Source organism: Streptomyces sp. NBC_00028 (assembly GCF_045041065.1).
Taxonomy (GTDB): domain Bacteria; phylum Actinomycetota; class Actinomycetes; order Streptomycetales; family Streptomycetaceae; genus Streptomyces.
Genome location: NZ_CP108293.1, coordinates 7,150,445 through 7,264,389 on the forward strand (window position 1 = coordinate 7,150,445; position 113,945 = coordinate 7,264,389).

Annotated in this window: 106 protein-coding genes and 1 riboswitch (2 of these 107 running past the window's edge); of the genes, 60 read left to right on the plus strand and 46 right to left on the minus strand. The window is 70.9% G+C overall.

The genetic code is table 11. The features are described 5' to 3' along the window. Positions 1-829, plus strand: partial view of an alpha/beta fold hydrolase gene (locus tag OG885_RS32165; RefSeq protein WP_405737762.1) — the 3' portion only. It extends 32 nt beyond the left edge of the window; the window shows 829 of its 861 coding nt (coding positions 33-861); its start codon lies off the left edge, out of view; the stop codon is at positions 827-829. A gap of 3 nt (positions 830-832) precedes the next feature. On the opposite strand, the gene OG885_RS32170 is transcribed toward OG885_RS32165, so the two are convergent. The 3 genes from OG885_RS32170 to OG885_RS32180 form a co-directional block, all read right to left on the minus strand. After that, positions 833-1,498 (minus strand): hypothetical protein, encoded by a 666-nt coding sequence (locus OG885_RS32170; RefSeq protein ID WP_405737763.1) that lies wholly within the window; start codon positions 1,496-1,498, stop codon positions 833-835. Positions 1,499-1,595: 97 nt separating this feature from the next. Beyond that, entirely contained in the window at positions 1,596-2,387 is a 792-nt protein-coding gene (locus OG885_RS32175) for a hypothetical protein (RefSeq protein ID WP_405737764.1), read from the minus strand. A gap of 58 nt (positions 2,388-2,445) precedes the next feature. Beyond that, positions 2,446-2,805: an arsenate reductase family protein gene (locus OG885_RS32180; RefSeq protein ID WP_399965509.1), complete on the minus strand. Its 360-nt coding sequence runs from the start codon at positions 2,803-2,805 to the stop codon at positions 2,446-2,448. A gap of 151 nt (positions 2,806-2,956) precedes the next feature. Here OG885_RS32180 and OG885_RS32185 point away from each other — a divergent pair, with 151 nt between their 5' ends. The 5 genes from OG885_RS32185 to OG885_RS32205 all read left to right on the plus strand — a co-directional run bounded on the left by OG885_RS32185 (position 2,957) and on the right by OG885_RS32205 (position 6,970). Further along, positions 2,957-3,265 carry a hypothetical protein gene (locus tag OG885_RS32185; RefSeq protein WP_329339929.1) on the plus strand — a complete coding sequence of 103 codons (309 nt, stop codon included), beginning with the start codon at positions 2,957-2,959 and terminating at the stop codon, positions 3,263-3,265. Positions 3,266-3,448: 183 nt separating this feature from the next. Then, positions 3,449-4,807: a DUF2252 domain-containing protein gene (locus OG885_RS32190; protein ID WP_405737765.1), complete on the plus strand. Its 1,359-nt coding sequence runs from the start codon at positions 3,449-3,451 to the stop codon at positions 4,805-4,807. 52 nt (positions 4,808-4,859) lie between these two features. Next, complete coding sequence (locus OG885_RS32195; RefSeq protein WP_405737766.1) at positions 4,860-5,723, plus strand: ANTAR domain-containing protein; 864 nt, start codon at positions 4,860-4,862, stop codon at positions 5,721-5,723. Between the two features lie 25 nt (positions 5,724-5,748). Beyond that, positions 5,749-6,477: a GAF and ANTAR domain-containing protein gene (locus OG885_RS32200; protein WP_405737767.1), complete on the plus strand. Its 729-nt coding sequence runs from the start codon at positions 5,749-5,751 to the stop codon at positions 6,475-6,477. A gap of 145 nt (positions 6,478-6,622) precedes the next feature. Next, positions 6,623-6,970, plus strand: a complete 348-nt coding sequence (locus OG885_RS32205) for a hypothetical protein (protein ID WP_405737768.1) — start codon at positions 6,623-6,625, stop codon at positions 6,968-6,970. A 48-nt stretch (positions 6,971-7,018) separates the two neighbouring features. Here the strand turns inward: OG885_RS32205 and OG885_RS32210 are convergent, their stop codons facing one another. Further along, a complete protein-coding gene (locus tag OG885_RS32210) occupies positions 7,019-8,620 on the minus strand; it encodes an alpha/beta fold hydrolase (RefSeq protein WP_405737769.1) in 1,602 nt (533 codons plus the stop codon). Positions 8,621-8,648: 28 nt separating this feature from the next. Next, entirely contained in the window at positions 8,649-9,149 is a 501-nt protein-coding gene (locus tag OG885_RS32215) for a DUF1269 domain-containing protein (protein WP_405737770.1), read from the minus strand. A 210-nt stretch (positions 9,150-9,359) separates the two neighbouring features. Between OG885_RS32215 and OG885_RS32220 the strand changes: the two genes are divergently transcribed. Then, positions 9,360-9,653, plus strand: coding sequence for a hypothetical protein (locus OG885_RS32220; RefSeq protein WP_399965524.1), 294 nt, complete (start codon positions 9,360-9,362; stop codon positions 9,651-9,653). Positions 9,654-9,675: 22 nt separating this feature from the next. On the opposite strand, the gene OG885_RS32225 is transcribed toward OG885_RS32220, so the two are convergent. The 5 genes from OG885_RS32225 to glnA form a co-directional block, all read right to left on the minus strand. Beyond that, positions 9,676-10,260, minus strand: a complete 585-nt coding sequence (locus tag OG885_RS32225) for a hypothetical protein (RefSeq protein WP_405737771.1) — start codon at positions 10,258-10,260, stop codon at positions 9,676-9,678. Between the two features lie 3 nt (positions 10,261-10,263). After that, positions 10,264-11,181: a zinc metalloprotease HtpX gene (gene htpX, locus OG885_RS32230; protein ID WP_405737772.1), complete on the minus strand. Its 918-nt coding sequence runs from the start codon at positions 11,179-11,181 to the stop codon at positions 10,264-10,266. A 119-nt stretch (positions 11,182-11,300) separates the two neighbouring features. Beyond that, positions 11,301-12,725, minus strand: a complete 1,425-nt coding sequence (locus OG885_RS32235; RefSeq protein WP_405737773.1) for a hypothetical protein — start codon at positions 12,723-12,725, stop codon at positions 11,301-11,303. Between the two features lie 12 nt (positions 12,726-12,737). Then, entirely contained in the window at positions 12,738-13,001 is a 264-nt protein-coding gene (locus OG885_RS32240; RefSeq protein ID WP_405737774.1) for a hypothetical protein, read from the minus strand. Between the two features lie 113 nt (positions 13,002-13,114). Next, positions 13,115-14,524, minus strand: coding sequence for a type I glutamate--ammonia ligase (gene glnA / locus OG885_RS32245; protein WP_405737775.1), 1,410 nt, complete (start codon positions 14,522-14,524; stop codon positions 13,115-13,117). A 199-nt stretch (positions 14,525-14,723) separates the two neighbouring features. Between glnA and OG885_RS32250 the strand changes: the two genes are divergently transcribed. Continuing rightward, the gene (locus OG885_RS32250; protein WP_405737776.1) at positions 14,724-15,191 is read left to right on the plus strand and encodes an RDD family protein; all 468 of its coding nucleotides are present in this window, start codon (positions 14,724-14,726) and stop codon (positions 15,189-15,191) included. A gap of 72 nt (positions 15,192-15,263) precedes the next feature. On the opposite strand, the gene OG885_RS32255 is transcribed toward OG885_RS32250, so the two are convergent. The 4 genes from OG885_RS32255 to lipB form a co-directional block, all read right to left on the minus strand. Further along, complete coding sequence (locus tag OG885_RS32255) at positions 15,264-15,965, minus strand: DUF4191 domain-containing protein (RefSeq protein WP_399965580.1); 702 nt, start codon at positions 15,963-15,965, stop codon at positions 15,264-15,266. Positions 15,966-16,013: 48 nt separating this feature from the next. Then, positions 16,014-16,214 (minus strand): hypothetical protein, encoded by a 201-nt coding sequence (locus tag OG885_RS32260; protein ID WP_329339949.1) that lies wholly within the window; start codon positions 16,212-16,214, stop codon positions 16,014-16,016. A gap of 279 nt (positions 16,215-16,493) precedes the next feature. Continuing rightward, positions 16,494-17,459: a lipoyl synthase gene (gene lipA, locus OG885_RS32265; RefSeq protein WP_405737777.1), complete on the minus strand. Its 966-nt coding sequence runs from the start codon at positions 17,457-17,459 to the stop codon at positions 16,494-16,496. 124 nt (positions 17,460-17,583) lie between these two features. Continuing rightward, a complete protein-coding gene (gene lipB, locus OG885_RS32270; protein ID WP_405737778.1) occupies positions 17,584-18,468 on the minus strand; it encodes a lipoyl(octanoyl) transferase LipB in 885 nt (294 codons plus the stop codon). Between the two features lie 129 nt (positions 18,469-18,597). Here lipB and OG885_RS32275 point away from each other — a divergent pair, with 129 nt between their 5' ends. Continuing rightward, positions 18,598-20,031, plus strand: a complete 1,434-nt coding sequence (locus OG885_RS32275; RefSeq protein ID WP_405737779.1) for a regulator — start codon at positions 18,598-18,600, stop codon at positions 20,029-20,031. A gap of 55 nt (positions 20,032-20,086) precedes the next feature. Here OG885_RS32275 and OG885_RS32280 read toward each other — a convergent pair whose 3' ends face one another. Continuing rightward, positions 20,087-21,508 (minus strand): NAD(P)/FAD-dependent oxidoreductase, encoded by a 1,422-nt coding sequence (locus tag OG885_RS32280; protein WP_405737780.1) that lies wholly within the window; start codon positions 21,506-21,508, stop codon positions 20,087-20,089. A 149-nt stretch (positions 21,509-21,657) separates the two neighbouring features. Then, positions 21,658-22,554 carry a TIGR01777 family oxidoreductase gene (locus OG885_RS32285; protein WP_405737781.1) on the minus strand — a complete coding sequence of 299 codons (897 nt, stop codon included), beginning with the start codon at positions 22,552-22,554 and terminating at the stop codon, positions 21,658-21,660. 73 nt (positions 22,555-22,627) lie between these two features. Here OG885_RS32285 and OG885_RS32290 point away from each other — a divergent pair, with 73 nt between their 5' ends. Further along, positions 22,628-23,116, plus strand: a complete 489-nt coding sequence (locus OG885_RS32290) for a GNAT family N-acetyltransferase (RefSeq protein ID WP_405737782.1) — start codon at positions 22,628-22,630, stop codon at positions 23,114-23,116. Between the two features lie 161 nt (positions 23,117-23,277). Here the strand turns inward: OG885_RS32290 and OG885_RS32295 are convergent, their stop codons facing one another. Both OG885_RS32295 and OG885_RS32300 read right to left on the minus strand, forming a co-directional pair. Then, positions 23,278-23,907 (minus strand): TetR family transcriptional regulator, encoded by a 630-nt coding sequence (locus OG885_RS32295; protein WP_405737783.1) that lies wholly within the window; start codon positions 23,905-23,907, stop codon positions 23,278-23,280. Positions 23,908-23,987: 80 nt separating this feature from the next. Then, positions 23,988-25,172 carry a MarP family serine protease gene (locus OG885_RS32300; RefSeq protein ID WP_405737784.1) on the minus strand — a complete coding sequence of 395 codons (1,185 nt, stop codon included), beginning with the start codon at positions 25,170-25,172 and terminating at the stop codon, positions 23,988-23,990. Between the two features lie 205 nt (positions 25,173-25,377). Here OG885_RS32300 and OG885_RS32305 point away from each other — a divergent pair, with 205 nt between their 5' ends. Continuing rightward, positions 25,378-26,244, plus strand: a complete 867-nt coding sequence (locus OG885_RS32305) for a peptidoglycan recognition protein (protein ID WP_405737785.1) — start codon at positions 25,378-25,380, stop codon at positions 26,242-26,244. On the opposite strand, the gene OG885_RS32310 is transcribed toward OG885_RS32305, so the two are convergent. Continuing rightward, a complete protein-coding gene (locus tag OG885_RS32310; RefSeq protein WP_405737786.1) occupies positions 26,206-27,330 on the minus strand; it encodes a lipid II:glycine glycyltransferase FemX in 1,125 nt (374 codons plus the stop codon). The genes OG885_RS32305 and OG885_RS32310 overlap by 39 nt on opposite strands. A gap of 118 nt (positions 27,331-27,448) precedes the next feature. Here OG885_RS32310 and OG885_RS32315 point away from each other — a divergent pair, with 118 nt between their 5' ends. After that, complete coding sequence (locus tag OG885_RS32315; RefSeq protein WP_405737787.1) at positions 27,449-28,462, plus strand: methyltransferase; 1,014 nt, start codon at positions 27,449-27,451, stop codon at positions 28,460-28,462. A gap of 70 nt (positions 28,463-28,532) precedes the next feature. Further along, the gene (locus OG885_RS32320) at positions 28,533-28,742 is read left to right on the plus strand and encodes a hypothetical protein (RefSeq protein WP_405737788.1); all 210 of its coding nucleotides are present in this window, start codon (positions 28,533-28,535) and stop codon (positions 28,740-28,742) included. 6 nt (positions 28,743-28,748) lie between these two features. On the opposite strand, the gene OG885_RS32325 is transcribed toward OG885_RS32320, so the two are convergent. The 4 genes from OG885_RS32325 to OG885_RS32340 all read right to left on the minus strand — a co-directional run bounded on the left by OG885_RS32325 (position 28,749) and on the right by OG885_RS32340 (position 34,057). Further along, on the minus strand, positions 28,749-29,267 hold the full coding sequence (locus OG885_RS32325) for a DUF4240 domain-containing protein (RefSeq protein ID WP_405742972.1): 519 nt from the start codon (positions 29,265-29,267) through the stop codon (positions 28,749-28,751). A gap of 56 nt (positions 29,268-29,323) precedes the next feature. Beyond that, positions 29,324-30,301, minus strand: coding sequence for a helix-turn-helix transcriptional regulator (locus OG885_RS32330; protein WP_405737789.1), 978 nt, complete (start codon positions 30,299-30,301; stop codon positions 29,324-29,326). Between the two features lie 78 nt (positions 30,302-30,379). Next, the gene (aceE, locus tag OG885_RS32335; RefSeq protein WP_405737790.1) at positions 30,380-33,085 is read right to left on the minus strand and encodes a pyruvate dehydrogenase (acetyl-transferring), homodimeric type; all 2,706 of its coding nucleotides are present in this window, start codon (positions 33,083-33,085) and stop codon (positions 30,380-30,382) included. A 339-nt stretch (positions 33,086-33,424) separates the two neighbouring features. After that, positions 33,425-34,057, minus strand: a complete 633-nt coding sequence (locus tag OG885_RS32340) for a GntR family transcriptional regulator (protein ID WP_399965607.1) — start codon at positions 34,055-34,057, stop codon at positions 33,425-33,427. Positions 34,058-34,270: 213 nt separating this feature from the next. On the opposite strand from OG885_RS32340, the gene OG885_RS32345 reads away from it, so the two are divergent. Next, on the plus strand, positions 34,271-34,939 hold the full coding sequence (locus OG885_RS32345; protein WP_405737791.1) for a hypothetical protein: 669 nt from the start codon (positions 34,271-34,273) through the stop codon (positions 34,937-34,939). A 60-nt stretch (positions 34,940-34,999) separates the two neighbouring features. On the opposite strand, the gene sucB is transcribed toward OG885_RS32345, so the two are convergent. From sucB to OG885_RS32360, 3 genes are all read right to left on the minus strand, one after another. Beyond that, on the minus strand, positions 35,000-36,802 hold the full coding sequence (sucB, locus tag OG885_RS32350; RefSeq protein ID WP_405737792.1) for a 2-oxoglutarate dehydrogenase, E2 component, dihydrolipoamide succinyltransferase: 1,803 nt from the start codon (positions 36,800-36,802) through the stop codon (positions 35,000-35,002). A gap of 79 nt (positions 36,803-36,881) precedes the next feature. Further along, a complete protein-coding gene (gene lpdA, locus OG885_RS32355; protein ID WP_405737793.1) occupies positions 36,882-38,270 on the minus strand; it encodes a dihydrolipoyl dehydrogenase in 1,389 nt (462 codons plus the stop codon). Positions 38,271-38,571: 301 nt separating this feature from the next. Beyond that, entirely contained in the window at positions 38,572-40,092 is a 1,521-nt protein-coding gene (locus OG885_RS32360; protein WP_405737794.1) for a leucyl aminopeptidase, read from the minus strand. Between the two features lie 356 nt (positions 40,093-40,448). Between OG885_RS32360 and OG885_RS32365 the strand changes: the two genes are divergently transcribed. The 5 genes from OG885_RS32365 to OG885_RS32385 all read left to right on the plus strand — a co-directional run bounded on the left by OG885_RS32365 (position 40,449) and on the right by OG885_RS32385 (position 46,911). Further along, positions 40,449-42,476, plus strand: a complete 2,028-nt coding sequence (locus tag OG885_RS32365) for a hypothetical protein (protein ID WP_405737795.1) — start codon at positions 40,449-40,451, stop codon at positions 42,474-42,476. Between the two features lie 121 nt (positions 42,477-42,597). Then, on the plus strand, positions 42,598-44,124 hold the full coding sequence (gene pelF, locus OG885_RS32370; protein ID WP_405737796.1) for a GT4 family glycosyltransferase PelF: 1,527 nt from the start codon (positions 42,598-42,600) through the stop codon (positions 44,122-44,124). After that, on the plus strand, positions 44,121-45,512 hold the full coding sequence (locus OG885_RS32375; protein ID WP_405737797.1) for a hypothetical protein: 1,392 nt from the start codon (positions 44,121-44,123) through the stop codon (positions 45,510-45,512). Before pelF ends, OG885_RS32375 begins: the two co-directional genes overlap by 4 nt. Continuing rightward, on the plus strand, positions 45,509-46,138 hold the full coding sequence (locus OG885_RS32380; RefSeq protein ID WP_405737798.1) for a spherulation-specific family 4 protein: 630 nt from the start codon (positions 45,509-45,511) through the stop codon (positions 46,136-46,138). Before OG885_RS32375 ends, OG885_RS32380 begins: the two co-directional genes overlap by 4 nt. After that, positions 46,135-46,911, plus strand: coding sequence for an endo alpha-1,4 polygalactosaminidase (locus OG885_RS32385; RefSeq protein WP_405737799.1), 777 nt, complete (start codon positions 46,135-46,137; stop codon positions 46,909-46,911). Before OG885_RS32380 ends, OG885_RS32385 begins: the two co-directional genes overlap by 4 nt. On the opposite strand, the gene OG885_RS32390 is transcribed toward OG885_RS32385, so the two are convergent. Further along, a complete protein-coding gene (locus OG885_RS32390) occupies positions 46,908-47,696 on the minus strand; it encodes an adenosylcobinamide-GDP ribazoletransferase (protein ID WP_405737800.1) in 789 nt (262 codons plus the stop codon). The two genes, OG885_RS32385 and OG885_RS32390, sit on opposite strands and share 4 nt — an antisense overlap. Positions 47,697-47,817: 121 nt before the next feature. On the opposite strand from OG885_RS32390, the gene OG885_RS32395 reads away from it, so the two are divergent. Then, positions 47,818-48,576 (plus strand): hypothetical protein, encoded by a 759-nt coding sequence (locus OG885_RS32395; protein ID WP_399965625.1) that lies wholly within the window; start codon positions 47,818-47,820, stop codon positions 48,574-48,576. On the opposite strand, the gene OG885_RS32400 is transcribed toward OG885_RS32395, so the two are convergent. From OG885_RS32400 to cobT, 3 genes are read right to left on the minus strand one after another with little or no spacing between them, the layout of a single operon-like run. Further along, the gene (locus OG885_RS32400; RefSeq protein WP_405737801.1) at positions 48,522-49,214 is read right to left on the minus strand and encodes a hypothetical protein; all 693 of its coding nucleotides are present in this window, start codon (positions 49,212-49,214) and stop codon (positions 48,522-48,524) included. The two genes, OG885_RS32395 and OG885_RS32400, sit on opposite strands and share 55 nt — an antisense overlap. Next, entirely contained in the window at positions 49,211-50,893 is a 1,683-nt protein-coding gene (locus OG885_RS32405) for a phosphatidylglycerol lysyltransferase domain-containing protein (protein WP_405737802.1), read from the minus strand. Before OG885_RS32405 ends, OG885_RS32400 begins: the two co-directional genes overlap by 4 nt. A gap of 30 nt (positions 50,894-50,923) precedes the next feature. Then, a complete protein-coding gene (gene cobT, locus OG885_RS32410) occupies positions 50,924-52,024 on the minus strand; it encodes a nicotinate-nucleotide--dimethylbenzimidazole phosphoribosyltransferase (protein WP_405737803.1) in 1,101 nt (366 codons plus the stop codon). A gap of 137 nt (positions 52,025-52,161) precedes the next feature. Between cobT and OG885_RS32415 the strand changes: the two genes are divergently transcribed. Beyond that, positions 52,162-52,683, plus strand: coding sequence for a methyltransferase domain-containing protein (locus OG885_RS32415; RefSeq protein ID WP_405737804.1), 522 nt, complete (start codon positions 52,162-52,164; stop codon positions 52,681-52,683). Here OG885_RS32415 and OG885_RS32420 read toward each other — a convergent pair. Continuing rightward, a complete protein-coding gene (locus tag OG885_RS32420) occupies positions 52,672-53,874 on the minus strand; it encodes a bifunctional adenosylcobinamide kinase/adenosylcobinamide-phosphate guanylyltransferase (protein ID WP_405737805.1) in 1,203 nt (400 codons plus the stop codon). The two genes, OG885_RS32415 and OG885_RS32420, sit on opposite strands and share 12 nt — an antisense overlap. 127 nt (positions 53,875-54,001) lie before the next feature. Between OG885_RS32420 and OG885_RS32425 the strand changes: the two genes are divergently transcribed. Beyond that, complete coding sequence (locus OG885_RS32425) at positions 54,002-54,214, plus strand: hypothetical protein (protein ID WP_329339999.1); 213 nt, start codon at positions 54,002-54,004, stop codon at positions 54,212-54,214. A 55-nt stretch (positions 54,215-54,269) separates the two neighbouring features. Here OG885_RS32425 and OG885_RS32430 read toward each other — a convergent pair whose 3' ends face one another. The 3 genes from OG885_RS32430 to OG885_RS32440 all read right to left on the minus strand — a co-directional run bounded on the left by OG885_RS32430 (position 54,270) and on the right by OG885_RS32440 (position 56,865). After that, positions 54,270-55,349: a S1C family serine protease gene (locus OG885_RS32430; RefSeq protein WP_405737806.1), complete on the minus strand. Its 1,080-nt coding sequence runs from the start codon at positions 55,347-55,349 to the stop codon at positions 54,270-54,272. Positions 55,350-55,408: 59 nt separating this feature from the next. Beyond that, a complete protein-coding gene (locus OG885_RS32435) occupies positions 55,409-56,110 on the minus strand; it encodes a class I SAM-dependent methyltransferase (RefSeq protein ID WP_405737807.1) in 702 nt (233 codons plus the stop codon). An 80-nt stretch (positions 56,111-56,190) separates the two neighbouring features. Continuing rightward, a complete protein-coding gene (locus OG885_RS32440; RefSeq protein ID WP_399965635.1) occupies positions 56,191-56,865 on the minus strand; it encodes a DUF3043 domain-containing protein in 675 nt (224 codons plus the stop codon). Between the two features lie 206 nt (positions 56,866-57,071). Between OG885_RS32440 and OG885_RS32445 the strand changes: the two genes are divergently transcribed. From OG885_RS32445 to OG885_RS32470, 6 genes are all read left to right on the plus strand, one after another. Further along, positions 57,072-57,866 carry a PspA/IM30 family protein gene (locus OG885_RS32445; protein WP_399965636.1) on the plus strand — a complete coding sequence of 265 codons (795 nt, stop codon included), beginning with the start codon at positions 57,072-57,074 and terminating at the stop codon, positions 57,864-57,866. Between the two features lie 32 nt (positions 57,867-57,898). Then, positions 57,899-58,177 (plus strand): hypothetical protein, encoded by a 279-nt coding sequence (locus OG885_RS32450; RefSeq protein ID WP_405737808.1) that lies wholly within the window; start codon positions 57,899-57,901, stop codon positions 58,175-58,177. Between the two features lie 110 nt (positions 58,178-58,287). Further along, a complete protein-coding gene (locus OG885_RS32455) occupies positions 58,288-59,505 on the plus strand; it encodes a sensor histidine kinase (RefSeq protein WP_405737809.1) in 1,218 nt (405 codons plus the stop codon). Positions 59,506-59,578: 73 nt separating this feature from the next. Further along, positions 59,579-60,262, plus strand: a complete 684-nt coding sequence (locus OG885_RS32460; RefSeq protein ID WP_405737810.1) for a response regulator — start codon at positions 59,579-59,581, stop codon at positions 60,260-60,262. A gap of 134 nt (positions 60,263-60,396) precedes the next feature. Then, a complete protein-coding gene (locus OG885_RS32465; protein WP_405737811.1) occupies positions 60,397-63,504 on the plus strand; it encodes an efflux RND transporter permease subunit in 3,108 nt (1,035 codons plus the stop codon). Positions 63,505-63,603: 99 nt separating this feature from the next. Then, on the plus strand, positions 63,604-65,835 hold the full coding sequence (locus tag OG885_RS32470) for a protein kinase domain-containing protein (protein ID WP_405737812.1): 2,232 nt from the start codon (positions 63,604-63,606) through the stop codon (positions 65,833-65,835). An 11-nt stretch (positions 65,836-65,846) separates the two neighbouring features. On the opposite strand, the gene nadA is transcribed toward OG885_RS32470, so the two are convergent. Beyond that, positions 65,847-67,031 carry a quinolinate synthase NadA gene (nadA, locus tag OG885_RS32475; protein ID WP_405737813.1) on the minus strand — a complete coding sequence of 395 codons (1,185 nt, stop codon included), beginning with the start codon at positions 67,029-67,031 and terminating at the stop codon, positions 65,847-65,849. A 281-nt stretch (positions 67,032-67,312) separates the two neighbouring features. Between nadA and OG885_RS32480 the strand changes: the two genes are divergently transcribed. Further along, positions 67,313-67,669, plus strand: coding sequence for an iron-sulfur cluster assembly accessory protein (locus tag OG885_RS32480; RefSeq protein ID WP_030794551.1), 357 nt, complete (start codon positions 67,313-67,315; stop codon positions 67,667-67,669). 104 nt (positions 67,670-67,773) lie between these two features. On the opposite strand, the gene OG885_RS32485 is transcribed toward OG885_RS32480, so the two are convergent. Both OG885_RS32485 and OG885_RS32490 read right to left on the minus strand, forming a co-directional pair. Next, on the minus strand, positions 67,774-69,504 hold the full coding sequence (locus OG885_RS32485) for a PT domain-containing protein (RefSeq protein ID WP_405737814.1): 1,731 nt from the start codon (positions 69,502-69,504) through the stop codon (positions 67,774-67,776). Between the two features lie 150 nt (positions 69,505-69,654). Beyond that, a complete protein-coding gene (locus OG885_RS32490) occupies positions 69,655-69,864 on the minus strand; it encodes a hypothetical protein (RefSeq protein WP_399965644.1) in 210 nt (69 codons plus the stop codon). Between the two features lie 133 nt (positions 69,865-69,997). Here OG885_RS32490 and OG885_RS32495 point away from each other — a divergent pair, with 133 nt between their 5' ends. Further along, positions 69,998-70,972 carry a carbohydrate kinase family protein gene (locus OG885_RS32495; RefSeq protein ID WP_405737815.1) on the plus strand — a complete coding sequence of 325 codons (975 nt, stop codon included), beginning with the start codon at positions 69,998-70,000 and terminating at the stop codon, positions 70,970-70,972. 3 nt (positions 70,973-70,975) lie between these two features. Here the strand turns inward: OG885_RS32495 and OG885_RS32500 are convergent, their stop codons facing one another. Beyond that, positions 70,976-72,340 (minus strand): cysteine desulfurase/sulfurtransferase TusA family protein, encoded by a 1,365-nt coding sequence (locus OG885_RS32500; protein WP_405737816.1) that lies wholly within the window; start codon positions 72,338-72,340, stop codon positions 70,976-70,978. Between the two features lie 268 nt (positions 72,341-72,608). On the opposite strand from OG885_RS32500, the gene coxB reads away from it, so the two are divergent. The 4 genes from coxB (at position 72,609) to OG885_RS32520 (ending at position 77,113) form a co-directional block, all read left to right on the plus strand. Beyond that, entirely contained in the window at positions 72,609-73,568 is a 960-nt protein-coding gene (gene coxB / locus OG885_RS32505; protein WP_399965646.1) for a cytochrome c oxidase subunit II, read from the plus strand. Beyond that, positions 73,565-75,301, plus strand: coding sequence for a cytochrome c oxidase subunit I (gene ctaD, locus OG885_RS32510; RefSeq protein WP_405737817.1), 1,737 nt, complete (start codon positions 73,565-73,567; stop codon positions 75,299-75,301). The genes coxB and ctaD overlap by 4 nt, the downstream gene beginning before the upstream one ends. After that, complete coding sequence (locus OG885_RS32515; protein WP_399959411.1) at positions 75,298-75,696, plus strand: cytochrome c oxidase subunit 4; 399 nt, start codon at positions 75,298-75,300, stop codon at positions 75,694-75,696. Before ctaD ends, OG885_RS32515 begins: the two co-directional genes overlap by 4 nt. A 154-nt stretch (positions 75,697-75,850) precedes the next feature. Continuing rightward, positions 75,851-77,113, plus strand: a complete 1,263-nt coding sequence (locus OG885_RS32520; protein ID WP_405737818.1) for an Ig-like domain-containing protein — start codon at positions 75,851-75,853, stop codon at positions 77,111-77,113. A gap of 17 nt (positions 77,114-77,130) precedes the next feature. On the opposite strand, the gene OG885_RS32525 is transcribed toward OG885_RS32520, so the two are convergent. After that, positions 77,131-77,532 carry a hypothetical protein gene (locus tag OG885_RS32525; protein ID WP_329340052.1) on the minus strand — a complete coding sequence of 134 codons (402 nt, stop codon included), beginning with the start codon at positions 77,530-77,532 and terminating at the stop codon, positions 77,131-77,133. A gap of 178 nt (positions 77,533-77,710) precedes the next feature. On the opposite strand from OG885_RS32525, the gene OG885_RS32530 reads away from it, so the two are divergent. The 7 genes from OG885_RS32530 to OG885_RS32560 all read left to right on the plus strand — a co-directional run bounded on the left by OG885_RS32530 (position 77,711) and on the right by OG885_RS32560 (position 87,032). Then, complete coding sequence (locus OG885_RS32530; RefSeq protein WP_079308715.1) at positions 77,711-78,331, plus strand: heme-copper oxidase subunit III; 621 nt, start codon at positions 77,711-77,713, stop codon at positions 78,329-78,331. 80 nt (positions 78,332-78,411) lie between these two features. Further along, a complete protein-coding gene (locus OG885_RS32535; protein WP_399959407.1) occupies positions 78,412-79,221 on the plus strand; it encodes a c-type cytochrome in 810 nt (269 codons plus the stop codon). Then, positions 79,218-80,273, plus strand: a complete 1,056-nt coding sequence (locus OG885_RS32540) for a Rieske 2Fe-2S domain-containing protein (RefSeq protein WP_399959405.1) — start codon at positions 79,218-79,220, stop codon at positions 80,271-80,273. Before OG885_RS32535 ends, OG885_RS32540 begins: the two co-directional genes overlap by 4 nt. Next, entirely contained in the window at positions 80,270-81,910 is a 1,641-nt protein-coding gene (locus OG885_RS32545) for a cytochrome bc complex cytochrome b subunit (protein ID WP_405737819.1), read from the plus strand. The genes OG885_RS32540 and OG885_RS32545 overlap by 4 nt, the downstream gene beginning before the upstream one ends. Positions 81,911-82,043: 133 nt before the next feature. Continuing rightward, positions 82,044-83,108 carry an anthranilate phosphoribosyltransferase gene (gene trpD / locus OG885_RS32550; RefSeq protein WP_405737820.1) on the plus strand — a complete coding sequence of 355 codons (1,065 nt, stop codon included), beginning with the start codon at positions 82,044-82,046 and terminating at the stop codon, positions 83,106-83,108. 74 nt (positions 83,109-83,182) lie between these two features. Beyond that, positions 83,183-83,299: riboswitch (SAM riboswitch) on the plus strand. A gap of 145 nt (positions 83,300-83,444) precedes the next feature. Further along, entirely contained in the window at positions 83,445-84,806 is a 1,362-nt protein-coding gene (locus tag OG885_RS32555; RefSeq protein WP_405737821.1) for an aminotransferase class V-fold PLP-dependent enzyme, read from the plus strand. 39 nt (positions 84,807-84,845) lie between these two features. Beyond that, on the plus strand, positions 84,846-87,032 hold the full coding sequence (locus OG885_RS32560; RefSeq protein WP_405737822.1) for a protein kinase domain-containing protein: 2,187 nt from the start codon (positions 84,846-84,848) through the stop codon (positions 87,030-87,032). Here OG885_RS32560 and OG885_RS32565 read toward each other — a convergent pair. Together OG885_RS32565 and OG885_RS32570 are read right to left on the minus strand one after the other, a co-directional pair. Then, a complete protein-coding gene (locus tag OG885_RS32565) occupies positions 87,029-87,310 on the minus strand; it encodes an Lrp/AsnC family transcriptional regulator (RefSeq protein ID WP_059197589.1) in 282 nt (93 codons plus the stop codon). The genes OG885_RS32560 and OG885_RS32565 overlap by 4 nt on opposite strands. Beyond that, positions 87,307-88,047 (minus strand): rhomboid family intramembrane serine protease, encoded by a 741-nt coding sequence (locus OG885_RS32570; protein WP_405737823.1) that lies wholly within the window; start codon positions 88,045-88,047, stop codon positions 87,307-87,309. The genes OG885_RS32565 and OG885_RS32570 overlap by 4 nt, the downstream gene beginning before the upstream one ends. A 172-nt stretch (positions 88,048-88,219) precedes the next feature. On the opposite strand from OG885_RS32570, the gene OG885_RS32575 reads away from it, so the two are divergent. The 5 genes from OG885_RS32575 (at position 88,220) to OG885_RS32595 (ending at position 93,550) form a co-directional block, all read left to right on the plus strand. Continuing rightward, positions 88,220-88,459, plus strand: coding sequence for a hypothetical protein (locus OG885_RS32575; protein WP_020137397.1), 240 nt, complete (start codon positions 88,220-88,222; stop codon positions 88,457-88,459). A 37-nt stretch (positions 88,460-88,496) separates the two neighbouring features. After that, complete coding sequence (locus OG885_RS32580; protein ID WP_405737824.1) at positions 88,497-89,840, plus strand: NYN domain-containing protein; 1,344 nt, start codon at positions 88,497-88,499, stop codon at positions 89,838-89,840. Positions 89,841-90,050: 210 nt separating this feature from the next. After that, entirely contained in the window at positions 90,051-91,085 is a 1,035-nt protein-coding gene (locus tag OG885_RS32585; protein WP_405737825.1) for an NlpC/P60 family protein, read from the plus strand. 208 nt (positions 91,086-91,293) lie between these two features. After that, positions 91,294-92,313 carry an NlpC/P60 family protein gene (locus tag OG885_RS32590; RefSeq protein WP_405737826.1) on the plus strand — a complete coding sequence of 340 codons (1,020 nt, stop codon included), beginning with the start codon at positions 91,294-91,296 and terminating at the stop codon, positions 92,311-92,313. A gap of 46 nt (positions 92,314-92,359) precedes the next feature. Next, entirely contained in the window at positions 92,360-93,550 is a 1,191-nt protein-coding gene (locus OG885_RS32595; protein ID WP_405737827.1) for a hypothetical protein, read from the plus strand. On the opposite strand, the gene OG885_RS32600 is transcribed toward OG885_RS32595, so the two are convergent. After that, positions 93,507-94,064 carry a PadR family transcriptional regulator gene (locus tag OG885_RS32600; protein ID WP_405737828.1) on the minus strand — a complete coding sequence of 186 codons (558 nt, stop codon included), beginning with the start codon at positions 94,062-94,064 and terminating at the stop codon, positions 93,507-93,509. The genes OG885_RS32595 and OG885_RS32600 overlap by 44 nt on opposite strands. Before the next feature lie 91 nt (positions 94,065-94,155). On the opposite strand from OG885_RS32600, the gene OG885_RS32605 reads away from it, so the two are divergent. Beyond that, on the plus strand, positions 94,156-95,466 hold the full coding sequence (locus tag OG885_RS32605) for an MATE family efflux transporter (RefSeq protein WP_405737829.1): 1,311 nt from the start codon (positions 94,156-94,158) through the stop codon (positions 95,464-95,466). Here OG885_RS32605 and OG885_RS32610 read toward each other — a convergent pair. Then, entirely contained in the window at positions 95,415-96,662 is a 1,248-nt protein-coding gene (locus OG885_RS32610; protein ID WP_405737830.1) for a glycosyltransferase 87 family protein, read from the minus strand. The two genes, OG885_RS32605 and OG885_RS32610, sit on opposite strands and share 52 nt — an antisense overlap. A gap of 142 nt (positions 96,663-96,804) precedes the next feature. On the opposite strand from OG885_RS32610, the gene OG885_RS32615 reads away from it, so the two are divergent. Both OG885_RS32615 and OG885_RS32620 read left to right on the plus strand, forming a co-directional pair. Continuing rightward, the gene (locus OG885_RS32615; protein ID WP_405742974.1) at positions 96,805-97,947 is read left to right on the plus strand and encodes a glycosyltransferase family 4 protein; all 1,143 of its coding nucleotides are present in this window, start codon (positions 96,805-96,807) and stop codon (positions 97,945-97,947) included. 91 nt (positions 97,948-98,038) lie between these two features. After that, positions 98,039-99,625, plus strand: coding sequence for a GMC oxidoreductase (locus OG885_RS32620; RefSeq protein WP_405742976.1), 1,587 nt, complete (start codon positions 98,039-98,041; stop codon positions 99,623-99,625). Positions 99,626-99,644: 19 nt separating this feature from the next. Here OG885_RS32620 and OG885_RS32625 read toward each other — a convergent pair whose 3' ends face one another. Then, positions 99,645-101,441, minus strand: coding sequence for an AMP-dependent synthetase/ligase (locus OG885_RS32625; RefSeq protein WP_405737831.1), 1,797 nt, complete (start codon positions 101,439-101,441; stop codon positions 99,645-99,647). Between the two features lie 297 nt (positions 101,442-101,738). Here OG885_RS32625 and OG885_RS32630 point away from each other — a divergent pair, with 297 nt between their 5' ends. From OG885_RS32630 to OG885_RS32655, 6 genes are all read left to right on the plus strand, one after another. Next, a complete protein-coding gene (locus tag OG885_RS32630; RefSeq protein WP_405737832.1) occupies positions 101,739-102,536 on the plus strand; it encodes a metallophosphoesterase in 798 nt (265 codons plus the stop codon). A 103-nt stretch (positions 102,537-102,639) separates the two neighbouring features. After that, on the plus strand, positions 102,640-103,083 hold the full coding sequence (locus OG885_RS32635; protein WP_399959377.1) for an SRPBCC family protein: 444 nt from the start codon (positions 102,640-102,642) through the stop codon (positions 103,081-103,083). A 34-nt stretch (positions 103,084-103,117) separates the two neighbouring features. After that, the gene (locus OG885_RS32640; RefSeq protein ID WP_405737833.1) at positions 103,118-104,287 is read left to right on the plus strand and encodes an ArsA family ATPase; all 1,170 of its coding nucleotides are present in this window, start codon (positions 103,118-103,120) and stop codon (positions 104,285-104,287) included. Between the two features lie 57 nt (positions 104,288-104,344). Continuing rightward, positions 104,345-104,818, plus strand: a complete 474-nt coding sequence (locus OG885_RS32645) for a DUF5304 domain-containing protein (protein ID WP_405737834.1) — start codon at positions 104,345-104,347, stop codon at positions 104,816-104,818. 54 nt (positions 104,819-104,872) lie between these two features. After that, complete coding sequence (locus OG885_RS32650; protein ID WP_405737835.1) at positions 104,873-105,826, plus strand: ROK family glucokinase; 954 nt, start codon at positions 104,873-104,875, stop codon at positions 105,824-105,826. A 139-nt stretch (positions 105,827-105,965) separates the two neighbouring features. Beyond that, positions 105,966-106,679 carry an endonuclease/exonuclease/phosphatase family protein gene (locus tag OG885_RS32655; protein WP_405737836.1) on the plus strand — a complete coding sequence of 238 codons (714 nt, stop codon included), beginning with the start codon at positions 105,966-105,968 and terminating at the stop codon, positions 106,677-106,679. 5 nt (positions 106,680-106,684) lie between these two features. Here the strand turns inward: OG885_RS32655 and OG885_RS32660 are convergent, their stop codons facing one another. Further along, a complete protein-coding gene (locus OG885_RS32660; protein ID WP_405737837.1) occupies positions 106,685-107,323 on the minus strand; it encodes a hypothetical protein in 639 nt (212 codons plus the stop codon). Then, a complete protein-coding gene (locus OG885_RS32665) occupies positions 107,316-108,098 on the minus strand; it encodes an alpha/beta hydrolase (protein ID WP_405737838.1) in 783 nt (260 codons plus the stop codon). Before OG885_RS32665 ends, OG885_RS32660 begins: the two co-directional genes overlap by 8 nt. Before the next feature lie 169 nt (positions 108,099-108,267). On the opposite strand from OG885_RS32665, the gene OG885_RS32670 reads away from it, so the two are divergent. The 5 genes from OG885_RS32670 to OG885_RS32690 form a co-directional block, all read left to right on the plus strand. Continuing rightward, positions 108,268-109,014: a lysophospholipid acyltransferase family protein gene (locus OG885_RS32670; protein WP_405737839.1), complete on the plus strand. Its 747-nt coding sequence runs from the start codon at positions 108,268-108,270 to the stop codon at positions 109,012-109,014. Between the two features lie 34 nt (positions 109,015-109,048). Next, positions 109,049-110,263 carry a MacS family sensor histidine kinase gene (gene macS / locus OG885_RS32675; RefSeq protein WP_405737840.1) on the plus strand — a complete coding sequence of 405 codons (1,215 nt, stop codon included), beginning with the start codon at positions 109,049-109,051 and terminating at the stop codon, positions 110,261-110,263. Then, the gene (locus tag OG885_RS32680; protein WP_405737841.1) at positions 110,260-110,934 is read left to right on the plus strand and encodes a response regulator; all 675 of its coding nucleotides are present in this window, start codon (positions 110,260-110,262) and stop codon (positions 110,932-110,934) included. The genes macS and OG885_RS32680 overlap by 4 nt, the downstream gene beginning before the upstream one ends. A gap of 109 nt (positions 110,935-111,043) precedes the next feature. Continuing rightward, positions 111,044-112,072 (plus strand): 6-phosphofructokinase, encoded by a 1,029-nt coding sequence (locus OG885_RS32685; RefSeq protein WP_405737842.1) that lies wholly within the window; start codon positions 111,044-111,046, stop codon positions 112,070-112,072. 105 nt (positions 112,073-112,177) lie between these two features. Beyond that, on the plus strand, positions 112,178-113,945 hold the start of the coding sequence (locus OG885_RS32690; RefSeq protein ID WP_405737843.1) for a CHAT domain-containing protein. 1,952 nt of this gene lie beyond the right edge of the window; 1,768 of the gene's 3,720 nt are visible here — the first part of the coding sequence; its start codon is at positions 112,178-112,180; its stop codon lies off the right edge, out of view.

The window sequence follows — 113,945 nt, forward strand, 5'->3', positions numbered from 1 at the left end:
GGCCTACGACAAAGTCCTGGCCAAGTGGCCCGCGGAGCGGGAGGCGGTCCATGTCCCCACGCCCTTCGGCACGACCCACGTCACCGTGTGCGGGCCAGCCGGCGCGCCCCCGCTCCTCCTGCTGCCGGGCGGGGGCGCGACCGCCGCGTCCTGGTACGCCCAGGCCGCCGACCTGGCCCGCACCCACCGCGTCCACGCCGTCGACCTGATCGGCGACGCGGGCCGCAGCGTCCCGGCCGCCGACCGTCACCCCCGTACGGTCGCCGACCTGGCGGCATGGCTGGACGCGGTCCTCGACGGCCTCGGCATCGAGGAGGCGGACCTGGGCGGGCACTCGTACGGCGCCTTCGTCGCCCTGCACCACGCCCTGCACGCGCGCGTGCCCAGGCGCGTACGCAGCCTGTTCCTGCTGGACCCCACCCAGTGCTTCGCCGGATACCGCCCGGCGTATCTGCTGCACGCCCTGCCGATGCTGCTGCGGCCCGCGCCCCACCGCGTCCGGGCCTTCCTGGAGTGGGAGACCGGGGGAGCACCCCTCGACCCCGACTGGCTCCGCCTCCAGGAGGCGGCCGCCGGCTTCCCCTCCGTAGCGAAGCCGGTGACCGGCCCGCGCCCGTCCCCTGACGCACTGCGCGGGCTCGACGTGCCGGTCCTGCTGTTCGTGGCCGCGAACAGCAGGACCCATGACACGGACAAGGTGACGGCCAGGGCGGGTGAACTGCTGCCGCGCGTCGAGACGGTGGTGGTCCCCGGTGTCTCACATCACGCGCTGCCGCACTCGGCACCCGCCGAACTGGGCCGCCGCCTCACGGAGTTCCTGTGCCGTTGAACCTCACCCCACCTTCTCGATCACGGCCCGGCGGATGAGGAACTTGCCGGGTTCGCGGACCTGTTCGAAGGCGGCGTTGTTCAGCAGCGCACAGCTGCCCGAGACGGAGGTGACCTCCACCGTCGTGGACTTGTTGTTGTCCAGGTTGGTGACCTTCAGCTTCGTCCCCGCCGGGAACTGGTTGCTGGACGCGGCGGGTGCCCCGCCCTCGCCGGAGAGCGTGACGGTGGAGCCGTTGCAGACCTGCTGCCCGGAGGCGGCGGCGGGCTGACTCGCCTGCGCGGCCGGCGCCGAGGCGGCCGGAGTGCTCGGTGCGGCCGGAGTCGCCGGCTGTGCCGCCTGGGAGCCCTGAGCCGACTCCCCAACGGCGCACCCGGACGCCTTCTGCTGCACCTTGATCTGCTCGATGACCGCTTCACGGTTGGCGATCCGGGCCGCGGACTGCGCGTCCGGAGCGGCCCGTTGGCCGTCGATGAACTTCTGGTTGTTGCCGAGGGCGGTGGCGAGCCCCTGGCAGACGCCCGAGTCGGCCGCCTTCGTCTGCGCTTGCGGCGCCTGGGAGGCGTTCGACGTGCTCGCCATGACGAAGGCACCACCGCCCGCCACCGACGCCGCGCCCACGAACAGGGCGATCTTCTTGCCTGTGCTGAGAGTTCTCCTACGCGACATGCGCGCCTCCTGAAGAGGTAGGGGAGCGTACGCCGCTATGTACGAGATACCGAACGAGGTTACTCAGCGGTCGCAGGAGCCGCTGAAGTAACGTGCGTCACACGGAGTCCGGGTCCTCGTAGGCGACGACGTTGTCGTTCACGTACTGGAGGAGGCCCTCGGTCTGACCCGTGATCGCGGCCTCGTCCGTCTCCGAGCCGTCGCCCCACTGCCCGTTGGCGAACACCACGGACCGCACGGTCATCACCCGCCGGAACACCCCGGCCGACCCGGGCGGCACCGTCGGCAGCCCGGCCGAGGGCGGCGGATCGAGCGACACGACCTGGTACGTCACCGGGTCCATGGAGGCCATCGCGAACACGGACGAGGCGTCCTCGACACGCCGGAAGCTCAGCACGGTCACCGTCACCTGCGAGCGCCGCTCGGCGTCCGTGAACAGCGCGGCGGTCAGCCGCTCGCATCCCTGGCCCTGGGCGATCAGCGCGGCCAGCTCCGGTGCCATGCCCTCGGCGCAGTCGGAGGTGGTGGCCAGGTCGACACGCTCGTACCGGGAACCGTCGTCCAAGCGCACGCTCTTCGCCGGGAAGGCCTGTTCCGGACGGACGACCGGCCGGGAGAGCAGCGAGGGCAGGGCGGACGGGGCGTCGGAGGGGAGCGTGACGGAGACGGACGGGACCGCCGGGGACGAGGCCGCGGCGGCGGCGCCCCGGTCGCCCCCGTCCGTGTAGAGCACGGCCCCCGCGGTGATCGCCGCGACGAGCAGCACACCCGTCCCCGCGGCCACCACCCGCCGGGTGCGCCGACGTCTGCGTATCCGCTCCTGCTCCGCCACCCACTGGGCGTACGGGTCCACGGTCCCGTACGGCATTCCTTGATCACCGAAGGTCATGGCGGCGGAGGGTAACAGCGCGAGGCACCCGAACTCCCGCCGCCCGACATCCAGTTGCTTAACGGGACAGAGCGTCCCGAACGGCCTCCTCGCTGCGGCCGACCACGGCCGTGCCGTCGTCCGCGGTGATGATCGGCCGCTGGATCAGTTTCGGGTGCTCGGCGAGCGCCTTGACCCATCGGTCGCGCGAACTCTCGTCCCGCGCCCACTCCTTGAGCCCCAGCTCCTTGGCGACGGCCTCCTGGGTGCGGGTGATGTCCCACGGTTCGAGGCCGAGACGGTCGAGTACGGCCCTGATCTCGTCCTCGCTCGGTACGTCCTCCAGGTAGCGGCGGACGGTGTAGTCCGCACCCTCGGCGTCGAGCAGGGTGAGCGCGCTGCGGCACTTGGAACAGGCCGGGTTGATCCAGATCTCCATGGGGTCAAAGGTACCCCTGAGGTCCCCTCAAAGCCCCTGTGGCCAGGGCCTTTTGTCAGTGCCTGGCGGTACACTAGAAGACGTGTTCGAGGGTGTTGGGGGGCTGCCGAACCCCCCGTTCCGACACCCTCACCGCGACAGGAGGATGCCTGTGCCCGCTGCCGCTCTGAAGCCGTTGCCCACCCAGTCGACCGCCCAGCACCCGGTGCTGCTCGACCTTCCGTACACCCCCGTGGAGAAGCGCCCGCTGCCGCCGGGCCGGCCGCGCGAGTGGTACATCACGCACAACCGCCGCCTCAAGGCGATGCGGCTCGCCATCGCCCTGCTCGACTCGGGCGTGTACCTGCCGAACCAGGCCCGCAACGAGAAGATACGCACCACGGCGGAGACGATCGGTGTCCACCCCCCGTCGGACACGACGTGCCACATGGTCCGAGCCCTGATGCGCTACGCCCGCTGAGGCACCGGCGCCGGGCACCCTCGTACGCGGGGGCGCCCGGCGCCCCACCCACCCGTCCCTCACCCGATCGCCGTACTCCACATGCGCCCGCCCCCGTCCCACGCTTCCCTGCGATCAGGAGGTGTGCGGCACAGGGACGACAGACGACGGCGGATCGGGAGACGTGATGCGAAGGCACGGCGGATGAGCGCCCCTGGCGGCCAGGGCACCCCCGGTGACCGCGCCGCGCAGGGAAGGGCCGCCCGCAAGCGCGTCCCGCGCTCCGCGCACGCCACCTGGATTCCCTCCCTCGACCGGCCCGACCCCGTCGCCGTGCTGGAACGCCAGGGGCGTGACCGGCTGCCGGAGCTGCTGCCGATCCGGTACGGCAGGATGTCGGCCTCCCCGTTCGCGTTCCTGCGCGGCGCCGCCGCCGTCATGGCCGCCGACCTCGCCGCCCAGCCGCACACCGGCCTGACCGTGCAGCTCTGCGGCGACGCCCATCTGCTGAACTTCGGGCTCTACGCCTCCCCTGAGCGCACCCTCCTCTTCGACCTCAACGACTTCGACGAGACCTTCCCCGGCCCCTTCGAGTGGGACGTCAAACGCCTCGCCGCGAGCGTCGTCGTGGCCGCCCGCGAGAACGGCCACAGCGAGCCGAAGGCCCACCGGGCGGCCGTGGCCGCCACCGCCGCGTACCGCACGTCCATGCGCAGACTGGCCGGGCTCGGCGAACTCGATGTCTGGTACGAGCGCCTCGACGCCGACACCCTGATGCCCCTCATCCGCTCCACCCGGCACCGCCACCGCGCCCGGTCGACCCTCACCCGGGCCCGCCGCCGCACCAGCCTCCAGGCCCTCGGGAAGCTGACGGAGGTGGTCGACGGGCGGCGCCGGATCATCCAGGACCCGCCGCTGCTCGAACCCGCCGGCGTCCCCGACATGGCCGCCCTGCGCAAGATCTTCAGCGACTACCGCTCCACCCTCGCCGAGGAACGCCGTCTCCTCCTCGACCGCTACCGCTTCGTCGACGCCGCCCGCAAGGTCGTCGGCGTCGGCAGCGTCGGCACCCGCTGCTTCATCGTGCTGCTGACCGGCCGGGACGCGGACGACCCGCTGTTCCTGCAGATCAAGGAGGCACGCCAGTCCGTCCTGGAGGAACACCTGCCGAACGGGCCGTACGTCCATCCCGGACACCGGGTCGTCGCGGGCCAGCGGCTGTTGCAGGCCGCCAGCGACATCTTCCTCGGGTGGATGACGGGGCCGCAGGGACGGGCCTTCTACTGGCGGCAGCTGCGTGACATGAAGGGCTCGGCCGAGGTGGCCGGGATGAGCCCCGCGGAACTCACCACGTACGCCCGCCTGTGCGGCACCGCCCTGGCCCGCGCCCACGCCCGCTCGGGAGACCGTGTCGCCATCGCCGCCTACCTGGGCGGCGGCGACACCTTCGACCACGCGATCGCCGAGTTCGCCCACACCTACGCCGCGCGGACCGCGACCGACCACACCACCCTGACCGCGGCGATCGCGGCGGGCGTGGTCACCGCCGCACCGGACGTGTGACCGGGCGCGGACGCGAGCCCTGTCACCGGGTACCCGGGCGTACGCTTCCGCTATGGCGACCCGCCGAGGGGCCCTGGACACCGTCGCTTCCGTGGAGCGGCGAGCCGCGGTGGCCCGCGCCCGCGCGGCGCACGCCAGCAGCACCGCCGAACGGCACACGGTGCTCGCGGACCAGGCGGCCACCGAGGTGCTCCGAGACGTCCACACGCGGATCGCCGCACTCCACGCGTCGACGGCGTCCTGTCATCTGACCGTGGCCCGTCTCCTCGACGTCTACGGGGGCCGCCTGTCGACGTGGGTGAGCGAACAGGACACCCCGCAACCGGTGTTCATGACCGGCGTCGCGGAGGCCTGCGGCACCGGCAGCGCCGCCCTCACCCTGGTCGGCGCGGCCTTCGACCAGCTCGCCCTCTCCGCCTCCGACGAACGGGCGCGTGCCGCCCAGGAGTTGGAGTTCGTCCTCGGCGAGGGCCCGGCCCGCGACGCCACCCGGCAGCGCCGCCCCGTGTCGGCGTCCGGCCCGATGATGAGCATCCTGTGGCCCGGCTACGGCCCCGCGCTCACCGAGCTCGGCACAACCGAGGTGGCCGCGGTCCCGCTGACCGTGTCGGACATCTGCGTCGGCGCCCTCGCCGTGTTCGATCCCGCGCCGGGTGTCATCGGCTCGGCCGCCTTCGCCGGGCTCGCCGAGGCGCTCACCGGCTCGATGATCCTGAGCCCGGACGGCGAACCGGGCCTCTACGGCGGCCTCGACGTGCGGGCCACGGTCCACCAGGCGGCCGGCATGCTCGCCGTACAGCTCGACTGCCCGGTGGCCGACGCGCTGGAACTGATCAGGGCGCACGCGTTCACCGAGGGCACCTCCGCGCAGTCCGTCGCCGCGCGGATACTCCGGGGTGGACTGCGCCTTGGCTGACACGTGGGGAGACGAGGGGAATCCGATGACGGTATCCGGGACGCAGCACCGGCGGATCGCGCAGGCGTTCGTCGATCTCGCCGCCTGCGGGGTCGACGAACCCTCCAGGCTGCTGGCCGTGCTCGCGGCACACGGCAACGGGCTGCTCGGTGACTGCGCGGCGGTCACGCTGTACGCCCCCGACGCCCACGCGCCGGTCGAAGTGGCCGGTACCGGCGAGGAGTTGATGCGGCTGGCCCGCGAGGCGGTCGAGTGGGGCGAGGGGCCCGGGCCGCGGGCCTGGCACACCGGCCGCCCGGTGCCCGACACCGCCCTCGACGCCGACCAGGCCCGCTGCGACTGGCCGCGCTACACGGCCCGGGCCCGGGAACTGGGCTACGGCCGGGTCGCCGCCCTGCCGTTGTACGTCGGCGCGGACACCCTGGGCGCCCTGGTGCTTCTCGGCCGCGGCCCGGCCCCTCTCAGCCCCGGGCTGCTGGAGCTGGGCCAGGCGCTCACCGACGCCGCCGGCTGGGCGCTGGAACACGACCGCCAACTGCGCGCGAGCCGCGCCCTGGCCGACCAGCTCGGCTACGCCCTGAACAGCAGGGTCGTCATCGAGCAGGCCAAGGGCATGCTCGCCGCCCGCCTCTCCGTCCCGGTCGACGAGGCCTTCCACATCCTCCGCGCCCACGCCCGCTCCCACCGACGCCGCCTGGCGGAGGTCGCCGGGGAGGTCGTGCACCAGCACCTGGAGCTGGGGCGCCTGCCATGACCCCGCGGGCGCACCGCGAGGCCCCGTTGGGAAAGCAGGTCACATCCTGAGCGTCCCGCTCCGGCAACGCGCTGACAGCCTGAGCGTCCCGCTCCGGCAACCCGCGCACACCCTGGGCGTCCTGCTCGGGCACCCCGTGCTCAGCTTGGGCGTCCCGTTTCAGGAACCGGCTCGCGGTCTGGGCGTCCTGTTCCGGCACCCCGCGCCCAGCCTGGGCGTGCTGCTCGGGCACCCCGTGCTCAGCTTGGGCGTCCCGCTCCAGGAGCCCGCTCGCGGTCTGGGCGTCCTGTTCCGGCATCCCGTGCCCAGCTTGGGCGTTCTGCTCGGGCACCCCGTGCTCAGCTTCGGCGTCCCGCTCCAGGAGCCCGCGCACACCCTGGGCGTCCCGTTCCAGGAGCCCGCGCACACCCTGGGCGTCCCGCTCCAGGAACCCGCGCACACCCTGGGCGTCCCGCTCCCGGAACCCGCTCACGGTCTGGGCGTCCCGCTCTAGGAGCCCGCCCACAGTCTTGGCGTGCCGCTCCAGCAACCCACCCACAACCTAGGCGTACCGCTCCAGCAACCCGCCCACATAAGCCTCCAGCCGCCCGCCGAGCACCTCCGGCGTCAGATCGTTCCGCCCCAGCTCGCGCCAGGGCCCGGCCAGTTTCGCCGCGTCGGGGGCATAGGCGAGGGCGTCGAGGAGCCGCCAGTACAAGTGGTCTGCGGCATCGGCGAGTTGGACGCCGCCGTGTGCCTCGTACCGTTCCCGGAAGTCCAGCCCGTGCTCCGGCCCGTGCAGCAGCGCGAGCGCGGTCGAGCAGTGCGCCACGTCCAGATCGGCCGGCCCCCACGAGGTCTCCACCCAGTCGACGACCCCGCTGATCCGCCCCTCGGCGAAGAGCACGTTCCCCGGGTGGAAGTCCCGGTGCAGGAACACGCCCTCGTACGACGGCGGCTCGCGCCGGATGACGTGCACGGCCCGCTCCCAGATCGCGCCCTCGGGCACGCGCACCCGCTCCGGGGACGTCCATGCCTGATAGGTGCGCGGACGCTCCTCCGGTACGACGGCGTGGATCCGGACGAGTTGGGCCGCCAGCAGGTCGAGGCGCCGTGGAAGATCCTCCTCGTCGACCCGCACCCGGCCCGGCAGCCGGGACATCAACAGGCTGGGATGATCGGCGAGTTCGGCCGTGGCGTCCACCGCGACCAGCTCGGGCGCCGGAACGCCGTCCTGCCCGGCGAGCAGCGTGAGGATGGCCGCCTCGCGGGCGAGGAGCCCGGGCGCGTGGTGCCGGAAGAACGGCTTCACGAAGGAGCGCTGCACGAGGTCCGTGCCGTCGTCGAGGGTGAGCCCACGCATCTGCGAGGTCCAGCCACCCGACAGGAAACGGGTAGCGGCGACCGTACGGCCCTCGGGGAGCTGCTTGGCCAGCCAGGCGCGGGTCGCCGACCAGCCGTCGACCAGGAGCGCGTCGACGAAGGCCCGCAGGTCGTCGGCGTGATCGTGGAACCAGACGCCCAACCGGTGCCCGGCGTCCGGGAGTTCGAGGCGGCTGTACTGCGAGCGCGTCGCCAGCGCGTCCTGCACGGCCTCGGTGACCGCGGGCGGGATCACCTCGTCCCGGCCCGGCACCGCGAGCACCGCCCGGCCCTCGTAGGCGCGCAGGGCATCGAGCGCGGGCGCCTCGCGCCAGCTGTCCGGGGTGCGGATGAGCTCGCTGAACGGCCCGTCCCCGTCCCCGAACGGCAGCTCCCAGGCCGCGGCCGCGTACACCGCGGGCGAGCACAGCCCGATCGCCGACACCCGACTCCCGTAGTGCCCCACGAGGTCCGCGACGGTCTGCCCGCTCATGCTGAACCCGACCAGGACCAGCGGCCCGTCCGCCGCGACCCGTGCGTCGATCACCGCGACGGCCTGCTCGAACCGGCGGCGCAGACTCAACTCCCGCAGTTCACCGCTGCTTTCACCATGTCCGGAGAAGTCGAGGGCGAGCACGCCGCAGCCACGGCCGGCGAACTCCGCCAGCACCGGCGCCAGCCGCTCCTTGCTGCCGTTGCCGGCCCCGTGCAGCACGACGGCGGTGGCCCGGTCCGGACCACCGCCGCCGTACACCCCGCTGAGCCGTTCGCCGTCGTGAGGGAAGGTGAAGGAGGAGAGCATGCCCTCATTCGATCACGACGGTCGGTCCTCAGACAGCGGACTTCCGCGCCGCCTTGATCGCCTCGCGCAGATGGTCCTCGTCGACCTGGCTCAGCGAGGTCTGCACCAACTGGCCGCCGAACGGCGCCAGTTCCGGGATCACCTTGTCCTGCGCCGCCTGCTTGACCAGGACGAACAGAGCCGCGGCACCCGGGCGCAGATTCTGGCTCAGCTCCTTCATGAAGGTGTCGTTGATGCCGGTGTCGGTGACCGCGCCCCCGGCCGCGCCGGCCGCCGCGCCCACCGCCGCGCCGAGCAGCGGGGCGAGGAACAGCAGCCCGATCACCCCGCCCCACAGGGCACCGCCGGCCGCGCCCATGGTGGTGTGGTTGACGGCCTGGTGCAGCTTGATCCTGCCGTCGTCCCGTCGCTCGACGACCACGATGTCCTCCAGCTCGACGAGATGCTGCTTGGACAGCTCGATGACCTTCTCGCGGACCTGATGGGCGGTGGCGAGGTCGTCGTAGGCGACGACGAAGAGATCACTCATCCCGGGCACCCCTTATGTTGCGAAACAGACGGAATACTGCGTTTCGCCCGACTCTAGGCCGCGGGAAAAGGAGATGCACGCCGAGTGACGGACTCCCTACGCTGGACACCCGTTGCGGAGCCGTCACCTCTGCTTTCGGCAGGACGGGCGTCACTCTGCGCGTTCGGCACTACTCTGCTGCTCACCCACCCACGCACACGGAGGCCAATGATGGGCACCATCGTCATGGCCGGGACCGCAGTTCTGGTCGTCTTAGGATTCGGGAACCACATCTACTGGCTCGCCGCCGTCGCCGTGCTCTTCCTGTACACGCAGTACGGGCGCGGGACGTCGTCCGCCACCCCGTCGAGGGGCGGCTCGTCGTCCGGCGGCGGGATGATGCCCAGTGACTACCGCGCGTACCGCGACCGCCGGGACAAGCAGGCCAAGTGGGAGCGCCGCTACCGCCGCGAGCGCCCCTTCGAGTCCCGCCGTCAGGAGCGCGAGAAGAGCAAGGGCAAGTAGGACCGGCCGGGGGCGCTTCAGGTCACAGACCCGGGGCGCCCCACACCGGGAACCACCGGCTCAGATCCTGTTCAAGGCGCAGATCGTCCCCGAGGGCCGCCTTCACCCGCAGTTCCAGCGCGTTGTCGCGCCGCTGCCCGTCGCCGGGAAGCGGCGCGAAGGGGTAGAACGTGCCGCGCTTGTAGAGATAGACCAGCGCGAGCGCCCGCCCCGCCTCGTCCCGGAACCCCGCGAGCGAGCACAGCAGCTGCGGCCCGAAGCCGTTGACCTCCATCGAGGCGTTCACCGCGTGCAGATCGTTGACCAGCAGATGCAGCTGGTCGGGGGCGCGCCGCGACACCAGCCAGGAGTACCCGTAGTCGTCGCGCCGCAGCTCCACCGGAGGGCCGTCCCGGTCGGCGTCCGCGTCAAGGAGCGCCTGCACCTCCCGGTGCGTCTGCTCGAACGCCGCGCCCTCGACGGTCGCGAAGCACACCGCGCCGCTCCCGGACGGGGTGAACTCCGCCGCGGCCTCCAGCGTCACGGCCGCCGAGGGCAGCGCGAAGAGCCGGTCGAGATCGGGCGCGACCGGCTTGGTGCGCCCGAGCAGAATGTCCAGCAGCCCCATCCGCTACTCCGCCTTCCCCGGCCGGGAGGCCTCGCCCAACTCGGCGGAGATCCGTCCCAGTTGCTCAAGGCGCTGTTCCAGGGTCGGGTGGGTGGAGAAGTACCGCTCGATGCCGGGCTCCTTGCCGGTGGCCGGGGTGAAGTAGAAGGCGTTGAAGGCCTGCGCGGTCCGAAGGTCCTTGGTCGGGATCCGGGCGAGGTCCCCGGACACCTTCGTCAGCGCGGAGGCCAGCGCCGAGGGCCGCCCGGTCAGCTGGGCCGCGGCCCGGTCGGCGGCCAGCTCCCGGTACCGGGACAGCGCCCGGATGAGCAGGAAGCTCAGCGCGTACACCGCGGCCGAGACACCCATGACCGCGGCGAAGACGACCGCGGTGTTCTGGTCCCTGCGCCCGCCGAAGACCTGCGAGTAGAACGCGAACCGCACGATGAGCCCCGCGATGACCCCGAGGAACGAGGCGACGGTGATCACGGCGACGTCCTTGTGCGCCACATGCGACAGCTCGTGCGCGAGGACACCCTCCAGCTCGTCCTTCTCCAGCCGCCGCAGCAGCCCGTCGGTCACGCACACGACGGCGTGGTCGGGGTTGCGCCCGGTGGCGAACGCGTTGGGCATGTCCATGTGGGACACGGCGACGACCGGCTTGGGCATGTCCGCGATGGCGCACAGCCGGTCCACGACCCCGTGCAGCTCCGGATACTCGTCCCGCTCCACGACCTGCCCCCGCATCGCGAACAGCGCGACCCGGTCGGAGAACCAGTACTGCGCCCCGAGCATCGCGGCCACCACGACCACGACCAGCACCCAGGACTTCAGCAGCACGATCAACGCGCCCACGAAGACGACGTACAACAGCCCGAGCAGGAACAGCGTGACCGTCATCCGCACGGTCAGCCGCCGGTCGCTCCGGAAGCGGCTCTGCATCTGCCTCACCCCGCAGTCAGGCACTCGTCCCACTGCCAGTGTGCACCCGGCCCCACCATGAAGCGGTCGCGATCAGCCCTGCGCCCGGCAAAGGCTCGGCCCGGGCCGCGCGCCCGCCCTCAGGACCCGAGTCCGGCCTCCCGCTTGCGCCGCGTCAGCACGTACTCGCTGAACAGCTCCCGCGCCCGGTCGTACAGTTCACCCACCTCCGCCGACCCGAGCGGCACGTCCGCGGTCGGGTGCCAGCGCTGCACGGACTGCCGGGCCCAGTGCCGCAGCTTCTCGTCCGGGTCGTCGATGAGGGCGACCGCCGCCCGCAGCCGTACGATCCCGCCGTGCCGGTCGAGCAGCCGGAACGCCGAGACCCGCACCGCCCGGGACCGCCGGTCCGCGAGCCGCTCCATGAGCCACCCGGCGTCCAGCGCCCGCGCCGAGGGCACCAGCGCAAGGGTCGCCTCCCGCACCACACCCGGATCGGGATCGTCGAGCAGCTCCGTGAACCGCGCCACGTCCGACACGTCCAGGGCCCGCAGCCCCGCCACGGCCCGCGCCCGCACGGCAGGCACGGAGTGCGAGGTCAACCCCCACAACACCTCCGCGTCCCCTCGCTCCCCACACTCGGCGAGCCCACTCACCGCCCCCGGCGTCACCCCAGGACCGGCACACCGCTCCCGGTACCAGGCCGCCGGATCACCTGCGTACTGCCGCACCACGTACCGCGCACACGCCCGCACCCGCCCGGACCGATCGCCGAGAAACTCGACGGCTCCCTCCGGCAGCCCGGCCCGCCGCAACGCGGTGACCCCGGCGGCCCGGGCCCGCGGATTACGAGCGCCGAGGAGAGGTTCGAGCACGTCCTCGTCGACGCCGTCCCGCGCCACGGCGGCCAGCGCGGCGTCGGCGCACAGGTCCTGGAGCACGGTGTCGTCGTCGTGGGCGGCGACGCGGGCGAGCTCGGTGGGGGAGAAGAGGCCGTTCGCGACGGCGAGACGGTGGGCGTAGCGGCGTACGGCACGGTCCTGGGCGGTCAGCAGCGGGTCGAGCCGCTCCAGCGACGCCCCGCCCAGTGCCTCCCCCAGCAGCCCGACCCCGTACACGCCCCGTGCGCGCCGGCCGACCAGCAGGATCAGCGGTGCGAGGGCGACGGCGTCGGCCACCGTGAGCATCCCGCGCAGCACCTCGCGGGCCTTCTCCCGCACCGGCTCGACCCAGTCGGCGGCACGGACGACGACCAGGGGCAGCAGCGCCGGGAACGACGGCACCCGCTCGACCGCCGCCTCCCGCACCCGCCCGTCGCGATGACACAGCGCGAGGGCCAGCCTCGACTCGTCGAGCGTGTCCGGGTGCCGCAACGCGGCGAACCAGCGGCGTCGGCGCTGGGTGCCCTCCGGTTCCCACGTCCGGTGCCACCGCAGCCATGACCGTGCGTCCAGGTCCAGCGCGATCCAGGCCCCGGGGTTCGCCCCGTCGACCGCGTCCCGGAGATCGGCCCCCTCCGCCAGCCGCAGCACGGCGGCCAGCTCGTCCCTCACGTCGTCACTCATCGCTCGTCCCGCCTAGTACGGCGCCCGGAACCCGCCGTACCCCAGCAGCACGATGACCACCGCCACGATCCCGAACACCAGTGCCGTCGACGCCCAGCCCGACCGCGGCCGCGTCACCCCGTCCGGGTCGGCGCGGAACGGCTGGGGCTGCGGGGGGTTGTCCTTCCAGCGGGCCGCGAGCATCCGGGCCCGGGCCGAGGGTTCCTTCAGCTCGGCCGCGTCGGCCCAGCGGATGTCGAACTCCCGGTCCTCGTCGTCCCGTTCGGGCTTTCCCATGACCCCGTGACCCCCGTCAGCCGTTATCGAACAGTCGTGCAGGAAACCATACGACGGCGCCCCCACCCCTGGAAAACAGGGGCGAGGGCGCCGTCGCACGAACTACGCGTCGATCACACGTCGAAGTAGAGCTCGAACTCGTGCGGGTGCGGACGCAGCTGGAGCGGAGCGATCTCGTTCGCGCGCTTGAAGTCGATCCACGTCTCGATGAGGTCGGACGTGAAGACGTCACCGGCGAGCAGGAACTCGTGGTCGCGCTCCAGGGAGTCGAGGACGGCCGGGAGGGACGTCGGGACCTGGGCCACGTTCGCGTGCTCCTCGGGAGCCAGCTCGTAGAGGTCCTTGTCGATCGGCTCGGCCGGCTCGATCTTGTTCTTGATGCCGTCCAGGCCCGCCAGCAGCAGCGCCGAGAAGGCGAGGTACGGGTTGCCGGAGGAGTCGGGCGCACGGAACTCGACGCGCTTGGCCTTCGGGTTGGAGCCCGTGATCGGGATACGCATGGCCGCGGAGCGGTTGCGCTGCGAGTACACCAGGTTGATCGGCGCCTCGAAGCCCGGCACCAGACGGTGGTACGAGTTCACCGTCGGGTTGGTGAAGGCGAGCAGCGACGGGGCGTGCTTGAGGATGCCGCCGATGTAGTAGCGGGCGGTGTCCGACAGACCCGCGTAGCCGGCCTCGTCGTAGAACAGCGGGTCGCCGTTGCTCCACAGCGACTGGTGGACGTGCATGCCCGAGCCGTTGTCACCGAAGATCGGCTTCGGCATGAAGGTCGCGGTCTTGCCGTTGCGCCAGGCCACGTTCTTCACGATGTACTTGAAGAGCTGGAGGTCGTCGGCCGCGGCGAGCAGCGTGTTGAACTTGTAGTTGATCTCGGCCTGGCCGGCGGTGCCCACCTCGTGGTGCTGGCGCTCGACCTGGAGGCCGGACTTGGCCAGCTCCAGCGAGATCTCGGCACGCAGGTCGGCGAAGTGGTCGACCGGCGGGGTCGGGAAGTAGCCGCCCTTGTAGCGGACCTTGTAACCACGGTTGTTCTCGACCGCACCGGTGTTCCAGGCGCCGGCCTCGGAGTCGATGTGGTAGAAGCTCTCGTTCGCACCGGTCGCGAAGCGCACGGAGTCGAAGACGTAGAACTCGGCCTCGGGGCCGAAGTACGCGGTGTCCGCGATACCGGTCGAGGCGAGGTAGGCCTCGGCCTTCTTCGCCACGTTGCGCGGGTCACGGGAGTACTGCTCGCCCGTGATCGGGTCGTGGATGAAGAAGTTGATGTTGACCGTCTTGTCGCGGCGGAAGGGGTCGACGCGCGCGGTGGACAGGTCGGCGCGGAGCGCCATGTCGGACTCGTGGATGGCCTGGAAGCCGCGGATCGAGGAGCCGTCGAAGGCGAGCTCCTCGGCCGGGTCGAAGGCCTCGGCCGGGATCGTGAAGTGCTGCATCACGCCCGGCAGGTCGCAGAAGCGGACGTCGACGAACTTGACGTCCTCGTCCGCGATGAACTTCTTGGCCTCGTCGGCGTTCTGGAACATCCAGCTCCTCCTACTCCCGACGGTTCCGTGCCGGGGTGGTAGTTCGTTCGTGCGGCCAGTGCGGTGGCACACGCTGTTCCCGACCCTAGGGACGGGTGATTTCTCAGGCGTGACCCATTTGTTTCGCACAAGTTAACCGGACACCTTCCGATCCACCCCACCTGTCCGTATCGCGAAACGCGGGCAGTACCGTGGACGCGTGGACAAGAGGGAAGCAATCGGATCGTGGCTCTCCGGCCCCCGCGCGGCCGCCGAGGAAGCCGGTGTGGACTTCGGATACCGGGGTCAGCAGCTGGGGCTGCCCGAGGAGGGACCGGGCTCCATCGCCCGCCCGGGACGACGCCTCGGGGCGCTGGTGGTGGACTGGGGGATGAGCATGCTGATTGCATCCCAGTTGATCACGCACGGCTACGACCAGGCGACGGGCAACTGGGCCCTCCTGGTCTTCTTCGTGATGAGCGTCCTCACGGTCGGCACCCTCGGCTTCTCCCCGGGCAAGCGCCTCTTCCGCCTCCGGGTCGTCGACCTCGACACCGGCCAGGTCAAGCCGCTGCGCGCCCTGCTGCGCACGCTGCTGCTCTGCCTCGCCGTCCCGGCCCTGATCTGGGACCGCGACGGCCGCGGCCTGCACGACCGGCTGACCCGCACGGTCGAGGTACGGATCTGAGACGCGTACGACCTACGACGAGAAGGGCGCCCGGAGTGATCTCCGGGCGCCCTTCTCGTCGTAGAGGCTGATTCAGCGAGCCTTCGGGCCGCCCTTCGGCAGCTTCATGCCCTTCGGCATGGGGCCCTTCGGCAGTGGCATGTTGCTCATCAGGTCGCCCATCGCCCGCAGCCGGTCGTTGGTCGCGGTCACCTGGGGGCCGGTCAGCACGCGCGGCAGCTTCAGCATCGAGGTCCGCAGCTTCTTCAGCGGGATCTGGCCCTCGCCCGTGCCCACGATCAGGTCGTGCACCGGCACATCCGCGACGATGCGGTTCATCTTCTTCTTCTCGGCGGCCAGCAGGGTCTTCACCCGGTTCGGGTTGCCCTCGGCGACCAGGACGATGCCGGCCTTGCCGACGGCCCGGTGCACCACGTCCTGGCTGCGGTTCATCGCCACCGCGGGGGTCGTCGTCCAGCCCCGGCCGATGTTGTCGAGCACGGCCGCGGCGGCGCCCGGCTGTCCCTCCATCTGCCCGAAGGCGGCCCGCTCCGCACGGCGCCCGAACACGATCGCCGTTCCGAGGAAGGCGAGCAGGAGGCCCAAGATGCCGAGGTAGACCGGGTGACCGATCAGGAAACCGAACGCGAGAAAGACACCGAGGATGAGGAGGAAGACACCCGCGAGCACCAGGCCGATCGTCTTGTCGGCCCTGCGGGTCATCTTGTACGTCAGGGCGATCTGCTTCAGACGCCCGGGGTTTGCGGCATCCGCCGCGCTGTCACTTCTCGCCATGCCACGAAGTCTACGTGGCGTCCGGAGCGGGGACGACGGCGGAGGCGCTCAGAGGCGGGCGCCGATCGCCTTCTCCAGAACCTGCTGTGCCTCGACCCGGTCCTTGGCGCGACGGCGGTCCTCCAGAACGGACGTCCAGGCGTTGCGGCGGGCGGTGCGCTGGCCGCTGCTCATGAGCAGCGACTCGACGGCACGCAGTGCATCGGTGAACGACGGGATGGCGGTGGCGCGAACGGGCGCGGCCTGCATGATGGAGGTCCCCCCTCAGGGATAACGGCTCTGGTGAGTGGTGCACTGGCTGTACAACCAGGGTCACTGAATGGTGTTACCAGGGCGTGACCGACCGGTCAAACACCAATGAAGCCTAGATATGCGGCCCGAAAACACCGACGCGGCCCCGAGGGTGCCCCCAACTGCGGGGACGCCCAGGGCCGCGCCAATTGGCCACTACCGGGCGGTAGTTGCTTGTGCTCGGATTCACACATGCCGAATGGCACGCAGTGCCATCCAGTCGTTCTCCGGCGAGTCTCAGACCGCCTGCGAGGCGACGTACGCCCCACGCTTCTCGACGGCCATCTGGTAGAGCCGCCCGGCACGGTACGAGGAGCGGACGAGGGGCCCGGACATGACGCCCGAGAAGCCGATCTGCTCGGCCTCCTCCTTCAGCTCCACGAACTCGTGCGGCTTGACCCAGCGCTCCACGGGGTGGTGCCGGACGGAGGGCCGCAGGTACTGGGTGATCGTGACGAGCTCGCAGCCCGCGTCGTGCAGCTGCTGGAGCGCCTCGCTGACCTCCTCGCGGGTCTCGCCCATGCCGAGGATCAGGTTGGACTTGGTCACCAGGCCGAAGTCACGGGCCTCGGTGATGACCTTCAGGGAGCGCTCGTAGCGGAAGCCGGGGCGGATGCGCTTGAAGATCCGGGGCACCGTCTCGACGTTGTGCGCGAAGACCTCGGGCCGGGACTCGAAGACCTGCTGGAGCAGCTCCGGTACGGCGTTGAAGTCGGGGGCGAGCAGCTCCACCTTGGTGTGGCCGCCCTCGCGCTCCGCGGTCTGCTGGTGGATCTGGCGCACGGTCTCGGCGTACAGCCAGGCCCCGCCGTCCTCCAGGTCGTCGCGGGCGACGCCGGTGATGGTGGCGTAGTTGAGGTCCATGGTGACCACGGACTCACCGACGCGGCGCGGCTCGTCGCGGTCCAGCGCCTCGGGCTTGCCGGTGTCGATCTGGCAGAAGTCGCAACGCCGGGTGCACTGGTCGCCGCCGATGAGGAAGGTGGCCTCGCGGTCCTCCCAGCACTCGTAGATGTTGGGACAGCCGGCTTCCTGGCAGACCGTGTGCAGGCCCTCGCTCTTCACGAGCTTCTGCATCGCGGTGTACTCGGGACCCATTTTCGCCCGCGTCTTGATCCACTCGGGCTTGCGCTCGATGGGGGTCTGGGCGTTCCGGACCTCCAGGCGCAGCATCTTGCGTCCGTCGGGTGTGACTGCGGACACATCGGCTCCCTGCTGATTGACTAACGAAGCATTCGATTCTTCGGCGTACACCAGCGTACGCCCGTGTTTCCCAGGGCCCTACAGCAGAGGGCAACCCCTGGGCCGAGGGCTCCATTCCCCACCGTCAGGCGGTCGCCCGTTCAATCTCGCGCGGCTTCAGATCGGCGTTCTCCAGCACATCCCGCAGATGCCGCTCCACCACCGGCAGCACCTCGTCGATCGTCACGTCCCGGCCCAGCTCGTTCGCCAGCGACGCCACCCCGGCGTCCCGGATCCCGCACGGGATGATCCGGTCGAACCACCGGTTGTCCGGGTTCACGTTCAGCGCGAAGCCGTGCATGGTGACGCCCTTGGCGACCCGGATGCCGATCGCCGCGATCTTCCGGTCCTCGCGCCGCTGCCCCGCGTTGGACGGGGCGTACTCGGGCCCGTTCATCCGCGGGTCGAACTCCTCGTCGGTCAGCCGGGGGTCGAAGTCCAGCGACAGGCCACCGAGGGAAGGGCGCTGCTCGACCGGATCGCCGAGCACCCACACCCCGCTACGGCCCTCGACCCGGCTGGTCTCCAGCCCGAACTCCGCGCACGTGCGGATCAGGGCCTCCTCAAGGCGCCGTACATGCGCCACGACGTCCACCGGACGCGGCAGCTTCTGGATCGGGTAGCCCACCAGCTGCCCGGGCCCGTGCCAGGTGATCTTGCCGCCGCGGTCCACGTCGACGACCGGGGTGCCGTCGAGCGGCCGCTCGCTGTCGGCGGTGCGTCGGCCGGCCGTGTACACGGGCGGGTGTTCGAGCAGCAGCACGGTGTCGGGGACCTCGTCGGTGAACCGCGCCGCGTGCACCCGGCGCTGCTCGTCCCACGCCTCCTGGTACTCGACGGACTCCGCACCGAATCCCATCCGGACGAACCGCAGCTCGCTCACGGCAAGCGCCTCCCTGGAGAGTCGTAAGGCACGAACTGTGCCTACGCCACTGTACGACTCGCCGTCACGCGTCAGCCGTGCGGTCAATCCTCACACGATCGGATGAACGAACGGCGAAGTGTGCGATGGTCTGCTCACTCTCCGCTACATTCACGCCGTCCTATAGAGGCCATAAGGGCTGCTCACAGGCAATCCGGGCAGGAGACACCACCGCAGATGACGGAACGACCCGCGCAGCGCACTCCCAACCGCCAGCTCGCCGCGCTCATCGCAGAAGCGGGGTTCTCCAACGCGGGACTCGCCCGTCGAGTGGACCAACTCGGACTCGAACACGGGCTTGATCTGAGATACGACAAGACATCGGTCACCCGGTGGCTGCGCGGCCAGCAGCCCCGCGGCACCACCCCGGCCCTGATCGCCGAGGTCTTCACCCGCCGTCTCGGCCGGCGCCTGAGCGCCCAGGATCTCGGGCTCGACGCCTGCGCGCCCGTCTACGCGGGCCTGGAGTTCGCGGCCAGCCCCGAGGAGGCCGTCGACATCGTCGGCGGGCTGTGGCGCAAGGACTCCGGAAGCCACGCCGAACTGCGGAAGATCGCCTTCACCCCGGCCGGCCTCGTCGTCCCCAGCCGCGACTGGCTCATCGGCCGGGCCGACGACAAGGTCGCCCGCGGCGAGCCCCCGCTGCGCGTCCCCGCCCAGGGCCGTCCGGTGGTGCCCCGGCAGCGCGGCGCCGAGCGCGGGCCCGGCCAGAAGGTCACCGGCGGCGACATCGCCGCGCTCCGCTCGGTCGGCGAACTGTTCCGCTCCCTCGACGACATGTACGGCGGCGGCCACGCCCGCCAGGCCCTCGTGCGGTATCTGGAGCACGAGTGCGAGCCGATGCTGCGCGGTACCTACGGCGAGCAGGTCGGCCGTCGGCTGTTCGCCGCCGCGGCCGATCTGACCCGGCTCGCGGGCTGGACGTCGTACGACATCGCGGCGCACGGGCTCGCGCAGCGGTACTTCGTGCAGTCGCTGCGGCTCGCGCAGGCGGCGGCGGACCGGGCCTACGGGTCTTTCGTGCTGATCACGATGAGCCGGCAGGCGGTCTATCTCGGGCACGGGCGCGAGGCGGTGCAGCTGGCGCGGGTCGCCCAGCAGGGGCTCGGCACCAACGCCCCGCCGGTCGTGCAGTCGCTGCTGCACTCCGTCGAGGCGCGCGGGCACGGGGTGCTCGGCGAGGTGCGCAACTGCACGGGCGCGCTGGTCCGCGCCGAGCGCGCCCTGGAGGCGGCCCGGCCCGGTGACGAGGTCCCGTACTGGGCCCGCTTCTTCGACGAGGCGCAGCTCGCCGACGAGTTCGGGCACGCGCACCGGGACCTTCAGCAGTTCCGCGCGGCGGCGCAGCACGCCGAGCGGTCGTTGCAGCTGCGGGCGCCGGCGTACGCCCGCAGTCGGCTCTTCTGCCGGGTGGTGCTCGCCTCCGCCCGTCTGGGCCTCGGTGAGCTCGATCAGGCCTGCTCGCTGGGTGCGGAGGCCGCGGGTGCCGCTGCCGAGATGCGGTCGGTGCGGGCGATCGAGTATGTGAGGGACTTCGAGCGGAGGTTGGAGCCGTACAAGGACGCGGCGCCGGTGCGGGGGTATCGGGACAAGGTGGCGGCGTTGGGATAGTCCGGTGCGGGTGCGTCGTGGCTGGTCGCGCAGTTCCCCGCGCCCCTAGGTGCCTCTAGGCGGCCCGCGTTGCGGGAAGCGGGTCCGCCCGATGCATCGAACCCCTCGCGCCCAGGTCCGCCAGCAGTGCCGTCGTCGCCCGGTGCGCCGAATGCAGTGCCCCCTGGACCGTGCTCGTGTCCCGGTGGTCGCCGCACACGTACAGGCCCGCCAGGAGGCGTACCGGACGGCGTAGGTCGTGGGGGGCCCGCATGGTGGGGACCGCTTCCGCGGTGTGGTGGACGGCGAGGGTCTCCCAGCGGGACGTCGACGTGCCGTAGAGGCGGGCGAGGTGCATGCGGACGGCGGTCTCCACGTCCGGCGGGGGCGGGCCGAGGACCGTCGAGGAGATCAGGGCGCGGCCCGCGGGGGCGCGGCTCGGGTCCACGCGGCTCACCACCGCCGTGTGGGCCACGGGGCCGCCGCGGTCCGCGTCGAGCAGCAGCGCGGTCCCGGTCTCCGGCGGTTCGTCCGTGGTGTGGTGAACCACCGTCACCGGGTGGAAGTCGGGTACCCGCAGGCCCGGCAGCAGCTCGGCCGCGGCACGGGCGTCGGTCGCCAGGAGGACCGCACGACAGCGGAACTCGCCGTGCTCGGCGGTGGTCACCGTGTTCGTCGAGACCGAGGTGACCCGGACCCCGGTGTGCACCGTCCCCGGCGGCAGGGAGCGGGCCAGCAGCTCCGGCAGGACCTCGGCACCGCCCTCCGGCACACTCAGCAGACCGCCCGCGAAGGCCCGCAGTGCGAGGTCCGCGCAGCGGCTGGACGTCGTCAGCTCCGGGTCGCACAGCAGGGCGGCGAGCAGCGGTCGCAGGAACCCGTCGATCGTGCGGGCGGGCAGACCGCGGGCCGCGAGGGCCTGGGCGGCGGGGAGTTCGGGGCGGGCGAGGAGGCGCTCCACGGGGGCGCCCGCGATCCGGGCGAGCGCGGCGCCGAGACGGGCCTGGTCGACGGCGGTGCCCAGCGGGGCGGTGCCGGTGCCGCCGCGGGGGGCCGCTGCCGGGCGGGGCGTCGGGCGGGGGGCGCTCGCCAGGGCGCGTACGGCGTGGAGTGCGCCCCTCGCGCTCCTTGTGCTCCGGGTACTCCTCGCGCTCCGCGTCACGCTCCACGCGGCGCTCCCCGAGTTCGCCGGGGTGGCGCCCGCGCGATGGTGGCGGCCGTCGCTGTGCAACAGGACACCGGGCGCGAAGGGGCGCAGCACCAGCCCGTCGAGCCCTGGTGTCAGACGCAGTTCGGGATACGCCGTGGACAGCAGCTGCCCGATGCGGTCGAGCCGGAAGCCGTCGACCTTCTCCGTCGACATACGGCCCCCCACACCGTGGGCGGCCTCCAGGACTGTGGTCGTCACTCCTGCGCTGGTCAGTCGATGTGCCGCGGAGAGCCCGGCGACCCCGGCTCCCACGATCACGACGTCCGCCTGGTACGCGGGCTCAAGCACGTGCCCCTCCTCGAGGTTGCGCGGCCGGTGGAGACGTCATGCCCCCAACCGCCTCCGGGGATACCCGAGTTCGGCTTGAGGTTAAGGCCGTGATCGGTCAGGGACAGTCGCGCATGAACAGGGCACGGTCGCACAGCGGTCGCATACGGTCACACGGCGGCTTTCAGCGCCCCCTCGATCTCCGGGAACGCGAAGGTGAACCCCGACTCCAACAGCCGCTTGGGCACCACCCGTTGACTGCCGAGGACGTCCCCCGCCATCTCCCCGAGCACCGTCCGCAGCACCGGCGCCGGCACCGCGAAGAGCGTCGGCCGGTGCAGCACGCGCCCCATCGCCTCGGTGATCTCCCGGTTGGTGAGCGGGGTCGGCGCGGTCAGGTTGAACGGCCCGGACAGACCGTCGGTGTCGATGAGATGCCGGATGGCGGCCACCTCGTCGTGCAGCGCGATGAACGACCAGTACTGCCGTCCGTCGCCCAGCCGCCCCCCGAGCCCGGCCTTGAACAACGGGAACAACCGCCCCCACGCCCCGCCCCCGCGCGCCACCACCAGCCCGGTCCGGGTGAACACGGTCCGCACGCCCGCCTCCTGGGCCGGGGCCGCCGCGCCCTCCCACTCCACGCACAGCTCGGGCAGGAAGCCGTCCCCGGCGGGCGCGCTCTCGTCCACGACCCGGTCGCCGGTCTCGCCGTAATAGCCCATCGCACTGCCGCTGACGAAGACCCGCGGCGGCTTCTCCATCGCGGCGATCGCCTGGGCCAGCGTCGCCGTGCCCAGCACCCGGCTGCGCCGGATACGGGTCTTGTACTCCTCTGTCCACCGCCGGTCGCCGATCCCGGCACCCGCGAGGTTGACCACGACCTCGCAGCCGGCGAGCCCGGCCGCGTCCACTCGCCCGCCCTCGGGGTCCCAGCGGACCTCGTCCGCTCCTCGCGGCGCCCGCCGGACGAGCCGCACCACCTCATGACCGTCCGCCGTCAGGGACCGCACCAGAGCACTGCCGATGAGACCGGACGCACCGGCCACCGCGATTCGGGAAGACTGCATGGAGCCCATTCTGCGCCCGGGCACCCGAAAACCCGTCGCCGCGGGGCGGCCCCGCCGCCGTAGGGTGGCGGTCATGTCCGAGCCGTACATACGCTGCGCCCTGCCCGACGACGACGAGGAGCTGGGCGTTCTCGACCGCGCGACCTGGTCGCCGCTGCACGCGGTGACGCCCCGGCCGCAACCGCCCTACGGGCCGTTCTTCGACGAACGCCACAGCCCCGACGACCATCTGGTCGCCGAACTCGACCGCCGCATCGTCGGCTACGTCCGGCTCGCCTTCCCCACCTCGCTCGCCTGCAACACCCACGTCCGCCAGATCCAGGGCCTCGCCGTCGCCGAGGAGGCCCGCGGCCGTGGCGTCGGCCGGGCCCTGATCCGCGCGGCCGTCGAGGAGGCGCGTCGGCGCGGCGCCCGCCGGCTCACCCTGCGGGTCCTGGGCCACAACACCCCGGCCCGCAGGCTCTACGAGTCGGAGGGCTTCGTCGTCGAAGGGGTGCTGCCGGAGGAGTTCCTGCTCGACGGCGAGTACGTCGACGACGTGTTCATGGGGCGAGGTCTCTGACCTGGTCGGCCTCGGCGGCCGCGCGACGCCTGCGCACGACACGGAAGAGCACGGCCCCCGCCACCAGCAGGGAGATCAGGAAGAAGACGGGCAGTGTCATGGGCCCAGGGGTACGCCGGTGCCGGCGCCCGGCCAGGGCATTGGGCCGTACGAGGGCCGGGTCAGTCCGCCAACAGGCGCATGCCGCCCCTGAGTTCCCGCAGACAGCGCACGGCCAGCTCCGCCGGGGAGCCCGGCCCGGTCACGTCGGCGTCCGTCGCGGCCCACGCCTCCAGCGCCACCCGGATCGCGCCCGTGGCCGCGGCGGCCGTCAGCCGTACCGCCAGCGGATCGGCGTCCGGCCCGGCCAGCCGTGCCAGCACCGGGGCCAGCTTCTCCTCGGACTCCTGGTTCACCCGGTACCAGACGGCCCGCAGCGCCGGATCGGCCACGGCCGCCCGCAACAGCGCCCGCATCTGCCGGAGCCCCTCCGTCGTGTGCGCGTCCGACGCCGACAGTGACTCCTCGACCGCCCGCTCCAGGGCGTCCGTCAGCCCCGCCCCCGGCTCCGACTCCGCCAGCAGCGCGCGCCGGCGGTCCGCGCCATGGGCGAGCAATGGTGCCACGGCGTCCTGTTTGCTGCGGAAGTACCGGTAGAAGGTGCGCAGCGCGACCCCGGCCCGCTCGGCGATGTCCTCCGCGGTCGTCCGGTCCGGCCCACGCTCCGTGAACAGCCCGGCGGCGGCCCGCGCGATGTCCAGCTGGGTCGCCGCCTTGCGGCGCTCGGTCAGCGACAGAGGCTTGGTGCTCACCGGGGGAGCGTACGCCGTTTCCTGGTGAGCGACAGATTCCGCAGCAGTGGCAAACTGTGCCACCACCAGCCTGTGGCGCGTCACGAGGTGATCAGCTCACCCGTGTCCACCGGCGCCGTCGCGTCCGCCGCCCGCTCGGCGTCCGCGGCCACCTCGTCGGCGGTCAGGACGTACCCCGTCTCGTCGTCGGACGTCGACCGGGCGAAGACCACGCCGTACACCCTGCCGTCCGTGGTCAGCAGCGGTCCGCCGGAGTTGCCGGGCCGGACCGTGGAGCGGATCGAGTAGATCTCGCGGGTGACCCGCTCGTCGCCGTAGATGTTCTGGCCGTTCGCGTGGACCCGGTTGGCCACGGTGGCCGCCTGGAGGTTGAGGTCGCCGTCCTGCGGATAGCCGGCGACGACCGCGGAGTCGCCGCGCGAGGCACGGTCGTCGAACTTCAGCACCGGGGCCCGAAGGCCGGGCACGTACAGCACGGCCACGTCCTTGTCCGGATCGAAGAGCACGACCTGTGCCTCGTACGACCGCCCGACCCCGCCGATCCGTACGCTCGGCCGGTCGATGCCGGCCACCACGTGCGCGTTCGTCATCACGTGCTCGCGCGCGTACACGAAGCCGCTGCCCTCGCGGCCCTGGGTGCCGGAGGCGCCCTCGATCTTCACCGTGCTCACCTTGGCGGCGGTCGTGGCGGCCCTGGTCACGCTGTCGCCGGTGGGCTTGGCGACCTGGGCCGTCGACTCGTTCTCGAACGGGTTGAAGACCTGCGGGAAACCCGCCTCGGTCAGCGCCGACGTGGCCCGGGAGAACCAGGTCGGCGTGGTGTCCGGCATCGCGTCCTGGACCGCGCCCAGCACCCGGGAGTCCCGGATCGACGAGGTGAGCAGCGCCGACGAGGACGCGCCGAGCACGCTCGCCGCCACCCACGCCACGATCAGCACGGCCACCGAGTTGGCCGCGGCCCCGCCGATCCCGTCGGCGACCCGCAGCGGCCCGTTGTCCAGCTCGCGGCGCAGCCGCAGCGCCAGCCGCCCCGCCAGTTCATGCCCCACCACGGCCGGGACCAGCACGGTCAGCACCGCGGTCACCGTCGCCGACGTACTGCCCGGTGTCACCAGGTCCATCATCCAGGGCAGCACCCACACCCCGATGACCGCGCCGCCCACGAACCCGGCGAAGGAGACACAGCCGGCCATGAGGCCGCGCCGGTAGCCGGATACGGCATAGGCCAGAACGACCAGCACCAGCACGATGTCGAGCAGGTCCACGGAGCCGCCTTTCTCTCGGACCCCTTATTACGGGCGGGACGGTCCCAGTGATCAGCACGCACCCGCGCGTGCCGTCCGGAACCGGCCACGCGCACGTGCGCACGACGAGCGTGCATCCGGAGAAACGCCCCGGACCAGGACGATGGTTCCACCGGGTGGCACACCACACATCGCGGGCGCGGACGATCCGGCCGAGAGTGGGACCATGCGTGTCCGACGAACCAGGGGGATGCGGAAACGACGCCCGGTCCGAATACCCGGCCGGGCCATGCTGCTGCTGGCCTGTGTGCCGGGCCTCGCGGCCGTGGTCGCCCTGATCCTGTGCGCGACCGGCGTCGAACGCCGGGCCGAGGCCCGCCCGGCCCATCCGCTCGCGGCCCGCCCGGCCACCCTCCACCACGCGCCGAGGCCGCACATAGTGCCGCGCTCGGTCTGGGCGAAGGGAACGGGCGAGGCGAACTCCGCCGCCCGCACCCCACCCCCCGCGCGCTACGACGACAAGGTCGTCGCCGTCTTCATCCACCACACCGACTCGCCCAACGGCTACGACTGCGCCGACGCGCCCCGCATCATCCGCTACCTCGCGGCCGGCCAGACCGGCGTCCGGGACTGGGACGACATCGGCTACAACTTCCTGGTCGACCGCTGCGGCACGATCTACGAGGGCCGCGCGGGGGGCGTCGACCGCCCGGTCACCGGCGCCCACACCCAGGGCTTCAACCACCGCACCTCCGGCATAGCGGCCCTCGGCACCTTCACGGCGGGCGTCCGGGTCCCACCGGCGATGACCCACGCGATCGCGGCCCTCGCGGCCTGGAAGCTGGGCCTCGCGGCCGTCGACCCGCGGAGCACGGTGAAACTACTGTCGAGCAACAGCTACAGCCGCTACGCCGCCGGCACCACCGCCACCCTCCCGGCCGTCGCGGGCCACGACGAGGGCTATATGACCAGTTGCCCCGGCGCCGCCCTCACGGCCGAACTCCCCGCCATCAGGAACGAGGCGGCCCGCCTCCAGGGCCGGATGCCGCCGCGCTCACCGACGCCCGAGGTAGACCCGCACCGCACGCTGTAGGACGGCCCCCTGGCTGCCCACGGGCCGCTCCCACTCCCCGAGGTACTCCACGACCCGCCCACCGGCCCCGGTCTTGAAGAGCAGCCGCCCCAGCAACTTGCCCTCCGTCAGCACCGGCGTCACGGACCGCAGGTCGTACGTCTCGGCCCCCGCCGCCCGCGCGTCGTTGACCATCCGCCACAACAACGCGCTGCTGGGCCGGAACTGACGCCCCTGACGCCCGGAGGCGGCGTACGAATGCCACCCCCTCGACCCCACGTTGATCATCAGCGCGGCGGACAGCACGACTCCGTCGTACTCGGCGAGATACAGCCGCACCTGGTCGTCGTCCAGGGCGTTGAGCGCCTTCCACAGCCGCCGGAAGTAGTCGGGCGGCCGGGCCTTGAAGCCGTCGTGAGCGGCGGTGGAGGTGTACAGCCGATGGAAGTCGGGCAGATCGGCGGCACCACCCCACCCGACCCGGACACCGGAGTCCTCGGCGGTCCGCAGGGCCTGCTCCCAGTGCGGTGCCAGCCCCGCGCGCAACTCGTCCACCGAGCGCCCGGCGAGCGGCACCTGACACCCGTACCGAGGCTGCCCGAGCCCGAACCCGTTCCCCTCCTCGGCGCACCGCCGCCACCCCAGCCGCGCCAACCGCTCCCCGGCGTCCAGCGCGAACCCGTCCACCCCGTCCGCGGGCACCTCCCGCAGATGCCGTACGCCGGGGTCGGCGACGCCCGCCGCGACGGTGGCCGGTTCCCAGTGCCGTACGACCAGCGGTGGCCCGATCCGCAGTGAGAACGCCCCGCGCTCCTCGACATGCGCGACGAGCGGATCGAGCCAGGGTTCGAGGCGCCCGCGCCAGTCGACGGAGGGCCCGTCGGGAACGTAGGCGAGAAAGCGCCGAGTCCCCGGCAACGGCCGGTACAGCACCAGGGCTGCGGCCACCAGCACATCGTCCCCGTCGAACCACCCCACACTCTCGGCCTGCCAGTCGGGCTTCACATCGCCCCATTCGGGGATCTGGAGATGACTGACGTCGGGATGCCGCCGCAGGTGGGCGAGATGCTCCTCGCGCGCTATCTCCCGCACGTACGGGCTGGTCATGGGCAGGGTGCTCCTGTTCGGGGGCGGCCACGGTACGCCGGAAGGCGCGCCACCGGTCAAGAGCCCACAAGTGAACCTTCCATGTCGATGACCGGGTCCGTCCGCCATCCTGAGGGGCATGACGACCGATTCGCGTGCTTCCGCCGCATTCCTCATCGACGAGTCACTGGGCTATCTCTTCCCGGCCGCCCTGCGCGCGGCGGCCGCCGTGGGGGTGGCGGACCACCTCACGGACGGCCCCCGCTCACCCCGCGAACTCGCCGAACTCACCGGCACGGACGCCCGCAACCTCCATCGCGTCCTGCGCCTGCTGGCCACGCGTGATGTCGTCGTGGAGGACACCGAGGGCCGCTTCGGCCTCGCCCCGGCCGGGCAGGCGCTGCGCACCGACGCCCCGCACTCGGCCCGCTCGGCGATCCTCATGAACACCGACCTGAGCCTGTGGCTGCCCGCCGCGTCGATGGAACGCTGCCTGGTCGAGGGGACCTCGGTGTTCGAGGGCATCTTCGGGATGCCGTTCTTCGCGTACTTCGCCCAGGACGCCGCGACGGCGGCGGTGTTCCACACAGGCATGGCGGCGATGTCCGACCCGGAGAACGCACCGATCGCCGCCGCGTACGACTTCCCCTCCACCGGCACGGTCGTCGACGTCGGCGGCGGCCACGGCGGCCTGCTCCGCGAAGTCCTGCGCCGCCGACCGGACCTGACGGGCGTGCTCTACGACCAGCCGCACGTCGTCGCCGAGCACCGGCTGGACGTACCGGAGACGGCGGGCCGCTGGAGCCTGAGCGAGGGCGACTTCTTCACGTCCGCGCCCGCCGGGGACGTCTACCTCCTCAAGCGCATCCTCCACGACTGGGAGGACGAACAGTGCGTCACGATCCTGGAGCGCTGCCGTGAAGCCATGTCACCGGGCGGCCGGATCCTGGTGGTGGACGCGGTCGTACCGACCGGCAACGCCCCGCACCAGTCCAAGACTCTCGACCTGCTGCTGATGTCGGCGCTGGTGGGCCGCGAACGCACGGAGGCGGATTTCGCGGCGCTGTTCGCCGCGTCAGGCCTCCGGCTCTCCCGGGTCGTGCCGACATCGACGGTTCTGTCGGTGGTGGAGGCGTTCACAGGGTCCTCGTAGGCGACTCACGGATCACCCCGAACCAGCCCCCCTACCGTCAACGCATACGCACTGACTGGAGGTGGGGAACATGAACAGCAGTCACACCGGCACCAAGACGTCCCGCGGCCCCTGGGCGGCGCTCTGCGCGGCCGCTGCCGTCGTCCTCGGTCCGGCCGCCGTCACGGCCTCCGCGCTCGACCAGGCCAACGCGGCCCCGATGCACCACGTGGTGCTGAAGGCGGATCAGACACAGGCGTACATCCCGACGGACCCGACCCGCCGCAGGGCCGCGGCGTGACGGGCGTCAGCCCCTGAACCGCTCCCACAGCTTCGGGTACCGCTCCGCCAGCACCGTGTCGTTCTCGAAGTCGACCGGGGTGCCCTCCGGCTCGGACGGTGCCGGGGGGATGCCGAGGTCGGGGGCGACGGCGCCGGTGAGTTGTTCGTAGGCCTCGTCCGCGGCGTAGCCCAGCTCCTCCCCGTCGCCGTCGATCTCCTCGTCGAAGTCACCGAGGAGGTCGGCCAGGGAGTCGGGCGCGTGCACGGCACCCTCGTACACCTCACGGCCCTGGCCGATCAGCCAGCAGCGGAAGAAGTCGAAGGCGTCGTCGCTGGCGCCGTCCAACAGGAGCCACGCGGCGCCCCAGAGGTCCCAGGTGTACGCCCGGTTGTAGCGGGCCTCGAAGTGACGGGCGAAGTCGAGGACCATCTCCGGGTCCAGCTGGAGGAGTCTGTCGACGAGCAGGTCGGCCTGCTCCTCGGGGTCGCCCTCGGCGGCCTCGCGGGTGGCGTCCACCAGCTCCCAGAACTCCGTCTCGTCCATCACGGGTCCAGCATCGGCCCTGCGCGGGTGGGGCGCACGTGGAGTGCGGCGGATTGTTATGTCCCGTACAGGCGGCCCAGGCGGAGCGCGTCCTCGGCGAAGCGCGCCCGGAGGCTCTCCGGAGCCAGCACCTCCACCTCCGCCGCCAGCCCCAGCAGCTGGGTGTGCGCGACCTCCTCGGACTCCACGGGGACCGTCACCGTCACCCAGCCGTCCCCGTCCGGCGCCCCCGCCCCCTCCAGTGCCTCCCGCGCCGAGACCCGGTCCAGGGCGTACGGCAGCCGGCGCACCCCGTCGGGAGACAGCCGTAGGACCACCTGCGCGCGCAGGATCGAGCGGGCGAACTGCTCGGACCGTTCCTCCCAGAAGCCGGGAAGATCGAAGTCGTCGGCACGGGAGAAGCGCTCCTCGCCCGCCTCCACCGCCGTGAACCGGTCGATCCGGTACACCCGGAAGGAGCCGCCAGCCTCCGGGACGCGCGCGCAGAGGTACCAGATCCCCGCCTTCAGGACGAGCCCGTACGGCTCCAGCTCCCGCTCGACCTCCGTCTCGCCCTTGCGATACCGCGCGACGACCCGCCGGTCGTCCCACACGGCGTCCGCGACGGCGGGCAGTAGCTCGGGGGTCTTCGGCTCGCTCCACCAGTTCGGGGCGTCCAGATGGAACCGTTGCGCGGCCGAGCGCGAGGCGTCCCGCAGGGAGGGCAATAGCGCCGCCGACACCTTCAGACGCGCCGCCGAGGCCGCGTCCTCCAGGCCCATCTCACGCAACGCCCCCGGCAGGCCGGACAGGAACAGCGCCTCCGCCTCACCGCGGTGCAGACCCGTGAGGCGGGTCCGGTACCCGCCGATCAGCCGGTACCCACCGGCCCGCCCCCGCTCCGCGTACACCGGAACGCCCGCCTCGGACAGCGCCTGCGCGTCCCGGGTGACGGTCCGCTCGGACACCTCCAGCTCCGCGGCGAGCTCGGCGGCGGTCATGGAGGGCCGGGACTGGAGGAGAAGGACCATCTTGATGAGGCGGGCAGCACGCATGGTGTCCATTAAAAAAGCAGGCCCGCGTCAGCGGACCTGCTTTTAAAGGTGCGCGGGGCTGTATCACCCGCAGCCGAACTACAACCCGTAGCGCTCGCGCGCTTCCTTGACCGCGGTGGCCTTGACCTCGCCGCGCCGGGCCAGCTGCGCCAGCGCCGCGACGACGATCGACTCCGCGTCGACGCCGAAGTGGCGGCGGGCCGCGTCACGGGTGTCGGAGAGGCCGAAGCCGTCCGCGCCCAGCGACGACCAGTCCTGCTCGACCCACTGCGCGATCTGGTCCGGCACCTGCCGCATGTAGTCGGAGACGGCCAGGACCGGGCCCTCGGCGCCGTGCAGCGCCTGCCGGACGTACGGGACGCGCTCCTCGCCGCGGAGCAGAGCGGCGTCCGCCTCCAGGGCGTCACGGCGCAGCTCCGTCCAGGACGTCGCCGACCAGACGTCGGCCGCCACGCCCCACTCCTCGGCCAGCAGCCGCTGTGCCTTCAGCGCCCAGTGGATCGCCGTGCCGGAGCCGAGGAGCTGGATGCGCGGGGCGTTCGCCGCGGCCACGTCGACGCCCGCCGACTCCGCCGTGTTGAAGCGGTACAGGCCCTTGACGATGCCCTCGTCGATGCCGAGCCCGGAGGGCTTCGCCGGCTGCGGGAGCGGCTCGTTGTAGACCGTCAGGTAGTAGAAGACGTTCGGGTCCTCGCCCGGGGCAGCCTCGCCGTACATCCGGCGCAGACCGTCCTTGACGATCGTCGCGACCTCGTACGCGAACGCCGGGTCGTACGTCAGCGAGGCCGGGTTCGTCGCCGCGATGACCGGGGAGTGACCGTCCGCGTGCTGGAGGCCCTCGCCCGTCAGCGTCGTACGGCCCGCCGTCGCGCCCACCAGGAAGCCGCGGCCCAGCTGGTCGCCGAGCTGCCACATCTGGTCGGCCGTGCGCTGCCAGCCGAACATCGAGTAGAAGATGTAGAACGGGATCATCGCTTCGCCGTGCGTGGAGTACGCGGTCGACGCGGCGATGAAGTCGGCCATCGAACCGGCCTCGGTGATCCCCTCGTTGAGGATCTGGCCGTTCTTGGCCTCCTTGTAGTACATGAGCTGGTCGCGGTCGACCGGCTCGTACGTCTGGCCCTTGGGGGAGTAGATCCCGAGGGAGGGGAACAGCGACTCCATACCGAACGTACGTGCCTCGTCCGGCACGATCGGCACCCAGCGCCTGCCCGTCTCCTTGTCGCGGACCAGGTCCTTGATCAGGCGGACGAAGGCCATGGTGGTGGCCACGTTCTGGGAGCCGGAGCCCTTGTCGAAGGAGGCGAAGGCCTTCTCGGCGGGGGCGGGCAGCGGGGCCAGCGGGTGCACCCGGCGCGCGGGGGCGGGGCCGCCGAGGGCCGCGCGGCGCTCCTGGAGGTAGCGCACCTCGGGAGAGTCGGCGCCCGGGTGGCCGTAAGGCACCACACCGTCGACGAACTGGCTGTCGGAGATGGGCAGTTCAAGAAGATCACGCATGGTCTTGAACTCGTCCACCGTCAGCTTCTTCATCTGGTGGTTGGCGTTCTTCGACGCGAAGCCCTCGCCGAGGGTGTTGCCCTTGACCGTCTGGGCCAGGATCACCGTCGGAGCGCCCTTGAACTCGACCGCGGCCTTGTAGGCGGCGTAGACCTTGCGCGCCTCGTGGCCACCGCGGGAGAAGTGGAAGCACTCGAGGATCTTGTCGTCGCTCAGCAGCTTCGCCATCTCGACCAGCGCGGGGTCGGCCCCGAAGAAGTCCTGGCGGATGTAGGCGGCGTCACGGGTCTGGTACGTCTGGACCTGCGCGTCCGGTACCTCGCGCAGCCGTCTTACCAGCGCGCCCGTGGTGTCGAGCTGGAACAGCTCGTCCCAGGCCGAGCCCCACAGCGTCTTGATGACGTTCCAGCCGGCGCCGCGGAACTGGGCCTCCAGCTCCTGCACGATCTTGAAGTTCGCGCGGACCGGGCCGTCGAGGCGCTGGAGGTTGCAGTTGATGACGAAGGTGAGGTTGTCGAGACCCTCACGGGAGGCGAGTGCGAGTGCCGCCGTGGACTCCGGCTCGTCCATCTCGCCGTCGCCGAGGAAGGCCCAGACGTGGGACTGCGAGACGTCCTTGATGCCGCGCGCCGTCAGATAGCGGTTGAAGCGGGCCTGGTAGATCGCCGACAGCGGGCCGAGGCCCATGGAGACGGTCGGGAACTCCCAGAGCCAGGGCAGGCGGCGGGGGTGCGGGTACGACGGGAGGCCGTTGCCGCCCGACTCACGGCGGAAGTTGTCGAGGTGGTCCTCGTTCAGCCGGCCGTCGAGGAAGGCGCGGGCGTAGATGCCGGGGGAGGCGTGGCCCTGGATGTAGAGCTGATCACCCGACCCGTCCGCCTCCTTGCCCTTGAAGAAGTGGTTGAAGCCGGTCTCGTAGAGCCAGGCCGCGGAGGCGAAGGTGGCGATGTGGCCGCCGACGCCGTATTTGCTGCCGCGGGTCACCATGGCCGCCGCGTTCCAGCGGTTCCAGGCGGTGATCCGGGTCTCCAGCTCCGGGTCACCGGGCAGGCCCGGCTCCGCGGCGGTGGGGATGGTGTTGACGTAGTCGGTCTCGAGGAGCTTCGGCAGCGCGATGCCGTTCCCCTCCGCCCGCTCCAGCGTGCGGCGCATCAGGTACGCGGCACGGTGCGGGCCCGCCGCCTTGGCGACCGCGTCCAGGGAGGCCTGCCATTCGGCGGTCTCCTCGGGGTCCCGGTCGGGGAGCTGGTCGAGCTCGCTCGGCTGGATGGCGTGGGGGTCGGTCATGTCGCCGCCTTCCTCAGTCGAAGGGGGTTCCCTCATCTGTAAGGGTTCGGGGTCGCCCTAGGTCTTTGGCAGGACAGGGCTGGGGCCTCGGTAGAGGCCCGTCGGCGACTGTAACTCCCTGATCGATGATCGATCAAAGGGTTGAGGGGCAAAACCTCTCGATTCCGAGAAAGTAGGCACGGGGTGCCTCCGGCGGTGGCACCGGGTGACCTTGGTTGGCGCCTGTTTTCGCAGGTGAGCGGGGGAGTGCTCTAGTGGGGGTGAGGGTGAGACACCTAGGGGCGCGGGGAACTGCGCGACCAGCCACAACGCACCCGCGGCCGAAAACGCACCCCTCGGTCACTCCCCTTCGTGCCGGGGCGCACACCCCAGCACATGCGCCTTCACCAGCTCCGCGATACGAGGATCCCGACGCCGGAACGCCTGCACCAGCTCCTCGTGCTCCTCCGCGTACGACTGCTGCACCGTCCCCAGCCACCGGATCGACAGGGCCGTGAAGACCTCGATGCCGAGCCCCTCCCAGGTGTGCAGCAGCACGGAGTTGCCGGCCGCGCGGACCATCTCCCGGTGGAAGCCGACGGTGTGCCGGACCTGCGCCGTGCCGTCCGCCTCCCGGTCGGCCTCGTACAGCGCCATGACATGCGGTTCCAGCGCCGAGCAGTCCCCCGCCAGCCGCTCCGCCGCAAGCTCCGCCGCGATCGCCTCCAGACCGGCCCGGACCGGGTAGCTCTCCTCCAGGTCGGCCGCGGTCAGGTTCCGCACCCGTACGCCCTTGTTCGGCGCCGACTCGATCAGCCGCAGCGACTCCAGCTCGCGCAGCGCCTCCCGGACCGGCGTCTGGCTGACCTCCAGCTCCGTCGCGATCCGCCGCTCGACGATGCGCTCGCCCGGCTTCCAGCGTCCGCTCACGATCCCTTCCACGATGTGCTCGCGGATCTGTTCGCGCAGCGAGTGGACGACGGGCGCGGTCATGAGTGCTCCTTAAGGGCGTTTGACGTTTAGACAATAAGGCCGAGTGCCCGTTCCGGAGGGGCGCATGGGGGCGCTTTCATGCAGGTGAGACGAGACTTACACGCTCCCAGTCCGCGGACTTCTGTCAAGACGCGGAACCCCGTGACCCCGGGGAGTGTCGCGTTCGGCAGGGGTTGCCACATCGGTGCCCCTTCGTACGACGGGGGGACGGGCATGAACATCGGGGGACACCGGGGAGCGGCTGCCGCGGCCGTGATCGGCGCGATCATCGGCATCACCGGCTGCGGGCACGCGGCGACGAAGGCGACGGCGGACGTCACGCCCAGCACCGCCGAAGCGCTCACCAACATGGCGGGCGGCGGACAGTCGGGCAGCGGCGGCGGCGCCTGCGTCTTCGTCAAGCCCGACGGGGCGCAGAAGTTCGGCCACGTCGGCTGGGGCTTCCGGATCACCGGCACCAACCAGTGGGTCTACGGCGCCGTCGAGAACCCCACGAACAAGCTGTACACCCCGCCGGGCGGCGACATCGGCGCCTGGCACGCGCAGGGAACGTACGACCGCATGCTCAGCGACATGTCCCGGGACGCCCACTATCCGGGCAGGTCCACGCACCCGTACAGCCGTTACCGCTGCGTCGCCTCGTCGACCGGGGACGTGAACTCCGCCCGGGCCATGGTCCGTACCGTCGAGAGCCGCGGCTTCCTCGTCGGCTTCGACCCGCGGACCGGCGAACTCACCTCACGCGACTGCCTCGACGCCACCTACGACGTGCTGCGCGCCTACCGCACCCGGCATCTGACCTACTCGCCCCGGCTCAACGTCCCGAACGCATGGGTCGAGACCCTGTGGGACTGGAGCGACCGCACGCTGACGCCCCGCTGAAAGACCGGTGCCCCGCCCGGAGAACGCTCCGGACGGGGCACCGACGTACTGCCTACAGCCTTACAGGCCGAGCTCGACCTCGAACTCGCCTGCCTCCAGGATCGCCTTGACCGCGGTCAGGTAACGGGCCGCGTCGGCGCCGTCCACCAGACGGTGGTCGTAGGAGAGGGTCAGGTAGGTCATGTCGCGGACGGCGATGACCGTGCCCTCCTCCGTCTCCAGGACGGCCGGGCGCTTGACCGTGGCGCCGATGCCGAGGATCGCGACCTGGCCCGGCGGCACGATGATCGTGTCGAAGAGCGCACCGCGCGAACCGGTGTTGGAGATGGTGAAGGTCGCGCCCGACAGCTCGTCCGGCGTGATCTTGTTGGCGCGGACCTTGCCGGCCAGCTCCGCCGTGGCCTTCGCGATGCCGGCGATGTTGAGGTCGCCCGCGTGCTTGATGACCGGGGTCATCAGGCCCTTCTCGGAGTCCACCGCGATACCGATGTTCTCGGTGTCGAAGTAGGTGATCGTGCCTTCGCCCTCGTTGATCTTGGCGTTGATGGGCGCGTGCGCCTTCAGCGCCTGGGCGGCGGCCTTGACGAAGAACGGCATCGGGGACAGCTTGACGCCCTCACGGGCGGCGAAGGAGTCCTTGGCCCGGCCACGGAGCTTCATCAGCCGCGTGACGTCGACCTCGACGACCGAGGACAGCTGCGCCTGCTCGTGCAGCGCCTTGACCATGTTGTCGCCGATGACCTTGCGGATGCGCGGCATCTTGACGGTCTGGCCACGGAGCGGCGAGGCCTCGAGGGTCGGGGCCTTCTTCGCGGCGGCGGCCGGGGCGGCGGCCGGAGCCGGGGCAGCGGCGGCGGCCTTCGCGGCCTCGGCGGCGGCGATGACGTCCTGCTTGCGGATACGACCGCCGACGCCGGTGCCCTTGACGGCGCCGAGCTCGACACCGTGCTCGGCGGCGAGCTTGCGCACCAGCGGGGTCACGTAGGCACCGTCGTCACCGGAGGTCGCGGCCGGAGCCGGGGCAGCGGGGGCGACCGGAGCCGGCGCGGCCGGCGCGGGGGCCGGAGCGGCCGGAGCCGGGGCGGCGGCGACCGGGGTGGGCGCCGGAGCCGGAGCGGCGGGGGCCGGAGCCGGGGCCGGCGGGGCCACGGGGGCGGCCGGGGCGGGCGCGGGAGCCGGGGCGGCGGGGGCCGGAGCCGCAGCGGCCGGAGCCGGGGCAGCGGCCGGAGCCGCACCCGGGGCGCCGATGACGGCGAGCTTGGCGCCGACCTCGGCGGTCTCGTCCTCACCGACGGTGATCTCCAGCAGGACACCCGAGACCGGGGCCGGGATCTCGGTGTCGACCTTGTCGGTCGAGACCTCAAGCAGCGGCTCGTCGGCGTCGACGGAGTCGCCGACGGCCTTCAGCCAGCGGGTGACCGTGCCCTCGGTGACGGACTCGCCGAGCGCGGGCAGGACGACGTCCGTGCCCTCGGCGCTGCCGCCGCCGGCGGCGGCCTCGGCGGTGGGAGCGGGCGCCGGGGCGGCCTGCTCGGTGGACGGGGCGGCAGCGGCCGGCTCGGGAGCCGCGGCGGGCGCGGGCTCGGGCTCGGCGGCCGGGGCCGGGGCGGCAGCGGGGGCGCCCGTGCCGTCGTCGATGATGGCCAGCTCGGCGCCGACCTCGACGGTCTCGTCCTCGGCGACCTTGATGGAGGACAGGACGCCGGAGACGGGGGAGGGGATCTCGGTGTCGACCTTGTCGGTCGACACCTCGAGCAGCGGCTCGTCGGCCTCTACTCGCTCACCCTCGGCCTTCAGCCAGCGGGTGACAGTGCCCTCGGTGACGCTCTCGCCGAGCGCCGGAAGGGTTACGGAAACCGCCATGGTTTCGGTTGCTCCTTACGAATTGCGGAAGTCTGTGTCGTCGCGGAGACGGAGTCGCTTCGCGGGGTTCGACCGAGGGTCAGTCGTGCGCGTGCAGCGGCTTGCCCGCCAGGGCCAGGTGGGCCTCGCCGAGCGCCTCGTTCTGCGTCGGGTGGGCGTGGATGAGCTGGGCGACCTCGGCCGGCAGCGCTTCCCAGTTGTAGATCAGCTGGGCTTCGCCGACCTGCTCGCCCATGCGGTCGCCGACCATGTGGACGCCGACCACGGCACCGTCCTTGACCTGGACGAGCTTGATCTCGCCCGCGGTCTGGAGGATCTTGCTCTTGCCGTTGCCCGCCAGGTTGTACTTCAGAGCGACGACCTTGTCCGCACCGTAGATCTCCTTGGCCTTGGCCTCGGTGATACCGACGGAGGCGACCTCCGGGTGGCAGTAGGTCACACGGGGGACACCGTCGTAGTCGATCGGGACGGCCTTGAGACCGGCCAGACGCTCCGCCACCAGGATGCCCTCGGCGAAGCCGACATGCGCGAGCTGGAGCGTGGGGACGAGGTCACCGACGGCGGAGATGGTGGGGACGTTCGTCCGCATGTACTCGTCGACCAGGACATAGCCGCGGTCCATCGCGACGCCCTGCTCCTCGTACCCGAGACCGGCGGAGACCGGGCCGCGGCCGACCGCGACCAGCAGGACCTCGGCCTCGAACTCCTTGCCGTCGGCCAGGGTGACCTTGACGCCGTCGGCGGTGTACTCGGCCTTCGAGAAGAAGGTGCCCAGGTTGAACTTGATGCCGCGCTTGCGGAACGCGCGCTCAAGAAGCTTGGAGGAGTTCTCGTCCTCGACCGGGACGAGGTGCTTGAGGCCCTCGATGACGGTGACGTCCGCACCGAAGGACTTCCAGGCGGAGGCGAACTCCACGCCGATGACGCCGCCGCCGAGGATGATCGCGGACTTCGGTACGCGGTCCAGGACGAGGGCGTGGTCCGAGGAGATGATCCGGTTGCCGTCGATCTCCAGGCCCGGCAGCGACTTCGGCACGGAGCCGGTCGCGAGGAGCACGTGCCGCCCCTGGACGCGCTGGCCGTTGACATCGACCGAGGTCGGCGACGACAGCCGCCCCTCACCCTCGATGTACGTCACCTTCCGGGAGGCGACAAGGCCCTGGAGACCCTTGTACAGCCCGGAGATGACACCGTCCTTGTACTTGTGGACACCGGCGATGTCGATGCCCTCGAAGGTGGCCTTCACACCGAACTGCTCGCTCTCGCGGGCCTGGTCGGCGATCTCGCCCGCGTGAAGCAGGGCCTTCGTGGGGATGCATCCCCGGTGCAGGCAGGTGCCGCCGACCTTGTCCTTCTCGATCAGGGCGACGTCCAGGCCCAGCTGCGCCCCGCGCAGGGCCGCGGCGTACCCGCCACTACCACCGCCGAGGATCACTAGGTCGAAAACGGTGCTGGCGTCGTTCGCCACGTCACGTCCTCCATGCATGTGCGCCTACGCCGGTCTGCGGTGACCGGTCGGCGGCTGGTGTCCGGCCGCTCTTTCTTCGGCCCTGTGGTGGGGCCCTGTCCTGCCGAGCCCCATCTTCGCACTTGTCGGAAGGGAACGAGACGCCGGGCCGGGGTGTGAGACGCCACACGCTCACATGTGAAGAGGGCACAAAGTGAGATGCCTGGGGCTGACGCCCTCAGGGGCGCGGGGAACTGCGCGACCGGCCACAGCCGGCCCGCAGTCGCCCGCGAACCCCAGGCACCGAGCTCTCAGGCGACGGTCAGCCCAAGTCACCCGCAGCAGTCAGCTCCGCCAGCCGCACCAACGTACGCACAGCGGTACCCGTACCCCCCTTGGGCGTGTACCCGAACGGCCCACCCTCATTGAACGCGGGGCCCGCGATGTCGAGGTGCGCCCAGGTGATGCCCTCGCCCACGAACTCCCGAAGGAAGAGCCCGGCGACCAGCCCGCCACCCATCCGCTCACCCATGTTCGCGATGTCGGCGGTCGGCGAGTCCATCCCCTTGCGCAGGTGCTCGGGCAGCGGCATCGGCCACGCCGGCTCGCCGACCTCCTCGGCCGCCTCGTGCACCGCGGAGCGGAACGCGTCGTCGTTCGCCATGATCCCGAACGTCCGGCTGCCCAGCGCCAGCATCATCGCGCCCGTCAGCGTCGCCACGTCGACGATCGCGTCCGGCTTCTCCGCCGACGCCGCCCACAGCGCGTCGGCCAGCACCAGCCGGCCCTCCGCGTCGGTGTTGAGGACCTCGACGGTCTTGCCGCTGTACATGCGCAGCACGTCACCCGGGCGTACCGCGGACCCCGACGGCATGTTCTCGGCGAGCGCCAGCCACCCGGTGACGTTCACCTCCAGGCCGAGCCGCGCGACGGCGACGATCGCGGCGAAGACCGCCGCCGCACCGCTCATGTCGCACTTCATGGTCTCGTTGTGGCCGGCCGGCTTGAGCGAGATGCCGCCCGAGTCGTAGGTGATGCCCTTGCCGACGAACGCGAGGTGCTTCTTCGCCTTGGAGGAGGTGTACGACAGCTTCACCAGCCGCGGCTTGGCCTCGGAGCCGCCGCCGACGCCCAGGATGCCGCCGTAGCCGCCCTTGACCAGCGCCTTGTCGTCGAGCACCTGCACCTTGATGCCGTGCTCCTTGCCCGCGGCCTGCGCCACGGCGGCGAAGGCCTCGGGGTAGAGGTCGTTCGGCGGGGTGTTGATCAGGTCTCGAGCGCGGTTCAGCTCCTCGGTGACCGCGAGGGCGCGCTCGACGGCCGCCTTGTACGCCTTGTCGCGGGGCTTGCCGCCCAGCAGGGCGACCTCGGCGAGCGGCGCCTTGCCGTTCTTCGGGTCCTTGCCGTTCTCCTTGTACGCGTCGAAGGAGTACGCGCCGAGCAGCGCGCCCTCCGCGACCGCGCCGGCGTCGGCGGCGTCCGTCAGCGGCAGCGCGAACGCGGCCTTCTTGGCGCCGTGCAGCGTGCGGGCGGCCACACCGGCGGCCCGGCGCAGCGCCTCGGCGTCGAAGGAGGAGTCCTTCTCGGGCTCCGCGCCGAGACCCACCGCCAGTACGAGCGGGGTCTTGAAGCCGGACGGCGCGGGCAGCTTCGTCACCTCGCCCTCGGCACCTGAGGCACCGAGGGTCTCCAGGACGCCGGCCAGCTTGCCGTCGTAGGCCTTGTCCACGGATTCGGCGCCCGGGGCGACGACCGGGCCCTTCGCGCCCTTGGCGACACCGATCACGATCGCGTCGGCCCGCAGGCCGGGCGCCGCGGCGGTGCTGAGAGTGAGAGCAGTCACGGTGGTGAAATCTCGCTTCCGATGTGAAGTTCAGTCTGGTCGAGTCTGGGTGGGTCGACCGGGCCCGACAGCCGACCCTAGAACTGGCTGTGCGGGCGGCATCGTCCGGGGCCTTCACCCCGTCGATGAACACCCGGAACGAGCCTACGCGCGTGGCGCGCTTTCGCTCATTCCTACGGGCGTTCACCTGTGGGTGGCGTCGTGGCCACTTCTCAGCTCTCACTCCCGGTCACCTCGGTCACACTCACTGTGTTCCGGCGGGCGCTCTGCTCGCCGCTTTGCGTGATTTCCACGGATCCTCCGCCGATTTCCCACCAAAGGGGCGCCAGGGGATCTTCTGGGGGGAAGGGACACCAATGGCGCACCGTGCGCACAGATGGAAGGTCGCGGCAGCCGTCTCCACGACTGCGGGGCTGATCGCGCTGGGACTGGGGGCTCCCGGCGCCGTCGCCGCGGCGACACCACGGATCGACCTGAAGGTGCTGGTCGTGGACAACGGCGACAGCCCGGTCCAGGCCATCACCGCCCAGCTCAGGAACACCGGCATCCCGTACACCGTCGTCGACCTGAACGCCGGCGACCGCCCGGTCATCACGGCCGCGTTCCTCGCCGACACGGTGGGCGGCACACCCCGGGCCCGGTATCAGGGCGTCGTGCTGCCCAACGAGGCCCCGTTCGGCGCGGGTTCGGCGGAGCAGACCGCGCTGGAGACGTACGAGAGGACGTACGGCATCCCGCAGGTCGACGCCTACACCTGGGCGCACCCGGAGGTGGGCCTGGACTACAGCGCGTACTCCGGCACGCTGGACGGCCGGACCGCCGACGTCACCACGGCAGGCAAGGCGGGCTGGTTCGGGTATCTCGACGGGGCTGTCGCCTTCGAGGACAACTCGGCGGCGACACAGGAGAGTTACGGCTTCGTCGCCACGCCCCGCACCGGCTTCACCAGCTATGTCGACGTGCCCGTCCCGGGCGGCACCGGCCGTGGCAGCCTGATCGGCGAGTACGCGCACGACGGCCGCCGCGAACTCGTCGTGACCTTCGCCTACAACCAGTACCAGCAGCAGTTCCGGGTGCTCGCCCGCGGCATCGTGGAGTGGCTGACCCAGGGCGTGCACCTGGGGCAGATCCGCAACTCCTTCGAGGTCCACGTCGACGACGTCTTCGCACCCGACAGCCGCTGGGACACCGCGCACAACTGCACCCCGGGCGACTTCACCTGCCCCGGCGGCGACGGCGAGGGGACCGTCCCGATCCGGATGACCGCCGCGGACGCCCAGTACGCGGCGCAGTGGCAGCAGGAGCACGGCTTCAAGCTCGACATGGTCTACAACGCCGGTTCCGGCGAGGAGTGGAAGACCGAGAACGGCGGCACCGACGCCCTCGCCGCCCAACTCCTCGCGGACAAGGCCAAGTACCGCTGGATCAACCACACCTACACGCACAAGTTCCTCGGCTGCGTCCAGGACACCACCGCCGTGCCGTGGAGCTGCGCCAAGAACGCCGACGGCACGACCCGGTACCTCAGCCGCGCCGAGATCTCCGCGGAGATCGGCGACAACTACAACTGGGGTGTCGGCAAGGGCCTTCCGCTCAACCGCGCCGAGCTGGTCACCGGCGAACACTCGGGCCTGCGCACCCTGCCCCAGCAGCCCGACGACAACCCCAACCTGGCCGGCGCCCTCGCCGCAGGCGGAGTCAAATGGACCGCCTCCGACAACTCCCGTGAACCCGACCAGCGTTCGGTCGGCAGCGGCACCCTCACCGTGCCCCGCTACCCGATGAACGTGTACTACAACACGGGCACCGACGCGGAGATGGCCGACGAGTACAACTGGATCTACACCTCGGCGGCCGACGGCGGCAGCGGCCTGTGCGAGAACAACCCGACGTCCACCTGTCTGCCCGCGCCCCTCGACACGGCCACCGGCTACCGGACGTACATCGTCCCGCAGGAGGCCCGCACCGCCCTCGGCCACGCGATCTCGGGCGACCCGCGCCCGCACTACGCCCACCAGTCCAACCTGGCCGAGGACCGCACCCTCTACCCGGTCCTGAACAAGGTGCTGGCCGACTACCAGGCCCTGTTCGCCGACAACACCCCGCTGGAGAACCTCGCCCAGGCCGCCATCGGCACCGAACTCCAGCGCCGCGCCGCCTGGCAGGCCGCGCTGGCCTCCGGCAAGGTCACGGCGTACCGCGTCGGCACGACGGTGACGATCACGGCCCCGAGCGGGACGCAGATCCCGGTGACGGCACCGGAGGGCACGAAGAAGCAACTGCTGCTGGGGACGGCGACGTTCGGCACCGGGTACGCAGGCAGGCGCTCGGCATGGACCACGCCTGAGCTCCTGCAATCAGCAGTCACTCTGAAACTGCCGTAAGCAGCAACGCCCCAAAGGGGCGCGGGGAACTGCGCGACCGGCCACGACGAAACCCGCAGCCGAGGTCCGGTCCGCAGTCCCCCCGAACCACATCCGCATATCAGGGGGGAACCGCGCGGCAATGCGCACGGGCAGACACGTCACCATGCTCACCGAAGGCACCTACCCACACGTCCACGGCGGCGTCAGCACCTGGTGCGACCAGCTGGTCAAGGGCATGCCGGAGGTCGACTTCCACATCCTGTCGCTCACCGGCAGCGGCCGCGAACCCGTGACCTGGGAGCTGCCGGCGAACGTCTACGCCCACACCTCGGTCCCCACCTGGGGCCCACGCCCCGGCCGCAGGACCGCCCCGTACGGCAGGGCGAGGCGCCGCTTCCTCGACTCCTACGAGCGTTTCCTGCTCTCCTTCCTGGACCCGGAAAACCATGACTCCCACGCCTTCGGTGAGTCCCTCCACGAACTGGCCCGACTGGCCCGTGACGGACGGCTGTCGGCGGCCCTGCGCACAGAATCGGCGCTGCGCTCCCTGATGTGGATCTGGACGATGCCGCACCTGCCCACCGCCGCCGCCCACCCCACGGTCCACGACGCCCTCACCGCCACCGACCTCCTGGAACACGCCCTGCGCCCGCTGGGCGTCCGCATCCCCGAGGACTCGGTCGCGCACGCGGTGAGCAGCGGTCTGGCCACCCTGCCCGCACTCGCCGCCCACCACCTGGACGGCGTGCCCTTCCTCCTCACCGAGCACGGCATCTACCTCCGCGAGCGCTACCTCGGCTACCGCGCAGACGCCCAACGCTGGCCGGTGAAGGCCTTCATGCTCGGCTTCTACCGTGAACTCAACTCACACGGATACCGGGCCGCCGACCTGATCACACCGTGCAACCAGTACAACCGCCGCTGGGAGGAGCGCGGCGGCGCCGACGCCGACAAGATCCGCACGGTCTACAACGGCGTCGACCCGGCCGCCTTCCCGCACGCGGGCCCCGAGCCCGAGGTGTTGACCCTCACCTGGTGCGGCCGCGTGGACCCCATCAAGGACCTCGAAACCCTGATCCACTCCTACGCCATGGTCCGCGCCGAACTCCCGGAAACCCGCCTGCGCCTGTTCGGCCCGGTCCCACCGGGCGGCGAGGAGTACAAGACCCGCCTGGAGAAACTCGCCGCCGAACTCGGTGTCACCGACGGCCTCACCTTCGAGGGCCGCATCAGCGAGGTCTGGCGCGCCTACGCGGCCGGCCACGTCGTGATGCTCTCCTCCATCTCCGAGGGCTTCCCGTTCTCCATCATCGAGGCCATGTCCTGCGGCCGTACGACGGTGTCGACGGACGTGGGCGGCGTACGCGAGGCCGTCGGCGACACGGGCCTGGTCGTCCCGCCGAGGGAACCGGAGAAGATGGCGGCGGCGGCCCTGACCCTCCTGAAGGACGACGAACGCCGCCTGAAGCTCGGCGAGTTGTCCCGCCGACGAGTGATCGACCGCTTCACGCTCCGCCGCTCGGTGGACGCCTTCCGCACCATCTACCAGGAACTCGCGGGCCTGCCCGAGGTCTATGAGCCCACGATCGAGACCGTCACCGACTGGACGCTCGAACTGCGCGACCCCTGGTACGCGGCGGTCGCGACGGACGGAACCGACTGGTGAGCGGCTCGATCTGGCTCCCGCCGGACGCCCGCCCCGAAACCTTCCCCGCCATCCCCAGACAACGCACCGCCCCCAGCTGGGCCGGCCCCGACCCCGTCGACGAACTCGCCGCCCGCCTCGACGACTTCGTGGCGGCGGCCGTCCACCCCGACGAGATCGCCGCGCTCCTGGAATCCGACGGCATGTCGGACGACCAGATACGCGAGCGGTACGGCGTGAAGAACTCCTTCGCGCTGGCCGAGGAACTCTACGAACGAGTAGCCCGCCGCCACCCCGAACCCCGGACCCCGCCCCACGACCCGTGGCGGGTGAGCCTGCTGACGTGCCTGCTCCGAGGCGTGCTCTTCGCCCTCCCCGGCTTCGCCTACGTCCTGGCCGCCGCGTCCCCACTCCCGCTCCTGGCCGGCGCCCTCACCGGCTGGACCTGGAACCAGGGCCTGGCCCACAGGGCGTACACCTGGCTGGGCTTGGGAGACGAGCGAGCGGCGAAGCGGAGCCTGCTGCTGGGGACACCGGTAGGGGTGGTCCTGGGCGCCTTGGTGGCGTTCCTGGTCTCAGGCACGGCAGACCGGACCACGGCCTTCGCGGCGGGCCAGGCCCTCTACCTGGGCGCATCGACGATCCTGCTGGTACGGGCCCGCGAACGAGCATTGCTGCTGGCCCTGTTGCCCATGGCGACAGGAGCAGTCCTGACCCTGCTCAACTCCATCCCGAACACGGCGAGACTGACGTTGCTGCTGGCTTCGCTGCTGACGGTGACACTCCTGGCAGTACTTGAAATCATGCCTCGGAGCTACGGACTCAAGGGGCGCGGGGCTGCATCGAATGTGCGGCTACCGCCGCGCGGGCGCGACAAGCCCCCACACACCCGCAGTCAACCAACAACCCAAGGCCCCCGTCTCTCCAGCTCTTTCCCCTACGCCGTGTTCGGCCTGGCCACCGGCACCCTCGTCCTCCACTCAGCCCTGGAAGACAACCTCACCGCCGTCATCCTCACCCTCGGCATGGGCCCCGCCGAGTACCTCCTCCACCACCTCCGCAGCGCCGGCACAACCGCCCTGCGCTCCAGCACCACCCCAACCGCCTTCCGCCGCGCAGCGACCCGCACCTTCCTGCACTGCCTCACCACCTACCTCCTCACCCTCCTCGCCCTGGCCCTGGCCACCGGCATCAGCCCGACCCCCCTCCTGCTCCTCGGCACCGTCCTGTGGACAGCCCTGCTGCTCCAGTCCTTCGGCGCGATCCTCAGCACGACAGCGATCTGCTCCGTGGCGGCCCTGGCCCAGACACTCGGCCCGCTGACCGCCCCGACCGTTTACGCGATCGCCGCCACGACCCAGGCGGCCCTGGTCTGCGCCCTGCTGGGGAAGGCGACCGCCCACCGATGACGAACAACCTCCTGCTCCCGTACTACGAGCACCCGTCCGTCCGCCCCGCGGAATGGGACGCGATCATCGCAGCGGCGCCGCACCTCTACGCGGTCGTCCTCAACCCGGCGAGCGGCCCGGGCGACCACCCGGACGAGGCCTTCGTCGAAGTGGCCGCACGCCTCAAAGCCGCAGGGACACGGACCCTCGGCTACGTCGACACCGCCTACGCCCGCCGTCCCCGCACCGACGTCGTGCGCGACCTCACCCACCACCACGACTGGTACGCCACGGACGGCGCCTTCCTGGACCAAGTGGCCTCAGGAGAAGCCGAGTTCACGTACTACCGCCGACTCGCCACAGCCGTCCGAGGCACCCTGGCCCTGAACCACGGAACCGCGCCACACCCCTCCTACGCCCGCATCGCCGACGTCCTGGTGACCTTCGAGGGTCCCTGGACGTCGTACCTCCACCTCGGCCCGCCGCAGTGGCGCGGCACCTCTGACGTACGGCTGTGCCACCTCGTGTACGGCGTCCCGCGTGGCGCGGATCTCGCGGTGCACGGGGCGGATCTGTACTGCGGGGTGCCGGGGATGGGTGATCATCCTTGGGGTACGTTGCCCCACACTCTGGAGCCCGCTCAGTGAAACGCCTCCTGTGGCTGTTCCCCCTGCTTCTCCTTGCCGCCTGCACCACGGCCCAGGACGGGAAGCCGAGCGCCCGCTGGCAGCCGACCCCCGGTCTCGCCTGGCAGTGGCAGCTGAGCGGGCGGACGATCGACACCTCCGTCGACGTTCCGGTCTACGACATCGACGGCTTCGACCAGCCGAAGGCGACCGTGACCGCCCTGCACCGCGAGGACCGCAAGGTGATCTGCTATCTCTCCACCGGCGCCTGGGAGGACTGGCGGCCCGACGCCGAGAAGTTCCCCAAGTCGGTGATCGGCCGCGGCAACGGCTGGGAGGGCGAACGCTGGCTCGACATCCGGCAGGTCGACGTCCTGGAGCCGCTGATGGCGGACCGTATGGACATGTGCCGGGAGAAGGGCTTCGACGCGGTGGAGCCGGACAACATGGACGGCTACAAGAACCGCACCGGCTTCGACCTGAAGGCGTCCGACCAGCTCCGCTACAACCGTCTGATCGCGAGGCTCGCCCACGACCGCGGGATGGCGGTGGGCCTGAAGAACGACCTGGACCAGATCCCGCGGCTGGTCGACGACTTCGACTTCGCGGTCAACGAGCAGTGCGCCCAGTACGACGAGTGCGAGGCCAACACGCCCTTCATCGAGGCGGGCAAGGCCGTGTTCCACGTGGAGTACGAGCTGCCGACGAGCGCCTTCTGCGCGGAGTCGCGCCGGCTGAAGCTGAGCTCGATGGCGAAGAAGTACGAGCTGGGGGCGTGGCGCCGGGCCTGCTAGGCGTTGAAGGTCAGGACGACCAGCGCCGTCGTCGCCGCGGTCTCCGCGAGTCCGCCGAACACATCGCCGGTGATCCCGCCGAAGCGGCGTGTGCAGTGCCGTAGGAGAAGTTCCGACGCGCCCAGCGCGACGACCACGGCGATGACGGGGATGTAGCTCCCCACCAGCAGCCCGCCCCCTGCCGCCGCCACCAGCACCCCGACCGCGACCCCGACCGCGCCCGCCACCGGCACCACCCCCGCCACGGCCGCCCCCAGCCCCTCCGGCCGGGCGGCCGGCACTCCGGTGCGCGCTGCCAGGGTCAGCGCGAGCCGCGCCGCCATGGCCGAGACGACCGCGGCCACCGCACCCCGGGTCCAGGAGTCGTCGTACGCCTGTGCCAGCGCGGCCACCTGCCCCAGCAGTACGAAGACGAGCGTGATCACCCCGAACGGCCCGATGTCCGACTGCTTCATGATCCGCAGCGCGTCCTCCGCGGGCTTCCCGCTGCCGAGTCCGTCGGCGGTGTCGGCGATGCCGTCGAGATGCAGGCCCCGGGTCAGTACCGCGGGCACCGCGGCGGAGCCGACCGCGGCGAGCAGCGCCCCGGAGCCGAGCCACAGCAGCGCGAGCCCGACGCCCGCCGCCAGCCCGCCGATCACCACACCCACCAGCGGAGCGCACAGCATGCCGCCGCGCGCCGCCTGCCGGTCCCAGCGGCTCACCCGGACGGGGAGCACGCTCAGGGTGCCGAAGGCGAAACGGAGGCCGTGCAGACGGCCGTGGAGCTGCGGGGACGTGGACACGCCCGGAAGAGTAGCCCGGTGGTCGCCCCTGCCCGGCAGCCCGCCCCCTGTCCCGGTAGCCCGGTAGCCCGGTCGCCGCACCCGCCGGGCAGCCCGTCCCCGTCGGCCCGAAACTGGGGGCATGGGCCACTGGCTGCACCGCAACATCGTCGAACCCGGCAAGCTGCCGCTGCTCCTGGCCCTGACCGCGTTCGTCGTCACCTTCCTGGTCACCCGGGTCATCACCCGCCTCATCCGCGCGGGCAAGGGACCCTTCGGCAACGTCAGCTCGGGCGGGGTGCACATCCACCACGTGGTGCCCGGCGTCATCCTGACGGTCCTGGGCGGCTTCGGGGCGGTCGCGAGCGGGCGGCACGGCTTCGGGTCGGCGGCGTTCGCGGTGGTGTTCGGGGTGGGTGCCGGTCTGGTGCTGGACGAGTTCGCGCTGATCCTGCACCTGGACGACGTCTACTGGACGGAGGAGGGGAGGAAGAGCGTCGAGGTCGTCGTGCTCACCGCGGCGCTGGTGGGGCTGATGCTGTCCGGGTTCTCGCCGTTCGGGGTCAACGACATGAGCCAGGGCGAGCTCAAGGACCGCGGCAGTGTCATCACGACCGTGCTGGTCAACTTCCTCTTCGCGCTGGCCGTACTGCTCAAGGGCAAGGCGCGGATGGCCATCTTCAGCGTCGTCGTGCCGTTCGTCGGCATCATCGGCCTGGTCCGCCTGGCCCGCCCCGGCTCACCCTGGGCCCGCCGCTTCTACCGGCGCCGCCCGAAGGCCCGCGCCAAGTCGATCCTGCGCGCCTACCACCACGACCGCCGTTGGGCGGGACCCAGCCGCCGCCTTCAGGACCTGATCGGCGGCAAGCCCGACCCCGCCATCGACGTCGGCCGCCGGTGACGCCTCGCCGACACCGCGCACAGCACCAGCACCGCCGCGATGGCCGCCAGATGCTCCTTGCCCGCGAGGTTGTCCTTCAGCAGCACCTCGACCACCATCGCGACGATCACCACGCCCGCGGTGACATACGCCCGGTACCGCCAGCCCAGGAACACCGCGAGCCCCACCACCGCCGCCGACGGGCCGGTGTCGACGACCAGGGCGTCGGAGGCGGGCAGGCCCAGCGGGCTGTCGGGGCCCAGCCAGATGCCCACGCGCGCGTACAGCGTGCCGGCGAGGGTGGCGACGTAGGCGATGACGAGCGTGCGCCACCAGCCCAGACAGATCTCCGCGATGCCGAAGACCAGCAGGATCTGGGCGAGGGCGCCCCAGACGGGAAGGTCCAGGGCGGGGACGAACAGCGACAGGGGAGTGCGGAGCAGGGCCAGCCAGAGGGGGTCCTCGGCCCGTACGGCCCCCACGTCCTCGACGAACCGGAAGCCCCACGACTGGTGGTGGACGATGTGCAGCACCGCCGTCAGACCCACCGCCCCGACCGTCATCGGAGCCGCCCGCCACCGCCTGCGCACCAGCGGGCCGCGCACGGCGAGGTACAGCGGCCCCCATTCGGCACGGGCCCAGCGGGCGAGCGTCGTCATCTCGGTGTCTCCAGGTGCGTACGGGGCGGCCCCGGCAGCTCCAGGAAGCCTTCCGCGCGCGCCGAGGCGAGCCCGATGCGCGGCAGGTCCGCGCTCTTCTCGAAGAGCAGGAACCGCGGCTCCCAGATGGGCCGGTACTTGGCGTTGGCGCGGTACAGGGACTCGATCTGCCACCAGCGCGAGAAGAAGCTGAGCAGCGACCTCCACAGCCGCAGCACCGGACCCGCACCGAGCCGTCCACCACGTTCGAAGACCGATCTGAACATCGCGAAGTTGAGCGAGACCTGCGTGATCCCGATCTCGCGGGCCCGCCGCAGCAGATCGATCACCATGAACTCGACCAGTCCGTTGTCGCAGTCCCGGTCCCGCCGCATGAGATCGAGCGACAGCCCGTGCGGCCCCCACGGGACGAAGGACAGCAGCGCGCGCAACTCGCCCTCGGCGTCGGTGCATTCGAGCATCACGCAGCGCCCGTCCCGCGCGTCCCCGAGCCGTCCAAGGGCCATGCTGAACCCGCGCTCGGTGGCCCCGTCCCGCCAGTCGTCGGCCCGCTTGACCAGCGCGGCCATCTCCGCGGCCGGAATCTCCTCGTGCCGCCGGATCCGCACGGTGTACCCGGCCCGCCGCACCCGGTTGTGGGCCTGCCGTACGGTCCGCATGGCCCGCCCCTCAAGGGTGAACTCGGCGACCTCCACGAGCGCCTCGTCCCCGAGCTCCAGCGCGTCCAGCCCGTGCCGCGCGTACACGGTCCCCGCCTCCTCGCTCGCCCCCATCACGGCCGGGATCCAGCCGTGCGCCCGCGCCTGGTCGAGCCACGGCTCGATGGCGCCGGGCCACGCCTCCGGGTCGCCGAGCGGATCCCCGGAGGCCAGCGCCACCCCTCCTACGACGCGATAGGCGACGGCGGCCTTCCCGCTCGGCGACCACACCACGCTCTTCTCCCGGCGCAGCGCGAAGTAGCCCAGTGAGTCCCGGTCGCCGTGCCGGTCGAGGAGCTCCCGCAGCCGCTTCTCGTCGTCCTCGCTGAGCGGGTCGACGGCACGGCGGGAGCGGAAGGCGGCGTAGAGGACGGCGAGGAGGAGGACCGTGCTGAGTCCGTTGACGGTGACGTCGACCCAGTTGGGGGTGGCGATGCCGGGGGAGCGGAAGTCGGTGATGGAGACCAGGCGCAGGGTGCCGTAGCGCCAGCAGGCGGCGAAGGTGGAGTGCCGCTCGTTGGTCACCGTCACCAGCAGCGCCGCGAGCAGCGAGGAGCCGAGCAGTCCGCCCGCGCCGACGGCCGCCGCCAGCTTCGGGTTGGACCGGTCACCCTTGGCGTAGAACTCCCGCCGGCCGAGCAGCAGGGCGCTCACGAAGGCGGCGGTCAGGGCCAGCGACACCCAGTTCTGCGGGTGCCGCCGGATCTCCGGGAACACCATGGCGAACGCGAACAGCGCGAGGAACGCCCCGCTCAGCCCGAGGTTGAGCAGCCATGCGGCACGCTTGCGGCGCCGCATGGTGATCGCCAGGAACGCCGTGAAGACCCCGGAGGCGAAGCCGGCGGTGAGCAGATACGGCGTGAACAGATCCTCCTGGTTGTGCCGCCGCACGTCCTGCCCCAGGGACACCCACACCGCACTGAGGAAGTTGACGAACGCGACGAGCCGGAGGTACCAGACGGCAAAGCGGGCGTATCCCATGAGAGGGGATCATATGGGCGCCCTTGTCCGTTATGCCGGACCTGCCTCCTCCTTCTCCGGCTCCTCCGCGAGCTCCGGCTCCTCGGCGGGCTTCTCGGGCAGCTCGGCCGCCAACGCCGCCGCGGCCTGCACCAACGGCAGCGCCAGCAGCCCTCCGGCGCCCTCTCCCACCCGCACGCCGTGGTCCAGCAGCGGCTCAAGGGCCATCCGGTCCAGCGCCTTCGCCTGCCCCGGCTCCCCGGAGTCGTGCGCGGCCAGCCACCAGTCCGGCGCCCGGAAGGCGATCCGCTGGCCCACCAGCGCACAGGCGGCGACGACCACACCGTCGAGTACCACCGGCAGCTTGCGCACCGCGGCCTGGAGCAGGAACCCGGTGAGCGCGGCGAGGTCGGCCCCGCCGACGGTCGCGAGGAGCTGAAGCTGATCGCCGAGCACCGGCCGCGCCCGCCGCAACGCGTCCCGGATCGCCGCGCACTTGCGCATCCACGTCAGATCGTCGATCGCGAGCCCGCCCCGCCCGGTCACCACCGAGGCGTCGGTCCCGCACAGCGCGGCGATGAGCACGCCCGCCGCAGTGGTCCCGCCGACGCTCACATCGCCGAGCACCACCAGATCCGTACCGGAGTCGGCCTCCTCGTCGGCCACCGTCATCCCGGCCCGGAACGCGGCCTCCGCCTCCTCCAGGGTCAACGCGTCCTCGACGTCGATACGACCGCTGCCGCGCCGCACCCGATGCCGTACGACATCCTCCGGCAGCGTCTGCGGGTCGGTGTCCAGCGCCATGTCGACGACCCGCACGGGCACCCCGAGCCGCCGCGCGAGCACCGACACCGGGCGCCCGCCCGCCAGCACCTCGCGCACCAACTCCCCGGCGCTGCCCGCCGGTCGGGCCGAGACATCGAGCTCGGCGATGCCGTGGTCACCGGCGAAGAGAACCACCCGCGGCCGTTCGACCGGCCGCACCGGCACCGCCGACTGGGCCGCGGCCAGCCACTCACCGAGGTCGTCCAGGCGGCCCAGCGACCCGGGCGGCACGATCTGGCGCTCACGACGCGCCTCGGCGTCGCGGCGCACCCCGCCGTCGGGGCGCTCGATCAGATCGGAGAAGTCGTCGAGAATAAGCGAGCTCATTCGCCGAACAGTACCGGCACCGATCGAACAGAACGGCGCCACATGGCCACCACGCCCCCCTGACGTCGTTGCTCCCAAGATCGAGATCCCTTACGTTCCGTTTTGCAGCGGATTGTCGTACGTCTCAGGGAGCCGCCATGAAACGCCTGCGCGCCCGTCTCACCGAGCTCGACCGCAGCCGGCGGCACCGCGCGACGGCCCGCGCGATGCTGCGTCTGAACCCGGAGCCGGAGAGCTGGCTCGACATCGGCACCGGCCATGCCCACTTCCCGGCCGCGGCCAAGGCGTTGTTCCCCTACACGGCCTTCGACGGCCTCGACACCACCACCGCCGTACTGGTGGCCCGCGAGGCGGAACGGGTTGAGGAGGCGTACCTCGGCAGCCCGGCGTCCCCGCACCTCACCAAGGCACTGACCGGCCGCTACGACGTGGTCAGCGTCCTGCGCCCGACCGAGGAACTCGCCGCGGTCCTGACCTTCCTCCGCCCGGGCGGCCACGTCCTGGTGGAGACCCCGGAAGCCGTCGAACCCCTGCACACAGCACTGGAGGCCGGGAACTGCACGATCCTCCCCAGCACCCGTCATCCCGCCCTGGACCGCCTCGACCGTCTGTCGAGCACGAACCGCGTGATCGCCCGCCGCAACCCCTCACCCGCGTAGGACGACCGCCTGCCCCGCCACGACCAGCAGCACCTGCTCGCACTCCCCGGCGAACGCCGCGTTCAGCCGCCCGAGTTCGTCCCGGTAGCGGCGCCCGGACGCGGTGGCGGGCACGATCCCCGACCCCACCTCGTTCGACACGGCGACGACGGTCCGCCGCGTCGCCCGCACCGCCTCCGTCAGCTCCCGCACCCGCTCCCGCAGCGCCCGCTCCCCGCCCCCGGCCCACTCCGCGTCGTCCCACGCCCCGACGGCGTCCATGGCGTCCGTCAGCCACAGCGACAGACAGTCGATCAGCAACGGCGGCCCCTCGTCGGCGAGCAGCGGCACCAGATCACAGGTCTCGGTCGTCCGCCACGACCCCGGCCGCCGCTCCCGATGCACGGAGACCCGCGCCGCCCACTCGCCGTCCCCGCCCCGGGTCCCGCCCGTGGCCACGTACAGCACGTCCGGGAAGGCCTCAAGCCGCCGCTCCGCCTCCACCGACTTCCCGGACCGCGCCCCGCCCAGCACGAACGTCCGCCGCGGCACGTCCGGTACGTTCTCGTAGGCGCCGACGGACAGCGTCGTCCCGTCGGGCACGGCCCGCGCCCCGGCCGCCGCGAGCCGCCGCCGCAACTCGCCGGCCGGCGGCACGTCATGGTCCAGATGCACGGCGACGACATCGGTGGTCGGCCCCACGGCCCCCACCGCCCGCAGCCTCGCGAGCGCGTCCGGCCGCCCCACGACATCGGCGAGGACCATGTCGTAGACGTCCCTGCCGTTGTCCTCCAGCCCGGCGGGAGCCCCGCCCGGCGGCAGATACAGCAACCGCTGCCCGTCAGGGCCGGTGACCGCGTACCCGGTGCCCGGCGCGTCCATCGCCACCGCCCGCACCCGATGCCCCGTCAGCAGCGCCAACTCCCGCCCGTCCGGCACCCGCCCCGGCTGCGGCAGCCCGGCCGGCACCTCCACGGCGGGCCCGTCGTGCGGATGCGACAACAGCACCTGCCGTACACCGCCCAGCGAATGCCCCGCCCGAGCGGCGGCGAAGGCGACGCCGGGCGTGAGATCGATCATGAGCGCCCCGTCGACGAGCAGCGCGGTGGCGGCACGAGCGTCAGCCCCGAGGGCGACAGCACAAGAGGCACAGGGGCAGGAGGGCCGGGGCAGCCCTGAGGGCCCCCCGGTGCCAAGCAAAGTCACGTCCACAGAACTGATTTTCGCCGGTAACTTCTGATCATGCGCGCGCTGCATGCCCCTAGGGGCGCGATCAACCCCCACGCAGCCGCAGACAACCGAATAGGCTCTGAACCCTAGTCACACCTGGGAGGCGTACATGGCGGCATGGACGTGGCGATTCGAGAAGGCCGACGGGACGGAGGTCCAGCCCGCGGTGCAGCCCGAGGAGTTCACCACGCAGGGGGATGCCGAGTCCTGGGTCGGTGAGTTCTGGAAGGACCTCGCCGAGGGCGGCGCGGATCAGGTGCACCTGTTCGAGGACGGCACGAAGATCTACGGCCCGATGAGCCTGCACGCCGAAGAGGCGTAGAACCGGAGAAAGGCGGGGCGGCCGTACCAAGGCCGCCCCCCTTTTTTTCATGTCCTCACTGTTCGCCCAGCGTCACATCCGCCGTCTTCTCGTCCCCGTCCCGCTTGTACGTCACCTTCACCTTGTCGCCCGGCGACTCCGTCGCCAGCGCCTCCGACAGGGACGTGATCGTCGTGATGCCGGTGTCACCCAGCCTGGTGATGACGTCGCCGGCCTCGAGACCGGCCTTGTCCGCGGCCCCGCGGCTCTTCACCTCGACGACGGCCACGCCCGCGGCCTGGAAGCTGTCGTCGACGACCGTGCGGCCGGTGATACCGAGCGCGGCCCGGCCCGAGTCGGTGACCTTGCCGTTCTCGACGATCTGGCCGGCGACCGTCTTCACCATGGACGCGGGGATGGCGAACCCGATCCCGGGCGCCGCGCTGTTCCCGAAGTTGGGGTCGGTCGCGGCGAGCGTCGGGATGCCGATGACCTGACCGTCGAGATTGACGAGGGCGCCACCGCTGTTGCCCGGGTTGATGGCCGCGGACGTCTGGACCATGTTGCCGATGGTCGCGCCCGTACCGCCGTCGCTGCGGCCCTCCGTGACGGTCCGTCCGGTCGCCGAGACGATGCCCTGCGTCACGCTGGACGACAGTCCGAGCGGTGAGCCCATCGCCAGCACGATCTGGCCCACCTGGACCTTCGAGGAGTCCGCGAACGTCGCCGCCTTCAGTCCGCTCGGCACCTTGTCCAGCTTGATGACGGCGAGATCCTGCTCCGGGTAGGAGTAGACGAGCTTCGCCGACAGGGTGTTCTCGCTGTTGGCCGTGGTCACCTGGAAGGTCTTCTCGTCGCCGACGACATGCGCGTTGGTGACGATGTGTCCCTTGTCGTCGTAGACCACCCCGGAGCCCAGGTCGTTGGAGGCCTGGATCTGCACGACCGACGGCAGGACCTCCTTGATGACCCTCTGGTAGTCGGACTGGAGATCGCTGTCGGCGGCGGGAGCGGCGGCCTGGGTGGTCGGGTCCCGCTGCTCACCGGAGGAACCGGAGGAGCCGGAGTCGGAACATCCGGCCAGCAGGGCGACGGAACAGGCGAGCCCGGCGAGGGGCGCGACAAGGCGTAGGGCACGGCGGCGGAAAGCGTCCATGCCCCGAGTCTCACTTCAGGGTGAATGTCCAGCTTGCGGTGTACACCCGAACGGGCGCTTCAGCCCCGTACACCGCACAGGTGCAGCAGGGCCGCGACCGCCCGGTACGGATCCGTCCGCCCGGCCCGCTCCTCGCACGCCAGCAGCGACTCCACGTCGGCCGGGATCTCCGCCTCGTCCGCCGCGGTGTCCGTGAAGACCCGCACGCCGTACCAGGCCTGGAGCGGCGCCCCGATCCCGGCGAGCGTCGCGGTCAGCGCGGCGAGCCGGTCGGCGCGTACGTCGAGTCCGAGGCGGTTGGTGTACGAGACGGTGTCGAAGGAGTCGGCAGCGCGCGCCCAGTCGCCCGACAGCCCCGGCCGCATGGCCAGCGCGTCGGCGTTGCGCACCAGCAGCGAGACCAGCCCGCCCGGCGCGAGCATCCGCGCGAGGCCGGCCAGCAGGGCGTCCGGCTCCTCGACGTACATCAGCACGCCATGGCAGAGCACCACGTCGAAGCTGCCCGGCAGGAAGTGCACCCCGGTGTCGCGGCCGTCGCTCTGGACCAGCCGCACCCGCTCCCGGATGCCCTCCGGCTCGCCGGCCAACGCCTCGCGGGCGGCCATGAGCATCGTCGGGTCCTTCTCGACACCGGTCACCTGGTGCCCGGCCCGGGCCAGGCGCAGCGCCTGGGTGCCCTGACCCATGCCGACGTCGAGCACCCGCAGTCGCTGCCCGACCGGGAAACGCCCGGCTATCTGCTCGTCGAGCTGCCGGGCCACCAGCTCCTGTCGTACGACGTCCCGCAGTCCGCCCAGCTTGTTCAGCCAGGCTTCCGCGCCCCCGGTGAACGGCGTTGTGCTCAGGGCCGCTCTCCGCGCTTGACCTGCGGCTTGGGCAGCCGGAGCCGGCGCATCTGGAGGGAGCGCATGAGGGCGTAGGCCACCGCGCCCTTCCGGTTCTGGTCGGGGAAGCGCTCGGCGAGCCGCTTCTTGAGACGGAAGCCGGTGAGGATCGAGTCGAGCACGATCAGCACGATCACGACGAGCCACAGCAGCAGCGCGATGCTCTGCAGCGCACCGACCTGCACCATGCTCAGCACGAGGATCACCACGGCCATGGGCAGGAAGAACTCCGCCACGTTGAACCGCGAGTCGATGGTGTCGCGCGCGAACTTGCGGACCGGGCCCTTGTCTCGCGCGGGCAGGTACCGCTCGTCACCGCCGGCCAGCGCCTGGCGCTGCTTCTCCATGGCGGCACGGCGCTCGTCGCGCTGGCGCTTGGCGGCGTCCTTGCGCGTCATCGACGTGTTGGCGACGCTGCGGCGCTGGGTCTGGGCCTCACTGCGCTTGGGCGTGGGGCGACCCTTGGGGGCCTGCGGGTCGCGGGGCTGCTTGGAGTCGGTCAGCGAGGCCTGGTCGGCGGTCGCGGCCTTCTCTTCCTTGGCACGGCTACGGAACACAAAACCCAAGGGTACGGGGTGCCCGGGGTTGGACCCCAGCCCGGTGGGGAACGATCCGGCAACACCAGTCGTCATGTAGGGGGACAGAGGGGACGTCCGGTGACCGACTGCTCACCCTGAAGGTCACCTACTCCTCACGCCGGAGCAAGGCCATGGCCAGTCGTCCTTGGGGATGAGCGCATCCGTCCCCGGACAGTGCGTCAATGGATGCAGGGCCCGTACTGTGGGTTCTGTCGCAGACCTGTGAGCTGGAGTCCGTCAGAAGGGGGCGCGCGAAGCCCATGAGCGGTGTCATGAAGCGTATGGGGATGATCTTCCGCGCGAAGGCGAACAAGGCCCTTGACCGGGCCGAGGACCCGCGCGAGACCCTCGATTACTCGTATCAGAAGCAGCTGGAGCTGCTCCAGAAGGTCCGCCGCGGGGTGGCCGACGTGGCCACGTCCCGCAAGCGGCTGGAACTCCAGCTCAACCAGCTTCAGTCGCAGTCCTCGAAGCTGGAGGACCAGGGCCGCAAGGCGCTCGCGCTCGGCCGTGAGGACCTCGCCCGTGAGGCGCTGTCCCGCCGTGCCGCGCTCCAGCAGCAGGTGACGGACCTCGAGACACAGCACGCGACGCTGCAGGGCGAGGAGGAGAAGCTCACCCTGGCGGCCCAGCGGCTCCAGGCCAAGGTCGACGCCTTCCGTACGAAGAAGGAGACCATCAAGGCCACCTACACCGCGGCCCAGGCCCAGACCCGGATCGGCGAGGCCTTCTCCGGCATCTCGGAGGAGATGGGTGACGTCGGCATGGCCATTCAGCGGGCCGAGGACAAGACGGCCCAGCTCCAGGCCCGCGCCGGCGCGATCGACGAGCTCCTCGCCTCCGGCGCCCTCGACGACCAGTCCGGCATGCACAAGGACGACATCCAGGCCGAGCTGGACCGGCTCTCCGGTGGTACGGATGTAGAGCTGGAACTGCAGCGCATGAAGGCGGAGCTGGCCGGAGGTTCCTCGTCCCAGCAGGCCATCGAGGGCGGCACCGGCCAGGCGCAGTCCCAGCAGCAGCCGCAGGACACCCCGCGCTTCGACAAGCAGTGACGGACAGCGGGGCCCACGCCTAGGAGGGCGACATGATCGTACGGATCATGGGGGAGGGGCAGGTGAGGCTGGCCGACGGCCACCTCACCGAGCTGAACAAGCTGGACGACGACCTGTTGGCCGAGATGGAGAACGGCGACGGTCCCGGCTTCCGCCGCACCTTCGACGCCCTCCTGGCCAAGGTCAGGGAACTGGGCGAGCCCTTGCCGGACGACTCCCTGGAACCCTCGGACCTGATCCTCCCGTCGCCGGACGCGACGCTGGAGGAGGTCCGGGAGATGCTGAGCGACGACGGCTTGATCCCGGGGTAGAGGGTCACTTTCCAGCCGACGGTGAACGGGTGGTGGGTGGGCAAAGGCCGGGGGTCTGGGGGCAGAGCCCCCAGGGACGCGCGCCACGACGTACCCGTACCTTGTCAGACGTGAGCACCCTCGACCGAGCCCGCCACCAGTTCAAGGCGCACCCCATGGCCCTGGACGCCGCCCTGGCGATCGGCGTCCTCGCCTGCATGGTCGCCGGCTCCTTCGTGGACCCGCACGGACCCGACGGCGTCACCTGGGGCATCCGCACCCCGGACCCGCTCAGCCTCGTCCTCATCGGCCTCAGCGCCGCCGCACTGGTCTTCCGTCGCCGCGCACCGATGACGGTGCTCGCCCTCACCGGCACCTTCTCCGTCGTCGAGTGCGTCACCGGCGACCCCCGCGCCCCCGTCGCCATGTCCGCGGTGATCGCCCTCTACACCGTCGCCTCGGCCACCGACCGCCCCACCACCTGGCGGGTCGGGCTGCTCACGATGACCGTCCTCACCGCCGCCGCGATGCTCGGCGGCCCCCTCCCGTGGTACGCCCAGGAGAACCTCGGCATCTTCGCCTGGACCGGCATCGGCGCCACCGCGGGCGACGCCGTCCGCAGCCGCCGCGCCTTCGTGCAGGCCATCCAGGACCGCGCCGAGAAGGCGGAGCGCACCCGTGAGGAGGAGGCCCGTCGCAGGGTCGCCGAGGAGCGGCTCCGTATCGCCCGCGATCTGCACGACGTCGTCGCCCACCACATCGCCCTCGTCAACGTGCAGGCCGGGGTGGCCGCCCATGTGATGGACAAGCGGCCCGACCAGGCCAAGGAGGCCCTCGCCCACGTCCGCGAGGCCAGCCGCTCCGCGCTCAACGAACTCCGCGCCACCGTCGGCCTGCTCAGACAGTCCGGCGACCCCGAGGCGCCCACCGAGCCCGCCCCCGGCCTCGACCGCCTCGACGAACTGGTCGGCACCTTCCGCAGCGCCGGACTCCAGGTCGAGGTCGCCCGCGCCGACGCCGGCACCACCCTGCCCGCAGCCGTCGGCCTCGCCGCCTACCGGGTCATCCAGGAAGCCCTCACCAACGTCCAGAAGCACGCGGGCGGTGCGGCGAAGGCCGAGGTCAGCGTCGTACGGGTGGGACCGAACATCGAGATCACCGTCCTCGACAACGGCGCCGGCGCCGAGGACTCCGCGGACGGCGGCGGCCATGGCCTGCTCGGTATGCGCGAGCGCGTCACCGCCCTGCGCGGCACCCTGACCACCGGTCCCCGTTACGGCGGCGGCTTCCGGGTGCATGCGATCCTGCCGGTCAAGACCCGCGGCCGCGGCGCCGCCGACACCGTATGAGCGGCATACGGAACTCAGGCGCCCCGCACGGAAGTTGTCGTAGCACCACACCATCTGCCGCAGAGGACCCCGTATGACCATCCGTGTCCTGCTCGCCGACGACCAGGCGCTGCTGCGCAGTGCCTTTCGGGTGCTCGTCGACTCCGAGGCCGACATGGAGGTCGTGGGGGAGGCGTCCGACGGGGCGGAGGCGGTGCGGCTGGCCAAGGAGGAGCGGGCGGACGTCGTCCTGATGGACATCCGGATGCCCGGCACCGACGGTCTCGCCGCCACCCGCATGATCAGCGAGGACCCCTCCCTGGCCCAGGTCCGGGTGGTCATCCTGACGACGTTCGAGGTCGACGACTACGTGGTGCAGTCGCTGCGGGCCGGCGCCTCCGGCTTCCTCGGCAAGGGCAGCGAGCCCGAGGAGCTGCTCAGCGCGATCCGGATCGCGGCCGGCGGTGAGGCACTGCTGTCCCCGGCCGCCACGAAGGGCCTCATCGCCCGCTTCCTCGCCCAGGGCGACGGCGCCGACGAGAGTGCCGACCCGACCCGCACCGCCCGCCTCGAGGCACTGACCGTCCGGGAGCGGGAGGTCCTGGTCCAGGTCGCCGGTGGGCATTCCAACGACGAGATCGCCGAGCGGCTCGAAGTCAGCCCGTTGACGGTAAAGACGCATGTCAACCGGGCCATGGCCAAGCTGGGCGCGCGGGACCGGGCGCAGCTCGTGGTGATCGCGTACGAGTCGGGGCTGGTACGTCCGAGGGTGGAGTGAGCTCCACCCCGCGTACTGCGACCGGAGTATGCGCTGGATAAGGAAATGGACCTGGGGGCTACGAAACAGCGGCCTCACAGGACACAGGGTGTAGGGGCCGCTTCTGCCGCTCACAGAATTGAGATCCCTGACCCATGTCCTGGCTGTCGAGATTCAGCCTCGCGCAACGTGCCCTCATAGGCCTGATGTCGATCATCGCGCTCGCCTTCGGTGCCATCGCGATCCCCCAGCTCAAGCAGCAGCTGCTGCCCTCCATCGAGCTGCCCATGGTGTCCGTGCTCGCCCCCTACCAGGGCGCCTCCCCGGACGTCGTCGAGAAGCAGGTCGTCGAGCCGATCGAGGACAGCCTCGAAGCCGTCGACGGCATCGAGGGCGTCACCTCGACGGCCAGTGAGGGCAACGCCGTGATCATGGCGTCCTTCGACTACGGCCCCGACACCAAGCAGCTCGTCGCCGATGTCCAGCAGGCCGTCAACCGGGCCCGCGTCCAGCTCCCGGACTCGGTGGACCCGCAGGTCATCGCCGGTTCCACGGACGACATGCCGACCGTCGTCCTCGCCGTCACCTCGGACAAGGACCAGCAGGCCCTCGCCGACCAGCTCGACAAGACGGTCGTGCCGGAGCTGAAGTCCGTCGACGGCGTCGGCCAGGTCACCGTGGACGGCGTCCGCGACCTCCAGGTCACCGTCACCCCGGACGACGCGAAGCTCGCCAAGGCCGGTCTCAGCTCGGCCGCCCTCGCCCAGGCCCTCCAGGCGGGCGGCGCGACCGTCCCGGCCGGCTCCTTCGACGAGGACGGCGCCAACCGCACCGTCCAGGTCGGCGGCGGCTTCACCTCGGTCGGGCAGATCCAGGACCTGATGGTCACCGGGGAGGCCGGGAAGAAGCCCGTACGCCTCGGTGACGTGGCCACCGTGAAGCAGGAGCAGGCCGCCGCCGACGCCATCACGCGCACCGACGGCAAGCCCAGCCTCGCCGTGATGGTGACCATGGACAAGGACGGCAGCGCGGTCTCCATCTCCGACGCCGTCGAGGACAAGCTGCCCGCCCTGCGCAAGGACCTGGGCAGCGGCTCCGAGATCACCGTCGTCTCCGACCAGGGCCCGGCGGTCGCCAAGGCCATCAAGGGCCTGACCACCGAGGGCGGGCTCGGCCTGCTCTTCGCGGTCCTGGTCATCCTGGTCTTCCTGGCGTCCGTCCGCTCGACCCTCGTCACGGCGGTCTCCATCCCGCTGTCGGTGGTCCTCGCGCTGATCGTGCTGTGGACGCGCGACCTGTCCCTGAACATGCTGACGCTGGGCGCGCTGACCATCGCCATCGGCCGGGTCGTCGACGACTCGATCGTGGTCCTGGAGAACATCAAGCGCCATCTCGGCTACGGCGAGGAACGCCAGGACGCCATCCTGAAGGCGGTCCGCGAGGTCGCCGGCGCGGTCACCTCCTCCACCCTGACCACGGTCGCCGTGTTCCTGCCGATCGGCCTGGTCGGCGGCATGGTGGGCGAGCTGTTCGGCTCCTTCAGCCTGACCGTGACGGCCGCGCTGCTCGCGTCCCTCGTCGTCTCGCTGACGGTCGTCCCGGTCCTGTCGTACTGGTTCCTGCGCGCCCCGAAGAACACCCCCGAGGACGCGGCGGAAGCCCGCCGTCTCGCCGAGGAGAAGGAGGCGCGGAGCAGGCTCCAGCGGCTCTACGTCCCCGTCCTGCGGTTCGCGACCCGGCGCCGTCTCACCAGCGTCCTGATCGCGGTCGTCATCCTCATCGGCACGTTCGGCATGTCCGGGCTGCTGAAGACGAACTTCTTCGACCAGGGCGAGCAGGAAGTCCTCACCGTCAAGCAGGAGTTGAAGCCCGGCACCAGCCTGGCCGCGACCGACGAGCAGGCGAAGAAGGTCGAGCAGCTGCTCGCCGACACCGAGGGTGTCAAGGACTACCAGGTCACCGTCGGCTCGTCCGGCTTCATGGCGGCCTTCGGCGGCGGCACCGACACCAACCAGGCCTCCTACTCGGTGATGCTGGACGACTCGGCCTCCTCCGACGACGTCCAGGACCGCATCGAGGCCGGTCTGAAGAAGCTCGACGGCATCGGTACGACGACCATCGCGGCCGGTGACGGCTTCGGCAGCCAGGACCTGAGTGTCGTCGTGAAGGCGGCCGACGCGGACGTCCTGCGCGAGGCCTCCGAGGAAGTGCGCAAGACCGTGGCCGGCCTTGACGACGTCACCGACGTCACCAGCAACCTCGCCGAGAGCGTCCCGCGTATCTCGGTCAAGGCCAACTCCAAGGCGGCGGCGGCCGGTTTCACCGACCAGACGCTCGGCGCGGCCGTCGCCCAGGCGGTCAAGGGCACCACCGCCGCCAAGGCGATCCTCGACGACACCGAGCGGGACGTCGTCATCCGGTCGGCGAAGCCCGCGCGGACCCTGGACGAGCTGCGGAACCTGAAGCTCGGCCCGGTGAAGCTCGGTGACATCGCCACCGTGCGGCTGGTGGACGGTCCGGTGTCGATGACCCGGATCGACGGTCAGCGCGCCGCCACGATCACCGCCAAGCCGACCGGCGACAACACGGGTGCGGTGAGCCAGGACCTCACGTCCGAGCTCGACGCGCTGAAGCTCCCGGCGGGCGCCACGGCCGAGATCGGCGGTGTCACCTCCGACCAGGACTCCGCGTTCAAGAACCTGGGCCTGGCCATGCTCGCGGCGATCGCGATCGTGTTCATGCTGCTGGTGGCGACGTTCCGCTCGCTCGCCCAGCCGCTGATCCTGCTCGTCTCCATCCCGTTCGCGGCGACGGGCGCGATCGGTCTGCTGATCCTCACCGGCACCCCGATGGGCGTCCCCGCGATGATCGGCATGCTGATGCTCATCGGCATCGTGGTGACGAACGCGATCGTGCTGATCGACCTCATCAACCAGTACCGCAGCCAGGGCTATCCGACGGTCGAGGCGGTCATCGAGGGCGGCCGGCACCGGCTCCGCCCGATCCTGATGACGGCCCTGGCGACGATCTTCGCCCTGCTGCCGATGGCCCTCGGGGTCACCGGCGAGGGCGGCTTCATCGCCCAGCCGCTGGCCGTGGTCGTGATCGGCGGTCTGATCACCTCGACACTGCTGACCCTGCTCCTGGTCCCGACGCTCTACACGATGCTGGAGCTCCGCAAGGAGCGCCGCGCGAAGAAGCGGGCCCTGAAGCGGGAGAAGAAGGCGGAGGTACCGGCGCAGCCGGAACCCGCGGGAGTGTGACGAACCCGTGAGAGGGCGGCCGGGCGACCGGCCGCCCTCTCTGCTTCCCTGCGTATTCTGTGGCCTCGAACTGCCGTGCGCGGGAAGGGACATTCGGTCGTGCCACTGCACAAGGACGACCCGAAATCGATCGGCGGATACAAGCTGGTCGACCGGCTCGGCACCGGCGGCATGGGCGTCGTCTACTGGGGCAGATCCCGCTCGGGCCGTGACGTCGCCGTCAAGGTGGTGCACGCGCAGTACGCGGAGGACCGGGTCTTCCGGGCCCGCTTCCGCCAGGAGATCGACGCCGTCCGCAAGGTCAGCGGCGCCTTCACCGCGCCCGTGGTCGACGCCGACCCGGAGGCGGTACGGCCCTGGATGGCGACCCAGTACGTCCCCGCCAGCTCCCTCGCCGAACGCATCCGCGACCACGGCGCCCTCAGAGGCCGCGAACTGCGGCGGCTGGCCCTGGGGTTGGTGGAGGCGCTCCAGGACATCCACCGCGCCGGAGTCGTCCACCGGGACCTCAAGCCCGCCAACGTCCTGATGGCCGAGGACGGTCCCCGCGTCATCGACTTCGGCATATCCCGCGCCGCCGAGAACCACCAGACCCTCACCGAGACCGGCCAGATGATCGGCACCCCGCCCTTCATGTCCCCGGAACAGTTCACCGACGCCCGCACGGTCGGACCCGCCTCGGACGTCTTCTCGCTCGCCGCGCTCCTGGTCTTCTCGGCCACCGGCCGCGGCCCCTTCGACGCCGACAGCCCGTACCTGACCGCCTTCCGGGTCGTCCACGAGCAGCCGGGACTGGACGGCGTACCAGCGCCGTTGCGCGCGGTCCTGGAGCGCTGCCTGGTGAAGGACCCCGCGGAGCGCCCCCAACTGGACGTTCTGGCCAAGGAGTTCGCCGAGGCACTGCCCGAGCCCGACCCCATGGACCCGGACACCACGACCCTGCGCCTGGCCGACCTGGGCACGGGGGAGGAGACGTACGCCGGGACCGGCTCGGCCGTGTCGACGCGGGCGGGGCGCCGTCCTGGCCGGCGTCCGCTGCTCGCGGCGGTCTGCGCCATGGGCGTACTGGTCCTGGGAACGGGCTGGTACCTGCGCTTCGGGCCGGGATTCGCGGACGGCGAACCGGCGGCGAGCTCCGCCTCCTCCGAGGGTTCCCGCTGGGCGGCGGTGCCCGACGGCTGGCAGCCCTGGCAGACGACGATGGCGGAGCCGGCCCAGCGCGGTGAGGTCAACGCACTGGCCAGGGACAGCGAGGACCCGGGCGACGCCGACTGTGAGCGGTACGAGAACGCCGTCTACTGCGCGGGCAACAACATCCTCCCGATCCGGCTCGACGGCCGCACCGGCGCCACCGTCTGGCGCTCCGCGCTCGCCTCCTCCGCCGAGGGCGCGAGCGCGGGGCGCAATATCTTCGAACTTCTCGGGGTGCGGGACGACACGATGCTCGTGCAGCGGTCGGTCTTCGGCGACGGCGGGAGCGGGCGGGTCAGCATCGTCGCCCTCGACACCGAGAGCGGCGAACAACGGTGGGCCCGCGCGCTGAGCAGCGAGAACCTCGACCAGATCCTGTCCGGCGACCTTCTGCTGACCCCGGATCCCAGCGGGCGGCTGGTCACGGCCCGTTCCCCGCGCACCGGCGCCGACCGGTGGACCGTACAGCTGCCCGGCGACTACTACTGCCAGTTCACGACGGCCGGCTCCCGGCTGTACGCGCACTGCTTCCCGGACGACGAGACCCAGGACGCCGTGGTCCTGGAGCTCGACCATGCCGACGGATCGGTGCTCCGGCGCTGGAAGACGCCGCCCGCCAGCGGCCTGCTCGGCACCGTCGACGGCCGGCTGGCCTTCGTGGTCGGGAGCACGCCAGGACCGGCGCGCCCCGAGGACCTGAGGTTCGACGAGATCCGGCTGCTCGACCCGGACACCGGCGCCGCCACCACGACCAGGCTGGCGCACACCTACGACGGCTCGGTGCGGCTCGCCGCCGGCACCCTGTGGATCACGGGGGCCAACGGCCAGGTGGCCGCGGTGTCCCCGCTGACCGGCAAACAGCTGTGGCAGACCCGCACCGGCGTCGAGAGCGCGGGTCGGCCCACGTACGACGGGGCCTCCCACACCCTCTACCTGGCCAGCACCAGCGGCCGGGTCGCCGCCCTCGACAGCCGCGAGGGCACACCGCTGTGGGAGACGGGCGCCCACGCCGACCAGCTGGAGAGCACCACCAAGTCCGGGGTGCTGCTCTACGGCGGCGCGCTGGTCGTGAGCACCCCCGACGGGACCGTCCTCAGCCTCGACCCCGCTCACCCCGGGGAGAGCTCCTCCCCGGGGTGAGCACGTGAGGTCTACGGCAGGGCCAGCATCCGCTCCAGCGCCAGCTTCGCGAACGCCTCGGTCTCCTTGTCGACCTCGATGCGGTTGACGAGCTTGCCCTCGGCGAGCGACTCCAGCGTCCACACGAGGTGGGGGAGGTCGATGCGGTTCATGGTCGAGCAGAAGCAGACCGTCTTGTCGAGGAAGACGATCTCCTTGCCCTCGGGAGCGAAACGGTTCGCGAGCCGGCGGACGAGGTTCAGCTCGGTCCCGATGGCCCACTTGGAACCGGCCGGGGCCGCCTCCAGCGCCTTGATGATGTACTCCGTCGAACCGACGTGGTCCGCCGCGGCCACGACCTCGTGCTTGCACTCGGGGTGGACCAGGACGTTGACACCCGGGATGCGCTCGCGCACGTCGTTGACGGAGTCCAGCGAGAACCGGCCGTGCACCGAGCAGTGGCCGCGCCACAGGATCATCTTGGCGGCGCGCAGCTCGTCGGCCGTCAGCCCACCGTTCGGCTTGTGCGGGTTGTAGAGGACACAGTCCTCCAGGGACATGCCCATGTCCCGGACAGCGGTGTTGCGGCCGAGGTGCTGGTCGGGGAGGAACAGCACCTTCTCGCCCTGCTCGAAGGCCCAGTCCAGCGCGCGCTTGGCGTTCGAGGAGGTGCAGATCGTGCCGCCGTGCTTGCCCGTGAACGCCTTGATGTCCGCGGACGAGTTCATGTAGGAGACCGGCACGACCTGCTCGGCTATCCCGGCCTCGGTCAGCACGTCCCAGCACTCCGCGACCTGCTCGGCGGTGGCCATGTCGGCCATCGAGCAGCCGGCGGCGAGGTCGGGGAGGACCACCTTCTGGTCGTCGCCGGTCAGGATGTCCGCGGACTCCGCCATGAAGTGCACACCGCAGAACACGATGTACTCGGCCTCCGGGCGCGCGGCGGCGTCCCGGGCCAGCTTGAAGGAGTCGCCCGTGACATCGGCGAACTGGATGACCTCGTCGCGCTGGTAGTGGTGGCCGAGGACGAAGACCTTGTCCCCGAGCTTCTCCTTGGCCGCGCGGGCACGCTCCACCAGGTCCGGGTCGGACGGCGAGGGCAGATCGCCGGGGCACTCCACACCCCGCTCGCTCTTCGGGTCGGCTTCACGGCCGAGGAGCAGCAGGGCAAGGGGCGTCGGCTGTACGTCGAGCTCCTGGGTCTGGGCGGTGGTCACGACACACACCCTTTCTGTTCTGCGGAAGTGCTTTTCGTCGAACTGACGTTATCTATCATAACCCGGTTCACGTCACTTTGACGATGGTCATTGCGTCGATGTGACATGAATCCCGCCACGGAATTTCGACTGCCTGCCAGATGCGGCATTTTCCGCTGCCTGTCAGGTGTGCGAGCATGAAGAAGACGCCGGAAACCCGGCGCCCGGCCCGGAATGAATCCGCGGCCTTGCCGGTTGCACCAGTCGGCAAGCAGTCTCCGTACAACCCGGGAGAGATGTAGATGTCCGTATCGGACGAGACCAGCACCGTCACCGACGGCATCATTCTGTCCGACGCCGCCGCGGCGAAGGTCAAGGCCCTGCTCGACCAGGAAGGCCGTGACGACCTGGCCCTGCGTGTCGCCGTTCAGCCCGGTGGCTGCTCCGGCCTGCGCTACCAGCTCTTCTTCGACGAGCGTTCCCTCGACGGCGACGTCGTCAAGGACTTCGACGGCGTCAAGGTCGTCACCGACCGCATGAGCGCCCCGTACCTGGGCGGCGCGTCCATCGACTTCGTCGACACCATCGAGAAGCAGGGCTTCACGATCGACAACCCCAACGCGACGGGCTCCTGCGCCTGCGGCGACTCCTTCAGCTAGGGCAGGCCCTAAGCCCTGCCGCTCCGGCTGAAGAACCGAACACACGCGAAGGCGGCGGCCCCCTCCGACAGGGCCGCCGCCTTCAGCTGTGCTCCGGGTCGCCTCTACCGCGCCCCGGACGTCTCCGGCAGCCGGGCGCCCGCCTTCTCCAGCGGGATCGCCTTGCCGTCCGAGCCCACGACCTCACGGTCACCCAGCGGCTCGTCCAGCCGCACGCTCTGGTGGTAGACCTTGGCGATCATGACGCAGACCTTGTCGGGCCACGGCGTCTCGGTCACCGTGACGGTCACCTTGTCCGAGCCCTCGACCGCCGCCGCCTTGTAGTCGGCGCAGACCCCGCCCGTGAAGCTCACCGTCAGCTCCTCGCCGTCGGCGGAGTAGCCGTCCACCCGCACGTCCCGCGTGGCCGGCGCCGCGGTCGGCTCATCGGAACCCGGCCCGGTCGGCCGCGGGCTCGGCGGGGCGGTCGGCTCACCGCTCGGCTCACCGCTCGGCTCACCGGTCGGCTCCGAGGAGGGCGTGGCCGAGGCGATGTACTTCGGGTCGACCGCGGGATAGGTCACCGTGAAGGAGTCCTGCGCCCCCGACGCCTTCACCTCGAACAGCCACGACGGCACCAGCGTCTGCCGCGCGTCCACATACTGCGCGGCGAGACCGAACACGGCCTTCTCGACGGTGATCGTGTCCTGCTTCGGCGCACTGGGTGTGCCGGACGACGCCCCGCAGGGCGCCTCAAGGCGGTCCTTCAGCGGTACGGGACTGGCGCAGCCGCCGATCCCCATCCGGTGGTCGGCCGCGGGCCGCGCGTTCATCAGCTCCAGCGCCTTCTGCGCACCCACGACGGGGTACGTGTCACTCTTCACCGGCGCCTTCAACTGACCGCTGCCACCGACCACCTCACCCTGCGCGTTGACGGTGACCCCGGTCGTCCAGCCGTGCGTCGGCAGCCCGCCGACCACCGGATCGGCGTTCACGACCCGCTGTGCGCCCATGACCTGGCTCGCGTCGACCTTCGCGGTGTCCTGTCCGACCGCCTTCAGGACCGGCGCCGCCGCCTTCTTCGCGGCCGCCGCGCTCACCGGGTCGCCGGCCGGAGCGGCGGGGTCGCTCGCACACACCGTCCCGCTCTTGCAGTCGTCGGTGCCGGGCGCGTACCGGTGGAAGGTCCAGGTCCCCGGCGCGAGCTGGTTCACCTGGAGACTCGGCCCGGCGTCGTCCTGCCCGCCGACCTTCCACGCCTTCCCCTCCAGGACCGGCGTCCCGGCCACCCCGAGGGCCTCGGCCAGCCGGGCCACCTCGTCCTTGGTGACCTCGCCGGTGGCCCGGTAGACGGGCGCGGAGTCGGGGCCGTCCGGGAGCGTGCCGGCGGCCTGGTAGGTCACGCCGTACGGATTGGGTTCCCCGGGCGCGATGCCGCCGGTGCCGCCGCCCTCGGTGTACCCGTCCAGGTGCAGCGGCGGGGGAGTGTCGTCGCCGGACGCCCCGGACGTCGTACCGCCGCCGTCCGAGCTTCCGGCGGCGGAGATGGCCAGATAGGTCCCACCGCCGCCGGCCAGCAGCACGGCGGCCGCGACGGAGGCGATGAGCGCGGAGGTGCGCCGCCGGGCGAAGTGTTCGTCCTCGCCCCGCTCCTCCGCGGCCGCGACGACGGGCTCCCGAGGGTCGTCGGCCTCTTCGCCGGCCTCCTCGGCAGCACCGTCACCGGTCGGCTCGGTCGCCTCCTCGGCAGTACCGCCGCCGGCCGGTTCCGTCGCCTCCTCGGCAGCCTCATCGGCGCCCGTGTCCCTGTCGACGACCTCGGCGTCGTCGTCGTTGTCGGGTCGCTCGGTGTTCACCGCATCGCTCCTTCGGCCGCGCAACTGTCCCTAAGACCCTGACCCGGCCCTGACAAACGGCCGGCGGAGGGTCGTATCCCGCATCCCCTTTACGGGGGACAGCGATGGGACGCAGCGGGGGAGCGCACGGTTCCCCTGAAGGCGCCTGTTTCAGTCGCCGTAGTCCGACATCGCGTCCAGCAGGCGGGCGGACTTCGTCGGCACCGTCACCCCGTGGATGAGGGAGGGCGAGACCGGGCGGGAGGCGACCCGGTCGGGAGCGGCCCAGTGCGGGACCATCCGGGCGCAGTCCCCGCGCAGCGACGCCAGGTCGCCGTCGAGGTCGGCCGGAGCGGGGGCAGGGGCCTTGAGGTTCGTCATGACCGCACCGTAGGCACGTCGGAGCCCGCGAAGAAAGATCTACTATCGGGTAGTTTTAGCCGCTTCAGAGGCCCGCACGGACCAGGTAGCGTGAACTGTCAATCCAGTTTCTCCCCACAGGAGAGTCCACGCCGTGCGCATCGCAGTCACCGGCTCCATCGCCACCGACCACCTCATGACCTTCCCCGGGCGTTTCGCCGACCAGTTCGTCGCGGACCAGCTCCACACGGTCTCGCTCTCCTTCCTGGTCGACAACCTTGACGTACGCCGGGGCGGCGTAGGCGCGAACATCGCCTTCGGCATGGGTCAACTGGGCACCGAGCCGATCCTGGTCGGCGCCGCAGGCTTCGACTTCGACGAGTACCGGGCGTGGCTGGACCGCCACGGCGTCGACACCGCCTCGGTCCGTATCTCCGAGACCCTGCACACCGCCCGCTTCGTCTGCACCACCGACGCCGACCACAACCAGATCGGCTCCTTCTACACCGGTGCGATGAGCGAGGCCCGGCTCATCGAGCTCAAGACCGTCTCGGACCGCGTCGGCGGCCTCGACCTGGTCCTCATCGGCGCCGACGACCCCGAGGCGATGCTCCGCCACACGGAGGAGTGCCGCTCCCGCTCCATCCCCTTCGCCGCGGACTTCTCCCAGCAGATCGCCCGGATGAACGGCGACGAGATCCGCGTCCTGCTGGAGGGCGCCACGTACCTCTTCTCCAACGAGTACGAGAAGGGGCTCATCGAGTCCAAGACCGGCTGGACGGACGCCGAGATCCTGGAGAAGGTCGGCCACCGCGTCACCACGCTCGGCTCGCGGGGCGTACGGATCGAGAAGTCCGGCGAGGAGCCGATCGTCGTCGGCTGCGCCGAGGAGGAGCGCAAGGCCGACCCGACCGGTGTGGGCGACGCGTTCCGCGCCGGGTTCCTGTCGGGTCTGGCCTGGGGCGTCTCGCTGGAGCGGGCGGCCCAGGTGGGCTGCATGCTGGCCACCCTCGTCATCGAGACCGTGGGCACGCAGGAGTACCAGCTGCGGCGCGGCCACTTCATGGAGCGCTTCACCAAGGCGTACGGCGACGAGGCCGCGGCCGAGGTCCAGAAGCACCTGGCCTAGGCGTTAGGAGGTCCGGCGGACGAGATAAGCCGTCCCCTTGTCCGCCGGTTCCTCACCCACGTACTCCTGTTCCCGCATCTCGCACCACGCCGGGATGTCGAGGCGGGCGGCCTCGTCGTCCGACAGCACCCGCACGAGCCCGCCCACCGGCACCTCGCCGATGACCTTCGCCAGCTCGATGACCGGGATCGGGCAGCGCTTGCCGAGGGCGTCGACGACCAGCTCGTCCTCGCGCACCACCGCTGACGGCGTCGGCGCGCCCAGCTTCTCCCGTACGCCGTTCACCACGCCCGGCAGCACGGCGAGAAACCTCTCCACGTCCTCCGCCGCGGTCCCGGCCGGCAGCGAGATCCGCACATTCCCCTCACTCAGCACCCCCATCGCCTTCAGTACATGGCTGGGCGTCAGCGTGCTGCTGGTGCAGGACGAACCGGAGGAAACGGAGAATCCCTCCCGGTCCAGCTCGTGCAGCAGCGTCTCCCCGTCGACGTAGAGACAGGAGAAGGTGACGATCCCCGGCAGCCGCCGCTCCGGATCGCCGACCACCTCCACGTCCGCGACCAGCTCCGGCACCCGCGCCCGGATCCGCTCCGTCAGCTCCCGCAGCCGTACCGCCTCTTGAGCGGCCTCGGCCCGCACCGCTCGCAGCGAGGCCGCCGCCGCGACGATCGCGGGGAGGTTCTCGAAGCCGTATCCCCGTTCGTCCACCGGCCCTTGAGCGGCGAACCGCACCCCTTTCCGCACCACCAGCAGCCCGACTCCGGCGGGTCCACCCCATTTGTGCGCGCTGGCGGCCAGGAGCGACCAGTCACCCTCGACCGCCCCCCATCCGAGCGACTGGGCCGCGTCGACGAACAACGGCACCCCGGCCGCCCGGCACACCTCGGCGACCTCGGCCACCGGCTGCTCGGTCCCCACCTCATGGTTGGCCGACTGAAGACACGCCACCGCGGTGTCCTGCCGAAGCGCGTCGGCGTAGGCCGAAGGGTCCACCCTTGCGGACCGCTCGACACTCACTCGAGTGACCGAACCGCCCTCCTTTTCCTGCGCTTCGGCCGAATGGAGCACGGAGGAGTGTTCAACCGCTGACACGATCAGGTGACGTCCCACGCGCCGCCGCCCACCCAACGCCCCCGCGATACCGGCGTGCACGGCATGAGTTCCGGACGGCGTGAACCTGAGTTCGTCAGCCCGGCACCCCACAGCCTCAGCAGCGGCCTCCCGAGCGGCATCGAGCAACATCCGAGCCCGCCGCCCTTCCCGGTAGAGCCGCGCAGGGTCGGCCCACCCCTCGTCAAGCGAGGCCAACAGCGCCTGACGGGCTACGGGATGGAGAGGAACACTGGATGCAGCGTCGAAATAAGACACAGGGCAACGCTAGCTCGCCAGGGGCGCGGGGCTGTATCTGATTGCGGCTCCGCCGCGGGGCGCGACCAGCCACAACGTACCCGCAGCCGCCAATCCAGCGAACCCCCAACCCCGTAGGCACCCCTCCCCGCGAACCCTCGAAGAGCGTGGGCTAGGGTTTGGTCCGCATAAACATCCAAACCCCTGCCCGACGCAGGGCGGCGACCGACCACCGAAGCAGGCAGGCCGCAGCCAACACGCGCGGGCGAGACTCTCGGGAAGGCGCTACGTGAGTCCCAACGGCTCCGACCGCTCGCCGCGGCGCCCGATGCGGCGGAAGCTGCTGCAGGCAATGACCGCGGGCCTGGTCCTGGCGACCGCCACCGGTTGCACATACAAGGACTTCCCCCGCCTTGGTATGCCCACCCCGACCACGGAAGAGGCTCCGCGGATCCTCTCCCTGTGGCAGGGCTCCTGGGCTGCCGCGCTGGCCACCGGCGTGCTGGTGTGGGGCCTGATCCTGTGGAGTGCTTTCTTCCACCGGCGCAGCCGCACGAAGGTCGAAGTTCCTCCGCAGACCCGGTACAACATGCCCATCGAGGCGCTGTACACCGTGGTCCCGCTCATCATCGTCTCGGTGCTGTTCTACTTCACGGCCCGCGACGAGTCGAAGCTCCTCAGCCTCGACAAGAAGCCCGACGTCACGGTCAACGTGGTCGGCTTCCAGTGGAGCTGGGGCTTCAACTACATCGAGAACGTCGACGGTTCCTCCGGCGACGCGAAGACGGACAAGAACCTGGACGCCATTCCGGACCGGTTCAAGGACGACTTCCCGGCGAACGCCGGCGGTGTCTACGACGTCGGTACGCCCGGTACGCGCAACCCGCAGACCAACAACCCCGGCCCCACGCTGTGGCTGCCCAAGGGCAAGACGGTCCGCTTCGTCCTGACCTCGCGTGACGTCATCCACTCCTTCTGGGTGGTGCCGTTCCTGATGAAGCAGGACGTCATCCCGGGCCACACCAACTCCTTCCAGGTGACCCCCAACAAGGAGGGCACCTTCCTCGGCAAGTGCGCCGAGCTCTGCGGCGTCGACCACTCCCGGATGCTGTTCAACGTGAAGGTCGTCTCCCCCGAGCGCTACGAGCAGCACCTCAAGGACCTCGCCAAGAAGGGGCAGACCGGTTACGTTCCCGCGGGCATCGAGCAGACCGCCCACGAGAAGAACCGGGAGACGAACAACCTGTGAGCATCCTCAACGAACCCCAGGGTGCCGCGGCAGCTGAGGGACACTACTCAGACGAGCTGCCGGTTCGGCGCAAGCAGCCCGGCAACGTCGTGATCAAGTGGCTCACCACCACTGACCACAAGACGATCGGAACGCTGTACCTCGTCACGTCGTTCGCGTTCTTCTGCATCGGTGGCGTGATGGCGCTGCTCATGCGCGCCGAGCTCGCCCGGCCTGGTCTGCAGATCATGTCGAACGAGCAGTTCAACCAGGCGTTCACGATGCACGGCACGATCATGCTGCTGATGTTCGCGACGCCGCTGTTCGCCGGCTTCGCGAACTGGATCATGCCGCTCCAGATCGGCGCCCCCGACGTCGCCTTCCCGCGGCTGAACATGTTCGCCTACTGGCTGTACCTGTTCGGCTCGCTGATCGCGGTCGGCGGCTTCCTCACCCCGCAGGGCGCGGCCGACTTCGGCTGGTTCGCCTACAGCCCGCTCTCGGACGCGGTCCGCTCGCCGGGCATCGGCGCCGACATGTGGATCATGGGTCTGGCCTTCTCCGGCTTCGGCACCATCCTCGGCTCGGTCAACTTCATCACCACCATCATCTGCATGCGCGCGCCGGGCATGACCATGTTCCGCATGCCGATCTTCGTGTGGAACGTGCTGCTGACCGCCGTCCTGGTCCTGCTCGCCTTCCCGGTCCTGGCTGCCGCGCTGTTCGCCCTGGAGGCGGACCGCAAGTTCGGTGCGCACGTCTTCGACTCCGCCAACGGCGGGGCGCTGCTATGGCAACACCTCTTCTGGTTCTTCGGCCATCCAGAGGTGTACATCATCGCGCTACCGTTCTTCGGCATCATCTCCGAGGTCATCCCGGTCTTCTCCCGCAAGCCGATGTTCGGCTACATGGGCCTGATCGGCGCCACCATCGCTATCGCCGGCCTGTCCGTGACCGTGTGGGCCCACCACATGTACGTCACCGGCGGAGTCCTGCTCCCGTTCTTCTCCTTCATGACGTTCCTCATCGCCGTGCCAACGGGCGTGAAGTTCTTCAACTGGATCGGAACGATGTGGAAGGGGTCCTTGAGTTTCGAGACCCCGATGCTCTGGGCCACCGGCTTCCTGATCACCTTCACCTTCGGTGGTCTGACCGGTGTCATCCTGGCCTCGCCGCCGATGGACTTCCATGTGTCCGACTCGTACTTCGTGGTGGCGCACTTCCACTACGTCGTCTTCGGCACCGTCGTCTTCGCGATGTTCTCCGGCTTCCACTTCTGGTGGCCGAAGATGACCGGCAAGATGCTCGACGAGCGCCTCGGCAAGATCACGTTCTGGACGCTGTTCATCGGCTTCCACGGCACGTTCCTCGTCCAGCACTGGCTGGGCGCGGAGGGCATGCCGCGTCGTTACGCCGACTATCTGGCGGCTGACGGCTTCACCGCCCTGAACACGATCTCGACGATCAGCTCGTTCGTCCTCGGCGCGTCGATCCTGCCGTTCCTCTACAACGTGTGGAAGACCGCCAAGTACGGCAAGCCCGTCGGCGTCGACGACCCGTGGGGCTACGGCCGCTCGCTCGAGTGGGCGACGTCCTGCCCGCCGCCGCGGCACAACTTCCTCACCCTGCCGCGGATCCGCAGCGAATCCCCGGCGTTCGACCTGCACCACCCGGAGATCGCCGCTCTCGACCAGCTCGAGAACGCACCTCACGGTGAGAAGGCTCTCGCGGGCGGCAAGGAGGCCGGCAAGTGAAGATCCAGGGCAAGATGTTCATGTGGCTGAGCGTCTTCGTCCTCGCCATGGCGGTTGTTTATGGCGTTTGGTCGAAGGAGCCCGCCGGTACCACGGCCCTCTTCCTGGCCTTCGGCCTGTGCATCATGATCGGCTTCTACCTGGGCTTCACCGCCCGGCGGGTCGACGCGGGTGCGCAGGACAACAAGGAGGCGGATGTCGCGGACGACGCCGGCGAGGTCGGGTTCTTCAGCCCGCACAGCTGGCAGCCGCTGTCCCTCGCGGTCGGTGGCGCGCTCGCCTTCCTGTCGATCGCGATCGGCTGGTGGCTGATGTACTTCTCCGCGCCGCTGATCCTGGTCGGCCTGTGGGGCTGGGTCTTCGAGTACTACCGCGGTGAGAACCGCACCCAGTAGCACGAGCTGAGCTCAACGAGAGCCCGGACACTCCGTCAGGAGAGTCCGGGCTCCCGCTTTTGCAGCAGTTCCGTTCGCCGGATGCAGCAGTACGTGTCCCTCGTCCGAGTTACTCAGCGCGCCACAGTTGACGAACGTTCCTAGCGTGAGGTGCATGAGCCACACTCCCCGCACGCGCACCGTTCTCTCCTGCACCCTGCTGGTGCTCGCCCTCACCGCGGGCGCCACCGCCTGCAGCAGCGACGGCAACCCGCTGTCGGCGGCGCCGTACGACGCGGCGGACCAGATCTCCTTCAACGGCCCCTCCGGCGACGGCAAGAAGGCCGACCCGGACAAGCCCCTGGAGGTCACCGCCGAGGACGACGACGGCCGCATCACGGACGTCACGGCACTGGACGCCACGGGACGCCATGTGGCGGGCGAACTCTCCGCCGACGGCATCCGGTGGCACAGCACCTCTCCACTGGCCGCCAGCGCCCACTACACGGTCCGGGTGAGCACCGAGGACGAGGACGGGGCACCCGGCCGCCGGGTCCTCGCCTTCGACACCGGCAAGCCCACCACCAAGAAGCGCCTGAAGGTCACCTTCGGCCCCAAGGCGGGCAAGTACGGCGTCGGTCAGCCCATCACGGCCGAACTGAACAAGCCCGTCAAGGACAAGGCCCAGCGGGCCGTCGTCGAGCGCGCCCTCAAGGTCGACTCGATGCCCGCCACAGAGGGCGCCTGGTACTGGGTGGACGACAAGGAACTCCACTACCGCCCCAAGGAGTACTGGCCCGCCCACGCCACGATCCAGGTGCGCAGCAACCTGGACGGAGTCAAGATCAGCGATCGCCTGTGGGGCGGCCGGACGAAGCCCCTCAAGCTGACCACCGGCGACCGCATCATCGCGGTCACGGACGCCTCGGCCCACTCCATGAAGGTCTACAAGAACGGCGAGGTCATCAACGAGCTCCCCGTCACCACCGGCAAGCCCGGCTTCGAGACCCGCAACGGCGTCAAGGTCGTACTCGGCAAGGAGTACTTCGTACGGATGCGCGGCACCAGCATCGGCATCGCCGAGGGCTCCTCGGAGTCGTACGACCTGCCGGTCTACTACGCGACCCGGGTCACCTGGAGCGGCGAGTACGTGCACGCCGCCCCCTGGTCCGTCGGCTCCCAGGGCTACGAGAACGTCAGCCACGGCTGCACCGGCATGAGCACCGGTGACGCCGAGTGGTTCTTCGACACCGTCCACGAGGGTGACGTCGTCAAGGTCGTGAACTCCTACGGCGACACCATGGAGACCTTCGGCAACGGCTTCGGTGACTGGAACCTCAAGTGGAAGAAGTGGCGCACCGGCAGTGCCCTGACCGCCGGCACCCCGGAGGCCCCCAGCGCCGAGCAGCGGGCTCGACTGCGGCCGGAGAGCGTCTAGAGGTTCCCTGGGGCCCCTCAGGCGCTCAGCGCGCTCTTCTGCCGCAGCAGGGCGGCCAGCGCCGACGCGAACTCCACCGGGTCCACCGGGTGGGTCACCGCGGCCTCGGCACGGCTCCAGGTGGCCAGCCAGGCGTCCTGCGGGCGGCCGATCAGCAGCAGCACCGGCGGGGAGTTGAAGACCTCGTCCTTGATCTGCCGGCACAGCCCCATGCCGCCCATCGGTACGGCCTCGCCGTCCAGGACGCAGACGTCGATCCCGCCGCGGTCCAGTTCCTTGAGGACGGCTGCAGGCGTGGCACATTCCACGAACTCGACCTGAGGAACGTCCGGAGCCGGCCGCCGGCCGGTCGCGAGCCGTACCTGCTCGCGGGTGTTGGCGTCGTCGCTGTAGACCAGCACCGTGGCCGTCGCCTGCATGCTTCCTCCGTGACATCAGCGTCGTACGGACAGAACAGTTGCCGCGGATGCTACTCCCTTGAACAGCCCGTCAACACCCGCTGGAACACCCCTGCGATGGGCCATCCGGGCAGTACACACGCTGCGAACACTCCGAACGGCACCCCCCGGAGTGAGGGCGGGATAAGGGACCGACATAATGTCGGTCGTGGCGACAGCAACGACAGTAGAAACCGGGCACGCGCACCCGTCGGTCAATCGGCCGAACCTCACCAGCGTCGGAACCATCATCTGGCTGAGTTCCGAGCTGATGTTCTTCGCGGCCCTCTTCGCGATGTACTTCACCCTGCGATCGGTGACGGGTCCTGATCACTGGAAGGAAATGGCCGAGAGCCTGAACTTCCCGTTCTCGGCCACCAACACCACGATCCTGGTGCTCTCCTCCCTCACCTGCCAGCTCGGCGTCTTCGCCGCCGAGCGCGGTGACGTGAAGAAGCTCCGGGGCTGGTTCATCGTCACCTTCATCATGGGTGCGATCTTCATCGGTGGTCAGGTCTTCGAGTACACCGAGCTGGTCAAGAAGGACGGGCTCTCGCTCTCCTCCGACCCGTACGGTTCGGTGTTCTACCTGACCACCGGCTTCCACGGCCTGCACGTGACGGGAGGTCTCATCGCCTTCCTGCTGGTCCTCGGCCGCACCTACGCGGCGAAGAGGTTCACTCACGAGCAGGCGACGGCCGCCATCGTCGTGTCCTACTACTGGCACTTCGTCGATGTCGTCTGGATCGGCCTCTTCGCCACGATCTACATGATCAAGTAGTCGGGCCCGTTCCCGAGCGCTTCCCGAGAAGCGCATTTCCAGAAGCATCGACGCAGAAGATCCTGACACCGGGGTAATCCGTGAAAAAGCTCTCCGCACGACGACGCCATCCGCTGGCGGCGCTCGTCGTCCTACTCCTCGCGCTGGCGGCCACTGGGGGGCTGTACGCCGCGTTCGCGCCCGCGGACAAGGCGCAGGCCGACGAAACCGCCCAGTCCCTCACCATCGAGGAGGGCAAGAAGCTCTACGCCGTGGGCTGTGCCAGTTGCCACGGCACCGGTGCTCAGGGCACCACCGACGGGCCGAGCCTCGTGGGTGTGGGCGCCGCGGCCGTGGACTTCCAGGTCGGCACCGGCCGTATGCCGGCCCAGCAGCCGGGCGCACAGGTCCCGCGCAAGAAGGTCATCTACACACAGGCCGAGATCGACCAGCTCGCCGCGTACATCTCCTCCCTGGGCGCCGGTCCGGCCGTCCCGACGAAGAACGAGTACAGCCCGGACGGGGCGGACATCGCCAAGGGTGGCGAGCTGTTCCGCACCAACTGCGCGCAGTGCCACAACTTCACCGGCAAGGGCGGTGCGCTGACGCACGGCAAGTTCGCGCCGAGCCTTGAGGGCGTCGACCCGAAGCACATCTACGAGGCCATGCAGACCGGCCCGCAGAACATGCCGTCGTTCCCCGACACCACGCTGTCGGAGCAGAACAAGAAGGACATCATCGCGTACCTCGACGCGGTCAACGGTGACGACACCGAGAGCCCCGGTGGCCTCGAGCTGGGCGGCCTCGGTCCGGTCAGCGAGGGTCTGTTCGCGTGGGTGTTCGGACTCGGTGGCCTGATCGCGATCGCCGTCTGGCTCGCCGCTCGGACCGCAAAGGCCAAGAAGTCATGAGTAGCCAAGACATTCCAGAAGAGAACCTGCCCGCAGAGCAGGACGACCACGGCGCGGTGAGCGTCGCGGACGACCGGGACCCCTTCGCGGACCCCGGTCTGCCGCCCCACGAGCACCGGGTCCAGGACATCGACGAGCGGGCCGCCAAGCGGTCCGAGCGCACGGTGGCGCTGCTGTTCACGGTGTCGATGCTGGCCACGATCGGCTTCATCGCCGCGTACGTGGGTGTCCCGCACGACAAGGCGATCTACGTCTTCCCGATCGGGCACATCAACGCGCTGAACTTCTCGCTGGGTCTGACGCTCGGCGTCGCGCTCTTCGCGATCGGCGCGGGCGCGGTCCACTGGGCCCGCACCCTGATGTCCGACGTGGAGATGGTCGACGAGCGGCACCCGATCGAGGCGCCGCCCGAGGTCCGCGAGAAGGTCTTCGAGGACTGGAAGCAGGGCGCCAAGGAGTCCGCGCTCGGCCGTCGCAAGCTGATCCGCAACACCATGCTCGGCGCGCTCACCCTGGTGCCGCTCGCCGGTGTCGTGCTGCTGCGCGACCTCGGCCCGCTGCCCGGGACCAAGCTGCGGCACACCATGTGGCGCAAGGGCCTGCTGCTCGTCAACATGAACACCAACGAGCCGCTGCGTCCCTCCGACGTCGCCGTGGGCTCCCTCACCTTCGCCAAGCCCGAGGGCCTGGAGGAGCACGACGAGGAGTTCCAGACCGAGATCGCCAAGGCCGCCCTGATGATCGTCCGGATCCAGCCGGACAACATCAAGGACAAGCGCGAGCTCGAGTGGTCGCACGACGGCATCGTGGCGTACTCGAAGATCTGCACCCACGTCGGTTGCCCGATCTCGCTGTACGAGCAGCAGACGCACCACGTGCTCTGCCCCTGCCACCAGTCCACCTTCGACCTCTCCGACGGTGCCCGAGTGATCTTCGGCCCCGCCGGTCACGCCCTGCCGCAGCTGCGCATCGCCGTGAACGACGAGGGCTATCTCGAGGCGCAGGGCGACTTCGAGGAGCCTGTCGGTCCTGCCTTCTGGGAGCGCGGATGAGCACCAACGAGAACAACGAGTCGTCCCGCGCCCGCGGGCAGGCCCCGGCCGGCGAGAAGCTCGCCGACTGGGCCGACGGCCGGCTGGGGATCTACTCCCTGGCCAAGGCCAACATGCGCAAGATCTTCCCCGACCACTGGTCGTTCATGCTGGGTGAGATCTGCCTGTACGCCTTCATCATCATCATCCTCACGGGTGTGTATCTGACGCTGTTCTTCCACCCGTCGATGAACGAGGTGGAGTACCACGGCAGCTACGTCCCGCTGCAGGGACAGCTGATGTCCGAGGCGTTCAACTCGACCATGCACATCTCCTTCGATGTGCGCGGTGGTCTGCTGATCCGGCAGATCCACCACTGGGCGGCGCTGATCTTCCTCGCCGGCATGTTCGTGCACATGATGCGCGTCTTCTTCACGGGTGCGTTCCGCAAGCCCCGTGAGGTCAACTGGCTGTTCGGCTTCCTGCTGTTCGTCCTGGGCATGTTCACCGGCTTCACCGGTTACTCGCTCCCGGACGACCTGCTCTCCGGCACCGGTGTCCGCTTCATGGAGGGCGCGGTTCTGTCCGTGCCGATCGTCGGCACGTACCTGTCGTTCTTCCTCTTCGGCGGGGAGTTCCCGGGCGGCGACTTCGTGGCCCGCTTCTACTCGGTCCACGTGCTGCTGCTGCCGGGCATCATGCTCGGCCTCATGGTCGGCCACCTGATCCTGGTGTTCGTCCACAAGCACACGCAGTACGCGGGTCCCGGCAAGACCAACAAGAACGTCGTCGGCATGCCGCTGTTCCCGGTGTACACCGCCAAGGCCGGAGGCTTCTTCTTCCTGGTCTTCGGTGTCATCGCGGCCATCGCGGCCATCGCCTCGATCAACCCGATCTGGTCCATGGGCCCCTACCGTCCGGACATGGTGTCCACGGGTGCCCAGCCCGACTGGTACATGGGCTTCTCCGAGGGCCTGATCCGTGTCATGCCGGGCTGGGAGATCAACTTCTGGGGTCACACGCTCGTCCTGGGTGTGTTCATCCCGCTGGTGATCTTCCCGCTGGTCCTGGTCTCGATCGCGGTCTACCCGTTCATCGAGGCCTGGGTCACCGGCGACCGGCGCGAGCACCACATCCTGGACCGCCCGCGCAACGCCCCGACCCGCACGGCCTTCGGCGTCGCGTGGATCACCTGGTACATGGTGCTGCTCGTCGGTGGTGGAAACGACCTCTGGGCCACCCACTTCCACCTGTCGATCAACTCGATCACCTGGTTCGTCCGAGTGGCGTTCTTCGTCGCTCCGGTGGTCGCGTTCATCATCACCAAGCGGATCTGCCTCGGCCTCCAGCGCCGCGACAAGGACAAGGTGCTGCACGGCCGCGAGTCCGGCATCATCAAGCGCCTGCCGCACGGTGAGTTCATCGAGGTGCACGAGCCGCTCAGCCAGGACGCGCTGCACACGCTTACCGCGCACGAGCAGTACAAGCCGGCGGAGATCGGCCCGACGGTCGACGACAACGGCGTCGAGCGCAAGGTGAAGGGCTCCGAGAAGCTGCGCGTCAAGCTCAGCGAGGCGTACTTCGGCGACGAGTCGCAGATCGCCAAGCCCACCGTCGAGGAGTACAAGGAGATCACGAGCGGCCACGGCCACCACTGATCGCTGCGCTCGCCACGCGCCTTGCAAGGGCCCCCGTCCGGTCTTCGGACGGGGGCCCTTCTCCGTGCCCGGGGCTGGATAGGGTGGTCACACATCTGTTGAAGCACGTTTTACGACACCCAGGAGCGGCCGTATGAGCGCTGTGACCCCCGCTGGAGGCGACACCGCGGCGGGCCGTTCCTGGCCCGAGGTGTTGAACGCCCTGCTGTACGGCCGCGACCAGAGCGCCGACGCCACCGCCTGGGCGATGGACCAGATCATGCGCGGCGAGGCGACGGACGCGCAGATCGCCGGGTTCGTGGTGGCCCTGCGGGCCAAGGGCGAGACGGTCGAGGAGATCACCGGGCTGGTCCAGGCGATGTACGAGCACGCCAACGTGATCGAGGTGTCCGGGCGGACCGTCGACATCGTCGGCACCGGCGGCGACGGCGCCAAGACGGTGAACATCTCCACGATGTCCTCCCTCGTCGTGGCCGGCACCGGCGCGAAGGTCGTCAAGCACGGCAACCGGGCGGCCTCGTCGGCGTCGGGTTCCTCGGACGTCCTGGAGAAGCTGGGCGTCAACCTCGACCTCACCCCGCAGCGGGTGGCCGAGGTGGCCGAGGAGGCCGGCATCACCTTCTGCTTCGCCATCAAGTTCCACCCGGCGCTGCGTCACGCGGGCGCCGCCCGCGGCCAGTTGGGCATCCGTACGGTGTTCAACGCGCTGGGCCCGCTGACCAACCCGGCGAAGGTCAGGGCGCAGGCGGTGGGCGTCGCCGACCCGCTGATGGCGCCGATCGTGGCCGGAGTGTTCGCCGAGCGCGGCAACTCCTCGCTGGTCTTCCGCGGTGACGACGGCCTCGACGAGCTGACGACGACGTCCACCTCCCGGGTGTGGGTGGTGCGTGACGGCAAGGTCACCGAGGAGGCCTTCGACCCGCGTGACGTGGGCATCGAACTGGTGCCGGTGGAGGCGCTGCGGGGCGGTGACCCGGCGTTCAACGCGGACGTGGCGCGCAGACTCCTCGACGGCGAGCCGGGTCCGGTCCGGGACGCGGTCCTGCTGAACTCGGCGGCGGCGCTCGTCGCGCTGGAGCCGACCGGGGCGTCCCTGGCGGACCAGCTGCGGGCCGGGATGGCGAAGGCCGCGGAGTCCATCGACTCCGGCGCGGCCAAGCGGACGCTGGAGCGCTGGGTGGCGGCCAGCAACCGGTAGTCGTGTCGATGGTCGTCCCGCGATCCGGACACGGGTTGCGGGACGACGATCACATCACGTACGTTCCTGTACCAGGTCATGAGTGACAGTCATGAGGCCCCGGCCGACTGTCCGGCAACCCTCCGTCCGTGGCGGGGTGCCCCGGGTGAAGACCAGGCCGTAGGCAGCGAGGTCTACGGCAAGCGCGGGCCCCTCTCGAATCCAGGGGTCCTGGTCGTTCGAGGGAGTCTTCCGTGAGCAAGCGAATGCGATAGGGCTGCCGAGCCCCGCCTCCGCGCACCCTTTTCCCCTTCCCCGCATGCCCTGCTTCGGCATGCCCTCTCACGGGAGTTCCCCATGTCTGTCTCCACCGCTGCCGCCACCCAGACCATTTGTGCCCCCCTGCCCGTTCTGGGCCGGGATGTCACCGTCCCGCTCGTCACCGGTGGCGAGGTCACCTACGCGGCCCTCGACTACGCGGCCAGCGCGCCGGCCCTCCAGCGGGTCTGGGACGACGTGGCGGCGTACGCGCCCTACTACGGCAGCGTCCACCGCGGTGCCGGGTACCTGTCGCAGCTGTCGACCGACCTGTTCGAGAACGCCCGGAAGACCGTCGCCGACTTCCTCGGCTGCCGTGAGGGTGACCAGGTCGTCTTCACCCGGTCCACCACCGACTCCCTCAACCTGCTCGCCGCCGCGCTGCCCGCCGACTGCCAGGTCTTCGTCTTCGAGACCGAGCACCACGCCTCGCTGCTGCCCTGGCGCGACGCCCGGGTCACCTACCTCAACGCGCCCCGCACCCACCAGCAGGCCGTCCAGACCCTGGAGCAGGCCCTCGCCGACCGCGACCCCTACGGCCCCGCCCTGGTCTGCGTGACCGGCGCCTCCAACGTCACCGGCGAGCTGTGGCCGGTGCGCGAGCTGGCCGCCGCCGCCCATGCGCACGGCGCCCGGATCGTCCTCGACGCCGCCCAACTCGCCCCGCACCACGCGGTGTCCGTCGCCGACCTCGACGTCGACTGGGTCGCCTTCTCCGGCCACAAGCTGTACGCCCCCTTCGGCTCCGGCGTCCTCGCCGGCCGCGCCGACTGGCTCACCGCCGCCGACCCCTACCTCGCGGGCGGCGGCGCCAGCCGCAAGGTCACCCGGCGTGAGGACGGCGGCGTGGACGTGGAGTGGCACGAGAACGCGGCCCGCCACGAGGCCGGCTCCCCGAACGTCATCGGCGCCTACTCCATCGCCTCCGCCTGCAAGGCGCTGTCCGAGGCCGGCTTCGACACCCTGGTCGCCCGCGAGCAGTACCTGATCGAGAAGGTCAGGAGCGGCCTCGCCGACGTCCCCGAGGTCCGCGTCCTCTCCCTCTTCGGCGACGACGCCCCCCGCGTCGGCGTGATCTCCTTCGTGGTCGAGGGCTGGAACAGCTCCCACTTCGCCGCCGCCCTCTCCGCCGAGTACGGCATCGGCGTCCGCGACGGCCTCTTCTGCGCCCACCCCCTCGTCCGCACCCTGCTGGGCAGCGACCCGCAGACCCAGGGCGAGTGCGGCGCCCCCGAGGCCGCGCCCGGCGAGAAGTCCCTCAACGCCATCCGCGTCAGCTTCGGCGCGGGCACGCCGGACGAGCACGTGGAGCGGTTCGTCAACGCCGTGCGCGAGCTGGTGAGCGACGGTGCGAAGTGGCGCTACCGGACCGAGGACGGCCGGTGCGTCCCGGCCGTCTGACCGGCTGACCGGCGGTTGCCGATACGCTCCCCCTCGGGCATGTTCACGACGTCCACGGGGGAGCGGAAAGTGCAGGCGCTGCGCGCGACGGATCCACGCAGGGTCGGCCCGTACGAGGTACGGGGCCGGCTCGGCTCGGGCGGCATGGGCGAGGTGTTTCTCGCCGAGTCACGCACCGGGCTGCGGCTGGCGGTGAAGGTCGTACGGCCGGAGTACGCCCAGGACCGCACCTTCCGTGCCCGGTTCCGGCAGGAGGTACGGGCGGCGCAGACCGTCGGCGGGGCGGGCACCTACACCGCGCGTGTGGTCGACGCCGACCCGGAGGGCGAACACCCGTGGATGGCCACGGAGTTCGTGGACGGGCCGAATCTGCGGGACGCGGTCATGGACGGCGGGGCACTGCCCGAGCGGGCGGTGCGGGTGCTGGGGGCCGCGCTGGGTGAGGCGCTGGGCGCGATCCACGCCCGGGGCATGGTCCACCGGGACCTGAAGCCCTCCAACATCCTGCTGGCGCCGGACGGCCCGCGGGTCATCGACTTCGGGATCGTACGGGCCCTGGAAGCCACGGCGATGACCCGTACGGGCGCGATCGTGGGCTCGGTCGGCTATGTCTCGCCCGAGCAGATCCGCAACGGCGGCAAGGTCGGCCCGTCGAGCGACGTCTTCTCCCTCGGCGCGGTCCTCGCCTACGCGGCGAGCGGGCGCGAACCCTTCGGCGAGGGCCAGGACTCGGTGATCCTGCTGCGCATCCTGACCCGCGACTTCGACCTGACGGGCGTACCGAAGGAACTGCTGCCGCTGGTGGAGGCGTGCCTCAGGGACGAGCCGGGGCAGCGGCCGATGCCTTCGGACGTCGTCGAGGCCATGGGCGGTTCCCCGCGCGGCGGCCTGCGTCCGGGCTGGTACACGGGTGCGGGCCCGGAGGCCGAGGCTTCACGGGGAGGCGAACTCTGGCTTCCCGAGCGGGAGTCGGGGGAGCGGGAGAGCCGGGTCGAGTACATGACGCCGGTGGCCGAGACGCCTCAGGTGGTGCCGCCCGAGGCCGAGGCGGCGGACGTAGGACCGTCGCGGCGCGGGCTGCTGCGCCTCGCCGTGGGCGGGGCCGTGGTCGCCGGGGCCGGGGGAGTGGGCGGCTGGTGGTGGCTCGGGCGGTCGGGGACCGGTAGCGATGCCGGGGGGAAGAGCGGGAGCGCCGATACGCCGGGGTTCGTCGCGCGGAAGGCGACCATGCGCTGGTCGTACAACGTGGGCGGCGCGCCGAGTGTGGCCGGCGGTCCCTGCGGGGCGCTCTCCGCCGACGGTGGGACGCTGTACTTCGCCGGGGCCGACGGGACTCTGCGGGCCCTGGGCAGCGACGGCAAGGAACGCTGGAAGATGTCCGTCCTCAAGGGGGCGACCTTCATCACCAGGCCCGTCGTCACGGCCGACGGGATCTTCGTCGCCGCGGTCGACGAAACCACGGCCGACCCGGGCCGACTCATCGCGGTGAGCGCCGACGGCGAGGAGATGTGGAAGCGGTATCTGCCCAGTCCGTTCTTCCGCCAGCCCGCCGTGCTCGGGGGCGCTGTCGTCGTGGGTTCCGCGAAAAGCACGTTCGACGGTCCGGGTGTCGTGCAGGCGTACGACAGCCGGGGCAAGGTGCTCTGGGACGCCCCGGTGGGCGGGGCACCGAGCGAAGAACTCGTCGTGACCGACGGCGTCCTCTACGTGCCCTGCTACGACAACCACCTCTACGGAATCCACGACGGCGGCGCCACGTCGTTCGACGCCGCGCTGGACGGTGATGTCGGCCGCCCCGCCGTCAGCGGCGACACCGTGGTCGTGAGCACCGGGAACCAGGCGAACGAGCTGTTCGGGCTGAATCTCGCGGGCCGCCAGGAGTGGCGGGGACAGGGCCTCGCGGGTTCCTACGTCCCGGCGAAGACGGCCTCCTTCGCCTTCCTGGGCGTGACCGACGCGAGCGCGGTGCTCAAGGCGATCACGGAGGACGGGGACGAGGTCTGGTCGTACGGCGGGGGCGGGGCCCTCTCGGACCCGGTGCTGGTGGACTCCACGGTCTATGTGCGCACCGACACCGAGGTCCACGCCCTCGACCTGCGGGGCAAGCGGCTCTGGAGGACCGAGGTGGGCGCCGATCCGGGCGTCCTGCTGACCCCCCTTGTCCACGGCCGCCGCGTCTACGCCGGCACGAACAAGGGCATCGCCGCCCTGGACGTCAGCGGCTAGTTGTCGAGGCCGATCGCGAACGCCGCTTCCAGGTCGTGCTGGGAGTACGTGCGGAAGGCGACGTGGGTGTCCGTGGCCTCCACGCCCGGGATCTTGCTGATGCTGCCGGGGATGACCTCGGCGAGGTCCTCGTGCTGCCGGACGCGGACCATGGCGATCAGGTCGTAGGTGCCGGTGACGGAGAAGACCTCGCTCACCGAGTCCAGGGCCGCGATCGACTCGGCGATCTCGGGGATCCGGTCCACGCTGGTCTTGATCAGGACGATCGCGGTGATCACGGCTGGTTCTCTCCCTCGGGGGCCGGAGCTGGGGCGGGCTTCACTCTAGTCGCAGGGGGGAATCGCACCCACGCGAAGGCGAAGCCCAGGCCGAAGCCCACCAGGTGGGCCAGATACGCCACCCCGGGCCCGTTCGGCGCCCGGCCCGCCGCCAGCCACTGCAGGGCCGCCCAGAAGGGCAGCACCACCCATGCCGGGAACCGCAGGGGCAGGAAGAAGAGGAACGGCAGCAGGCTTGTCACCCGGGCGCCGGGGAACAGGTAGAGAAACGCTCCGAGCACGGCTGAGATCGCCCCGGAGGCCCCGACCAGCGACTGGTCGGAGTCGGAGTTGGCAGCGGCGTAGCCCAGCAGCGCCAGGTAGCCGCAGCCGAGGTAGAAGAGCGTGAACTGGACGCGGCCCATCCGTTCCTCGGTCATCACTCCGAAGACATAGAGGAAGAGCATGTTGCCGAGGAGGTGGACCCAGCTGCCGTGCACGAAGAGGGCCGTCGCCGGGGTGAGTGCCGCCCGGGCCGAGCCTTCGAACAGTTCTGCGGGGACCACGCCCCAGTGGTGGAAGTAGGCCCGCTGGGCGACGAGCAGTTCGTCCCCGGTGCCGTAGGCCGGATTGAGGCCCCCCGCGGGGCCGATGACGAAGAGCAGACAGCACAGGGCGATCAGGCCGTAGGTGACCGGTGCCGTACCCCACAACGACCTGCTCGCGCCACCGACTGTCACCCTCCAGTTGCTGATCATGAACACAGAGCATGACGTAACGGGACGCAACCGAACAGAGTGCCTCGCCGCCCGAGCGGGCACTGAGACGGCCGAGCGACGAGTACCCGCCAGGCCGTAGGGTTACGAGCCACACACCGGGTCCGGTGTGTCGCGGACAATGGAAGACCTAGAAGGAAAGAGCTCAGGCACGATGACGGTTCCCCTGCCGACCGCCTCGACGCGGTGGCGCTGCACCCTCTGCGGCAACCTCACCCGGTTCGACGTGACCCGCTCGTCGAAGGTCGTCGAGTACGTCCACCTCGACCTGGCCGGTGAGCCGAAGGTGGAGGAGCGCGAGGTGGTCAGTGAGACCATCGAGTCGGTGCGCTGCCGCTGGTGCAACGCCGTGGATCAGGTGGAACTCGTGGACAGGCCGGGCGCCGACTCCTGAGGGAGTGGCCCCCGCACACAGGTTGGGGTGTTGACGGATGGTGGAGACACGAGGCGGGGAGCCGGGCGACGGCGCCGCTGAGGTGCTCGACCGTCCGCTGCCCGACGGCGTGCGCCGTCGCGTCGTACAGATCGTCTCCGACGGCTTCGGTGGCCTGACCGTCGGTGAACTGCCCGCGCAGCTCAGACAGTACGCCCGGTTCGCGCCGAACCGGCGGGCCAAGTTCGCCGGCAACGCGATGGCCGCGGCGCTGGAGACCGATCCCCTGTTCCGGCAGCGCATCGGCGAGAAGTTCAGAGAGGCCCAGCCGGAGCTCGCCGGCGCCCTCGACTCCGGCTCGCCGCCCCCGGCCGCGGATCCGCTCGACGTGGCGGCCGCGGCCTATGTTCTGCGTCCCACGGGCTGGGTGAAGCTCGTGACCGCGGCCGGCGAGGAGGCCCAGCGGGCCGACGCCGAGCGCGCCGACGAGGAGAGCCGCGTCGAGCTGGAGCGGCTGCGCGAGGAGCTGGCGGCCGCCCGGGACCACACGCGCGCCGAGACCGAGCGGCTGCGCATCGAGCTGGACGCGGCCAAGAAGGAAGCCGAATCGCTTCACCGCAAGCTGCGGGCCGCCCTCAGTGACGTCAAGCGCGGTGAGGCGGCGCTGCGCAAGCTCCAGGCCGAGATGGACGCCGTGCGCGCCGAGGGGCAGACGCAGGTGTCCACCGCCGAGGTCGAGGCGCGGCGGCTCAAGGCCCGGCTGGGGGAGGCCGAGGCCGCGCTGGAGGCCACGCGCAAGGCGGCCCGGGAGGGGCGCAGTGTCGAGGACATGCGCGTCCGGCTGCTCCTCGACACCGTGCTGGACGCGGCCCAAGGGCTGCGCAGGGAGCTGGCGTTGCCGCCCGTCTCCGTACGGCCCGCGGAGACCGTCGACGCGGTCGAACCGGGTCGAATGACCCCGAAGGACATCGCCGCGCGGGCGCTGTCCGAGAACGATCCGGCCATTCTGGACCAGCTGCTCGCCCTGCCCCAGGCCCACTTGGTGGTCGACGGCTACAACGTCACCAAGACCGGCTATCCCCAGATGCCCCTGGAGAAGCAGCGCCTGCGGCTGCTCGGTCAGCTCTCGCAGCTCGCGGCCCAGACGGGCGCCGAGGTGACCTGTGTCTTCGACGGCGCCGAACTGGCCGCGCCGGTGCTGCTCGCGCCGCCGCGCGGTGTGCGGGTGCTGTTCTCCAAGGCGGGCGTCACGGCCGACGAACTGATCCGCCAGCTGGTGCGCGCCGAGCCGCCCGGTCGGCCGGTCATCGTCGCCTCCACCGACCGTGAGGTGGCCGACGGGGTGGCCAAGGCGGGGGCCCGGCCTGTCGCATCGGCGATGCTTTTGAAGCGCCTGTCCTAAACATCGAACTTGTGGGCTCATTGCCCGAATTGGCTGGATCGTCACACAACGTAGTGTCAATCGAGCATTACCGCACGTGAGTTGTGTGTAAAGAATGCAGTCCGTGACCGATTTTTTCGCGTGAGGATTTGAACTGATCACAAGAAGGTCACTAGGGTCTGGGCTCGAACCTCCGAACGGGTGATCACTCACAAGAAGGAGCTCACCTCCGTGGCGTCCCACCGTCGACCCAAGCAGCCGAGCCGCACACGCGTGACCGTGCTGACCACCGCTGCTGCCGCCGCCGTCGCGCTGAGCGCCAACGCCGCCAACGCGGCACCGAGCGAGAAGCCCAGCAAGGACGAGGTCAAGTCCAAGGTCGACAAGCTCTACGAGGAGGCCGAGCAGGCCACCGAGAAGCTCAACGGCGCCAAGGAGAAGCAGGAGAAGCTCCAGAAGGAGATCTCCGCCATCCAGGACACCGTGGCCCGCGGCCAGGAGGACCTCAACGGCCTGCGTGACTCCATGGGTCTCGCGGCCGCCGCCCAGTACCGCACGGGCTCCATAGACGCCTCCCTGCAGCTCTTCCTGTCGTCCAACCCGGACGACTACCTGGACAAGGCCTCCACGGCCGACCAGTTGAGCGCCCAGCAGGTCGAGGCGCTGAAGAAGATCCAGGAGAAGCAGCGCGAGCTCGCGCAGGAGCGCTCCGAGGCCGCCGAGAAGCTCAAGGACCTCTCCTCCACCCGGACCGAACTGGCCAAGAAGAAGAAGGAAGTCCAGGCCAAGCTCGCCGAGGCGCAGAAGCTGCTCAACACGCTGACGGCCGCCGAGAAGGCCGCCCTCGCCGCCGAGGACGAGCGCGCCAGCCGCTCCGCCAGCGAGCGCGTGGACCTCGGCGACGCCCCCGCCGCCTCCAACTTCGCCGCCGCCGCCTTCTCGGCCGCCCAGAGCCAGCTCGGCAAGCCGTACGTCTACGGCGCCACGGGCACCGCCTCCTACGACTGCTCGGGCCTGACCTCCTGGGCCTACGCCCAGGCCGGCGTCTCCATCCCCCGCACCTCGCAGGCGCAGGCGAACGCCGGTACGCGCATCTACTCGCAGAGCCAGCTCAAGGTCGGCGACCTCGTCATCTTCTACGGCGACCTGCACCACGTCGGCATCTACGCCGGCAACGGCCAGGTGATCCACGCCCCGCGCACCGGCACGGTCGTGCGCTACGAGTCGATCGGCAACATGCCGTTCCAGTTCGGCGTCCGGATCTGAGCACCCCGGAACACGCTCAAGATCACGACACCGTGCCGCCCGTTCGGGCGAATCCTGGCGACGTGAACTGACCCCACGCCCCGCCACTGACCTGCGTCGGTGGCGGGGCGTCACGTTGTGTGGCCGTGGAGGTCTTTGGAAGCGCCCTTGTCGCGGGGCTACTGTCGGCCGCGTTTCCTGTCCGCCAGCGGAAGGGGTGCGGCTTCTCGTGGGGTCCCATCGCCGCCTTGCATCGACTTCGTCCGGGTTCGACCGGGGCGCCAGTGCCGCGCTCTGCGTCCTGACGGCCACCGCCGCGGCCCTCGGCGCCGTACCGGCCACGGCCGCCCCGCACGACGACACCCGTGCCGAGGTGGACCGCCTCTACGAGGAGGCCGAGAAGGCGACCGAGGCCTTCAACAAGGCCGACGAACGCGCCGACGCGCTGAAGAAGCAGGTCGGCACCGCGCAGGACCGGATCGCCCGCCAGCAGGACCGCATCAACTCCATGCGGGAGAAGCTCGGTTCGCTGGCCGGTGCCCAGTACCGCTCCGGCGGCCTCGACCCGTCCCTCGCCCTGCTGTTCTCCGACGACCCGGACGACTACCTCGACAAGGCCGCCGCCCTGGACCGGATCACCGCCCATCAGGCCGGTGAGCTCAAGGACCTCCAGGAGGCGATGCGCGAGCTCACCCAGGAGCGCGCGGAGGCGGCCGGTCAGCTGGCCGAGCTGGAGAAGAGCCGCAAGGCGGTCGCGAGCCACAAGCAGACCGTGGAGAGGAAGCTCGCCCAGGCCCGCCGGCTGCTCAACTCCCTGCCGTCCGAGGAGCGCGCCGCCTACGACCGGGCCTCCCGCTCCGGCCGCGAGGACATGCCCGACCTCAGCGGCGCCCTGCCGCCCAACGCCCGGGCCGCCGCCGCGGTCGCCGCCGCCCGCGCCGCGATCGGCAAGCCGTACGTCTGGGGCGCGACCGGTCCCTCCGGCTTCGACTGCTCGGGCCTGATGGTGTGGTCGTACCGGCATGCCGGGGTCTCCCTGCCGCGCACCTCGCAGGGCCAGCGCTACGCCGGGCAGCAGGTCCCGCTCTCCCAGGCGCAACCCGGCGACCTGGTCACCTACCGGTCCGACGCCAGCCATGTCGGCATGTACGTCGGCAACGGCCAGGTGATCCACGCGCCCTACCCCGGCGCCCCTGTCCGCTACGACCCGGTGGGCATGATGCCGGGCGCCACCGTCACCAGGGTCTGACCCAGGCCCTCTGACCCTGGCGGCCGTCCCGCCGTACGATCGTGAAATGGCTGGTCGAAGGCGGGCGTCGAGACACGGGATCCTCGCGCTGTGTCTGCTGCTGGTCTCCCTGGTGGCCTGCGGCGGCGCGTCCGGTACCGGCACCGCCAAGGCCGATGTGCAGGCGCTGCTCGACCGGCGGTCGGTCGCCGTCCTCGACCGGGACCGGGCCGCGTTCATGCAGACGGGCGCGCTGGACTGGTTCGAGAACGCGCGGGGCGTGCCGTTCGCGTCCTGGGCGTACCGCTTGACGGGGCTCCACCGGGACGGTGCCGAGGCCACCGCCGACGTCGAGCTCAAGTACCGCATACAGGGCTACGACAACGCCCCGGTCACCGTCGGCCGCACGCTCACCCTGAGCCTGGACGCCGGCGGCGAGTGGTACGTCGACCAGGAGAAGCCCGCGAAGAAGTCCGCCCAGCAGCTGTGGGACCAGGGCGAGGTCGCCGTCGTCCGCGGCAGCAGCAGCCTGGTCCTCGGGGTCGGGCGGTCGAGCGCGGCGCTGCGGACCTACGTGGATCTGGCGGACCGTGCCGTGCCGGCGGTGTCAGCCGAGTGGGGCACCAGGTGGGCGCGGCATGTCGTCGTGCTCGTACCGAAGTCCCTGGACGGGATGGCCGGGCTGCTCGGTTCGCCCGCCTCCTCGTACCGCGGGATCGCCGCCGTCACCACCGGTGAGACCGGCGCCCCGGCGAGCGCGCCGGCGGACCGGATCATCGTCAACCCCGACGCGTACGGCGTTCTCGGCAGCGTCGGCAAACAGGTCGTGCTCACCCATGAGACCACCCATGTGGCCACCCGCGACCACACCAGTGCCGCCACCCCCCTGTGGCTGTCCGAGGGGTACGCCGACTGGATCGGCTATCTCGACTCCGGGCGCTCGCCCGTCCAGGCCGCGCCGGAGCTGTGGCGGGCCGTGACCGAGGGGCGGACGCCGACGACCCTGCCGAAGGACGCCGACTTCGGGTTCAGCGGCGACGCGACGAAGCTCGCACAGGCGTACGAGGGCGGCTGGCTGGCCTGCCGGATGATCGCGCAACGGTGGGGGACCGACCAACTCCGCGCCTTCTACCAGGCCGTCGGTGGCCACAAGCAGCGCGCCGGGGCGGTCGAGGACGCGCTGAAGAGCGTGCTCGACACGAACCTGGACGACTTCACGGCCCAGTGGCGGGACTATCTGCGGGCTCAGCTCGACTGAGCCGCTCGACGGCCTCCTCCAGCCAGGTGCGCTCCGCCTCCCCGGTCGCCCGCGCGACCCGCAGCATGCCCTCCCGGAACAGGTCCGCCGCCTCCTCCGCGCGGACGGGTCTGCCCTCCTCGTAGAAGAAGCTGGTCGGCGCGTCGAGGAACTCCAGGCGGCGACGGAGCACCGCGGCCTGTTCCTGGCGGTCCGGGAGGTGGCGCAGGAAGGTCAGGACCGTGTTGAAGCGGACCTGGTCGGAGATCTCGACCGGCTTGGGCCGGCGCAGGCGCTCCAGGAGGTCCGCGCGGCCCGCGTCGGTGAGGGAGAGCGTCCGCCGCGGGGCCGCGCTCGCACCCGGCTCGGTGTGCTCGTCGAGCTTGCCCGCCTTGATCAGCCGGGCGATCGCCGGGTAGAGGGCGCCGTCGCTGACCGGGCGGACATGCCCGCTGAGCGCCTTGATGCGCTCCTTCAACTCATAGCCGTGCAGGGGTTCTTCGGCCAGGAAGCCCAGGATCGACAGCTCCAGCACGCCGATTCCTCCTTGTGGTGGTCGTGGCGCCATGGTACCTCTTATCGAGCTACCTCGTTTCGAGGTAGCTCGATTCGAGGGGGTCTTTCTCGTGGACAGTCATCGCCGCCGGCTCGTCGCGCTCGCCCACCCCGTTTACTTCTCGCTGCTCGCGTCCGTCGCCGCCGGGATCATCAACACCCTCTGGGTCTCCCGGCTCGGCGGAGCGGCGGTGGCGGCCGTCGCCGTGGCCACCAACGCCGAGAACGTGCTGCTGGGCGTCGCCCTGGTCTTCGGCTCGGGCACGACCGTGCTGGTCGCGCACGCCCGGGGCGCGCGGGACCCGGGGGCGGTGCGGGCCGCCGTGCGCGGGGGCTGGGCGGTGTTCGGGCTGGTGACACCGGTGGTCGTGGTGGGCGGGTATCTGCTGCGGGAGCCGCTCGCGCGGCTGGTCCTCGGCGAGGGCGCGCCCCTGCCGCTCGCCGTCGGGTACTTCGCGATATCGATGCCGGGGATCGCCGTGTTCTTCGCCCAGCAACTGGTCGACGGGATCCTGAAGGGCACGGGGGACACCCGGACACCCCTGCGGCTCGCGCTGCTCGCCAACGGGCTGATCCTCGTCTGCGACCCGCTCCTCATCCACCTCTACGGCGTCCGGGGCGCCGCCGCCTCGACGGTCCTGTGCCGGTGCGTGGCCCTGGGGGCGGGACTCCTCGCCCTGCGCCGGAACGCGCTGCTGCGGGCGGCCACCGGGCCCGGGGTCGCCTTCGGGCGGGTGCTGCGCACCGGGCTGCCCATGGCGGCCGACTTCACCGTGCGGCAGGGCGGGGCGCTCGTACTGGTCGCGATCGTGGCCCGGCTCGGGGTGACGGCGGTGGCGGCGTACGCCATCGCGTACAAGGTCCTGTACGTGGCCACCATGGGCTTCTACGCCGTACGGCAGGCCGCCTCCATCCACACCGCGCATCTGCTGGGCGCCGGGCGCGACGAGAGAGCGGCGATCGGGCGGGAGGCGGTGCTGGTGTCCGGAGTCTTCGGGGCGACGGCCGCTCTGCTGTTCGCCGTCACCGCGCCCTGGATCATGGCCGCCTTCGGCGCCGGGGCGGGGGTCGCCGGCGAGGGGGTGCTGTTCCTGCGCTGCGTCGGGCCCTATCTGCTGCTGATGGCCTGCTTCATCGCGCTGGGCGGGGTCTTCGAGGGAAGCGGGGGCGCGCCCGTGCTGCTGAGGGTGACGCTGCTCGGTACGGCGGTCCAACTGCCGTTGGCGTACGGCCTGTCCGGGCTCGGGCTGCCGGGGGTGTGCCTGGCGATGGCGCTCGCCATGGCGGCGCAGTGCGCGGTGGTGGGCCTGGTTCTCGGGCGGTCCCGGCGTCAGGAGGTGACCGGGGTCTCCGACGGCTCCTCGGTGGCCTGTGCCACCTGAGCCGGCTCGGGGTCCTCGGCGGGGGCGGTGACCGTGGCCCGCCACAGCTTCACGGCGGCCAGGACGGTCGCCAGGACGAGCAGGCCGTTGCGGAGGAAGAGCAGGGTGACGCCCAGGCCGTCACTGGCGACGACGTTCGCGAAGTAGAGCGGGAACTCGAGCACCGTCACGAAGGAGGCCACCAGGACCAGCAGCGCGGGAAGCGTCATCCGGCTCGCCCGGAAGCACAGGCAGACCGCCGCGAGGCCGATCAGCCACACCATGTACTGCGGGCTGATCACCCGGCTCGTGGTCGTGAACAGCAGCACCGCCACGAACGCCGCGTCCGCCGTGGTGTGCGCCTCGAACCGGGTCGCCACCAGCCGCCACAGCAGCAGCCAGCCGAAGGCGACGCCGGTCAGGGCGAGCGCGGCCGTGCTGACGACGTTCACCCAGGGGCCGAGGAATTCCACCGAGCCGTAGTTCAGCAGCACCTGGCCGTCCCAGCCGTACTGCCGGGCCACATGGAAGACCAGCGAGCCCAGCGACTCCACCTCGGTGCCCCGGTCGGCCTGGAAGGTCAGGAACGCGAAGGCGCCGGGCATGGTCACCGCGAACAGCGCCGCGAGGCCGGCCGCGGTGACCGCCGCCGACATCCACACACCGCGCCTGCGGGCGGCCACCAGCAGCAGCACCGGCCACACCTTGAGCATCGCCCCGAAACCGACCAGGGCGCCCATCACCCGGGGATGCCGGGCGCCCGCGAGCAGCGCGGCCACGGCCACGGCAGTGACCATCACGTCGTAGCGGGCGTACACGGTCGGCCCGAGCAGCGGGACGCCCACCACCCACACCCAGACCCCGCGCAGGCTCCGCCCGGGGCGCAGACCCGCGTACAGCAGCAGGGAGAAGACGACCAGGTCGGCCAGGAAGGCGAGGACGAAGAAGGCCGTCGCGTACTGGAGGAACGGCAGCAGCGCGGGGGAGAGGATCGCCAGCGCGGCGGCCGGCGGGTACTGCCAGGTGACGTCGTCCTGCGGGAACGTGCCGGTGCGCAGCACGTCGTTCCAGCCCTGGTAGATCACCGACACATCGCTGGTGACGTCCGGGCCGGGGAACACGTACACCTTCAGGACGAACAGGAGCAGCAGCAGCCTCGTCAGGCCCCAGGTCGCCAGCAGTCCCGCCGGAGACCGCCTCGCACCCGCAATGTCCACCGGAGCCCCTGTTCGCGCGTTGCTGTCGTTGCCGTCTTTGAGATGGCCATGATGTCCCGGCCTGCTGTGAGGTTGCCATAAACGTGGCCGTGACCGGCTGTGAGGGGGGTGTTGGGTAGGGTCGGCGGCGATGCACACGACGATGTCCAAGACCCTGATCGTCACGAACGACTTCCCGCCCAGGCCGGGCGGTATCCAGGCGTTCCTGCACAACATGGCGCTGCGCCTCGATCCCGAGCGGCTCGTGGTCTACGCCTCGACCTGGAAACGCGGCCGGGAGGGCGTAGCGGCCACGGCTGCCTTCGACGCCGAACAGCCCTTCACCGTCGTACGCGACCGTACGACGATGCTCCTGCCGACCCCCGCGGCCACGCGTACGGCGGTCGGACTCCTGCGGGAACACGGCTGTACGTCGGTGTGGTTCGGGGCGGCGGCACCCCTCGGGCTGATGGCGCCCGCGCTGCGCAGGGCGGGGGCCGAGCGGCTGGTGGCCACGACCCACGGGCACGAGGCGGGGTGGGCGCAGCTGCCCGCCGCGAGGCGGTTGCTGCGCCGGATCGGGGAGGGCACGGACACGATCACCTACCTCGGGGAGTACACGCGGTCGCGGATCGCCGGCGCGCTGACGTCGGAGGCCGGATCGCGGATGGTGCAGCTGCCGCCGGGCGTGGACGAGAAGACCTTCCACCCGGGGTCGGGCGGTGACGTGGTGCGGGCGCGACTCGGGCTCGCCGACCGGCCGGTGGTGGTGTGCGTCTCGCGGCTGGTGCCGCGCAAGGGGCAGGACACGCTGATCCTGGCCATGCCGCGGATCCTTCTGAAAGAGCCCGAGGCCGTGCTGCTCATCGTGGGGGGCGGGCCGTACGAGAAGGAGCTGCGCCGGCTGGCGCACGAGACCGGTGTCACCGACTCCGTGCGCTTCACCGGGTCGGTGCCCTGGTCCGAGCTGCCCGCGCATTACGGGGCCGGGGACGTGTTCGCGATGCCGTGCCGCACGCGGCGGGGCGGCCTCGATGTCGAGGGGCTCGGGATCGTGTACCTGGAGGCCTCCGCGACCGGGCTGCCGGTCGTCGCCGGGGACTCCGGGGGAGCGCCGGACGCCGTGCTCGACGGGGAGACCGGGTGGGTCGTGCGGGGCGGCTCGGTGGAGGACTCCGCCGAGCGGATCCTGGCGCTCCTGGGCGATGCCGAGCTGCGCCGGCGGATGGGGGAGCGGGGGCGGGCCTGGGTGGAGGAGAAGTGGCGATGGGACCTGCTGGCAGAAAAGTTGAAGACGTTGCTCTAGCCGTCTAGGCGGAACCGAATAATCCGCACATGCTGCGCGCATGACAGCAAAACTGATGCAGCGTCAGCTGACGAGACGTCAAATCCTGGGCATGGTGGCCCTCCAGACCGCCGCCGCCTCCGGTCTCACCCGCATCGGTCTCGAGTCGGCGTCGGCCGTGGAACCGGCAGCCGTCGACAACGCCCCGGCCATCGTGGTCGGTACGGGCTACGGCGCCGCCGTGGCCGCCCTCCGCCTCGGTCAGGCCGGCATCCGCACGCTCATGATCGAGATGGGCCGGCTCTGGAACACCGCCGGCTCCGACGGCAAGGTCTTCTGTTCCACCGCCAACCCGGACCAGCGCTCCATGTGGTTCCGCACCCGCACCGAGGCCCCGCTGGCCACCTTCCTGTGGCTGGACGTCGTCAACAAGGACATCAGCGCCTACCCCGGCGTCCTGGACCGGGTGCGCTTCGCCAACATGTCCGTGTTCGTGGGACGCGGTGTCGGCGGCGGCTCCCTGGTCAACGGCTGTATGGCGGTGACCCCGCTGAAGTCGTACTTCGCCGAGCAGTTCCCGACCGTCGACGCCGACGAGATGTACGGCACGTACTTCCCGCGGGCCAATTCCATGCTCGGCGTCAACACCGTCGACCCCACCTGGTTCGAGTCGACGGAGTGGTACCGCTTCTCGCGGATCTCCCGCAAGCACGCCCAGAACACCGGCCTGAAGACCACCTTCGTGCCCAGCACCTACGACTTCGCCTACATGCAGAAGGAGGCAGCCGGTACGGCGACCAGGTCGGCCCTCGCCCAGGAGGTCATCTACGGCAACAACTACGGCAAGAAGAGCCTGGACAAGACCTATCTCGCCGCCGCGCTCGGCACCGGGAACGTCACCATCACCACCATGGAGCGGGTACGGGCCATCAGCCGGGCGAGCGACGGTTCGTACGTCCTGACCGCCGACCGCATCAACGACGCCGGCACGGTCGTCGAGACCAAGCAGTACCGCTGCACCTACCTGTTCCTCGGCGGCGGCAGCCTCGGCACCACCGAACTCCTCGTCCGCGCCCGGGACACCGGCACCCTGCCCGCCCTGGACGCGAGCGTCGGCGCCGGCTGGGGACCCAACGGCAACACCATGCTCGGCCGGGCCAACCACCTGTGGGACACGGTCGGGGCCAACCAGTCGACCATGCCGGTCATGGGCATCGACGACTGGGCCAACACCGCCAACCCGGTCTTCGCCGAGATCGCTCCTTTACCCACGGGCCTGGAGCACTGGGTGAGCCTCTATCTGGCGATCACCAAGAACCCGTCACGGGCCGCGTTCACGTATGACAGCGCCACCGACGGCGTGAAGCTGGGCTGGACGGCCGCCCAGAGCGCGGTGTCCTCGGGCATGGCCAAGAAGCTCTTCGACCGCATCAACTCGGCCAACGCCACCATCTACCGCTACGACCTGTTCGGCTCGTCCAACAAGGTCTTCGCCGACGACTTCACCTACCACCCGCTGGGCGGCTGCGTGCTGGGCAAGGCGACCGACAACTACGGGAGGGTGAAGGGGTATTCGAAGCTGTACGTCACCGACGGCTCGCTCGTGCCCGGCTCGATCGGCGTCAACCCGTTCGTGACGATCACCGCGCTGGCGGAACGGACGATGGCGCGGGTCCTCGTGGAGGACACCGCGCCATGACGTTCTTTCAGAAGGCCCGCTACTTCTGGTAGATCGCCTCGATCTCGTCCGCGTAGTCCTTCGCCACCACGTTGCGCTTGAGCTTCAGGGACGGCGTCAGGTGGCCCGACTCCTCCGTGAACTGGGAGGACAGAATGCGGAACTTCCGCACCGATTCCGCCTTCGACACCGCGGCGTTGCCGTCGTCGATCGCGGCCTGGACGGCAGCGTTCAGGTCCGCGTCCCCGGCCAGCGACGCCGCGGTGGAACCCGCCGGCTTGCCGTGCTCCTCGGCCCAACGGCCCAGGAACTCCTCGTCGATGGTGATCAGCGCGCCCACGAAGGGCCGCCCGTCGCCGACGACCATGCACTCCCCGACCAGCGCATGGGCGCGGATCCGGTCCTCGATCACGGCCGGGGCGACGTTCTTGCCGCCCGCGGTGACGATGATCTCCTTCTTGCGGCCGGTGATCCTGAGGTAGCCGTCCTCGTCGAGGGTGCCGATGTCACCGGTGTGGAACCAGCCGTCGGCGAGCGCCTCGGCGGTCGCCGCCTCGTTGTTCCAGTAGCCCTTGAACAGGTGCTCGCCGTGCAGCAGCACCTCGCCGTCGTCGGCGATGCGGACCACCGAGCCCGGCAGCGGCTGCCCGACCGTGCCGATCTTCTGCCGGTCCCAGGGGTTGAACGCGGTGGCCGCGCAGGACTCGGTCAGGCCGTAGCCCTCCAGGACCGTGAAGCCGATGCCGCGGAAGAAGTGGCCGAGCCGCTCGCCCAGCGGGGCGCCGCCGGAGATGGCGTACTCGCCCTTGCCGCCGAGGACCGCGCGCAGCTTGCTGAAGACCAGCTTGTCGAAGGTCTTGTGCTTGATCTTCAGACCGAGGGACGGGCCCGAGGGGGTGTCCAGCGCCTTGCTGTACGCGATCGCGGTGTCGGCGGCCTTGTCGAAGATCTTGCCCTTGCCGTCGGCCTGCGCCTTGGCGCGCGCCGAGTTGTAGACCTTCTCGAAGACGCGCGGGACGCCGAGGATCAGCGTCGGTCGGAACGAGGCCAGCTCGTCCGTGAGGTTCTTGATGTCCGGGACCATGCCCAGCTTGATCGGCGCCATCATCGGCGCGACCTGCACGAGCCGTCCGAAGACATGCGCGAGCGGCAGGAAGAGCAGGACCGAGCACTCACCGGTGCGGAACAGCGGGCGCAGCCGCTCGACGACGTTGCCGCACTCGGCGAAGAAGCTGCGGTGGGTCAGCACACAGCCCTTGGGGCGGCCGGTCGTGCCGGACGTGTAGACGATGGTCGCCGGGTCGTCCGCCTTCGCCAGCGAGCTGCGCTCCTCGACGGCGGCGTCGCTGATGTCCTGGCCGAGCCGGCCCAGCTCCGCCACGCCGTCGGCCTCGATCTGCCAGACGTGCTTGAGGGCGGGCAGCTGGTCGCGCACCGACTCCACGGCGGCCGTGTGGTTGTCCAGCTCCACGACACAGGCGGTCGCGCCGGAGTCGGCGAGGATCCACTGGATCTGCTCGGGCGAGCTGGTCTCGTACACCGGCACGGTGACCGCGCCCGCGCTCCAGATCGCGAAGTCGAGCAGCGTCCACTCGTAGCGGGTCCGCGACATCAGGCCCACCCGGTCGCCGGGCTGCACACCCGAGGCGATGAGGCCCTTGGCGGCCGTGTGCACCTCCGCGAGGAAGGTCGTCGCCGTGACGTCCCGCCACTCGCCGTCGACCTTGCGGGCGATGACGGCGACGTCGGGATGCTGCGCGGCGTTTCTGCGGACGATGTCGGTGAGGTTTCCGTCCGCAGGGACCTCGTACAAGGCCGGAAGGCTGAACTCGCGCAAGACTGCTGCTCCTCATAAGGCGCCGGCGCCACGACGTTGTGCGATGCGACGGTGCGGGTCCAAGGCTCGGGCAGGTGCTCGCGGATTCACATGTTGAAATCCTGAGCACGACTGGACTGCCCGGACGTTACCCGCCGGTATGGCGTCTCCGACAGGGGGTCCCGGCGAGATGTTCGCTGCGTCACACGGATTGGTGTTTCTCAGCGCACAGTAGTCGAGGCGTTTGATGACTGGCCAGTAACCGCAGGTCCGGCCGCCACTGTTCACGTATGCCGCACACGCCTACCCTTGATCGTCATGGCACCCTCACCGCCCGGTAACCGCAGGACACGCGTACATGTGGTCAGCGACGTGCACGGCAACGCCCGTGACCTGGCCCGCGCCGGCGAGGGCGCGGACGCCCTGATCTGCCTGGGTGACCTGGTCCTCTTCCTCGACTACGCCGACCACTCCCGCGGCATCTTCCCCGACCTGTTCGGCACGGAGAACGCCGACCGTATCGTCGAACTGCGCACCGCCCGCCGCTTCGAGGAGGCCCGCGAGTTCGGCGCCCGCCTGTGGGCCGGGATCGGTACGGACCGGGCGAGCGCCGTCGAGAAGGCCGTACGCAAGCAGTACGCCGAGATGTTCGCCGCGTTCCCGACACCGACGTACGCCACCTACGGCAATGTCGACATGCCGCCCCTGTGGCCGGAGTACGCCGGACCGGGCACGACGGTCCTCGACGGCGAGCGGGTGGAGATCGGTGGCCGGACCTTCGGCTTCGTCGGCGGCGGTCTGCGCACGCCCATGCGCACCCCGTACGAGATCAGCGACGAGGAGTACGCGGCGAAGATCGAGGCGGTCGGTGAGGTGGACGTGCTGTGCACCCACATCCCGCCGGAGGTGCCGGAGCTGGTCTACGACACCGTCGCGCGCCGCTTCGAGCGGGGCAGCCGGGCGCTGCTGGACGCGATCCGGCGCACCCGGCCCCGGTACGCGCTGTTCGGCCATGTCCACCAGCCGCTCGTCCGCCGGATGCGGATCGGGGCGACCGAGTGCGTCAACGTCGGGCACTTCGCGGGGAGCGGCAGACCGTGGGCGCTCGAATGGTGACCGGTCGGTGAGGTCGGGCCCCCACGTGCGCGGTAGCCTTCACGCTGCACACACGTGCGCACGCTTCATGACCTACCGGCCCGTATCTGGAGGAGCCACGGCGATGGCGGAACACACCAGCTCGAGCATCACGATCGAGGCGGCACCGGCCGACGTCATGGCGGTGATTGCCGACTTCGCCCGCTACCCGGACTGGACCGGCGAGGTCAAGCAGGCCGAGGTCCTCGCGACGGACGCCGCGGGCCGCGCCGAGCAGGTACGGCTCGTCATGGACGCCGGCGCCATCAAGGACGACCAGGTGCTCGGCTACACCTGGACCGGGGAGAACGAGGTCTCCTGGACGCTGGTGAAGTCGCAGATGCTGCGCCAGCTGGACGGGTCGTACATCCTCAAGCCGGCCGGTACGGGGTCGACCGAGGTCACCTACCTCCTGACCGTCGACGTCAAGATCCCGATGCTGGGCATGATCAAGCGCAAGGCCGAGAAGGTCATCATCGACCGCGCGCTGGCCGGGCTGAAGAAGCGGGTGGAGTCGGGGTCGAAGTAGGGATTCACCGCCTGGGGATCTACCGTTCACTCCCATGCGCACCCTCCTGATCACCGGTCCCGGCGGCAGCGGTCGTACGACCCTTGCCGCCGCCACCGCGGTCGCCGCCGCCCGCGCGGGTGACCGGACCCTCCTCCTCAGCGGCGACCGGACCGACAGCCTCGGCGCGGTCCTGGGCGTGGCCACCGGACCGGCGCCGGTCGAGGTCCGGGACGGACTCACCGCCTGGCGCCCGGACGCCACCGCCGGGTTCCGGGACGACCTCGCCGGCTTCCAGGAGCGCGCCTCCTCCGTCCTCGACCTGCTCGGCGCCTCCCGCCTCGACCCCGAAGAGGTCACCCCGCTGCCGGGCGCCGAGGAGCTGACCTTCCTCCGTGCCCTGCGGGACGCGGCCCTGTCGGAGCGCCACGACCTCCTCGTCGTCGACCTGCCGCCCACCCCGCAGGCCCTCGCCCTGCTCGCCCTCCCCGAGGAACTGCGCCGCTATCTGCGCCGGCTGCTGCCCCCCGAGCGGCAGGCGGCGCGGGCGCTCAGGCCGATGCTGGGGCGGCTGGCCGGGGTGCCGATGCCGTCGGAGTGGCTGTACGAGACCACCGCGCGCTGGGACCTGGAACTCGCCGCCGTCGAGGCCGTCGTCGCCGACGCGAGGACCGCCGTACGCCTCGTCGCCGAGCCGGGTCCGGCCGGGGCCGACGCCGTGCGCGAGGCCACGCTCGGGCTCGCCCTGCGCGGGCTGCGTCCCGACCACCTGGTCGCCAACCGGGTCCTGCCCGACGCGCCCGCCGACAGCTGGCTCGCCGGGCCCGCCGCCCAGCAGCGCAAGACGCTGGAGGGGTGGCGGGAGGCGTACCAGGTCGTGGAGATCGCCCACCCCGGACAGGACCCGCGCGGCCTCGACGACCTCGAAGGACTCGGTGCGCCCGGCGCGCCGGAGACGTCCTCCCGGGTCGAGTGGCCGGTTGTGGACCGGTTGGCCGAGGACGGGGTGCTGGTGTGGCATGTGCCCCTGCCCGGCGCCATACGCGACGAGCTGGACCTCATCCGGCGCGGCGACGAACTCGTCGTCAGCGCCAGCCAGTTCCGGCGGATCGTGCCGCTCCCGTCCGCCCTGCGGCGCTGCACCGTCGCCGGGGCCGCGCTGCGCGACGGGGTGCTGTGTGTCCGGTTCGCGCCGGACCCGGAGCTATGGCCGCAGACACGGTGAATCCGGTACGGCCGTTCGGGTAACGTCGGAGAGACGAACCGTAGTCAGGAGTCCGTCATGAGCGAACAGCTCCCCCCGTCAGACGCCGCCGACGAGGCCGTGGACGAGGTTCGGGCCACCGACGCCGACGCCTGGGCGACGGCGTGTGCCGAGGACCTCGCCGAGGAGAAGGCCCGCCGCCGCGCCAGCTACGGTCCGCCGCCCGGCTCGGCCGCCGAGGAACTGCGCAAGCTCGTCGACGCCGTCACCGACAAGCTGTCCTCGATCCAGTCGCCGCTGCTCGGGGCGGTCGCCGGACCGGCCGCCCAGCAGGTGGTGCAGCAGGTCGTCCAGCAGGCCAAGGCCGCCGTCGAGCCCGTCATCGAACGCAACCCGGACGTCTTCGACCACCTCGCGGCCGCCGGCAACGAACTGCTGGCCGCCTACCGCTCCGCGGTCCAGGCCCAGGAACAACGCTGGACCGGCCGCGACCCCAAGCCGGGCGAGGGCGGCGAGGAGCCCGGTCCGGGAGAGCGCATCGACCTGGACTAGAGGCCCCTCGGGTACGGTGGGCCGTAGCGGGGCTCGACCGAAACTGAGGGATTCATGGGACTCACCATCGGCGTCGACATCGGCGGCACGAAGATCGCGGCCGGCGTGGTCGATGAGGAAGGCAACATCCTCTCGACCTTCAAGGTGCCGACCCCGGGCACGCCCGAGGGCATCGTGGACGCCATCGCCTCCGCCGTCGAGGGCGCACGCGCAGGTCACGAGATCGTCGGCGTGGGCATCGGAGCCGCCGGTTACGTCAACCGGCAGCGCTCGGAGGTCTACTTCGCGCCCAACATCGACTGGCGCAACGAGCCGCTGAAGGAGAAGGTCGAGGCCCGCGTCGGCCTCCCCGTCGTCGTGGAGAACGACGCCAACGCGGCCGCGTGGGGCGAGTACAAGTTCGGCGCCGGCAAGGGCCACCGCAACGTCATCTGCATCACGCTCGGCACCGGCCTCGGCGGCGGCATCATCATCGGCAACAAGCTGCGCCGCGGACACTTCGGCGTCGCCGCCGAGTTCGGCCACATCCGCATGGTGCCGGACGGGCTGCTGTGCGGCTGCGGTTCGCAGGGCTGCTGGGAGCAGTACGCCTCCGGCCGCGCCCTGGTCCGGTACGCCAAGCAGCGTGCCAACGCCACCCCGGAGCGCGCCGAGGTGCTGCTCGCACTCGGTGACGGTTCGCCCGACGGCATCGAGGGCAAGCACATCTCCGTCGCCGCCCGGCAGGGCGACCCGGTGGCCGTCGACTCCTACCGCGAGCTCGCCCGCTGGGCCGGCGCCGGCCTCGCCGACCTCGCCTCCCTCTTCGACCCGTCCGCCTTCATCGTCGGCGGCGGTCTCTCCGACGAGGGCGAACTGGTCCTCGACCCGATCCGCAAGTCGTACAAGCGCTGGCTGGTCGGCGGCAACTGGCGCCCGGTGGCGGATGTGATCGCGGCTCAGCTGGGCAACAAGGCCGGGATGGTCGGCGCGGCGGACCTGGCGAGGGAACCCGACCCGATCATGTAATGCCGGGCAGGTGGATGTACCCAGGGGCGCGAGGCTGTATAAATGTGCGGCTCCGCCGCGTGGGCGCGACCAGCCACGACGGCGGGTCAGTCGCACACACACCTCGCGCCCCGAGCCATTGGGCGCAAAAATCAACGACATGCCATCTGACGATGCAGCCCTCGTCCGAGTCCTCAGCTACAACGTCCGTTCACTCCGCGACGACACAACCGCCCTGGCCCGCGTCATCAAGGCTTGCGCCCCCGACCTCGTCCTCGTCCAAGAAGCCCCTCGCTTCTTCCGCTGGCGCAAGAAACTGGCCCGATTGGCCCGCGCCGCCGACCTTGTCATCCTCACCGGGGGTGCGACAGCAGCGGGCCCGGCCATCCTGTGCAATCTCCGCGCCACCGTAGAGCGCACAGAAGACGTCCTTCTCCCGCTCACACCGGCGCAGCACAGGCGCGGCTTCGCGACCGCAGTCGTCCGGTTCGGCACCGCCCGCCTCGGCGTCCTGAGCTGTCACCTCAGCCTCCAGAAGGACGAGCGCTACGAGCAGGCCGGCATGCTCCTCGACCGGCTCGCCGGCATGGGCGTCGAGCACGCCGTCGCCGGCGGCGACCTCAACGAACGCCCCGGCGGCCGGACGTTCCGCCGCCTCGCCGAGAACCTCCAGGACTGCTGGGCGACCGCCCCGCTCGGCGGCGAGCACACCTGGGTCCACAGCGAACCCCACCAGCGCATCGACGCGATCTTCGCCACGAAGGGCATCGAGGTGCTCGGCTGCGGGGTGCCGCCGGATCTACCCGAGACAGACCTGAGGGCGGCCACGGACCACCTTCCGGTCCTGGCCACCCTCAAGGTGCCCGTGAGCTAGAGGACTCAGACGACCGCGCCCCGCCCGGGGTCCTCGTCCTCGTCCTCGTCCGTCCGCATCCGCGTGACCAGCGTCGTGAACCCGCCCAGGAAGCCGCCGATCCCGATGGTGGCGAGCCACCAGGTCATGTCCCAGCGCAGCAGTACCGCCAGCAGGAGGAGCAGCGGACCGCCCAGCACCCCGAGCCACGCGAACTTGGCCGTGGTGTCGGCGGCGGGCAGCGGCGGCGGCTCCGGCGGGACGAAGTGACCCTCGTCGTCCTCGTCGAAGTCGTCCTCGGTCGGCTCCGGCGCCGTGTAGTCACGCGGGCCGACGCCGGGCGCGAAGGCGACGGAGCTGCCCAGCGGCTTGGCGGGGGCCGGCTTCTCGTCCGCCTTCGGCTGTTCGGCGCCGGCCGCGTCGGCGTCCTTCTGGTCGGTGTCGGTGTCGTTGGTCTCCGGCTCCAGCAGCGCCAGGTCCTCCACCGACTTGAACGGCTTGGCGCCCGGCGGGTCCGGCGGCTCGTCGCCGTACCCGGCGACGATCGCCTCCCAGGCGGCGGCCTCGTCGAAGGGGACGTGCTGCTCCTCCGCGCCGAGTCCCTCGCGGTCGTCGCGGTTCTCCCAGTCCTCCCGGTCCTCGCGGTCCGAGTCGTACTCAGCCACGTACGGCCGTCCCTTCCTTGCTGCCGGTGCCGGCGGCGAGCCGGCCGATGAACGCGGCGCTCTCCTCGAAGATCCGCTCCGCATCGTGGTCCAACGTCGCGACGTGGTAGCTCTGTTCCAGCACGATCTCTGTTACGTCCGTCGAGGACACCCGGCTCAGCACGCGCGCGGAGTCCGCCGCCGGCACGACATGGTCCTCGGCGCTGCGCAGCAGCAACAGCGGCTGGGTGACCTGCGGCAACTCGCCGTCGACCAGCCGGAAGAAGGTCCGCAGGGAGTGCGCGGCGTGCAGCGGCACCCGGGTGTAGCCCAGTTCGTGCCGGCCCTCCTTGGCGATGTCGTCGGCGATGCCCGGCGTCGACCGCAGGAGATGACGCGCCACCGGAAGGGCGTACGGCGCGAGGCCGTGCATACGGTTCGCCGGGTTGACGACCATGACGCCCCGGACCGCGTCCCCGTGCTTCGCCGCCAGCCGCAGCGCGAGCGCGCCGCCCATCGACAGGCCGGCCACGAACACGTCGGCGCAGCGCTCACGCAGGGCGCGCAGCTCGCGGTCCACCTCCGCGTACCAGTCCTGCCAGCCCGTCAGCTGCATGTCCTCCCAACGGGTGCCGTGCCCCGGCAGCAGGGGCAGCGAGACGGTCAGACCGCGCCCGGCGAGGTGCTCCGCCCAGGGGCGCAGCGACTGCGGGGAACCGGTGAAGCCGTGGCAGAGGAGGACACCCGTCTCTCCGCCTTCCTGGCGGAACGGCTCGGCTCCAGGGAGGACCGGCACCTTCGGTCTCCTGTTCATGGGGTCGGTTGCGGGTTCATGGGGTCATGCGCAGGTACTTCACCGTACGCGACCGCACTGACACCGACCAGGGTCGTCGGGCCCTTTGACGCTGCTCCGGGTTAAGGTCTGATCGACAGACACAGGAGGCACTCGGTTGTTGTACGGAACGATGAAGGTCGCCATCGGAGGGCCGCTGAAGGTCACCTTCAGGCCCTGGGTGGAGGGCGCCGAGAACATTCCGGACGACGGCCCCGCGATCCTGGCGAGCAACCACCTCTCCTTCTCCGACTCCTTCTTCCTGCCCGCGGTCCTCGACCGCAAGGTCACCTTCATCGCGAAGGCCGAGTACTTCACGACGCCCGGTGTGAAGGGCCGGCTGACGGCGGCGTTCTTCAAGGGCGCGGGCCAGCTCCCGGTGGACCGCTCCGGTGCGCGCGGCGCGGGCGAGGCGGCCATCAAGGCCGGCATCGAGGTCCTGGAGCGCGGTGAGCTGTTCGGGATCTACCCGGAGGGCACGCGCTCGCCCGACGGCCGTCTCTACCGGGGCAAGCCGGGCGGCCTCGCGCGCGTGGCGCTCGCCACCGGCGCGCCGGTCATCCCGGTCGCCATGATCGACACGGAGAAGATCCAGCCGCCGGGCAAGGTGATGCCCAAGATCATGCGGCCGGGCATCCGCATCGGCAAGCCACTGGACTTCAGCCGGTACCACGGCATGGAGCACGACCGGTTCGTGCTCCGCGCGGTGACCGACGAGGTCATGTACGAGATCATGAAGCTCTCCGGCCAGGAGTACGTCGACATCTACGCGACCGCCGCCAAGCGGCAGATCGCGGAGGCGGCCAAGGCCGAGAAGGAAGCGGAGAAGGCGGCGAAGGCCGCCCTCGCGCAGGCTGAGAAGGAACGCTCCGGGTCCTGATCACGGGACATCGGGTGTGGGGGGTGGGGGACACATGGCCAGGCGTGAGCGTGTCATGAGGATGTCGGTCGAGCTGCCGCTGTGGCGTGCGCTCACCGGCTACCGGGTGCTGACCATGCTGTACGCGGTCGGCCTGTTCGCCACGCAGTACGACGACTACGACCGCCCGGGCATCGCCATCGGCTACTTCGTCGTCCTGTGCGGATGGACGCTCGCCACCCTGCCCCGGGTCCAGAACGAGGCGGCCTGCACCAAGCGCTTCCTCGCCGCGGACCTGACCGTCGCGCTCACCGGCATCGTGCTCACCCCGCTGGTGGTCAACGACGCGCACATCGACAGCGGCGGTCCCACGCTGCCGTCGATATGGACCGCCGGCTCGGTCCTCGCGTTCGCCATCAAGGGCGGCTGGCGCTGGGCCGCGTTCGCCTCGACACCGGTCGCCGTCGCCAACCTCATCGAGCGCGGCGCCCCGGCCCGCGACACCATCCACAACGTGATCCTGGTCTGGGTCGCCTCCATCGCCATCGGCTACGTCGTCGAGGTCGCCCGTGCCTCCGAGCGCACCCTCGCCCGCGCCCTGGAGATCGAGGCGGCGACCCGTGAACGGGAGCGGCTGGCCCGGGACATCCACGACAGCGTGCTCCAGGTGCTGGCCATGGTGCAGCGGCGCGGCGCGGTCCTCGGCGGCGAGGCGGCGGAGCTGGGCCGGATGGCGGGCGAGCAGGAGGTGGCGCTGCGCACCCTGGTCTCCGGCGGGCTGACGCGGGTGTCCTGGGCGTCCGAGGACGTGTCCCAGGGGGCGGTCGTACGGGCCGTCGACGAGCCGGATCCCGAGGGCCCCGTCGATCTGCGCGCGCTGCTCGCCCCGTTCGCCGCCGCCAAGGTCAGCTTCGCCGAGCCCGGTGCTCCGGTGGAGCTGCCCCCGGGCGCCGCGAGGGAGCTTGCCGCCGCGGTGGGGGCCAGCCTGGACAACGTGCGCCGGCACGCGGGGGAGGACGCGCGTGCGTGGATCCTGGTCGAGGACGAGCCCGACGAGGTGATCGTGACCGTACGGGACGACGGGCCCGGCATCCCCGAGGGGCGGCTCGCCCAGGCCGAGGGCGAGGGGCGGATGGGCGTGGCCCTGTCCATCCGGGGGCGGTTGCGCGACCTCGGCGGCAGCGCCGAGCTGATCTCCGTGCCCGGACAGGGCACGGAGGTCGAACTGAAGATACCGAAGGCTTCACGGGGGAAGGCAGGACAGCGATGAGTGACCAGGGACCGATCAAGGTGATGGTGGTCGACGACCACCCGATGTGGCGCGACGCGGTCGCCCGCGACCTGGGCGAGTCCGGCTTCGAGGTGGTGGCCACCGCGGGCGACGGCGACCAGGCGGTGCGCCGCGCCAAGGCCGCCGGGCCCGATGTGCTCGTGCTCGACCTGAACCTGCCGCTCAAGCCCGGCGTCCAGGTCTGCAAGGAACTCGTCGGCCACAACCCGGCGTTGCGGGTCCTGGTGCTCTCCGCCAGCGGTGAGCACGCGGACGTGCTGGAGGCCGTGAAGTCGGGCGCGACCGGCTATCTGCTGAAGTCGGCGTCGACGGAGGAACTGCTCGACGCGGTGCGCCGGACGGCCGTGGGGGACCCGGTGTTCACGCCCGGCCTCGCCGGTCTGGTCCTCGGCGAGTACCGCCGCCTCGCCTCCGAGCCCGCGCCCGCCGCCGACGCCGACCAGCCCAGGGCGCCCGAACTCACCGACCGCGAGACCGAGGTGCTGCGCCTGGTCGCCAAGGGCCTCAGCTACAAGCAGATCGCCGAGCGCCTGGTCATCTCCCACCGCACGGTCCAGAACCATGTCCAGAACACCCTCGGCAAGCTCCAGCTGCACAACAGGGTGGAGCTGGTCAGGTATGCCATAGAGCGTGGACTTGACGACGAGTAAACCGAGGAACCGCTGATTCACCGGAATTGCCCTTCCCGCCCATCCCTGTGTGACCTGGATCACCATTAGCGTGGCCTTCACCAGGCAACCGCGGCGAAGGGACATTTCCATGCGGGTCGGAGTACTGACCGGAGGCGGCGACTGCCCCGGGCTCAACGCCGTCATCCGGGGCATCGTCCGCAAGGGCGTGCAGGAGTACGGCTATGACTTCGTCGGCTTCCGGGACGGCTGGCGTGGGCCCCTGGAGGGTGACAGCGTCCGCCTCGACATCCCCGCCGTGCGCGGCATCCTGCCCCGCGGCGGCACCATCCTCGGCTCCTCGCGCACCAATCCGCTCAAGCTGGACAACGGCATCCGACGGATCAAGGAGAACCTCGCCAAGCTGGAGGTCGACGCGATGATCGCGATCGGCGGCGAGGACACCCTGGGCGTGGCCGCACGGCTCACCGACGAGTACGGCGTCCCCGTCGTCGGCGTACCGAAGACCATCGACAACGACCTGTCCGCCACCGACTACACCTTCGGCTTCGACACCGCGGTCGGGATCGCCACCGAGGCCATCGACCGGCTGCACACCACCGCCGAGTCCCATATGCGCGTCCTGGTCTGCGAGGTGATGGGCCGGCACGCCGGCTGGATCGCCCTGCACTCGGGCCTAGCCGGCGGCGCCAACGTCATCCTCATCCCGGAACAGCGCTTCGACCTGGACCAGGTGTGCGCCTGGATCACCTCCCGCTTCAAGGCCTCCTACGCCCCGATCGTCGTCGTCGCCGAGGGCGCCATGCCGAAGGACGGTGACGTGGTCCTCAAGGACGAGTCGCTGGACTCCTTCGGGCATGTGCGCCTGTCCGGGGTCGGCGAATGGCTCGGCAAGGAGATCGAGAAGCGGACCGGCAAGGAGGCCCGGACGACGGTCCTCGGGCACATCCAGCGCGGCGGCACCCCCAGCGCCTTCGACCGCTGGCTCGCCACCCGCTTCGGACTGCACGCCATCGACGCGGTGCGGGACGGCGACTTCGGGAAGATGGTCGCGCTGCGCGGCACCGACATCGTGCGCGTGCCGATCTCGGACGCCACGGCCAAGCTGAAGACGGTCGACCCTGAGCTGTACGCGGAGGTCGGGGTGTTCTTCGGCTGACCATCCCCGAACCCTGAACGCCGCCATGGCCACCGTGGCGGCGTTCGCCGTGTGCGGGCGCGGGTACGAGAGGGACGGGAGCGGCGGACGACGGGGGAGGGCCGCGTGGTCGGGTGGTGGAGCGGGCGGGAGTTACGGGCGCTGCTGGAGCGGCACGAGGGGCAACTCGGCGCCGTATGGCCCGCGTTGCGGGACACCGGTGCGCCGCCGTCCCCGACGCCCGACGAGCTGCGGGGGTTCGCCGAGCTGCTGCGGGCCGCCGGGAAGTCGGGCGGGGACCGGGGCGCGCGCATCGAGAGCACGCCCGAGACCGCGGTGCTCATCCTGGTCCTCGCCGTGTGTCATCCGCTGCAACCCGCCCTGACCCCGCCCCCGTTGCGCCTCCTGGTCGACCCGGCGGTACGGCTCGACGCCGACGGGGTGAACTCCACGGGGCACCTGACCGCGCAGTTCGCCGAGCTGGCCCGTGACGAGCGCACCCCGCATTATCTGCGCCGCTGGTGCGCGGACGTCGCCCTGCTGTGCGGCGCCCGCTGTCTGAGCGGCTCCGCCCCCGACGACCCCCGCCTCGGCGCGCTGCACCAGGTCGTCTCGGGCGCCGCCGAACAGCGCTTCGCCGACACGGGCGACCTCGCCGACGAGGACACCGCCCTCACCCACGCCCGCGCCTCCTACGAGCACCGCACACCCGGCTCGTCCGGGGCCGAGGAGGCCACCCGGCTCGCCCGGCTGCTGGGGCAGCGCTGCTCCCGGCTGCGGGATACCGCGCCCATGGGCGACGTGCCCGACCTCGTCCGGGCCGCCCTCGCCGCCACCGACCCCGAGAGCCCGCACTGGCTGGCCTACGCCGCGACGGCCGCCGGCGCGTATGTGACCGCCACCGCCCACGAGAGGCGGAGCGTCGAACTCCTCGACGCGGCCCTGGAGTTGCAGCGCGCGATCCGCAAGCACCCCGACTACGAGCTCATCCGCGACCAGATGGAGCCGACCTGCGCCGGACTGCTGGCCCAGCGCTTCGCCCGCCACCGGGACCGGGAGATCCTCCAGGAGGCCCTGGAGATCTACGAGACGCTGTACGCCGCCCAGCCGCGGCGCTACGCCGCCGACCTGGGCCGGCACCTCCAGTACCGCTACCAGCTGCGCGGCGACTCCGCCGACCGGCGCCGCGCCCTGGACCTCATGGGGCAGGGTCTGACCGGGCCGAACCCCTCGCACGAGGCGGTGAGTTCGTACGGCGCCGCCGCGGTGCACGAGTTCCAGGAGACCGGCGACGAGGCCGTGATCGAGCGTGCCCTGGCCGTGGTGACCCAGCTGACCGGCCCCGGCGGCGTGCACGCCGAGACCGCCCCGGCCCACCGCGCTCTTTGCCAGCTGTACCTCGTCCGCGCCGACAACGAGACCGCGTTCGACCACGTCCCCGCCGAGGCCGCCGCCCGTCGTGCCCTCTCCCTCGCCCGCTCCGCCACCGACCGGGCGTCGGCCCTGGGCGTGCTCGCCAGCGTGCTCGTGTACCGCTACCGCTTCGGACGCGATCTCGCCGTGCTCGACGAGGCGATCGCCCGCAGCCGCGAGGGACTGGACGAACTGCCGGACGAACCCGGCTCCGAACAGATGATCAGCATCAAGGGCAGCCTGATCATGGGCCTCTCCGAGCGCCACACCCGCACCGGACACCTCGCCGCGCTGCGTGAGGCGGTCACCGCGGCCGAGGAACTCACCCTGGACATCCCGCAGTTCGAGGCCGAGACCCCGGTCATCCTCGGCAATGTGGCCACCCTGCTGGTCACGTACGCCCGCCAGACAGCGGACCGGGGCGGCACCGGTGCAGCCGAACTCGACCGGGCCCAGCGGCTGGTGGAGCGCGCCCTCGCCG

Coding starts and splice junctions, on each gene's coding strand:
- OG885_RS32575 (WP_020137397.1), top strand. CDS start 88,220: ATGACGGTTCCCCTGCCGACCGCCTCGACGCGGTGGCGCTGCACCCTC.
- OG885_RS32210 (WP_405737769.1), bottom strand. CDS start 8,620: ATGCTCTCCTCCTTCACCTTCCCTCACGACGGCGAACGGCTCAGCGGG.
- OG885_RS32220 (WP_399965524.1), top strand. CDS start 9,360: ATGGGCACCATCGTCATGGCCGGGACCGCAGTTCTGGTCGTCTTAGGA.
- OG885_RS32365 (WP_405737795.1), top strand. CDS start 40,449: ATGGCGCACCGTGCGCACAGATGGAAGGTCGCGGCAGCCGTCTCCACG.
- OG885_RS32545 (WP_405737819.1), top strand. CDS start 80,270: ATGAGCACCAACGAGAACAACGAGTCGTCCCGCGCCCGCGGGCAGGCC.
- OG885_RS32555 (WP_405737821.1), top strand. CDS start 83,445: ATGTCTGTCTCCACCGCTGCCGCCACCCAGACCATTTGTGCCCCCCTG.
- OG885_RS32330 (WP_405737789.1), bottom strand. CDS start 30,301: ATGCGTGCTGCCCGCCTCATCAAGATGGTCCTTCTCCTCCAGTCCCGG.
- OG885_RS32170 (WP_405737763.1), bottom strand. CDS start 1,498: ATGTCGCGTAGGAGAACTCTCAGCACAGGCAAGAAGATCGCCCTGTTC.
- OG885_RS32345 (WP_405737791.1), top strand. CDS start 34,271: ATGAACATCGGGGGACACCGGGGAGCGGCTGCCGCGGCCGTGATCGGC.
- OG885_RS32645 (WP_405737834.1), top strand. CDS start 104,345: ATGAGCGAACAGCTCCCCCCGTCAGACGCCGCCGACGAGGCCGTGGAC.
- OG885_RS32490 (WP_399965644.1), bottom strand. CDS start 69,864: ATGACGAACCTCAAGGCCCCTGCCCCCGCTCCGGCCGACCTCGACGGC.
- aceE (WP_405737790.1), bottom strand. CDS start 33,085: ATGACCGACCCCCACGCCATCCAGCCGAGCGAGCTCGACCAGCTCCCC.
- OG885_RS32685 (WP_405737842.1), top strand. CDS start 111,044: ATGCGGGTCGGAGTACTGACCGGAGGCGGCGACTGCCCCGGGCTCAAC.
- OG885_RS32380 (WP_405737798.1), top strand. CDS start 45,509: ATGACGAACAACCTCCTGCTCCCGTACTACGAGCACCCGTCCGTCCGC.
- cobT (WP_405737803.1), bottom strand. CDS start 52,024: ATGAGCTCGCTTATTCTCGACGACTTCTCCGATCTGATCGAGCGCCCC.
- pelF (WP_405737796.1), top strand. CDS start 42,598: ATGCGCACGGGCAGACACGTCACCATGCTCACCGAAGGCACCTACCCA.
- OG885_RS32650 (WP_405737835.1), top strand. CDS start 104,873: ATGGGACTCACCATCGGCGTCGACATCGGCGGCACGAAGATCGCGGCC.
- OG885_RS32560 (WP_405737822.1), top strand. CDS start 84,846: ATGTTCACGACGTCCACGGGGGAGCGGAAAGTGCAGGCGCTGCGCGCG.
- OG885_RS32225 (WP_405737771.1), bottom strand. CDS start 10,260: ATGGGGCTGCTGGACATTCTGCTCGGGCGCACCAAGCCGGTCGCGCCC.
- OG885_RS32525 (WP_329340052.1), bottom strand. CDS start 77,532: ATGCAGGCGACGGCCACGGTGCTGGTCTACAGCGACGACGCCAACACC.
- trpD (WP_405737820.1), top strand. CDS start 82,044: ATGAGCGCTGTGACCCCCGCTGGAGGCGACACCGCGGCGGGCCGTTCC.
- OG885_RS32320 (WP_405737788.1), top strand. CDS start 28,533: ATGAACAGCAGTCACACCGGCACCAAGACGTCCCGCGGCCCCTGGGCG.
- macS (WP_405737840.1), top strand. CDS start 109,049: ATGGCCAGGCGTGAGCGTGTCATGAGGATGTCGGTCGAGCTGCCGCTG.
- OG885_RS32570 (WP_405737823.1), bottom strand. CDS start 88,047: ATGATCAGCAACTGGAGGGTGACAGTCGGTGGCGCGAGCAGGTCGTTG.
- sucB (WP_405737792.1), bottom strand. CDS start 36,802: ATGGCGGTTTCCGTAACCCTTCCGGCGCTCGGCGAGAGCGTCACCGAG.
- htpX (WP_405737772.1), bottom strand. CDS start 11,181: ATGCAGAGCCGCTTCCGGAGCGACCGGCGGCTGACCGTGCGGATGACG.
- OG885_RS32445 (WP_399965636.1), top strand. CDS start 57,072: ATGAGCGGTGTCATGAAGCGTATGGGGATGATCTTCCGCGCGAAGGCG.
- OG885_RS32395 (WP_399965625.1), top strand. CDS start 47,818: ATGGGCCACTGGCTGCACCGCAACATCGTCGAACCCGGCAAGCTGCCG.
- OG885_RS32540 (WP_399959405.1), top strand. CDS start 79,218: ATGAGTAGCCAAGACATTCCAGAAGAGAACCTGCCCGCAGAGCAGGAC.
- OG885_RS32305 (WP_405737785.1), top strand. CDS start 25,378: ATGCGTGTCCGACGAACCAGGGGGATGCGGAAACGACGCCCGGTCCGA.
- OG885_RS32195 (WP_405737766.1), top strand. CDS start 4,860: ATGGCGACCCGCCGAGGGGCCCTGGACACCGTCGCTTCCGTGGAGCGG.
- OG885_RS32255 (WP_399965580.1), bottom strand. CDS start 15,965: ATGGCGAGAAGTGACAGCGCGGCGGATGCCGCAAACCCCGGGCGTCTG.
- OG885_RS32180 (WP_399965509.1), bottom strand. CDS start 2,805: ATGGAGATCTGGATCAACCCGGCCTGTTCCAAGTGCCGCAGCGCGCTC.
- OG885_RS32430 (WP_405737806.1), bottom strand. CDS start 55,349: ATGGACGCTTTCCGCCGCCGTGCCCTACGCCTTGTCGCGCCCCTCGCC.
- OG885_RS32440 (WP_399965635.1), bottom strand. CDS start 56,865: ATGACGACTGGTGTTGCCGGATCGTTCCCCACCGGGCTGGGGTCCAAC.
- OG885_RS32240 (WP_405737774.1), bottom strand. CDS start 13,001: ATGGGAAAGCCCGAACGGGACGACGAGGACCGGGAGTTCGACATCCGC.
- OG885_RS32190 (WP_405737765.1), top strand. CDS start 3,449: ATGAGCGCCCCTGGCGGCCAGGGCACCCCCGGTGACCGCGCCGCGCAG.
- OG885_RS32425 (WP_329339999.1), top strand. CDS start 54,002: ATGGCGGCATGGACGTGGCGATTCGAGAAGGCCGACGGGACGGAGGTC.
- OG885_RS32235 (WP_405737773.1), bottom strand. CDS start 12,725: ATGAGTGACGACGTGAGGGACGAGCTGGCCGCCGTGCTGCGGCTGGCG.
- OG885_RS32615 (WP_405742974.1), top strand. CDS start 96,805: ATGTCCAAGACCCTGATCGTCACGAACGACTTCCCGCCCAGGCCGGGC.
- OG885_RS32640 (WP_405737833.1), top strand. CDS start 103,118: ATGCGCACCCTCCTGATCACCGGTCCCGGCGGCAGCGGTCGTACGACC.
- OG885_RS32325 (WP_405742972.1), bottom strand. CDS start 29,267: ATGGACGAGACGGAGTTCTGGGAGCTGGTGGACGCCACCCGCGAGGCC.
- OG885_RS32275 (WP_405737779.1), top strand. CDS start 18,598: ATGACGGAACGACCCGCGCAGCGCACTCCCAACCGCCAGCTCGCCGCG.
- OG885_RS32310 (WP_405737786.1), bottom strand. CDS start 27,330: ATGACCAGCCCGTACGTGCGGGAGATAGCGCGCGAGGAGCATCTCGCC.
- OG885_RS32340 (WP_399965607.1), bottom strand. CDS start 34,057: ATGACCGCGCCCGTCGTCCACTCGCTGCGCGAACAGATCCGCGAGCAC.
- OG885_RS32465 (WP_405737811.1), top strand. CDS start 60,397: ATGTCCTGGCTGTCGAGATTCAGCCTCGCGCAACGTGCCCTCATAGGC.
- OG885_RS32530 (WP_079308715.1), top strand. CDS start 77,711: ATGTCGGTCGTGGCGACAGCAACGACAGTAGAAACCGGGCACGCGCAC.
- OG885_RS32580 (WP_405737824.1), top strand. CDS start 88,497: ATGGTGGAGACACGAGGCGGGGAGCCGGGCGACGGCGCCGCTGAGGTG.
- OG885_RS32655 (WP_405737836.1), top strand. CDS start 105,966: ATGCCATCTGACGATGCAGCCCTCGTCCGAGTCCTCAGCTACAACGTC.
- OG885_RS32215 (WP_405737770.1), bottom strand. CDS start 9,149: ATGAGTGATCTCTTCGTCGTCGCCTACGACGACCTCGCCACCGCCCAT.
- OG885_RS32315 (WP_405737787.1), top strand. CDS start 27,449: ATGACGACCGATTCGCGTGCTTCCGCCGCATTCCTCATCGACGAGTCA.
- OG885_RS32290 (WP_405737782.1), top strand. CDS start 22,628: ATGTCCGAGCCGTACATACGCTGCGCCCTGCCCGACGACGACGAGGAG.
- OG885_RS32460 (WP_405737810.1), top strand. CDS start 59,579: ATGACCATCCGTGTCCTGCTCGCCGACGACCAGGCGCTGCTGCGCAGT.
- OG885_RS32415 (WP_405737804.1), top strand. CDS start 52,162: ATGAAACGCCTGCGCGCCCGTCTCACCGAGCTCGACCGCAGCCGGCGG.
- OG885_RS32450 (WP_405737808.1), top strand. CDS start 57,899: ATGATCGTACGGATCATGGGGGAGGGGCAGGTGAGGCTGGCCGACGGC.
- OG885_RS32520 (WP_405737818.1), top strand. CDS start 75,851: ATGAGCCACACTCCCCGCACGCGCACCGTTCTCTCCTGCACCCTGCTG.
- OG885_RS32620 (WP_405742976.1), top strand. CDS start 98,039: ATGGTGGCCCTCCAGACCGCCGCCGCCTCCGGTCTCACCCGCATCGGT.
- OG885_RS32175 (WP_405737764.1), bottom strand. CDS start 2,387: ATGACCTTCGGTGATCAAGGAATGCCGTACGGGACCGTGGACCCGTAC.
- OG885_RS32680 (WP_405737841.1), top strand. CDS start 110,260: ATGAGTGACCAGGGACCGATCAAGGTGATGGTGGTCGACGACCACCCG.
- OG885_RS32480 (WP_030794551.1), top strand. CDS start 67,313: ATGTCCGTATCGGACGAGACCAGCACCGTCACCGACGGCATCATTCTG.
- OG885_RS32670 (WP_405737839.1), top strand. CDS start 108,268: ATGAAGGTCGCCATCGGAGGGCCGCTGAAGGTCACCTTCAGGCCCTGG.
- OG885_RS32200 (WP_405737767.1), top strand. CDS start 5,749: ATGACGGTATCCGGGACGCAGCACCGGCGGATCGCGCAGGCGTTCGTC.
- OG885_RS32405 (WP_405737802.1), bottom strand. CDS start 50,893: ATGGGATACGCCCGCTTTGCCGTCTGGTACCTCCGGCTCGTCGCGTTC.
- OG885_RS32630 (WP_405737832.1), top strand. CDS start 101,739: ATGGCACCCTCACCGCCCGGTAACCGCAGGACACGCGTACATGTGGTC.
- OG885_RS32260 (WP_329339949.1), bottom strand. CDS start 16,214: ATGCAGGCCGCGCCCGTTCGCGCCACCGCCATCCCGTCGTTCACCGAT.
- OG885_RS32595 (WP_405737827.1), top strand. CDS start 92,360: ATGGCTGGTCGAAGGCGGGCGTCGAGACACGGGATCCTCGCGCTGTGT.
- OG885_RS32400 (WP_405737801.1), bottom strand. CDS start 49,214: ATGACGACGCTCGCCCGCTGGGCCCGTGCCGAATGGGGGCCGCTGTAC.
- OG885_RS32635 (WP_399959377.1), top strand. CDS start 102,640: ATGGCGGAACACACCAGCTCGAGCATCACGATCGAGGCGGCACCGGCC.
- glnA (WP_405737775.1), bottom strand. CDS start 14,524: ATGTTCCAGAACGCCGACGAGGCCAAGAAGTTCATCGCGGACGAGGAC.
- OG885_RS32285 (WP_405737781.1), bottom strand. CDS start 22,554: ATGCAGTCTTCCCGAATCGCGGTGGCCGGTGCGTCCGGTCTCATCGGC.